Source organism: Rhodococcus sp. M8 (assembly GCF_015654185.1).
GTDB classification, from domain to species: domain Bacteria; phylum Actinomycetota; class Actinomycetes; order Mycobacteriales; family Mycobacteriaceae; genus Rhodococcus; species Rhodococcus aetherivorans.
This window is the reverse complement of record NZ_CP064065.1, coordinates 115,343-230,685: the sequence shown is the minus strand read 5'-3', so window position 1 is coordinate 230,685 and position 115,343 is coordinate 115,343. Positions and strand designations below refer to the sequence as shown.

The window sequence follows — 115,343 nt, the reverse complement described above, 5'->3', positions numbered from 1 at the left end:
GACCTCGTCCCGGTGCACCGCGTCGGTGAGCTGGGCCCGCTGCGCGGAGAGGTCGCGCACCCGCTCCTTGACCTTGTCGAGCTGTTCGGCCCGCTCGGCGCGCTGACGGGTCAGCTCGTCCCGGTGGGCGGAGGCCGCGGCGACCACCTCGTCCAGGTGGGCCGCGACCCGGGCGCCGGACTCGGCCACGGCCGCGGCGACGGCCGCGGCCTGCTTGCGGGCGCGCTGTGCCCGTTCGGCCCGGGCCCGCGTCTCGCGCTCGGCCTGGGCTGCGCGGCGCAGCGAGTCCGCCTTGCCGCGCAGCGCCTGGGCGCGCTCCTCCGCGGTGCGGGCCGCGAGCCTCGCCTCCATCTCGACGGCCCGGACCTCGGCGAGGGCAGCGGCGGCGACCTCCCGGTCGACGGCCGTCGAGTCCGTGCCCGGATCGGCGCCCGCGTCGCTCTGTTCCTGTTCGGCCAGCCGCAGCCGCTCCTCGAGCTCGACGACCTCGCGGCGGGCCGTGTCACGCTCCGTCTCGGCGTTGGTGCGCTGCGCCGCGAGGCGCTCGGACTCGGCGTGGGCGGCGCGCGCGGCCTGCCCGAGCCGGCCGAGCTGCTCGTACACCGCGGACATCGCGGCGTCGGATTCGTTGAGGGCCGCGAGGGTCTGTTCGGCCACCTCGGCGCGGGCCGCCTGTTCGGCCAGGGCGCCGGCGAGAGCCGCCGAGAGTTCCTCGGAGCGCCGGACCGCGCGGTCGAGGTCGGCGCGGGAGGCGTCGATCGCGGCCTGGACCTCGAGGGTGCTCGGCGCGCGCCCGGATCCACCGACGACCCAGCCCGAGCCGGCGAGATCACCGCTCCGGGTCACGGCCCGCAGTTCGGGGCGCACGTGGCACAGTTCGATCGCGGAGCGCAGGTCGTCCACGACGACGGTGCGCGCCAGCAGCGCGTCGAGTCCGCCGCGCAGTTCCGGCGGGCAGTCGATCACGTCCCGCACCCAGCGCGTCCCGTCGGGCAGGCTCGCCGGCTCGGCCGGCGCGGTGGTGCCCCCGGCGACGAACGCGACCCGGCCCCGGTCGGCGTCCACCAGCGCGGCGACGGCCGCGGCGGCCGCCGGGACCGAATCCGCGGCCAGCGCGTCCGCGGCCGGGCCCATCGCCGCTGCGACGGCGACCTCGTAGCCGGCCTCGACCCGGACGCGTTCCGCGAGGGGACCCGACAATCCCAGGTCGGGGCGGTGCTCGAGAAGCCAGGCGGCGCCGTCCTTGCGTTCGAGACCCATCGCCAGCGCCTCGATGCGCGCCCCGAGGGAGGCGACCTCCTTGCCGGCCGCGCGCTCGGCGTCCTGCAGTTCCTTCAGGCGGGCGTCGGCGAGACGCAGCGCCTCGAGGGCGCGTTCGTGCTGGGCGTCGGCGTCGATCTCGCCGGCGTCGAGGTCGTCGATGCGGGCCTGGGCCGTCTCGAACTCGGCCTGGGCGGCGACACCGCGCAGCCGGGCCTCTTCGATGGCGACGGTCAGCCGGGCCACCTCCGCGTCGATGGACTCGGCGCGGGTGCGCACGGTGTCGACCTGTCCGGCCAGGCGCGCGAGTCCCTCCCGCCGGTCGGCGACGGCCCGCACTGCGGCCAGGTGCGCCCGCTCGGCGGCCGCGGCGGCCTCCTCCTGGACGGCGAGCTGCTCCTTCGCGGCCTCGAGGGTGCCGTGGGCGACCTCGACGGCCTCGAGGAGTTCGGCCTCCTCTTCGGCGATGCGGTCGGCGCGGGCCTCCATCTCGTCCGGGTCCTGGCCGTCGCGGACCGCCGAGGCGGTGTCGAGGTGGCGGGCGCGTTCCTGGGCGATGCGCACGGTGGCGCCGAGACGTTCGGCGAGCGCGGAGAGCCGGAACCAGGTCTGTGACGCGGCCTCGGCGCCGGGAGTGAGTCGCGCGACCGCCTCCTCGTGGCGTGCGAGTTCGGCGTTGGCGTCGTCGAGCTCGGCGGAGACGTGGTCGAGTCGCTCGCGCAGGACGCGTTCCTGCTCGTCCTGGTCGGCGAACTCGGAGCGCCGGGTCACGAGGTCGTCGGCGGCGAGCCGCAGCCGGGCGTCGCGCAGGTCCGCCTGGATGGTCTGGGCGCGGCGCGCCACCTCGGCCTGGCGGCCGAGCGGCTTGAGCTGCCGGCGCAGCTCGGCGGTGAGGTCGGTCAGGCGCGCGAGGTTGGCCTGCATCGCGTCGAGCTTGCGGACCGCCTTCTCCTTGCGCTTGCGGTGCTTGAGGACTCCGGCGGCTTCCTCGATGAATGCGCGGCGGTCCTCCGGCCGGGACTCGAGGATGGCGGAGAGGCGGCCCTGACCGACGATGACGTGCATCTCGCGGCCGATGCCGGAGTCGGACAGCAGTTCCTGCACGTCCATCAGCCGGCACGAGTTCCCGTTGATCTCGTATTCGCCGGCCCCGTCGCGGAACATCCGCCGGGTGATGGACACCTCGGAGTATTCGATGGGCAGCGCGCCGTCCGAGTTGTCGATGGTGAGGGTGACCTCGGCACGGCCGAGGGGTTGCCGGCCGGCGGTCCCGGCGAAGATGACGTCCTGCATCTTGCCGCCGCGCAGCGCCTTGGCGCCCTGCTCCCCCATCACCCAGGTGAGGGCGTCGACGACGTTGGACTTGCCGGAACCGTTCGGCCCCACGACACACGTGATGCCCGGTTCGAACCGCAGAGTCGTCGCGGACGCGAAAGACTTGAAGCCCTTGAGCGTCAGACCCTTCAAATACATGTGCGAAAACCTTACCGGCGGGCCGTCACCGCTCGACGAAGCCGGTCAGGTCACCGCGCGTCGGCTCCCAGCTCTCCACCACGAGCCGCACCTCTCCCGGGGTCTCGCCCGAGCGCAGCGCGGCGAGGAGTCGTTCGAGGGCGTCGCGGGGGCCCTCGGCGATGACGAGCACGCGCCCGTCGGGATGGTTGGTGGCGTGACCGGCGAGGCCGAGTTCGAGGGCTCGCGACCGCGTCCACCAGCGGAACCCCACACCCTGCACGCGCCCGTGCACCCAGGCGGTGAGCCGGACGGCGTCCGGCGGCGACTGCGTCATGGCTGCTCCCCCGAACTGCGGACCGGACGGACGGCGTGGACGGCGCCGTCGAAGCCGGTGGTGTAGAGGACGTCCGGGTCCCAGCCGGGGCCCTCGCCGAACGCGACCGCGGAGACGAAGGGCACCCCCGTGGCGACCGTGCAGCCGGTGCCGGTGACCGGGTCGACCCGCAGGATCTTCCCGGCGACGTTGAGCGGGACGTACAACGCGCCGTCGGGTCCGACGTCGAGATCGTCGGCGGTCTCGAGGGGCCCGGGCCCGGACGGGTCCAGGGTCCGGACCGGACCGGCGAGGTCGCCGGCGTTCAACGCGTGAATTCGGGTAGTCGGATCGAAAGTCGTAGCCGCATAAACGGTTTCGCCGTCGACCGCGAGTCCGTTGACGGAGCCGAGGTCGGTGCGGATCGTTTCCGGGGCCCCACCCTCGACCGGGACGCGCGTCAGGCCCGGGGGGCTGCCCAGGTTCCGGCTGACGAGGAAGTCCCCGTCGGGCAGGCGGACGAGACCGTTGGGCATGGTCAGACCCGACGCGACGGTGCGCCGCGTCCCGGTGTCGAGGTCGACGGCCTCCAGGGTGCCGTCGGTGCGGCCGAGCAGTCCGGAGACGGTGCCGTTGCCGGTCGTGAAGTACGCCGTGCCGTCGTCGACGACGATGCCGCCGGGCGCCGGGACCTCGGCCACCACGGCGTCGGCCCGTCCCTCGGGCGTGAGCGCCAGCAGCGACCCGCCGCCGGCCGGGGTGGACGCCGAGGCCAGCAGCCGGCCGCGACCGTCGAACGCGAGATTCTCGAGCACGCCGAGCCCGGACGCGACGACGTCCACCCGCCACGGCGCGCAGTCCGCCGGAGCGGGCGCGGCCGTCGCCGGCGCCCCGCCCGCCAGGAACCCCACGGCGAGCGCGAGTCCGGCCGCTGTACGAATCATCCGCCCTCCCTGCCGAGATCCACCGCTCACGCGTCCGGAACGATCTTCAGCGTCACCTCGGTGCCGGCCTCGAGCGTACGGCCGACGGTGCACACCTTGTCGACGGATCGCTCGACGAGCGCGACGAGGCGCTGCTGCGACTCCTCGTCGAGTTCGCTCAGGTCCAGCGCCATCTCCTCGACGAGGTGCGGGTACACCTCGTTCTCCCGGTCCGCGGCGCCGGAGACACGGATCGTGACGTCGTAGGTGTCGCCGAGCCGGCGCGACAGCGGGAAGTCCGAGCTCATCCCCGAACAGGCCGCCAGCGCGATCTTCAACAGCTCGCCGGGGGTGAAGACACCCTCGACGGTCTCCGACCCGATCAGGACCTCGGCACCTCGGGAGCTGCGGCCCGTGTAGCGGCGGGTGCCGGTGCGCTCGACCCACAGTTCGGTCGTCGGCGTGTCGGAAGTCTGTTCAGCCATGCGGGAGATCCTGCCATGATCACCCGACGGCCAGTTCGCGCAGGATCCCGATGAGCTCGTCCGCGACGACGGGGGTGTCCGCGCTGCTGCGGCGCAGCAGTCCGACGGGTTCGGCGGTGCCCGGGGTCGGTACCGGCAGCCGCACGAGCGTGCCGTCGTCGAGGTCGTCCTGCGGCACCCGCTCGGGTGTCAGCCACACCGCGTCGCCGGCGCGCACCAGCCCGCGCGCGACCGAGACGTCGAGGGTCTCGACGCTGCCGGACGGCAGCCGCAGGCCGTGCCGGGCGAGGAAGCCCTCGGTGTGGTGCCGCGGCACGGTTCCGGCGGTGGCGACGACGAGGGGGTGGTTCAGCACCGCCGGCACCGATACCGGACCCCCGGCCAGCGGATGCCCCGGGCGCACGATCAGGGCCAGCGACTCGGCGTACAGCAGTTCGAACGAGAGCCCTTGCATGGCCTCCGGGTCGGCCATCCGGCCGAGGACGAAGTCGAGCTCGCCGGCGCGCACCGCGCCCAGAAGTGCGGTGTTCGGGGCCGTGCGGATCTGCACGCCGACGTGCGGACGCCGGTCCCGCAGCCGGGTGACCGCACCGGGCAGCAGGGTGCTCGCGACGGTGGGCAGGGCGCCGACCCGCACGGGGGCGACGGCCGGCTGCCCGGTCCCGGAGAGGGCACGGGCGGCGGACGCCAACGCGTCCGTGACCTCGACGGCGTGGCCCAGGAACTCCTCGCCGGCGGGGGTGAGCCGGGCGCCGTGCCGCCCGCGGTCCACCAGGCGCAGGCCGGCCAGGGATTCGAGTTCGTTGAGGGTCTTGGTGACCGCCGGCTGGCTCAGATGCAGCCGGCCGGCGGCCCGGCCGAGGTTGCCCTCCTGGGCGACGGCGACGAAGCACGTGAGGTGGCGCAACCGGATGCGATCCAGGAGCCGCGACGCCCGGTCGACCGGGGGCACGAAACCGCGTTCCATCACTGCAGGTTATGAAATTCGGCCGAAACCGTCAATTTACATGACTCATGCTCACCCATAACGTGGATCACATCCAATCCGTCGCAGTGCGACAGTCCCCAGGAGTACCGCCTCATGATCATCGCCGCCCCCGGCGCCGCGTCCGGCGAATTCGTCGAACGCGACCACACTCAGCACCCGCCCGCCCTCACCCCCGGATACCGCACGTCGGTGCTGCGCTCCCCGCGCAATGCCCTGATCGCGCCGCGCAACACGCTCTCGGAGACGACCGGGCCGGTCTTCGACCGTCGCGAGCTGGGCGAGAAGGACAACGACCTCATCCTCAACTTCGCCAAGGACGGCCTGCCGATCGGCGAGCGCCTGATCGTGCACGGCTACGTCCGCGACGAGTTCGGCAACCCGGTGAAGGGCGCCCTGGTCGAGGCGTGGCAGGCCAACGCCGGCGGACGCTACCGCCACAAGAAGGACCGCTACCTCGCGCCGATCGACCCGAACTTCGGCGGTTGCGGCCGCATGATCACCGACGACAACGGCTACTACTTCTTCCGCACCATCAAGCCCGGGCCGTACCCGTGGGCCAACAGCACCAACGCCTGGCGGCCCGCCCACATCCACTTCTCGATCCACGGCACCGGCTGGGCGCAGCGCTTGATCACCCAGATGTACTTCGAGGGCGACCCGCTCATCGAGCGCTGCCCCATCGCGAAGACCATCCCGACGCTGGACCAGCTGCGCAGCCTGATCGCGCAGGAGGATCCCGCCAACAATGCCCCCTTCGACGCGCGTACCTACCGCTTCGACCTCACCCTGCGCGGCCGCCGCGCCACCTTCTTCGACAACGCCAACCTCCCCGGAGCCCCCCGATGAGCCTTTCCCCGCACAGCATGATCGAGCGCCGCCCGGAGACCCCCTCGCAGACCGGCGGCCCGTACGTCCACATCGGGCTCGCACCGCAGCAGGCCGGGTTCGACATCTTCGACAACAACTTCGGCAACGTGCTGACCACCCCGGAGACGAAGGGCGAGCACATCACCCTCGAGGGCCGCGTCTTCGACGGCACCGGCACGCCCGTGCGCGACGTGCTGATCGAGATCTGGCAGGCCAACGCCGCGGGCAGGTACGCCCACCCCGGCGACACCCAGGACGGACACACCCAGGACAGGGCGATCGATCCGACCTTCCGCGGCTGGGGCCGCACGGGCGGCGACTTCGACACCGGCGTCTACACCTTCGAGACGATCAAACCGGGACCGGTGCCGGCGAACGTCGGAGGGTTCCAGGCCCCGCACATCCTCATGGTGCTGTTCGCACGGGGCATCAACATCGGCCTGCACACCCGGGTCTACTTCGACGACGAGGCCGACGCCAACGCCGCCGACCCCGTACTCGACGGGATCGAGTGGGAGGTCCGCCGCGACACGCTGATCGCGAAGCGCTCCGAACGCGACGGCAAGGTGGTCTACACCTTCGACGTGCGTCTGCAGGACACCCCGGAAGGCGGGATCGAGACCGTGTTCTTCGACATCTGACCGGGACCCGGGTGGCGCGGGGGCGCGCGTTTCGGACGACGGTCGCCTGGGCATCCTTGCGCCGACCACGTCGCAGCGAACGAAGGCCACGGCACTGGACACCGCGATCATCTACGTTTCCGCCGGGCTCGCGCTGCTTCTCGCCGTCACCGTGCCGCGGCTGTTCCACAACCGGGCGATCTCGGCACCGATGATCGTGCTGGTGGCCGGCGCGGTGCTGGGGCTGTTGTTCGACAACGCCGAAGCCCTCACTCCCGGCGGGCACCCGGCCGTGGCGGAGTACCTCAGCGAGGTCTGCGTGATCGTCGCGCTCATGGGCGTGGGCCTCGCGATCGACCGTCCCCTCGGGTGGCGGTCGTGGAAGTCCACCCGGCGGCTGCTGCTGATCGCGATGCCCCTCGGCATCGCGGCCGTCGCGGTGCTGGGCTGGTGGGCCGCGGCCCTCACCCCCGCGGCCGCGGTACTGCTCGGGGCCGCCCTGGCTCCCACCGATCCCGTGCTGGCGTCCGACGTGCAGGTCGAGGGCCCCACGTCCGGGGAGGGTTCCCACCGCGAAGACGACGAAGTGCGGTTCGCGCTCACCTCCGAGGCCGGCCTCAACGATGCGCTGGCGTTCCCGTTCGTCTACCTCGCGCTGTTCCTGTTCACGAAGGGACCGATCGAGGACTGGATCGTCTCCTGGGTGCTGTGGGAGCTGCTCGGCAAGATCGTCCTGGGCGCCGTCGTGGGAGGGCTGGCGGGCCATCTCGTCGGGCGGGCGGTGTTCCACTTCCCCGTCGAGCACGTCCGGCTGGCCGACCGGGGCGAACCGATCGTCGCGCTCGCCGCCACGTTCGCGGTGTACGGAATCGCCGAACTGGTCGGCGGCTACGGCTTCCTGGCCGTGTTCGTGTGTGCCGTGGCCATGCGGCGCATCGAACGCGCACACGAGTACCACGCCGAGATGCACAGCCTGATCGAGCAGCTCGAGCACGTCCTCACGCTGGCGGTCCTGCTCCTGCTGGGGGCGGGCCTCACCACCGGCCTGCTCGCCGAGTTGTCGTGGGGGTCGGTTCTCGTCGGCGCCGCCCTGGTCCTCGTGATCCGGCCGGTGGTCGGCTGGGTCTCGCTCCTGGGCTGTGACGAGATGGATGTCCGCGAACGCCGCGTCACGGCCTTCTTCGGCGTGCGCGGGATCGGCTCCGTCTACTACCTCGCGTACGCGGCGGCGGAGCTCGACATCGCGCAGGAGCAGGAGCTGTGGGCCGCCGTCGCCTTCACCGTCGTCCTCTCCGTCCTCGTGCACGGGGTGAGCGCGACGAGGGTGATGCGCATGCTCGACAACGCCCGCGTGAAGGGTCCGCCGTAGGCGCGTCGAGGCGGGCCTTCTCCCGGCTCTTGCCGACGATTGAACACGCGGTTAATATACTGACCATGCGTTCAACGCCGGGTCGCCTCTCGGCAGCCGATCGCCGGGACCTCACGTCCGCGGCGCGCATCCGGGAGGCCGCAATCCTCCGTTTCGCTCGCGACGGCTTCGACGCGAGCCTGCGGACCATCGCCGCGGACGCGGGGGTGAGCGGGGCGTTGATCGTGCACCATTTCGGGTCCAAGAAGGACCTGCGACGTGCGTGCGACGAGTGGGTCCTGAGACAGATCCGCGATTCCAAGCGGACGACCCTCGCCACCGGCGACTCCGGTCCGTGGCTGGCGCAACTCGGGCGGGCCGAGCAGTACGCCCCGCTCGCCGTCTACGTCGCCCGCACCTTCCAGGCCGGCAGCGAAAGCGCGGCGGAGTTCTTCGATCACCTGGTCGACGACGTGGTCGACTACCTCGCAGAGGGCGAACGCAACGGGCTGATCCGGCCCTCCCGGGACAACCGCGCCCGGGCCCGCCTGCTCACCGGCATGAGCGTGGGGTCGATGCTGCTGCAGATGACCCTGCACCCGGAACTCCTGCGGGGCGGAGACTTCACCGGGTTCTTCCGGCACCTGACCGAGACCGTCACCGCACCGGCCCTCGAGCTGTATTCCGAGGGTCTGCTCACCAGCCGCAAGCTGCTCGACGACTACCTGATGTACGTCCCGGACCCGCCGGCGGGCGCCGGGGGCGGCGAATCCGCCGCTCCCCCTTCCTGATCCGGAACCCGCCTACCCCAGGACACAATCATGAACACGATCGTCGAGGTCCACGACCTCACCAAGACGTTCGGCGCCACGACCGCGCTGGACGGTCTCAGCCTGCACGTCGGCCGCGGTGAAGTGGCCGGCTTCCTCGGCCCCAACGGTGCCGGCAAGTCCACGACCATCCGGATCCTGCTCGGGCTTCTGCGCGCCGACGGCGGCTCCGCATCCGTGCTCGGGTTCGATCCGTGGCGCGACGCCGTCGAAGTGCACCGGCACCTCGCCTACGTCCCGGGCGACGTCGACCTGTGGCCGTCGCTCACCGGCGGCGAGGCCATCGACTTCCTGTGCCGCCTGCGGGGAGGGGCCGACCGTGCGCGCCGCACCGAGCTGGTCGAACGCTTCGAACTCGACCCGCGCAAGAAGTGCCGCGCCTATTCCAAGGGCAACCGCCAGAAGGTGGCGCTGATCTCGGCACTCGCCTCGGACGTGGAGCTCCTCGTCCTCGACGAACCGACGTCCGGCCTCGACCCGTTGATGGAACGGGTGTTTCAGGACTGTGTTGCCGAAGCGAAGCAGCGCGGCTCGTCGGTGTTGCTGTCGAGTCACATCCTCGCCGAGGTGGAAAAGCTCTGCGACACCGTGACCATCATCCGGGACGGACGTACCGTGGAATCCGGGTCGCTGGCCCAGCTGCGGCATCTCACCCGGTCGACGATCACGGTCCGCACCGACCTCGACGCGTCCGGCCTGGCGCAGGCCGAGGGCGTGCACGCGCTGCGAAACGAGCACGGGCACACCGTGTTCGAGGTCGACAACGGTCACCTCGACGAGGTGGTCCGCCGACTCGCGGAGTACGGCGTCCGCAGCCTCGAGAGCGCACCGCCGTCGCTCGAGGAGCTGTTCCTGCGCCACTACGGCAGCGATCGACAGATCGCCGGCGTGGGCGGCGTGCGATGAACACCTTCACCGGGACCGCATCCCTCGTCCGCTTCGACCTGCGCCGGGATCGGATCAAGCTGCCGCTGTGGGTGATCGGCATCTCGGCCCTGGCGGCGTACTTCGTCGCCGCCCTGCAGCTGGCGTATCCGGCCGCCGAGGACCTCCGCGGCGTGGCCGGTTTCGCCGACAACCCGGCAGGGGTGATGATGTCGGGTCCCGGCTACGGCATGGACGACCCCACGCTCGAGGCGTTCGTCGCGAACCAGTACGGGCTGTACCTGCTGGTCGCCGCCGCGTTCATGAACGTTCTCCTCGTCGTCCGGCACACACGGGGCGAGGAGGAGAACGGTCGCACCGAACTCGTCCTGGCCGGCGCGGTGGGCCGGCGCGCCCCGCTGACCGCGGCCCTGGCGACCGCAGTCGTCGCGAACGCCGCCCTCGTCGTGGCGGGCAGCGCGGCAATGACGGCCGCCGGGGTGGACGCCGGCGGGGCGGTGCTGTTCGCGGCCGGGTTCGCGGCGCTGGGGCTGTTCTTCGCCGCGCTCACCGCCCTGGTGTGCCAGGTGTGCGAACACGGGCGCACCGCCACAGGACTGGCCGCAGCGGCGCTGGGAACGGCCTTCGTCGTGCGGGGCGTCGGCGACGTCCTGGAGCGGCACGGCAGCGCGGTGTCCTGGCTGTCCCCCATCGCCTGGTCGCAGCAGACGCGAGCATTCGTCGATCCGCGATGGGGCCCGCTGGCCCTGTCGTTGGGGTTCGCGGCGGCCGCCGCGGCGGCCGCGTACCGTGTCGTGGACCGTGGCGACCTCGGGGCCGGACTGGTGCCGCCACGGCCGGGCCGGGCCGAGGCGGCACCGGCGCTGGCGAACCCGTTCGCCCTGGCGCTACGGCAGCAGCGCGGCAGCATCGCCGGGTGGGGCGCGGGCCTGGCGCTGATGGGGTTGTTCTACGGCTCCCTGACCGGGTCGATCGCCGAGAGCTTTGCGAACCTGCCCGAGGACATTCTTGCGCTCATGGGTGGTTCGGCCGCGAATCTCGTCGACGGCTTCCTGGGCCTGACCGGATACACGACGGCCTTCCTCGCCTCCTGCTTCGCGATCCTGTCCGTCCGCCGCCTGCGGGGCGAGGAGCAGTCGGGCCGGATCGAGCCCGTTTTGGCGACAGCTACGAGCCGTGCCGGATGGATGGCAGCGGGGCTGTCCGTGACCGCTCTGGGCGTGGTGGCACTCCTCGCACTCGCCGGCGTGGGGACCGGGCTCGGGGCCGCGGCGTCCACCGGGGAGCCGACTCGGGTGCCCGCATCGGTATGGGCGCATCTCGGATACGCCCCCGCCGTCCTCGGCATCGCGGCGATCGGAGCGGCGCTGTTCGGTCTCGCCCCCGCGCCTTCGATCTGGTCTGGGTGCTGGTCGTCTACGGCTACCTGGTGGGCAGTTTCGGACCGATCCTCGACCTGCCCGACAGCGCCGGCGTCCTCTCCCCGCTGAACCATGTCCGGCAGATGCCGCTCGAACCGTTCGCCGCGGGCTCCTTCGTCGCTCTCGTCGTTCTCGCCGCGCTCGTCACGGCGGCAGGGCTGGCCGCGTTCCGGAAGCGCGACGTCGTGAGTACGTGAGAACCCGCCGGGTGGACCGGGCAGTGGCGGCACCCCCCTTGATCGCCCGAACTGTTAGTGGCTAACATTATGGGGTGTCCAAGTCCGAGCGGACCCGGCAGCGCATCCAGGCGACGGCGGTGCAGCTGTTCACCGAGGACGGCTACGACGCCGTCACCGTCGACCGGATCGCCTCCGCCGCCGGGGTGTCGCACATGACCTTCTTCCGGTACTTTCCATCCAAAGACGCTGTTCTGCTTGATGATCTCTACGACCCTGTCATTGCGGACGCCGTGGCCGCGCAGCCGGCGGACCGGAGCCCGCTGGAACGGGCGTGCCGGGGGATCCTCGACGCCTGGGCGCTGATTCCCGAGACGGATCTCGGGGACGTGCGCACTCGCCTGCGGATCGTCGCGGCGCACCCCCGGCTGCGCGCGCGGATGTGGGAGAACACCCTGCGCACCCAGGAGGCCGTCGCCGCCGCGCTCGCCGAACCGGGGACACGACGACTCGAGGCCGCAGTGGCCGCCGGGGCCTGCATGGGCGCACTCATGGCGGCGCTGACGGACTGGGCAGAAACCGGCGACGAGGCTCTCGGCAACCGGATTGCGTCGGCCCTGCACCAGCTTGCACCGGAGGCCAGTCCCTCACGGCAGCCACGGGAGGTGCCGTGACCGAGGTCGGCGACGTCGTGCTCGAGTGCCGGAACGTGTGCAAACGCTACGGCTCCGCGCCGGTACTCGAGGGCGTCACCACCGAGGTGCGGGCGGGCGAGGTACACGCGTTCGTGGGCCTCAACGGGGCGGGAAAGACGACGTTGATGCGCCTGTTCCTCGGCATGATCGAGCCCGACGACGGAATCGTGCGCGTGCGGGGCCTGGCGCCGTCGACGATGCCGGCACGGCACTGGACGGGCGTCGGGCACCTGGTCGAAACACCGCTGGCCTATCCCGAACTGACCGTCGCGCAGAACCTGCGCATCGCGGGCCGCCTCGCCGGCCTGTCCGCGGCAGGCGCCACCGCCGCGGCCGACCGGTGGATCGAGGAACTGGTCCTGTCCCGGTGGGCGCGGACCAGCGCACGGAAACTCTCCCTCGGCAACCGGCAGCGGCTGGGTCTGGCCGCGGCGCTGATCGCGGACCCGGATGTGCTGATCCTGGACGAGCCGACCAATGCGCTCGATCCGGCCGGGATCATGCTGCTGCGCACGCTGCTGCAGCGCAGCCGGGAGCGCGGCGCGGCGACGCTGGTGTCCAGCCACCATCTCGACGAGGTCGCCCGCGTGGCCGACCGCATCACAGCCGTCAATGAGGGACGCGTCGTCGGCTCCCTCGACCCGGACGGAATCGATCTCGAGCGGCAGTTCTTCGACCTGGTGTACCGCGACAGCGAGGCGCGACGATGAACACCTCCGAGCAGATCCGGGCCGCGCTGGCGGTCGAGTGGGCCAAGTTCCGGCGGGCACGCCCCGTATGGGTCACCACCGCCTTTCTCACGACGGGGGTGGTGGCCATGTGCGTGCTGACCCTGCAGTCCGTGCACGGTGCCAACGCGGTGATGGCGGGTAAGGCGCAGACCATCGTCGGCGACGGCGGCCGAGCGGGACTGTTCGCCGCAGCCGACACCATCGTCTCGGTGGGCGGGCTTCTCGGATTCGGTGTGGTCATCGGCTGGGTCTTCGGCCGCGAGTTCACCGACGGAACGATCACCGGTCTGTGGGCCGCGCCGGTCTCCCGCCCGGCCCTCGCCGCCGCAAAGCTGCTGATCCTGCTGTCGTGGGCGGTCGCCACCAGCCTCGCGCTGGGCGCCGCACTGGCGGTGGTGGCGGGAACGCTCGTCGACGACGAGCCCCTCGACCCGGGGACGCCGGCACTCGTGGGCAGATTCCTCGCCGTCGCCCTGCTCACCGCGGGGCTCGCATTCCCCTGCGCCTGGGTCGCCACCGTTGCGCGGGGATACCTGCCCGCGGTCGGGACGATCATCGCCGTGGTGGTCGTCGCCCAGATGGCGGTCATGGCCGGAGCGGGCGGCTGGTTCCCGTTCTCGGCTCCGGGCCTGTGGGCGGCGGGACCGCAGGCCGGTTCCGTCACCGGTCCGCAACTCGCGCTCGCCCTCGTCGTTCCTGCCGTCTCGGCGGGCCTGACGCTGTGGTCGTGGCGCCGGCTCGCCCTCGTGCACTAGGACTCCCCAAGGGGCCGAAGTCCCGTCGATCCGGACCGCCCGCACGATAGGGTGATGCCCGGAGTGCCGGGAAGTCTGGTCGGCGAGTGACGTTCGCATTTCACGACCAGGGAGGGCACCGTGGACCAGGGTACGTTCGCAGGTCGGGTTCCGAGCCGGGTACTCGGCGGATGAGCACATCGAACATCGCGCGACCACGCATGCACAGATTTCACGATGCCGGCTAGGTGGCGTGCTCGGTTGACGGGCGCCGACGTGCTCACCGAACGCCCGGCCTTCGCGCTGGTGGGCGTCCTGCGGGTCCCGCAGTTGCAGACCAGTCCCGGCCGGGCCATCGTCCGCCGGATCGGCTACGCCCTGATCGCCCTGGCCCTGGTGGTGCTCGTCGTCTACCTGGACCGCGACGGCTACACCGACAGCCAGGACGACGAGCTGTCCCTGCTGGACTGCATCTACTACGCGACGGTGTCGCTGTCGACCACCGGCTACGGCGACATCGCTCCGATCACCGAACAGGCTCGCCTGGTCAACATCCTGATCATCACTCCGCTACGGGTCTTCTTCCTCATCGTCCTGGTCGGCACCACGCTCTCGGCTCTGACCGAGAGCTCGCGGCAGGCGTTCCGTATCCAGCAGTGGCGACGCCGGGCGCGCAACCACACGGTCGTCGTGGGTTACCGCACCAAGGGCCGTGCCACAGTGGACGCGATGCTCGGGGACGGCGTCCCGCCGTCCGAGATCGTGGTCGTCGACACCGACCCACTGATACTCGAGGCCGCCGCCGGACAGGGTCTGGTGACGGTGCAGGGCTCGGCCACGAGATCGGACGTGCTGCGCCTGGCCGGGGTTCCGCACTGCACCTCGATCGTCGTTGCCGCCGATCGCGACGACACCGTAGTGCTCGTCACCCTCACCGCCCGCGAACTCGCGCCCGCTGCAAAGATCGTCGCCGCCGTTCGCGAGTCCGAGAACACCCACGTCCTCCGCCGGTCCGGGGCCGACACCGTGGTCGTCGCCTCCGAAACCGCCGGGCGGCTGCTGGGCGTCGCGACGGCCACACCCGGCGTGGTGCAGATGGTCGAAGACCTCCTCACCCCCGAGGCCGGGTTCGCCATCACCGAACGGGCGGCCGAGGCCGCCGAGATCGGCGAATCCCCCCGCCACCTGACCGACATCGTGCTCGGGATCGTCCGTGACGGCCGGCGGCTGCACGTCGGATCACCGGAGGCCGCCACCATCGGAGCCGACGACCGACTGCTCTGCGTCCGGCGCGTGCCGGACTGATCCCGTTCCTGCCCCCGTCGCGCCCGCAACCGATGCCGGAGGTCGCATCATGGTCCTGCCCGTCGATCCGTCGCCCGTCAATACGCACCACGACCTGTCGGTCCACGAGGTCGTGCTCCTGCACGAGACCGATCCGCATCGCGGCCTCGACGCGGACGAGGCCACCCGCAGGCTGGAACGATTCGGGCCCAACGTGCTGCCGGCGGCCTCGGGCCACGGGTTGCTGCGGCGGATTCTGCGCCAGTTCCACAATCCCCTCATCTATGTGCTGCTGTCCGCAGCGGCGATCACGCTGTGGCTCGACGAGTACGTCGACTCGGCCGTCATCCTCGCGGTCGTCCTGGTCAACGCCACCGTCGGCTTCGTCCAGGAGTCCAAGGCCGAAGCGGCGCTCAACGCACTCCGGTCCATGGTGCGCACACAGACACGCGTGATCCGCGGTGGACGCCAGCAGACCCTGCCGTCGGACGACCTCGTACCCGGCGATCTCGTCGTCCTCGAGGCCGGCGACAAGGTTCCCGCAGACCTGCGCCTGATCCGCGTCGCCGAATTGCAGATCGACGAGTCCGCCCTGACCGGGGAGTCCGTTCCGGTCGTCAAGGACGAGGTGGTACTGCCGCCTGCCACGCCGGTGGCGGATCGCCGCAACATGGTGCACTCGGGCACGTTGGTGACGGCCGGGGCGGGCGCCGGGGTCACCGTTGCGACCGGCGACCGGACCGAACTCGGGGAGATCCATCGCCTCGTCGGGGCCGCGGACGTGCTGGCCACGCCGCTCACCGCCAAACTGGCCTCGTTCAGCAGGGTTCTGACCGTGGCGATCGTCGTGCTGGCGGCGGCGACCTTCGCGATCGGTCTCGTCCGCGGTCAGGATGCGCCGGAAACGTTCACCGCCGCGGTGGCGCTTGCGGTCGGCGCCATCCCGGAAGGGCTTCCCGCCGTCGTCACCATCACGATGGCCATCGGTGTGGCCCGGATGGCCCGGCGCCGGGCGGTGATCCGCCGGCTGCCCGCCGTCGAGACGCTCGGCAGCACGACCGTCATCTGTTCGGACAAGACCGGAACACTCACCGCGAACCAGATGACGGTGCGCCACCTGTGGACGGTGCACTCCCTGTATTCCGTGACCGGTTCGGGATACGCGCCCGCGGGCGTGGTCCACGATTCCGCCGGCGCCGTGGCCGCGCCCGATTCGGACGAGGCCCTGCGGTGGACGATCGTGGCGGGTGCCGGATGCAACGACGCACACCTCGACCGGCGGGACGGGCGGTGGTCCGTCGTCGGTGATCCCACCGAGGCCGCGATGCTCGTCGTCGCGGGCAAGGCCGGCCTGGCACCCGAGGACGTCCGCGCCGGGCATCCCCGCATCGGCACCATCCCCTTCAGTTCCGAACGCCAGTTCATGGCGACGCTGCACGCCGAGCCCCGCACGGGTGAGCGGGTCGTGCTCGCCAAGGGGGCCGTCGAGCGGATCCTCGAACGTTGCCGCTACGGCATGGGTTCCGACGGCAGCCGCCTTCCCCTGGACCGGGACTCGGTCCACCGGGCCGCCGAGGACCTGGCGCGGCAAGGGCTGCGTGTGCTGGCCACGGCCGTCCGCGCGATCGATGCGGAGGCGCAGTTCGACCTGTCGGTGGTCTCCGGCGAGATGGTGTTCGCCGGCCTGCACGCGATGCTCGACCCGCCCCGGCAGGCCGCCGTGGACGCCGTACGTGCGTGCCACGTCGCCGGCATCGCGGTCAAGATGATCACCGGCGACCATGCGGCCACCGCAGCGGCGATCGCCCGGCAGCTCGGGTTGATCGGCGAGGCCGACGACGGACTCGTGCTCACCGGACAGGATCTCGACGCGATCCCGGCCGAGGAACTCGCGGACGCGGTCGACCGGGCCCGGGTGTTCGCACGGGTCTCCCCCGAACAGAAGCTCCGGTTGGTCGGGGCCCTGCAGGAACGTGGCCACGTCGTCGCCATGACGGGCGACGGCGTCAACGACGCTCCCGCCCTGCGGCAGGCCGACATCGGGGTGGCCATGGGCCACGGTGGAACGGAAGTGGCCAAGGAGGCCGCCGACATGGTGCTCACCGACGACGACTTCGCCACCATCGAGGCCGCCGTGGAGGAGGGCCGCGGCGTCTTCGACAACCTCACGAAGTTCATCGTGTGGGTGCTTCCCACCAGCCTCGGTCAGGGCCTGGTCATCCTCGCCGCGATCGTCTTCGGGACGACCCTGCCGATCCTGCCCACCCAGATCCTGTGGATCAACATGACCACCGCCGTCGCACTGGGTCTCATGCTGGCGTTCGAGCCGAAGGAACCCGACACGATGACCCGGCCCCCACGGGATCCCACGCGGCCGCTGCTGACCGGCGCGCTCGTCACCCGGATCCTGCTGGTGTCCGGCCTCATCGTGGGCGGCGCGTGGTGGCTGTTCGAGTGGGAGCTCGGCATCGGTGCCGACCTCGCCGAGGCACGAACCTCGGCCGTCAACCTCGTCGTGGCGGTGGAGCTGTTCTACCTCTTCAGCTGCCGCTCGCTCACGGCGTCGGTATGGCGGATCGGGTTCTTCGGCAACCGGTGGATCCTCGTCGGGGTGCTCGCCCAGACAGTCGCGCAGCTCGCCATCACCTATGTGCCCGCCATGAACACCCTCTTCCAGACCGCTCCGATCGACGCGCAAGCATGGTTGCGCATCGTCGGCCTCGCCACGCTCGCGGTGCTCGTCGTCGCCGTCGACAAGTCCCTGCGCGCCCGGGCCGCACGAGGGAGCGCGGACCTTCCGGTGGCCGGGACCCTCGCCCCGCCGGACGAGTCGTGAGTAGGTGACCTCTCATGGACCTGCCACTCCTTCCCGCTCGTCGCCACGATCCTCGCCCTCGCTGCACTGGCAGGCTTGCTCGCGACCCGGCTGCGGCAGTCACCACGGGTTCCACGGCAAGGTCGCCGTCACCGCCCACGGCAGCCAGGACTCCGAACGGCTCCTCACCGCCGGCGCCGACCTCGTTCTCGACCCGTTCGAACTGGCGGCCACCACGACCGACGCACTGGACCGGCTCGTCGGCATCGCCGACAACGAGCAACCGGACGGTTGACAAGCACGGGTCGCTCGTCGCGGCCGGATCCTACCGGCACCTTGCGCGTTCGGCGACCCACCCGAAGCGCCGCTGCGCCGCGGCGGGTGCGCCGTCGAGGACGTGCATCGCCTGCATCGGGGCAAGCCGGACCTCGCCGAACGGGTGTACCCGGCGACCACCGCGTCGGCGGCCGCCTGACGGAGGCCGGAGGGCGGCTGTGGGGCGCGGCTCCGGCCGAACGACGGGGCGGGCCGCGGGCCGGATGACGGCAGGGCCCTCATGTAGGTTCCACTGCTCGGTGTCACTTAACGGCGCTTCCGAGCTGCGGGTTCTCAACGTCGTGTCAGTGCCTGATTCTCACGAGCCTGTCGGAATCCTCAGTCCGGCCGCTATCGCGTAGGCCGATCCCCGAGCCGTGAGAGACTGGTCTCCGCGGTGCCGTTCTGCTGGGGTCGGGAAGACACCGATCTACGTAGGACGCCCGAATCCGGGAGTCTCGAGGCTGTCGGAGAGCCACTGGCAGACTGCCTGCGCGTAGAGGTCGGGCGCCTCGACGGGAAGCAGGTGGCCGACGTCCTCGAAGGGTCGGGGTGTCCAGCCCGGCCGTCGGGCGTGCTGCATGAGCGACGCGGGGTCGACAAGGTGATCGTCGCTTCCCCACAGCACGAGTACGGGCATCTTCACGGAATCGAGAGCCTCGTTCGTCGACTTCTGCGTGATGAACATGGCTTTGACGATCGACGCGAACGCCGTGGCCGTGCTTGCGAGCCGTTCCGGGTGCTCGCGGGCCGCCTCGAGGTCATCGAGCCACAGGTCGACCTGTGCTCGTGAGACACGGCCCGGGTTTCCACCGAGCAGGTCGGTCCGGCCACCGGAGATGGAGCCCGCGTCTTCGATCGCGGTTCGCTTGGCGTCCAGTATGCGCCGGCCCGCCAGTCGCAGCACCAGGCGTGCCGTGGGCGGGCCGGCTGCGACGACGAGACGTCCCAGCGTCTGCCACCCGAATGCCTCGGCTGGTGACGTCCGGCGCCACGGCAGCGCCGGGGCCACCAAGACGACTCCCCGAGTCTTCTCGGGCATCATCGTGGCGGCCAGCGCCGCCACCGGGCCACCCGTCGACCAGCCGTGCAGCAGCACCTGGCTCTCGAGGTGGAGTTGCCGGGCGAAGGCCGCCACGAAGCGCGCGTCCAGGTCCGCGCGTGGCCCATGCCGATACGGATCGCCGGTGTGGCCGACAATCGTCCCCGGGAGGTCGACGGAAATTACCGGCCCGAGGCGGCGCAGGGGAGGAACGAGATCGAGCCACATGCTCGCGCTACCGGTCATCGGGGGCACCAGCAGGTGAACCGGCGCGTCGGGAGGCGCGGTCGACGCGGGCTCCGCTCGGACATAGTGCACGGGCACGCCGCACACGCTCGTCGACACGCTGCGCAACCCCGCCCACTGCGGCGACCGGGCGCCCCAGTCGTCGTATCGCACGGTGATCCTTCCCTCCTTTCCCAGGGTATTCGGAGGCTGGATGGAGGGCGACGATCTGGACCCGGCAGCGCAACACGTCCATGACCCGGTCGATGCTGCGCGAGTACTACCCGGCCGCGGTGGCTGCTTTCGACGACCTGGCCGGACGTGACGCCCACGCCGTGCTGTCCGTCGCACCAAGCCCGGAGCAGGGGCTCGCATTCACCGTCACGCGAGTCGAGGGCCCTGCTCCGCAGAGCCGGCCGACAGCGATACCTGCGAACTCGCGCCACCGAGATCGTCACTGCTTGCGCAGTGAGCAACTGCCGGCCCGACCCGGTGCGGCCGACACCTACGCCGCCGCCGTCTCGGCATTGGTCGCCGTCGCTACTGAGATGGCCCGACAGACCGCCGGACTGGAGGAACAGGTGAAGGCGGGTTCTGGTCGACACCCGGGCGCCGAGATCTACCTGAGCCAGCCTGGTCTGGGAGTGGTTCTCGGTGCCTGGGTGCTCGCAGAAATTGGGGATGATCCGGGACGCTGGGCCGATGTCCGGGCCCGGAGGAAACTACTCTGGCATGGCGCCGGTGACCCGAGCCTCCGGCATCAAACGGGTCGTGCTCGCCCGGAACCGGCGGTTGGGTGATGCGCTCTATCCGCAGGCCTTCGCTGCACTCAAGGCCTCTGCCGGGCGCCCGCCCCTACTACGGCCGGCACCGTGCCGGCGGCGCCACCCGCCACATCGTGCTTTGACGAACCACCTCGTCGGCATTCTCCACGGTTGCCCTGCTCATCACACCACCTACGACGAAGAGACCGCACGGACCGACTCACGGCGCACCGCGGCCGCTTGACGACACGTTGGAAGCGTCGGACAGCAACACCTCAGTTGAGGCTACCCCCGGCGGCCAGGAAGTTGTCGATGGCACGTTGGAGCCGGTCGAGTGCGGCGCCGTACGACGTGAAGTCGCCGGTGCGCTGGGCGTCGCGCAGATCAGCCAGGGCGCTGTTCAGTTCGAGGACCGCAGCGGTGAGCTGCTCCGGGGTCGGCTCTGCGGGCGGCGCGGTAGGTGGCGGCACCGTCGCGCCCTCCTCGGGTGGCGGAGCGGTCGCCGCAGGATCGGGGGGTGGCGGGGTCGCGGCGTCGCCGCCGGGCGCCGTCGCCATCCGGCCCGTCCCCGCACCGAAGACCTGGTCGAGGGCCTCGGCGAGGGTGGGTGCGTATCCGACGCGGACGCCGCCGGCGCTGGGTTCGCGATAGCTGACCAGCACTCGCGACAGTTGCGGGAAGGTCGAACCGTCGGCGGTGCTGGTGAGGCGTTCGGTGTACAGGGGCTCAACGTAGAGCACCCCGCCGTCCGCGATCGGCAGCGTCAGCAGATTGCCGTAGTGGATCCGATTGGACCGCTCGAGCAGGGTGCGTTCGGAGGCCACCCGGGTGTCGGAGATCATCGAATTCTGGGTCTGTTGCGGCCCCTGGGTCTGCGTGTCGGTCGGCAGCTGCAGCACCTCCATCCGGCCGTAGCCGTCCGGGTCGGAGTTCACCGAGATGTAGGCGGAGAGGAACTCGCGGTTGAACCCGACCATCGCGCTGGCGAGACGGAAGGACGGTGCCGCGCTCTCCCGGTCACCGACCAGCACGTAGTACGGCGGCTGCGACCCCACGGCCTCGGAGGTCGGGTCGCTGGGGACGGACCAGAACGCGTTGTTGGTGAAGAACTCCCGCGGGTCGTCGACGTGGTACTTGGCGAGCCGGTCCCGTTGAAGACCGAAGAGGTCCTCGGGGTAACGGAAGTGGGAGCGCAATTCCGGGGTGATCGATTCCGGCGGTTGCACGGCGCCGGGAAAGGCCCCCATCCACGCCGCGAGCACCGGGTCGTTCGTGTCCACCTGGTAGAGGGTGACGGTGCCGTCGTAGGCGTCCACGGTGGCCTTGACCGAGTTCCTGATGTAGGAGACGGGCTCACCCGGAAGCAGCCGGCCGGTATCGCTGACGTGGGCGTCGGGCAACGCGCCGGCCTGGGCGTACGGGTAGTGCGCCAGGGTGGTGTACCCGTCGACGATCCAGACGATCCGTCCGTCCACGACCGCCGGGTACGGATTGCCGTCGGTGCGGAGCCACGGCGCGACCCGTTCCACGCGGGTCTTCGGATCGCGATCGAAGATGATCTTCGAGTCCGCTCCGATGGCGCCGGAGAACAGGATGTTGCGCTCGCCGTACCGGACCGCGAACGCCAGCCGGTTGATCCAGCTTCCGATCGGCACGCCCCCGCTGCCGGTGTAGGTGTACTGCGAGGTATCCGTGTCGTACTCGCGCGGCGCCGCACCGGCGGACCCGCCGACAATCGCGTAGTCCGGGTCCGACGCCGCGATCAGCTCGCCGAAGTAGATGCGCGGCTGCTCGACCGGGATCAGTTGCCGACCGGAGGCCTGGGAAGCGATGTCACTGACCGTGTAGATGGGGTATCCACTGTCGCTGCCGCTTCCGGCCGCGGCTGCGTCCCGGACGGCGGCGTTGACCCGGTTCGCCGGCGCCGCCACGAATCCGTTGCCGTGGGTGTAGACGGTGTGCCGGTTGATCCATTGGGTCTGATTGCCGCTCAGGCTCTTCGGGGACAGTTCTCGGGCGGCGACAATGTAGTCGCCGACCTCCCCGTCGATGGTGTACCGGTCGATGTCCAGTTGCGGAGTGAAACCGTAGAAGTTCTTCAGCTGCTGTTGCTGGGTGAAGGTCCTCGAGAGCACGTTCGGGTCCAGCAGCCGGGCGTTGGCGATCGTGGTGACGTCGGCCGGGATCTCGCGCGGCGGCCGGGTTCCGACCCCGGGATAGTCGAGGTACTCGACGCGATCGGCCTCGATCCCGTACGCCTGCCTGGTCGCGGCGATGTTGCGCTCGATGTACGGGCTCTCGCGATCGGCCGCGTTCGGGCGCACCGAGAACTGCTCCGTGAGGGCCGGGAAGATCCCGCCGACGACGATCGACGACAGGACCAGCAGCGCGGTTGCCATCAACGGCACCCGCAGGTCGTCCAGCAGGATCGAAGCGAAGAACGCTGCCGCGCACAGCACGGCGATCGCCACGAGGATCAGGCGAGCCGGCAGCACCGCATTGATGTCGGTGAATCCGGCCCCGGTGAACGTCGGTTCCTTCCGGCCGCTCCACAGCAGCTGGTAGCGGTCGAACCAGTACGCGACCGCCTTGAGCGCGACGAAACTCCCGGCGAGCACGGCGATCTGGATTCGGGCGGCGCGCGTCGTCGCACCCGCCGCGCCGGTGGCACCACGACGGTCCCCGGCGCCGGTTGCGAACGGCAGCCGTAGTCCCCCGAAAAGGTAGTGGGTGGCCGTGCAGAGCACGAGTGCCAGGAACAGCGCGAGGAACGCCCATGTCAGCACGAGCCGGTAGAACGGCAGGTCGAAGACGTAGAACCCGACGTCGTACCCGAACTGCGCGTCGACGCTACCGAATGATCCGCCGTGGAGGAACAGCTGCACTCTGGCCCACTGACTCTGTGCGCTCAGGCCGAAGAACAGTCCCAGCACCAACGGGATACCGATCGCGAACAGTTTCGGGCGCCTCAGCACCACGATCCGGTACCGCTCGATCGGATCGTCCGGGCCGACGGCGAACAACGGTCGCGATCGGTACGCCCACGCCGTCACCCCGAAGAGCAGACCGGTCACCACCAGCGTGACCGCGGCGAACAGCACCAACCGGGTCACGATGATGGTGCCCCACACTTCCCGGTAGCCGACCTCTCCGAACCAGAGCCAATCGGTGTACACCGCGATCAGCCGGGGTCCGGCGATCAGCAGAGCGAAGAGGACCAGAAGGGCGACGATCGCCCGATGCGCCCGGCGCGGCAGCAACCGCCCTGGTTCGGAGGGATGCACGTCCACCTCCGATCGCCCGCATACACCGCGGCGGCCGGTGGACGGGGCCGGGTCCACACGATGCGGCCGCGATGTCCGTCCACCCATTCTAGGTGGGGGACATCACTCCGCCCAGGGAATCGCCGACCGGCGCCGATTCCTCCCGCACAGAACGGGGTCGTGCAGGCCGCGCCGGGTTCAGTGCTGGTAGACGTCCGGGATCCCGTCCTGGTCCTCGTCGAGAGACTCGAGCTCCGCGATCCTGCGGTAGGCGCGGTTCCGGGAGCGGAGCACCACCGACGCGGCGAGCGCCGCGGTGAGGGAGCCGACGAGGACCGCCACCTTGACGTGGTCGGCCGCGACGGTGCCGGCACCGTAGGCGAGATCTCCGATCAGCAGGGAGACGGTGAAGCCGATGCCGCCGAGCAGCGCGACGCCGAGCACGTCCAGCCAGCTCAGCCCCTCGTCCAGGTGGGCGCGGGTGAACCGGGCCATCAGGTAGGTGACGCCGAAGATCCCGACGACCTTGCCGAGCACGAGGCCCGCGACGACACCGACCGAGATCGGATCGCGGAGCGCCTCACCCAGGCCGTCGAGGCCACCGATAGTCACGCCGGCGGCGAAGAACGCAAAGATCGGGACGGCGACCCCGGCCGACAGCGGCCGGAGCCGATGCTCGAACTGCTCGGCCATGGCCTCCGTGCCGGTGCGCGTCCTGCGGGCGACGGGCACGGCGAAACCGAGCAGGACGCCGGCCACGGTGGCGTGGACACCGGATTCGTGGACCAGGAACCACGTGAGCACCGCCAGCGGCACCAGGAGCCACCAGGCCCGGATGCCGCGCTGCACCGCCACGGCGAACGCGAGCAGCGGGAGCATCGCGAGCCCGAGATATGCCAGGTCGAGCTCGTCGGTGTAGAACACCGCGATCACGGTGACGGCGAGTAGGTCGTCGACGACGGCGAGCGTGAGCAGGAAGGTGCGCAGGGCCGCCGGGAGATGCGTCCCGATGACGGCCAGGATGGCCACGGCGAAGGCGATGTCGGTGGCGGTGGGCACCGCCCATCCGGTCAGCGCGTCCGCTCCGCCGCGCAGGTTCACCGCGACGAACACCGCCGCGGGTACCGCCATCCCTCCCACCGCTGCGGTGATCGGCACGGCGGCGCGCCGCAGGTCCCGTAGGTCGCCGGCGACGAACTCACGCTTGAGTTCCAGGCCGACGACGAAGAAGAAGATGGCCAGCAGACCGTCGGCCGCCCACGTCCCGAGTGACAAGTCCAGGTGCAGCGCGGACGGCCCCACCGTGGTGTCGCGGAGGCTGTGGTAGGCGTCGGACCACGGGGTGTTGGCCCAGACCAGGGCCGCGAGCGCGCCGATGAGCAGCAGGACACCACCGACGGTCTCCTTGCGGAGAATCTCGGCCACCCGCTTGGATTCCTCCCACGATCCACGGGAGAGCAACGGCAGGCGGGCGAAGGGTGTCGTCATCGAATGTCCTCGGATGTCGGGCAGCAGTCGTCGTCTGCCGACCAGACTTCCCGGCGCACCGGTTCCACCGTATCCCACCCGGCGCCCGGATCCGAGCCGAGACAGCCGGGATGCCCCGTCAGGGCGACGGATCAGGGTGACGGATAGGTGCTGATCGAGACCAGCGTCCCGTCCCCGCCCGAGGACACCGAGATGGAGGCGCCCTTCCCCGGCTTCCTGATCGTGAGACTCGTGCTGTAGGGAGTGACGCTCTCGGAGACCGCCTGCCAGCCCTCCCGGTCCACGAAGTCGAGGTAGAAGGTGCTGACCTGCTCGATCGGGTCGGACGTCGTCAGGACGGCCGAGCCGATCGCCCGGCTGACGAGCGTCGACGGCTGATAGGCCGGGATTCCATCCGTCGTCTCGGTGCCCTGTGCCTCGGTGCCCTGCGTCTCGGTACCCGCCGGCCCGGGCTCGGACTCGGCCGTGCCGGTCGGCGGGGCCGTTTCCCGGGCTGCCTCGGTGGTCGTCTGCGCCGACTCGCTCGGGTACGAGTCGTCGGTGCCGCATCCGACGACCGCGAGTGCCACTACCAGCGCCGCCGCGGCAGCCGGTACGACTCTCCTCGATGTTCGCATGTGCGTCCTCCTCCGCCGTTCCCACTGTGCACGGCCGGCAGGGATCGCGGGACGGATTCACCGCTTCGACGGCCGCGGAGGACGGCCGAAGTCAGGCTCGCCGTGCGCCCCGTGGCGGCGGCTGGCACCGGGGGCAGCTGAACGACGAGCGGTTCATGAATTTCTCCCGCCGCACCGGCGTCCCGCACCGTGGGCACGGCAGGTTCTCCTGGCCGTAGACGTTCAGCGACCGGTCGAAGTATCCGGACTCGCCGTTGACGTTGACATAGAGGGCATCGAACGAGGTACCGCCCTGGGCGAGCGCCTCGCCCATCACGTCGCGGGCCGCGTCGAGCAGCCGCCGCAGGGTCGGCCCCCCGAGCCGGTCGGCCGCGCGGTTGCCGTGCACGCCGGCCCGCCACAGCGATTCGTCGGCGTAGATGTTGCCGATGCCGGACACGACGGTCTGGTCGAGGAGGACGCGCTTGATCTCGGTGTGCTTGCCGCGCAGCACCTTCACCACGGCGGCCGCGTCGAACGCCGGATCCAGGGGGTCGCGGGCGATGTGTGCGACGGGCTCCGGCAGGACGGCACCGTCGACCTCGACGAGCGGGGCGAGGGCCCAGCCTCCGAAGGTGCGCTGGTCCACGAACCGCAGGTCGGCGCCGTTGTCGAGAACGGCGCGGATGCGCAGGTGTTTCTCGTCCGGCACCGCCGGCGGCTGGACCAGCATCTGCCCGCTCATCCCGAGATGGACGACCAGTGCGACGTCGGCGGGTCCCAAGACGAGCCACAGGTATTTGCCGCGACGCTGGACGGCAGCCACGGTCTGCCCGGTCAGCCGCAGAGCAAGATCCCGCGGGCCGGGTTCGTGACGGCGTACCGCACGCGGGTGCAGCACCTGGACGGACTCGATGGTGGCGCCGCGGACGTGCGCGTCGAGGCCGCGGCGGACGACCTCGACCTCGGGCAGTTCGGGCACGTCGGGTCAGCTCTGGTCGGCGGCGGCACCGGTGGGGGTGGCGTCGCTGTCGGACAGGCTCTGCCAGGCCGCGGCGGCGGCCTTCTGCTCGGCTTCCTTCTTCGTCCGACCCATGCCGACACCGCGGGCGTCGCCCGCGACGATCACGGTCGCGGTGAATTCCTTGTCGTGGTCCGGGCCGGTGGCGGTGATCTCGTACGCCGGCACGCCGACGCCTCGTTCCGCGGTCAGCTCCTGCAGGCTCGTCTTCCAGTCGAGACCGGCGCCGAGCCGCGGACCCCGCTCGAGGAGTTCGGCGAACAGGCGCAGCACGACGGTGCGTGCGACGTCGATACCGTGCTGCAGGTGGACGGCGCCGAGCAGCGACTCCATGCCGTCCGCGAGAATGCTGGGCTTGTCGCGGCCACCGGTGAGTTCCTCACCTTTGCCGAGCAGCAGGTGCGGCCCGAGGCCGCCGTCACCGAGAGACCGCGCGACCTCGGCGAGGGCGTGCATGTTCACCACCGACGCCCGGATCTTCGCGAGTTCACCCTCGGACTTGTCCGGATGCGACAGGTACAGCTTCTCGGTCACGGTGAGGCCGAGGACGGCGTCGCCGAGGAACTCGAGACGCTCGTTGGTCGGCAGGCCACCGTTCTCGTACGCGTAGGAGCGGTGCGTGAGCGCAAGCGTCAGCAGCTCCGGATCCACATCGACACCGAGGGCGGCGAGAAGGGACGCGTGTTCCCCTTCGCCGCCCTCGGATGCGGTGGTCGAATCGCTCGTCACGATGTCTCAGAATTCGAGAACTAGACGGCAGCGGTCACCTGACGGCCGTTGTAGGTGCCGCAGGACGGGCACGCCACGTGCGGCAGCTTCTTCTCGCCGCAGCCGCGGTTCGGGCAGGTGACGAGCGTCGGCGCAGTGGTGTTCCACTGGCTCCGCCGCGACCGGGTGTTCGAACGCGACATTCTGCGCTTGGGGACGGCCACGTCTACTTCTCCTCGTTGTTCTTGCTGTCGGATGCACTGCTGGGTTCTTCGGAGCCTGCGCCGAAAGCGGCTGCCAACCCAGCCCAGCGAGGATCCATTCTCTCATGCCCGTGCCCGGATTCCGCAATCGCCAGGCGAATGCCACATTCGGGGCACAGTCCCGCACAGTCGTCACTACACAACGGCCGCAGCGGAAGCTCCAGTCCGACGGTGTCGACGATGACCGGCTCGAGGTCGATCGTGTCGTCCACCAGGCGGTAGACCTCGTCCTCGTCGGTGGTCTGCTCCGTGACGCTGTTCGGGTAGGCGAACAGCTCCGTCAGGTACAGCTCCACCGAGTCCTCGAAGGGCTCGAGGCAGCGCGAGCACTCGCCGACTGTATCGGCACGGACGGTCCCGGTGACGAGGACCCCCTCGGACACCGCTTCCAGCCGGAGATCGAGTTCCACATCCGTGCCTTCCTCGATCGCGATCGAGTCGAGTCCGATCCGCAACGGCGCAGGTACCACCGTGTGGACCGTGCGCATGGAGCCCGGACGGCGTCCGAGCGAGCGTACGTCCAGCACGAGACCCGAATCCCGGTCGGGATGCTGGGGGCTGTGACGGCGGGCAGACACGGGAATGCTTCTTCCTCTTTCCAGGTGACGGACGCCGCCCCCCCGGGGCGACTGGGCAACCACTCCACGATACGCGATGGACCCGGGCGCGACGAAATCGCCCGGCGCGGGAGCCGGATGCGTCAGCGGCGCCGCTCGGACCGACGTTCGGCCTCCGTGTAGTCGGGCACACCGGCGCCCGTCCGCAGCTGCTGCCGGCCGCGGCCCACCGACCGCAACGTCGTGCCGAGCACGTCTTCGAACTCGGCGAGCTTGGAATCGACGTACTCGTCGCATTCCGACCGCAGCCGATCCGACTCGGCGTGGGCGGCATCGATGACCCGCGCGGATTCGGCGTGGGCGGCCTGCACGACCTCCGTCTGCGACACCAGACGGGCCTGCTCGGCCTCGCCGTCGGCGACCGACCGCTCGTACGAGGCCTTGCCCGCCTCGATCATGCGGTCGGCCTCCGCCTGCGCGCGGGCCGTCACGGACTCGTACTGCTCCTTGGCGTCGGCGATCGTGTCGTCGGCCTCGGCCTGGGCGTCGCGCAGCAGATCGTCGGCGTGGGCGCGGGCCTCCTGCACCATCCGGTCCGCCTGTGCCTTCGCGTCGGCGAGCATGCGGTCCGCGTCGGCGCGGGCGTTGTCGAGGGTCTCGCGGGCCTCCGCGTCGGCGTCCGCGACGGTCTTGTCGGCCTGGGCCCGCGCGTCGCCGATGAGCTTGTCCCGATGATCCAGGACGTCCTGCGCGTCGTCCAGTTCGGCCGGCAACGCGTCGCGGACGTCGTCGAGCAGGTCCAGTACGTCGCCACGTGGGACCACGCAGCTCGCGGTCATCGGGACACTGCGTGCTTCCTCGACGATCGCGACCAGCTCGTCGAGTGCCTCGAATACCCGGTACACGCCCAACCCCAATCGTCGTCCCGGCGCGGCCGGTGCGACCGCCGCCGGATGCAAGTCTGCCGCAGGTGCCGCCGGAGTCGCGCATCGCGGACCCGGTGTGTCGGCGATCGAACGGGCGGGGTCAGCCTCGGCCGCTGTGCCGAATGAGCGCTTCGCCGCTGTGCCGGATCAGCGCTTCGCCGCTGTGCGCTCCGCGATCCGCGCGAGCAGCCGCTTGTGCACCGTCGCCGGGAGCATGTCGGCGACGTCGCCGCCGTAGGTGGCGACCTCCTTGACGAGAGAGCTCGACAGGTAGCTGTAGGCCGGGTTGGTCGCGACGAACAGGGTATCGACGCCGGTGAGCTTGTGGTTCATCTGCGCCATCTGCAGCTCGTAGTCGAAGTCGTTGGCGCCGCGCAGGCCCTTGACGATGGCCGTGATGCCGTGGGCGCGTGCATAGTCCACCAGCAGGCCCTGCCAGGAGTCGACGCGCACGTTGCCCAGGTGGGCAGTGGCTTCGGTGAGCATCTCGATGCGCTCGGGAACCGAGAACATTCCCTGCTTGTTGGGGTTGATCACGACGGTCACCGTCACTTCGTCGAACTGCACGGCAGTCCGAGAGATGACGTCGAGGTGGCCGTTGGTCACGGGGTCGAACGAACCGGGGCAGACCGCACTGCTCATGAGTCCGAACCGTAGCAGGTAGCGATCTCGATCCGGGTCTCGCCGTACTTGCGAACGCGGTCCGGTTCGAGGGCCTGCGGCCACACCGTCTCCGGCGAGCGGGAGGAGCGTTCGAGCACCACCACCGAGCCCTCCCCCACCCAGCCCCCGTCGACGAGGGCGGTGAGCATCGCGGACACCGCCTGCTCGGTCACCGCGTACGGCGGATCGGCGAGCACGAGGTCGTAGACCCGGTCCGGGGCACCGCCGAGCACGGCGGCGACCGGCGCAGCCCGCAGCACCGCCGGCAGACCGAGTTCGGTGATGTTGCGGCGGATCACGGCGGCGGCCTGCGCGTCGGACTCGACGAGCAAGGCGTGGACGGCGCCCCGGGACAGCGCCTCGAGCCCGAGCGCGCCGGAGCCGGCGTACAGGTCCAGCACCGACGCGCCGTCGAGCTCCATCCGGGCCGTGAGCGAACTGAACAGCGCCTCGCGGACCCGCTCCGAGGTGGGCCGGGTCCCGCGGGGCGGCACCTTCAGGCGCCGCCCCCCGGCCCGGCCGGCCACGATCCGGGTCATCGCACCGTCCCGGAGAACCGTCCGATCACTCCGCGCTCTCCTCGGTGGACACGACGACCAGCAGGTCGCCGCCCTCCACCTGGGACACGCCGGCGAGGGCGACGCGGGTGACGGTGCCGCCACGCGGCGCGGTGATCGCGGCCTCCATCTTCATCGCCTCGATGGTGGCGACGGTGTCACCGGCCGCGACGCGGTCGCCCTCGGCGACGAGGAGGGTCACGGCGCCGGCGAACGGCGCGGCGACGTGCCCGGGGTTGTTGCGGTCGGCCTTCTCCGCGGCCGGAACCTCGCTGGCGACGGACTTGTCGCGCACCGAGACCGGGCGCAGCTGCCCGTTGAGGATGCACATCACGGTCCGGAAGCCGCGCTCGTCCGGCTCGGAGATCGCCTCCAGCCCGATCAGCAGCTCGACACCCTTGTCCAGGCGCACCCGGTGTTCCTCACCGCGGCGCAGACCGTAGAAGAACTGGTTGGCCGACAGCTCCGAGGTGTCGCCGTAGCGGTCCCGGTGCTCGAGGAACGCCTGGGTCGGGCCGGGGAACAGCAGCCGGTTCAAGGTGGCGCGCCGCTCGCTGGAGGTGTCGTCGAGCGCCTTCTCCTCCTCGGAGGTCAGCGGCACCTCGGGCTTGGGGGCGCCGCGGCCCTCGAGGGCCTTGGAGCGGAACGGCTCGGGCCACCCGCCGGGCGGGGTGCCGAGCTCGCCGCGCAGGAATCCGACCACCGAGTCCGGGATGTCGTAGCGGGCCGGGTCGGCCGCGAACTCGTCGCTGGCGACGCCGGAACCCACCAGGTGCAGGGCGAGGTCACCGACCACCTTCGACGACGGAGTGACCTTGACCAGCCGGCCGAGCATCCGGTCGGCCGCGGCATACTTGGCCTCGACCTCCTCGAACCGGTCGCCCAGACCCAGCGCGATGGCCTGCTGCCGCAGGTTCGACAGCTGCCCGCCGGGGATCTCGTGGGTGTACACCCGGCCCGTCGGGGCGGGCAGGCCCGATTCGAACGGCGCGTACACCTTGCGCAGCGCCTCCCAGTACGGCTCGAGGTCGCACACGGCCTGCAGGTCCAGACCGGTGTCGTACTCCGAGTGCGCGGCCGCGGCGACGATCGCCGACAGCGCGGGCTGGCTGGTGGTGCCGGCCAGCGCGGCGGAGGCGCCGTCGACGGCGTCGGCGCCGGCCTGCCACGCCGCGAGGTACGTCGCGAGCTGACCACCGGGGGTGTCGTGCGTGTGCACGTGCACCGGCAGGTCGAAGTTGCTGCGCAGCGCCGAGACCAGGGTGGCGGCCGCGGGTGCGCGCAGCAGCCCGGCCATGTCCTTGATCGCCAGCACGTGGGCCCCGGCCTCGACGATCTGCTCCGCCAGGCGCAGGTAGTAGTCGAGGGTGTAGAGCGTCTCGCCGGGATCGGAGAGGTCCCCGGTGTAGGACATCGCGACCTCGGCCAGGGCGGTGCCGGTCTCGCGGACCGCGTCGATCGCCGGCCGCATCTGGTCGACGTTGTTCAGCGCGTCGAAGATGCGGAAGATGTCGATGCCGGTGTCGGTGGCCTCCCGCACGAACGCGCGGGTGACCATCTCCGGGTAGGGGGTGTAGCCGACCGTGTTGCGGCCGCGCAGCAGCATCTGCAGGTTGATGTTCGGGATCGCCTCCCGCAGCGCCGCCAGACGCTCCCACGGGTCCTCGTGCAGGAACCGCAGCGCGACGTCGTAGGTGGCGCCGCCCCACGCCTCGATCGACAGCAGCTGCGGGGTCATCCGCGCGACGTGCCCGGCGACGGTGAGCAGATCCTTGCTGCGCACGCGCGTCGCGAGCAGCGACTGGTGCGCGTCGCGGAAGGTGGTGTCGGTGACGGCGAGGGCCTTCTGCTCGCGCAGCGCCTTCGCGAAGCCGTCCGGGCCGAGGGCGAGCAGCCGCTGCCGCGAACCCTCCGGCGGGGCGACGTCGAGGTCGATCTTCGGCAGCTTGTCGTGCGGGTACACCGTCGTCGGGCGCTCGCCGTGCGGCTTGTTCACCGTCACGTCGGCGAGGTACTCGACGATCTTCGTGCCGCGGTCGGCGGAGGTCTTGGCGGTCAGCAGTTGCGGCCGCTCGTCGATGAACGACGTGGTGACGTTCCCGGCCCGGAAGTCCGGGTCGTCGAGCACGGCCTGCAGGAAGGGGATGTTCGTCGACACGCCGCGGATGCGGAACTCGGTGACCGCGCGGCGGGCGCGGGCGACGGCCGTGGGCAGGTCGCGGCCGCGGGCCGTGAGCTTGACCAGCATCGAATCGAAGTGGGCGGAGACCTCGGCGCCGACGGAGGTGCCGCCGTCGAGACGGATCCCGGCGCCGCCGGGCGTGCGGTACGCGCTGATGCGGCCGGTGTCGGGCCGGAAGCCGTTGGCCGGATCCTCGGTGGTGATGCGGCACTGCAGCGCCGCCCCGCGGATCGCGACCTTGTCCTGCGACAGGCCCAGGTCGGTCAGCGACTCACCGGAGGCGATGCGCATCTGCGCCTGCACGAGGTCGACGTCGGTGATCTCCTCGGTGACCGTGTGCTCGACCTGGATGCGCGGGTTCATCTCGATGAAGACGTGGTTGCCGCGGGAATCGAGGAGGAACTCGACGGTGCCGGCGCAGCTGTAACCGATCTGCTTCGCGAACGCGACGGCGTCCGCGCAGATCCGCTCGCGCAGCTCGGGGGCGAGGTTCGGTGCCGGGGCCAGCTCGATGACCTTCTGGTGGCGGCGCTGCAGCGAGCAGTCCCGCTCGAACAGATGCATCACATTGCCCTGGCCGTCGGCCAGGATCTGCACCTCGATGTGCCGGGGATCGACCACCGCCTGCTCGAGGAACACCGTGGGATCGCCGAACGCCGCATCCGCCTCCCGGGACGCCGCCTCGATCGCCTCCCGCAGCTGGCCACGCTCGGCCACGCGCCGCATGCCGCGCCCGCCGCCGCCGGCGACGGCCTTGACGAAGATCGGGAACTCCATGGACTCGGCAGCCGCGAGCAACTGCTCGAGATCGGCCGACGGCTCCGACGACGCCAGCACCGGCAGACCCGCCGCCTTGGCCGCCGCGATCGCCCGCGCCTTGTTTCCGGTCAGCTCCAGCACGTGCGCCGACGGACCGATGAAGGTGATGCCCTCCGCCGCGCACGCCGCCGCCAGGTCCGGGTTCTCGGACAGGAAACCGTAGCCGGGGTAGACCGCGTCGGCGCCGGCCTTCTTCGCGGCGGCGACGATCTCCGCCACGGACAGGTACGCACGGACCGGATGCCCCTGCTCCCCGATCTGGTAGGCCTCGTCGGCCTTGAGCCGGTGCAGGGAATTGCGGTCCTCGTACGGAAACACCGCGACGGTCCCGGCACCCAGTTCATAGGCGGCGCGGAACGCGCGGATCGCGATCTCGCCTCGGTTGGCGACAAGCACTTTGGAGAACATTGGACGACGGTACCGCGACGTAACACTCCGTTCGGCGTCCGCATCCCAGATCGTGGGACGGATGCACGTCTTTGTCCGACTGAAACGATGCAGGTCGAGGGATCCTTAACGTGCCGGAAACGTCGCGGGTGCGGCGGGCGTCACCTCACAACGGCGCCGCGCCCGGCGTGCGCGGAACGTAACCTCACGACTTCTCGAGATACGCGACCCGTTCGGTGTCGAGCGCGGCCGACACCATGCGGGCCAGACCGGGGTGTTCCTCGAGCCGCGGATCGCGGTCGGTCACGGCGCGGGCGAAGGCCTGCGCGGCCGCGATGACCTCGACGTCGTCGACGAGCGAGAGCATCCGCAGCGTCGACGTGGTGCCCGACTGGGCGACACCGAGCACATCGCCCTCGCGGCGCTGCTGCAGGTCCAGCTGGGCGAGCGCGAATCCGTCGGTGGTCGCGGCGACGGCCTCGAGGCGGGCCATGGCGGGCGCGCCGGGCTTCGAATCCGACACGAGCAGGCACAGCCCCGGATGCCCGCCCCGGCCCACCCGGCCGCGCAGCTGGTGCAGCTGGCTGACCCCGAACCGGTCGGCGTCCACGATCACCATCACCGTCGCGTTGGGCACATCCACGCCGACTTCGACGACGGTGGTGCACACCAGCACGTCGATGTCTCCGGCGGCGAAGTCGCGCATCACCGCGTCCTTCTCGTCCGCGGGCAGTCGCCCGTGCAGCAACCCGACCCTCAGGTGGGCCAGCGGTCCGCCCGCGAGCTCCTCGAACTGCTGGAGCACCGACTTCGTCTCGGGCGGCTTGCCCTTGCCCCCGCGCCCGCCGGTCGTCTCCGCCTCGTCGAAGCCGACCAGGTCGGCGTCCTCGTCGCTGTCGCCGTCGCCGATGCGCGAGCACACCACATACGCCTGCCGGCCCGCCGCGACCTCTTCGCCGATGCGTTCCCACGCGCGCGCCACCCAGCTGGGATGCACCTTCGCCGCCACGACCCGGCTGGTGATGGGCGACCGGCCGCGGGGCAGTTCCCGCAATGTGGACACCTCGAGGTCGCCGAGGACGGTCATCGCGATGGTGCGCGGGATGGGTGTCGCCGTCATGACCAGCACGTGCGGGCTGGCACCGTCGCGGCCGCGGTTGCGCAGCACGTCGCGCTGCTCCACGCCGAACCGGTGCTGTTCGTCGACGACGACGAGGCCGAGGTCGTAGAACTCGACGCCCTGCTGGATCAGCGCGTGGGTGCCGATCACGAGCCCCGAGTCGCCGCTCACGATGTCGAGCAGGGCCTGCCGCTTGCGGGCCGCGCTCATCGAGCCCGTCACGAGGGTGACCTTGGTGGCCAGCTCGTGGGCGGCGAGTTCGCCCGCCGCGGCGAGATCGCCGAGCATCTTCGCCAGCGAGCGCGCATGCTGGGCGGCGAGCACCTCGGTCGGCGCGAGCAGTGCGCATTGGTGTCCCGCGTCGATGACCTGCAGCATCGCCCGCAGCGCCACAATCGTCTTGCCCGAGCCGACCTCGCCCTGCAGCAACCGGTTCATCGGGTGCGATCCGGCGAGGTCCGCCGCGATCTCGTCGGCGACCGCGAGCTGCCCGGCGGTCAGTTCGAACGGCAGCCGGCGATCGAACTCGTCGGCGATACCGCCGCTGCGGCGCGGGCACGCCGGGGCCGTGCGCACCGCGACGTCGTGGCGGCGCCGGGCGAGGACGAGCTGCACCGCCGCGGCCTCGTCGAACCGCAGGCGCTCCCGGGCGGCGGTGACGTCGTCCCGGTCGTCGGGCAGGTGGATGCGGCGCAGCGCCTCGTCCAGCCCGATCAGGCCGTGCTCGCCACGCACCCACTCGGGCAGCGGGTCGTCGACGGTCTCGAGCTGATCGAGGATCTGCCGCACGCAGCGCATCACGGTCCACGACTCGACGTCGCGGGTTGCGGGGTACATCGGGATGAGGGCCCGGTCGAAGATCGACATGTCGATGCCGCCGTCGCCCTGGGCACTGCGGGCCATGCCGGCGAGCGCGCCGGCGCCGCGCACCCGGGTGGGCCGCGGGGCCGCGCCACCGATCTCGGGGCCGCGAGGCTCGGGCAGGATGATGTAGCTCGGGTGGGCCAGGCTCCACTTGTCGCGGAAGTACTTGACGGTGCCGGAGAACATGCCGCGCACCCCGGGCTTGATGTTGTACTTGACCTTCTGCGGGTTGAAGAAGGTCACGTCGATCTTCTGCCGGTCCGATTCGAGCACGACGGCGAGCCGGGTGCCGGGCCGGCTCTTCATCCGCACCTCGTCGGCCCTGGCCACCCGCGCGATGATCGTCACGTGCTGGCCCTCGACCGGTTGCGAGTCGCCGAGCTCGGCGCCCTGGGTGGCGTACCGGTGGGGATAGTGGCGCAGCAGGTCCTCGACGGTGGTCATGCCGAACGAGTCGGCGAGTGCATCCGCGGTCTTGCGGCCGAGAAGATGATCGAGTCGGTCCGCGAGTGTCGCCACTGCCGTCCTCTCCGCTCCGATCGACGCCGGGGGGCCGGCGTCCGACTGTTCCTGTGCCGGCTACTCCACACCGAGCTGCAGCAGGTCGCTGCGCTGTCCCCCGTGGTACACCAGCACCTCCACCTCGGGGTGGCGGTCGTTGACGTGCCGGGTCAGCCGCTCGGCGAGTCCGTCGGGCGCGTCGAAGCCGACGAGCATCGTCACGAGCTCTCCGCCCGCGGCGAGCACCTTGTCGAGCAGCGACGCTCCCGCCGTCACCAGATCATGCTCGATGACTACGACATCATGACCCGACAGGCCCAGGCTGTGCCCCGGCTCGCACGTTCCCACCCAGGTCAGGGCCCGCTCGTTCGCGATGCGCAGCGAGCCCCACCGGGTCGCGGCGGCCGCTTCGGACATGGCGAAGGCGTCGTCGGCGGCCTCGCGGCCCGGGTCGTGCACCGCAAGCGACGCCAGTCCCTGCACCATCGACGAGCAGGGCAGGAACATCACCTCGCGCCGGTGGTCGCGGGCCGCCGCGCCGACCGCGACGAGTTCCTGGGCGGGCAGCGCACCGTTGGGCAGGACCATCACGTCACGGCTGCCCAGCCGGCGGATCGCGTCGAGCAGGTGCCGGCGGGTGATCGGATCGTCCGCCCGCACGATCGCCGCGCCCTCGGCTTCGAACAGCTCCGCTGCCCCGTCGCCGGCCACGACGGCGAGCACCGAGCGGCTTCCGGCCCCGGAAGCCACCGGGCCGACGCCGATCCGTTGCTGTGCCTCCAGCGCGAAGCACGTGACGGTGACCTGGTGCAGCCGCCCGGCCTCCAGGCCGGCCTCGACGGCAGCGCCCGCGGCGCAGCAGTGCACGTGCACGGACCAGGTGCCGGCGCCGTCGCCGACGACGGCGACCGAGTCCCCGAGGGCGTCGAGGCGGGTACGCAGGGTGTCCATGCGGGCGGTGTCGGAGCCCTCGACGAAGTACATGACCTCGAAGTCCTGATCGCCGCCGTGGCGGGGTTCGTGCCCGTTGTGCCCGCCGTGCCGGGCGGGAGCGCCGGGCTTCGACGTCGCGATCGGTGCCCGGTCCGGACGCCGGCCCGACACCGTCTCGACGAACGCGTCGAGCAGCAGGAGCAGACCGAGGCCCCCTGCGTCGACGACGCCGGCCTCGGCCAGCACGTCGAGTTGCGCGGTGGTGCGCTGCAGGGCCTCGGCGGCGGCGTCGGCCGCTGCGGTCGCCACCGTCACGAGCGAACCGGAGCGGCCGGCCGCGTGCGCGCCGTCGGCGGCCGCGTGCAGCACGCTGACAATGGTGCCCTCGGCGGGGCAGCTCAGCGCGCGGGTGACGAGGTCTGCGGCGTGCCGCCAGGCGCGCCCGAGTGCGGCGCCGTCGACGGCCACGGCCCCGTCGAGGGCGTCGGCCAGGCCCCGCAGCATCTGCGCGAGGAGGACACCGGAGTTGCCGCGGGCGCCGTGGAACGCGCCGCGCGCCAGGGCGCCGACGATCGTGGCGACGTCCTCGGCGTCCGCCGCGGAGGTGTCGAGTTCGGCCGCCGCGGAGCGCAGGGTGACGAGCAGGTTGGTACCGGTGTCGCCGTCGGGGACGGGGAAGACGTTGAGGCTGTTGATCTCGTCGCGGCGCTCGGCGAGCGCCCGCAACCCGAGATCCACCCATCGGCGCAGGGCAGTCCCGTCGACTGCTTCCCCGACCTCGAGCACCTGCTTCCCCCCTTCGCCACCACGCAACCGGTGACGCAAGGGTAGCGGTGCGCCCGTCGGACGGCCGGTTTGGCCATTGCCACCCCCACCCGCTACGCTTGCAGGGTTGCCTCGCACGGATGGCGGACGCCTCCTCGTGTTCGCAGGCCGACGAAGACACGAAAATATCCACTACTCACCAAGGAGTTCGCGACTATGGCTGCCGTCTGCGACGTATGCGCCAAGGGCCCCGGCTTCGGTAAGTCGGTCTCGCACTCGCACCGGCGTACCAACCGTCGTTGGAACCCGAACATCCAGAGCGTGCGCGCTCAGGTTGCCCCGGGCAACACGCGTAAGGTCAACGTGTGCACCTCCTGCCTCAAGGCGGGCAAGGTCGTTCGCGGCTGATCCCCGGTTCGGCATACGAGGCCCCGGCGTTGCGACGCCGGGGCCTCGTCGTGTTCCGCCATCGTCGCCGTGACCCCGTACCCGCCGGGCGGGGCGACCGGTAGGGTGCCCCGGGTGACCGAATCAGTACTGTCCCACGTCCGCCTCGAGGACGGCGTCCTGCGCATCGCCGTGGCGACCGCCGAGCGCGGCACGTCCCTCTCCCCCGCGGGCATGGCCCAAGGCATCGAGGCCCTGCGCACCGCCGGCCCCGAGGTCGGCGCCGTCCTGCTCGTCGGTGAGGGTGCCAACTTCTGCGCGGGCGGCGACGTCCGCGCCTTCGCTTCCGCGCCCGACCGCGGCGAGTTCGTCGGCGACGTCGCACGCCTGTTCCACGACTTCGTCCGCGCCCTCGACGCGGCCCGCGTGCCCGTGGTGGCCGCCGTCCAGGGCTGGGCGGCGGGCGCGGGCATGAGCATCGTGCTGCACGCCGACATCGCGCTCGGGGGCCCCTCGACGAAGCTGCGGCCGGCCTACCCGTCGATCGGGTTCACCCCCGACGGTGGCATGTCGTGGACCCTGCCGCGCATCGTCGGAGTCGCCCGGGCGCGGGAGATCATCCTCACCGACTGTGTCCTGAACGCCGACGAGGCCGTGCGGCTCGGGGTGCTCAGCCGCCTCGTCGCCGACGACGAGGTGCCCGGCGAGGCGATGCGGGTGGCCCGCACCCTCGCGAACGGCCCCACCGCCGCCTACGCCGGGATCCGGCAACTGCTCGCCGATTCGGCGGGGCGGTCGCTGTCCGAGCAGCTCGACGCGGAGGCCGCGGCGATCGCGGCGGCCGCAAACGGCCCGACCGGCATCGAGGGTGTCGACGCGTTCGTCGAGAAGCGGCGCCCCGACTTCGAGTCGATTCGCCGCGGCTGAGCCACGCCCGTTCAGGCCAGGCGCCAGTCCACCGGGTCCCCGCCCTGCTCGGTCAGCAGCGCGTTCGCGCGGCTGAAGGGGCGGGACCCGAAGAACCCGCGGGAGGCCGACAGCGGCGACGGGTGCGCCGACTTCACGGTGGGCACGTCGCCGAGCATCGGTTCGAGGGTGGCCGCGTCGCGGCCCCACAGGATCGCGACGAGCGGCGCGGTGCGGGCGACGAGCGCCCGGATCGCCTGCTCGGTCACGCTCTCCCAGCCCTTGCCCCGATGCGACGCCGGCTGGCCGGGTTGCACCGTCAGGACGCGGTTGAGCAGCAGCACCCCCTGCGCCGACCACGGTGTGAGGTCGCCGTTGGGTGGTGTCGGCAGGCCGAGGTCGTCGCTGTATTCGCGGTAGATGTTGGCCAGGCTGCGCGGCACCGGACGCACCTCCGGCGCGACCGAGAAGCTCAGTCCGACGGCATGACCCGGCGTCGGATACGGGTCCTGGCCGACGATGAGCACCTTCACCCGGTCGAACGGCTGGGTGAAGGCCCGCAGCACGTTCGCGCCGGAGGGCAGGTAGCCGCGTCCGGCGGCGTTCTCGGCGCGCAGGAAGTCGCCCATCGCCGCGATGTCGGCGGCAACGGGAGCCAGCGCCCGCGCCCAGCCTTCCTCGACGATCTCCGGCAGGGGTCGTACAGCCATCGGTGGTGCCCGGCCCCTCAGTCGATCCTGCGCAGCGCGCTGCGGTAGTACTCGGCGTTCGCCGCGTACATCTTGGCGTTGGCGTCGACGTGGCCCTCCGGCACCTCGTAACCCTCCCGGATCTTCGCGGGTACGCCGATCGCCATGGACCGCGGCGGCACCTGGAAACGCGGGGCCACGAGCGCGCCGGCCGCGACGATCGCCCCGTCGCCGACGGCGGAGCCGTTGAGCACGAGCGAACCGGACCCGATCAGGCAGCCGTCGCCGATGGTGGAGCCTTCGATGTGGGCGTTGTGGCCGACCACGGTGCCGGCGCCGATGACGGTGGCGTCGACGGCGGTGCAGTGGATGATCGTCCCGTCCTGGATGTTGCTCTCGGCGCCGACGACGATCCGGCCGTAGTCACCGCGCAGGACCGCGGTGGGCCACACCGAGGCGCGGGCGCCGAGGGTGACGTTGCCGATGACCACCGCATCGGGGTGGACCCAGGCGTCGGGATGGATATCGGGCACACGGTCGCCGAGCGCATACACAGCCATGCCGTGAAACCTATCTCGAGAAGCTCTGCCAGCCTCCGGGACCCGGCCGGCCGTGGCCGTCGACGGTGACGCCGCCGCCCTCGCGCACCGTGCCGACGGGCCGCCAGCCCGCCGGCAGCGGCACGTGCGGCGAGAAGCACGCGGCAAGGGCGTGGTCCTCGCCGCCGGTGAGCACCCACTCCCATACGTCGGCCCCGAGTTCCGCGGCGGCGGCCCGCAGCTCGGCGCCGGGCTCGAGCAGCTCGCGCGAGACGTCAATCGCGACGCCGGATGCGGCGGCGATGTGCCCGAGGTCGGCGAGCAGGCCGTCGGAGATGTCGGTCGCGGCGTGGGCGCCGCCGGCCGCCGCCGCGGGTCCCGCGGCGTACGGGGGCGCCGGCACCTGGTGGGCGGCCACCAGGTCCGGGTGGCCGGCGAGGCCGGCGGTGAGCACGGCCAGCCCGGCGGCGGAGCGCCCGGTGGATCCGGCCAGCGCGACGGTGTCGCCGGGCCGGGCCGCAGACCGCAGGAGCGGCGCGCGCCCCTCGAGGTCGCCGAGGACGGTCACCGCGACGATCAGTTGCGACGCCTGCACCAGGTCGCCGCCGACGACGCCGGCGCCGAGCGCCTCCGCGGCCTCGCCGATCCCGGCGGAGACACCGTCGAGCACGTCGACCGGGGTGTCCGGCGGGCAGCCGAGCCCGACGAGGAAGGCGGTGGGGCGCGCGCCCATCGCGGCGACGTCGGCGCCGTTCTGGGCGACGGCCTTGCGCCCGACGTCGCGGGGGGTGGACCAGTCGAGCCGGAAGTGCCGGCCCTCGACGAGCATGTCCGTGGAGACGGCGACGCGCCCGTCGGCGGCGGCGACGAGGGCCGCGTCGTGGCCCGGTCCGACGAGCGTGGTGGCGGGCTGGCGACGCCCAGCGACCGCACGGTCGATCACGGGGAACTCGCCGAGGTCGGCGACGGTGGGGCCGGTGCGGTCGGGCGCGGTGATGCGGTCCTCCCGTTCGTGGGTCGGTGGGGTGCGGGCGTCGGTGGTCACGGTAGTTTCGACCACGCTACCGTCCCCGCAAATTCGAGAGATTATGACCGAGCCGACAGTCTCCCCCGACCCCGACCCCGCCCCCGCCGGCGACGCCGAACACCACCGCAGTCCCGCCCTGATCGCCACGGCCGTCGCGCTGCCGGTGGCGTTGCTGATCGGCATCGTGGTGGCGGCGGTGCTGGCGAACCGCACCCCGGAGCTGGCGCCCGTGGCGCTGGGGCCGGTGGTGGCGCCGCAGGCCGAGTCCCCGGAGTGCGCGGCGCTGCTGGGTGCGCTGCCCGAGGAGGTCGGCGACCTCCGCCGCGCGGAGCTGGCCGACCCGGCCCCGGTGGGGGCCGCGGCCTGGCAGCCCGTCGAGGGCGAGCCGGTGGTGCTGCGGTGCGGGCTCGAGCGGCCGGCGGAGTTCGATCAGGCGGCGGCGCTGCAGGTGGTCGACGGCGTCCAGTGGTTCGAGGTGTCCGGCGCCGCGGAGGGCATCGATGCGAGCACGTGGTTCGTCGTGGACCGCCCGGTGTACGTGGCGCTGACAGTGCCGAACGGCTCGGGTCCGACTCCGCTGCAGACGATATCGGCGGCGGTCACGCAGTCGCTCCCGCAACAGCCGATCGACCCCGCGCCGATCGCCGGCGGCTGACGGCGCCGTCCCCTCGGAACCTACTGTGCCAGCATGGATCCCGACTCGAGGAAACGCTGATGGAAGGACAGGGACTCGCCGAGCAGGTGCGGGGTGTGCCCGGCGTCGGGCACGGCCTCGGCCCGGTCGACGTAGTCGTGCAGCATGTCCCGGTAGTCCGGATGGGCGCAGTTGTCGACGACGACCCGGGAGCGGCGCCGCGGCGACAATCCGCGCAGGTCCGCAAGTCCCTGCTCGGTGACGAGGACCTGCACGTCGTGCTCGGTGTGGTCCACGTGCGGCACCATCGGCACGATCGACGAGATGCTGCCGCCCTTCGCGGTGGAGGGGCTCAGGAACATCGACAGGTAGCCGTTGCGGGCGAAGTCGCCGGATCCGCCGATCCCGTTCATGATCTTGGTGCCCATGACGTGGGTGGAGTTGACGTTGCCATAGATGTCGGCCTCGAGCATGCCGTTCATCGCGATGATGCCGAGGCGGCGCACGATCTCGGGGTGGTTGCTGATCTCCTGAGGGCGCAGCACGATGTGCTCGCGGTAGAAGTCGATGTTCGACACCAGCTCGTCGATTCCGGCCTCGCTCAGCGCCAGCGACGTGGCGGACGCGAAGCGGACCGTGCCGTGCTTGATCAGGTGCAGCATCCCGTCCTGGATGACCTCGGAGTAGCAGGTCAGACCCTTGTGGGGACCGGCATCGAGACCCTGGAGGACGGCGTTGGCCACGTTGCCGATGCCGGACTGCAGCGGCAGGAGCGTGTCCGCGGGCAGCCGGCCGCGGGAGATCTCGTGCTCGAAGAAGACGAGCACGTGCGCGGCGATCGCCTGGCTCACCGCGTCCGGCGGGGTCAGCGGGCTGGCGCTGTCGCGGGCGTGGGTCTCGACGACGGCGACGACCTTGTCCGGGTCGACGCGGAACGTGCTCTGGCCGATGCGGTCCTCGACGTCCGTGAGCATGATCGGCTTGCGGTGCGGCGGCAGCGCGGTGCCGTAGTACACGTCGTGGATGCCCGTCATCGCGGCCGGAATCCACGAGTTGACCTCGAGGATCACCTTCTCGGCGACGTCGAGCCAGGTCTTGTTGTTGCCGATCGACGCGGACGGGATCAGCTCACCGGTCTCGGTGACGCCGGAGACCTCGACGACCGCGACGTCGACGTGCCCGTAGTAGCCCTCCCAGACCTGCTGGGCGACGTGGGACAGGTGGATGTCCACGTAGTCCATGCGGCCGTTGTTGATGTTGCGGCGGGCGGTGGGCTCGGCCTGGTACGGCATCCGCAGGGAGATGCCGGCCACCTCCGACAGCATCCGCTCGGTCTCGGCGGAGACCGACGCGCCCGTGAGGAGGTTGACCGTGAAGTCGGTGCCGGCGGCGCGCGCGGCCCCGATGCGTTCCGCGAGCGCCGGGGTGATCGCCTTCGGCGTGCCGGCACTGGCGAAACCGCTGATGGCGACGGTGTGGCCGGGCTGGATCCAGCGGACGGCTTCCTCCGCCGACACGACCTTCTGCCGGAACGCCGGATGGTCGATTCGGCTCGGAGAGGAGTCGGATGCGGGGCGGAGGAACTGCGTCTGCATAACGAACAGGGTACGAGCACGTCCGGCGGCCGACGACGCCTCCGTCACAGCGGCGGACCGGATGGGGCGCGGACCACTCACCCCGCCGCGTGCCGCACCCACGGCCCCCGGCCGAACGAACCGCCGTCCCACCGGTCCCCGAAAGCAACTGTCTCGCAGTCGGTTCGATTGCAACGAGCGCAGCGGCTCCGGGTCGGGGCGACCGTGGCGCCGACGACTCCGGCGCGACCGACGTGCCGCGCCGCCGCCGGGCCGGGCGGCGGCGGCCCGACGGGACCGACGGGTCGTTCGCCGATGGAACGACCCCGTTCGTCGCGCAACACGGCACGTTCGTCCCCGAAGCGAACGCCACGGCCGGCGCGGACGCCCCTCGCGGCGGCGCGGCGGTGTCGTCCTCGTCCGGCACGGACGGTGTCGTCCTCGTCCGGCGCGGCGGTGTCGTCCTCGTCCGGCACGGACGGTGTCGGCGCGGTCCGGCACGATAGGTCCCATGAGCACCGCCACCACGGATCTGCGCGACGAGGCCGAACGACTGCTCCGCGACCTGGCGGGACCCGGCGCCCGGTTGCGGGAGGACCAGTGGAGCGCCATCGAGGCACTGGTGGTGCATCGCCGGCGAGCGCTGGTCGTGCAGCGCACGGGCTGGGGCAAGTCGGCCGTCTACTTCATCTCCGCCAAGCTGCTCCGCGCCCACGGGCACGGGCCGACCGTGATCGTCTCCCCGCTCCTGGCCCTGATGCGTAACCAGGTCGAGTCGGCGCAGCGCGCGGGCGTCCGCGCGGCCACGATCAATTCCGGCAACGTCACCGAGTGGGAGGAGATCCACCGGCAGGTCGCCGAGGGCGCGGTGGACGTCCTGCTCGTCAGCCCGGAGCGGCTCAACAACCCGGACTTCCGCGACCAGGTGCTGCCGGCGCTCGCCCGCGACGCCGGACTGGTGGTGGTCGACGAGGCGCACTGCGTCTCGGACTGGGGACACGACTTCCGGCCGGACTACCGGCGCATCCGCACCCTCGTCACCGAAATCGGCGAGGGCATTCCGGTGCTCGCGACCACCGCGACCGCGAACGACCGGGTCGTGGCGGACGTGGCCGCGCAGCTCGGCGTCGGGGAGGGCACGGGCGAGACCCTGGTGCTGCGCGGTGGTCTCGACCGGCCGTCGCTGCACCTGTCAGTGCTGCGGATCGACGAGCCCGCGCGCCGGGCGGCGTGGCTCGCCCAGCACCTCGACGAGCTGCCCGGTTCCGGGATCGTCTACACCCTCACCGTGTCGGCCGCGCACGACCTGGCCGCGCTGCTCTCCGAGCACGGTCACACCGTCGCGGCGTACACGGGGCAGTCCGATCCGGCCGAGCGGGAGCAGCTGGAGGCGGACCTCCTCGCCAACCGGGTCAAGGCCCTGATCGCCACCTCGGCCCTGGGCATGGGTTTCGACAAGCCGGACCTCGGGTTCGTGGTGCACCTGGGAGCACCGTCCTCACCCATCTCCTACTACCAGCAGGTCGGTCGCGCGGGCCGTGCGACCGAGCGGGCGGAGGTGATCCTGCTTCCGGGCCCCGAGGACCGGCAGATCTGGAGCTGGTTCGCGTCGGTGGCCTTCCCGGGGGAGGAGGTGGTGCGGCGGGTGATCGAGGTGCTCGAGCCGGAGCGGCCGCAGTCCACGCAGGCCCTCGAGCCGTTGGTCGACCTCAACCGGTCCCGGCTGGAGATGGTGCTCAAGGTGCTCGACGTGGACGGTGCGGTACGCCGGGTGAAGGGCGGCTGGATCGCCACCGGCGTGCCCTGGGAGTACGACGCCGCCCGGTACGCGACGCTCGAGCGGGCCCGCGAGGCCGAGCAGGAGGCGATGCTCGAGTACGAGCGGACCACCCGGTGCCGGATGGTGTTCCTGCGCACCCAGCTCGACGATCCCGACCTGACGTCCGACACCCCGGGCTGCGGGCGGTGCGACAACTGCTGCGGGGCGCGGTGGCCCGCGGACGTCGACGACACCGAGCTGGGCCGGGTGCGGGCCCGGCTGGACCGGCCGGGGGTGGACCTGCCGCCGCGGCGGCAGTGGCCGACGGGGATGGCCAAGCTCGGCGTGACACTGTCCGGGAAGATCACCGACGGGCCCGAGCCGGGCCGGGTACTCGGCCGGCTGTCGGACCTCGGATGGGGTCCGCGGCTGCGGGCGCTGCTGGACGGCCCCGATGCGCCGGTGCCCGACGCGGTGGTGCAGGCCGCCGTGGCGGTGCTCAAGGCGTGGGACTGGTCGGATCGCCCGACCGCGGTGATGGCCGTGGAGTCGGCGACCCATCCTCGCCTGGTCGGTTCCCTGGCGGCGCGGCTGGCGCAGCTCGGCCGGCTCGAGGATCTCGGCGTGCTGCGTGCCCGGCCCGGCCGGCCCCCGGTGACGGCAGCGAACTCGGCGTACCGGATCGCCGGCCTCGTGGACGCGTGGGAGAGCCCCGACCTCCGCGGGAACCGGGGACCGATCCTGCTCGTCGACGCGGTCACCGACACCGGCTGGACGATGACGATGGCGGCGCGGACCCTGATCCGGGCCGGGGCCTCCGCGGTGCTGCCGCTGGCGCTGGCGAGCCCGAAATAATCGCCGCGCTCGGCCCGGGCGCTACACGAAGTGACTCTTCTCACATGGGTGTCTCACCTGCGCGGAGCCGGGGTACCCGGCGACGGATCCCGACAAGGCGGGTGAATCCCGCCCACGAAGTTGTTAGGTTCGAGACCGCTTATGACGCCTGTGACGCAGAGAAGTACCCCGCCCCGTACGCCCGCCGAAACGGCGAGCGCGCAGCCCGAGCCGAATTTCCGCGCACCGCGTATTTCCGACGGAATTCGCATGTGGCAGATCGCGCGTGATTCGAAAGTGCTCGACGTCAATTCCAGTTATGCATACGTGCTCTGGTGCCGCGATTTCGCGGCGACCTCGGTCGTCGCCACCGGCGGTGACGACGAGGCGGTGGGTTTCGTCAGCGGCTATCGCCGTCCCGAGTCGCCGAACACACTGTTCGTCTGGCAGGTGGCCGTCGACCAGGCCCAACGCGGCCGCGGCATCGCGGGCCGGATGCTCGACAGCCTGTGGGACCGGCTCGCCGACGCCGGCGTGAACCGGCTCGAGACGACCGTCAGTCCGGACAACGAGGCGTCCATCGCGCTGTTCACCGCGCTCGCCCGGCGACGCGGACTGCGCATCACCCGGAGCGAATTGTTCACCCCTTCGGATTTTCCCGATTCCCACATGGCCGAGGATCTCTACACGATCGGCGAATGAATACACGACCGGCGAAAGCGAATTCGCCGCAGGAGGACGACGAATGACCATCCTGGAGCACCCCGAAACCCCCGCCAAGCACAGCGTTTTCGATTACCTCGAATCCGAGGTGCGCAGCTACAGCCGCGGCTGGCCGACCGTGTTCGAAACGGCGTCCGGATCGTGGCTCCGCGACGAGAACGGCAAGGACTACCTCGACTTCTTCGCCGGCGCGGGAGCCCTCAACTACGGGCACAACAACCCGGTCCTGAAGACCGCGCTCGTGGACTACATCATGGGTGACGGCATCACCCACGGCCTCGACATGTCCACCGTTGCCAAGCGGGAACTGCTCGAGTCGTTCGAGAGCCACATCCTGGCCCCCCGCGGCCTCGACTACAAGGTCCAGTTCCCCGGCCCGACGGGCACCAACTCGGTCGAGGCGGCGCTCAAGCTCGCCCGCAAGGTCACCGGCCGCGAGTCGATCATCAACTTCACCAACGCATTCCACGGGATGACCCTGGGTGCGCTGTCGGTGACGGGCAACTCCATGAAGCGGGCCGGGGCCGGTGTGCCGCTGGTGCACGCCACCCCGATGCCGTTCGACAACTACTTCGACGGCGTCACCGAGGACTTCCACTGGTTCTCCCGCGTGCTCGACGACTCCGGCAGCGGTCTGAACCGCCCGGCGGCGGTGATCGTGGAGACCGTGCAGGGCGAGGGCGGCGTGAACGTCGCCCGCCCCGAGTGGCTGCGTGCCCTCGCGGATCTGTGCGCCGAGCGCGACATCCTGCTCATCGTCGACGACGTGCAGATGGGCTGCGGCCGCACCGGCCCGTTCTTCTCGTTCGAGGTCGCCGGGATCACCCCGGACATCGTGACCCTGTCGAAGTCGATCGGCGGGTACGGCCTGCCGCTGGCGCTCACGCTGTTCAAGCGCGACCTCGATGTGTGGGGCCCGGGCGAGCACAACGGCACGTTCCGCGGCAACAACCCGGCGTTCGTCACCGCGGCGAAGGCGCTGCAGCACTACTGGGCCGACGACCACCTCGAGCGCGAGACGCTGCGCAAGGGCGAGCGGATCCGGCAGACCTTCATGAACCTGTCCGACATGTTCGACGGCGTCTCCACCCGCGGTCGCGGCATGGTTCAGGGCCTGGTCTTCGACGAGCCGAACGACGCACAGAAGGTGTGCGCCCTCGCGTTCGAGCAGGGCCTGCTCGCGGAGACCTCCGGCCCCTCCGACGAGGTCGTCAAGCTGCTTCCGCCGCTGACGATCAGCGACGACGAGCTCGAGCACGGTCTGAACATCCTGTGCGAGGCCACCTCGGTGGTCCGGGCCTGACCCCCGGCCGCCGTCGACCCATGCACGAGAAGACAAGCTTCCGAAGGAATTACGTATGATCGTCCGTACCACCGAGGAAATCACCGGCACCGAGCGCGACATCACGTCGGACAACGGCAACTGGCGCAGCAAGCGCATCGTGCTCGGCGGCGACAAGGTCGGGTTCTCGTTCCACGAGACCACGATCGAGGCCGGCACCGTCAACGAGTTCCACTACGCGAACCACATCGAGGCGGTGTGGCTCATCGAGGGCACCGGCACCCTCACCGACCTCGAGACCGGCACCGTGTACCCGCTCGCACCCGGCACGATGTACCTGCTCAACGGCCATGAGCGGCACCGCGTCGAGCCGGACACCCGGATGCGCATGTTCTGCGTGTTCAACCCGCCGGTCACCGGCCGGGAGGTCCACGACGAGAACGGCGTGTACCCCCTCGTCGAGGTCGTCTGAGTGCCCGCAGCGAGTGACCGGCCGGGCGTTCGCGCCTAGAGTCGGAGCCATGACCTACGAGCGACAGCCGCGCATCGCCGTCGGCCCCGCCCCGGACATCGTGTTCGACCGGGCGATCGGGGCCGGCGGCGGTCGCGTGTGCGGCTTCGACGACCGCCCGGACGCGGTGGTCTGGACCGCCGGACCGGACGAGTTCCCCGCGGTGCTGCCGGCGTCGGTGCGGTGGGTTCAGCTGCCCGCCGCCGGCGTGGAGGACTGGTTCGACGCCGGCGTCATCCGCGCTCACCCCCAGGTGACGTGGACGTCGGCCGCCGGGGCGTTCGCCGCGACGGTCGCCGAACACGCGCTCATGCTGCTGCTCGCCGGCGTGCGGGCGCTGCCCGACCACCTGGCGGCCACGTCGTGGACGCCGAGCGTGTTCTACCCCCAGCTGGGCACCCTGCGCGGCGCCACCGTCGGGATCATCGGCGCGGGTGGCATCGGCCGGGCCCTGATCCCCATGCTCGGTTCGCTCGGCGCCCAGGCGCTCGCGGTCACCCGCAGCGGCCGCCCCGTCCCGGGCGCCGTGGAGACGGTCCCCGTCGCACGGATCGACGAAGTATGGCCCCGCGCAGACCATTTCGTGATCGCCGCCCCCGCCACGGCCGAGACCGAGCAACTGGTGGGCGCCGACGAGCTGGCCGCGATGAAGCCGACCGCCTGGGTGATCAACGTTGCCCGCGGCAGCCTCGTCGACACCGACGCGCTGGTGGACGCCCTGAGCCGCCGCGTCATCGCGGGCGCCGGCCTGGACGTCACGGACCCGGAACCGCTGCCGGACGGGCACCCGCTGTGGTCGCTGCGCAACGCCATGATCACCCCGCACGACTCCAATCCCCCGGCGCTGCGCATCCCCGCGTTCGCCGAGCACGTGACCGAGAACGTCACGCGCTTCGCGGCCGGCCTCGATCTCGCCGCGGTCGTCGACCCGAGCGCCGGGTACTGACACGCCGCTACCCTGGACGGGGTGATCGAACCGCTGCACCACCTGCTCGACGGCCGGCGGTTGTGCGTGCTCACCGGCGCGGGCATCTCGACCGACTCCGGCATCCCGGACTACCGCAGTCCCGGCGCGCCACCCCGCAACCCGATGACCTATCAGCAGTTCGTCGGGGATCCGGAATTCCGGCGCCGCTACTGGGCGCGCAACCATGTCGGGTGGCGGCACATGGACTCCGCACGGCCGAACGCCGGGCACCGCGCCCTCGCCGCGCTCGAACGCCGCGGCACCGTCCTGGGCGTCCTGACCCAGAACGTGGACCTGCTGCACACCAAGGCCGGGAGCCGGCGGGTGATCGACCTGCACGGCTGCTACGCGCAGGTGCGCTGCCTGGCGTGCGACCTCCGGATCTCGCGCTTCACCCTCGCCGAGCGGCTCACCGCCGCCAATCCGGGCTTCCTCGAACGGGTTCGGGGGACGACGGGTCTCGAGGTGGCGCCGGACGCCGACGCGGTCGTCGACGACACCGGCAGCTTCCGCATGGTGGACTGCGAGCGGTGCGGGGGGATGCTCAAGCCGGACATCGTCTACTTCGGTGAATCGGTGCCCCGCGAGCGCGTGGAGCGCGCCTTCGCGCTCGTCGACGAGGCGGAGGCCCTGCTCGTGGTCGGCAGTTCCCTGACGGTGATGTCCGGGTTGCGGTTCGTGCGGCACGCCGCCAAGCGCCGCATGCCGGTGGCCGTGGTCAACCGTGGCGTCACGCGCGGCGATCCCCTCGCCACCGTGAAGGTCGACGCGGGCTGCTCGGAGGTGCTCACGGCCCTGGTCACCGCGGCACCGGCGGCCACGTCCGGCCGGTGACCGCCCGCGCCTACAGCGTCACGAGATCGTCCGCGTGCACCACCGGCCGCTGCAGGTCCGCCGGCAGCTGCCGCGTGGAGAACCCGATCATCCAGTCCAGCTCGGCGGCATCGTAGGCCACCACGCCGCGTCCCACCGTGCGGCCGTCGGGACCGACCAGCGCCACCACGTCCCCACCGTGGAAGCGCCCGCTCATTCCCGTGATGCCCGCCGCGAGCAGCGAGCGGCGCCGTTCCACCACCGCCCGTACCGCGCCCGCGTCCAGGTGCAGGGTGCCGTGGGTGTCGGCGGCGTGCCGCACCCAGAAACGTCGCGCCGACATCCGGTCGGGCCGGGCCGCGAACGCGGTGCCCACGTCCGCGGCACCGAGGGCACGGTCGGCCTGCGACGCGGCGGTGAGCAGCACCGGCACACCCGAATCCGCGGCCAGGCGCGCGGCGGACAGCTTCGACGCCATCCCGCCCGTGCCGAGGGCGCCCCCGGACCCGGCGACGACGCCGTCGAGGTCCTCCGGGCTCGTCACCTCCGCGATGAGGTGGGCGTCGCCCTTACGGGGATCGCCGTCGTAGAGGCCGTCGACGTCGGAGAGCAGGATCAGCGCGTCGGCGCCGACGAGGTGCGCGACGAGCGCGGCGAGGCGATCGTTGTCGCCGAACCGCAGTTCGGCGGTCGCGACGGTGTCGTTCTCGTTGACCACGGGCACGGCGTGCAGCGCGCGCAGCCGGTCGAGGGTGCGCTGGGCATTGCGGTGCTGGGTGCGCCGCGCGATGTCGTCGGCCGTGAGCAGCACCTGCCCGACGGTGCGGCCGTACCGGGCGAAGGAGGTGCCCCACGCGTGGGCCAGGGCAAGCTGTCCGACGCTGGCCGCGGCCTGCTTGGTGGCCAGGTCGCGGGGCCGGACGGTCAGGCCCAGCGGGGCGAGGCCGGCGCCGACCGCGCCGGAGGACACCACCACGACGTCCGAGCCGGAGCGCATGCGCTCTTCGAGAGCGTCGACCAGGCAGTCGAGGCGGTCCCGGTCGAGGCCGCCGACCAGGCTGGTGATGGCGGACGAGCCGATCTTCACCACGACGCGGCGCGCGCCGGCGACGGCCTCCCGGGTATCGCTCACGATCTCCTGCTTCTGGGCTCGAGGTGCGGTGGTCAGAACTCGTCGTCGTCGGTCGCGAGACCGCGGCGGACCCGCTTGGCGTGGCGACGTTCGGCGGCGCCGACCCGATCGACCTGGTCGAGGCGGGCGTCGGTGCCCCGGCCGGTGGGCACGACGTCCACGCCGGCCTGGGTCTGCGGCTCCCACTCGAACGAGACGTCGCCGATGGTGACGGAGGCACCCGGTTCGGCGCCCTGCTTGACGAGTTCGTCCTCGACACCGAGGCGGGCGAGCCGATCCGCGAGGTAGCCGACGGCCTCGTCGTTGTCGAACGCCGTCTGACGCACCCAGCGCTCGGGCCGGGTGCCGCGCACGATGAAGCCGCCCGGAGTCTCGGGGTCGGCGACGACGCTGAAGCCGGTCTCGTCGACGGCGACGGGCCGGATGACCGGCCGCCGCGGCGCGGCCGGCGGATGCGCCTGCCGGTACTCCTCCACCATCCGCGCCAACGCGAAGGTCAGCGGCCGCAGCCCTTCCCGGCTGACGGCGGAGATCCGGAACACCGGCCAGCCCCGCTCCTCGAGCTCGGGGGTGACGAAATCGGCGAGTTCGGCGGCGTCCGGCACGTCGACCTTGTTGAGGATGACGATGCGGGGACGATCGGCGAGGTCGCCCAAGCTGCTGTCGCCGGACAACGCCGGCTGGTAGGCGGCCAGCTCGGCCTCGAGTGCGTCGATGTCGGAGACGGGATCGCGCCCCGGCTCGAGCGTCGCGCAGTCGACGACGTGCGCGAGCACGGCGCAGCGCTCGAGGTGACGCAGGAAGTCCAGGCCGAGACCGCGGCCCTGGCTGGCGCCGGGGATCAGGCCCGGCACGTCGGCGACGGTGAACGTGGTGTCGCCCGACTGCACGACCCCGAGGTTGGGAACGAGGGTGGTGAACGGGTAATCGGCGATCTTCGGCTTGGCCGCGGAGAGCACCGACACCAGCGAGGACTTGCCGGCGGACGGGAACCCGACCAGCCCGACGTCGGCGACGGACTTGAGTTCGAGGACGAGGTCGCGCTCCTCCCCCTCCTCGCCGAGCAGGGCGAAGCCGGGGGCCTTGCGGGCCTTCGACGCCAGGGCCGCGTTGCCGAGGCCGCCGCGGCCACCGTGGGCGGCGACGAAGCGGGTGCCGGCGCCGACCATGTCGGCCAGGATCCGGCCGTCCTTGTCGAGCACGACGGTGCCGTCGGGCACCTTGAGCACGAGGTCGCCGCCGTTGGCGCCGTCGCGGTTGCTGCCCGCGCCCTGCGTGCCGTTCGTGGCCTTCGCGTGCTGGTGGAAGTGGAAGTCGAGGAGGGTGTGGACCCCCTCGTCCACCTCGAGCACGACGTTGCCGCCATTGCCGCCATTACCGCCGTCGGGGCCACCGAGCGGCTTGAACTTCTCGCGATGGACGGAGGCGCAGCCGTTACCACCCTTGCCGGCGGTGACGTGCAGCACCACCCGGTCGATGAAGCGGGACATGGGGTGGACCTCCGTCGAATGGTGGAACTGTTGTGTCGACCGGTTGCCCCACTGTGCCGGGACTACCGGAGTTGTGCCGGAACGACCGCTACCGGTCGTCCCGAAAACAGTAGGGGCGGACCCGGGTGTGCGACCCTGGTCCGCCCCTACTGGGAGTATGTGCGAAGGGAACCTCCGCGGTGTCCGATTCGGACGGCAGATCAGGCGTCTGCCGCGACCGGAACGATGTTGACCGTCTTGCGACCACGCTTGGTGCCGAACTCGACGGCACCGGCAGCGAGGGCGAACAGCGTGTCGTCGCCGCCACGGCCGACGTTCACGCCGGGGTGGAAGTGGGTGCCGCGCTGGCGCACCAGGATCTCACCCGCGTTGACGGCCTGGCCGCCGAAGCGCTTGACGCCGAGACGCTGGGCGTTCGAATCGCGACCGTTACGGGAGCTGGATGCGCCCTTCTTGTGTGCCATGACGAACCCTCCTGGGGTTTGAAGCGGAAGCCCGAATTACTTGATGCCGGTGACCTTCAGGACCGTCAGCTTCTGACGGTGACCCTGGCGCTTGTGGTAGCCGGTCTTGTTCTTGAACTTGTGGATGCGGATCTTCGGGCCCTTGGTGTGCTCGACGATCTCGCCGGTGACCGTGACCTTCGCCAGCTTGTCGGCGTCGGTGGTCAGCTCGGCTCCGTCGACGACGAGGACCGGAGCAAGCGAGACAGCAGTGCCGGGCTCACCCTCGATCTTCTCGACCTTGACGAGATCGCCCTCAGCGACCTTGTACTGCTTACCGCCGGTCTTGACGATCGCGTACGTTGCCATCGGACGGCTACCCCTTGCTAGTTCGAACGTGCTCGCGCCACGGTGTGCAACGCGACTGGTCTGGTGTGGTTGCTGACTCGGGGCCCGCCACCTTCCCGCATCGGGCGCAGCAGGGCCGTATCGCCGAGTAGCGACTGACCAAGATTACGGGAAGGTGACTGCCAGGGTCAAACCGGGCCCGCGCGGTGTCGGGCCCGGTCGGACCTCATGCCTGTGCTTCGACCGGCGGGCCGGCGGGCCGGCCCGCGGCCCGGCGACGACGCGGCCGTCGAACGACCACCGGCTCGGCGTTCTCCCCGTCCGGGACCGGCGCGGCGGCCACCGCCGCAGGCTCCGGTGCGGGGGCCGGTGTGGGCACCACGAAGACGGTGCCAGCGCCGGTGCCGTCGCCCGTCGGGGCCGCGGCGGCCCGTGAGACCCGGCGACGGCGACGGGCCGCCGGCTCCGCTGCCTGCTTTTCGGCCTCCGGTGCTTCGGCCGGCCGCGCCTCGCGCGTGTCGGCGGGCCCAGCCTTGCGTGATTCGGCCGGCTCAGCCTCGCGTGTTTCGGCCGGCTGGGCCTCGCGTGTTTCGGCCGGCTGGGCCGGCGCGGCCGGCGCTGCCTGCGCCTGCTCGGCGCCGGATTCCGCCGGGTTCTCGTCGTGGTTCCCGTGGTGCGCAGCCATCGCCAGGGCCACCGGGTGGGCACGCTTGACGGTCGCGTCCACTGTCGCCACCTCCGGTACCGGCGCGGGCGCGGCCGTCTCGGTCGTCGCCGCCTCCGGCTGGGCGCCGCGGTCGCGGCCCCGGCGGCGCCGGGAGCCGCTCTCGGCACGGGCGGGCCGCCCACCGTCCTCGGCCGCGCCGGCCTCGACGGGTTCGCTGTGCACGACGATGCCGCGGCCGTGGCAGTGCTCGCACGTGGTGGAGAACGCCTCCACCAGACCCGTGCCGAGCCGCTTGCGCGTCATCTGCACGAGCCCCAGCGAGGTCACCTCGGAGACCTGGTGGCGGGTGCGGTCCCGGCCGAGCGCCTCGGTGAGGCGTCGCAGCACCAGGTCGCGGTTCGACTCGAGCACCATGTCGATGAAGTCGACGACGATCATGCCGCCGATATCGCGCAGCCGCATCTGCCGCACGATCTCCTCGGCCGCCTCGAGGTTGTTGCGGGTGACGGTCTCTTCGAGATTGCCGCCGGCCCCGGTGAACTTGCCGGTGTTGACGTCGACGACGGTCATCGCCTCGGTGCGATCGATGACGAGCGTGCCACCGGACGGCAGCCACACCTTGCGGTCGAGCGCCTTGGCGAGCTGCTCGTCGATGCGGTGGGCGGCGAACACGTCGCGTCCACCCGAGTCGGGATCGTGCCGCTCCACGCGGGGCACCATGTCCGGTGCGACGGTGCGGATGTAGCTCTCGACGGTGGTCCAGGCGTTCTCGCCCTCGATGACGAGTTTGGAGAAGTCCTCGTTGAACAGGTCGCGAATCACCTTGACCAGCAGGTCGGGCTCTTCGTAGAGGGTCTTCGGCTGCCCCGAGCCGTCGGACTCGAGCTTGGCGGCCTGCTCCTCGATGGAAGCCCACTGCGTCTGCAGGCGCTGCACGTCGCGGGCGAGCTCGTCTTCGCTCACGCCCTCCGCCGCGGTGCGGATGATCACGCCGGCCTCGGCCGGGACGATCTCGCGCAGGATCTCCTTGAGCCGCTTGCGCTCGGTGTCGGGCAGCTTGCGGCTGATGCCGGTGGACGAGCCGCCCGGCACGTACACCAGGAATCGGCCGGCGAGGCTGATCTGCGTGGTCAGGCGGGCGCCCTTGTGCCCGACCGGGTCCTTGCTGACCTGCACGAGCACCCGGTCACCCGGCTTGAGGGCCTGCTCGATCTTGCGGGAGTTGCCGCCGAGCCCGGCGGCCTCCCAGTTGACCTCGCCGGCGTAGAGGACGCCGTTGCGGCCCCTGCCGATGTCGATGAACGCCGCCTCCATCGAGGGAAGCACGTTCTGGACACGGCCGAGGAAGATGTTGCCGACCATCGAACCGGATCCGGCGCTGGTCACGAAGTGCTCGACCAGGACGCCGTCCTCGAGGACCGCGACCTGCGTGATGTTCCCGGGGTGCGCACCGTCACCGGTCTTCTCCCGCACCACCATGACGCGGTCGACGGACTCGCGACGGGCGAGGAACTCCGACTCGGTGAGGATCGGGGGCCGACGGCGGCCCGCGTCCCGGCCGTCGCGGCGGCGCTGGCGCTTGGCCTCGAGCCGGGTGGAACCGGTGATGCCCTGCACCTCGTCCTTGGCGGCGCGGGCCTTGGGCCGCGGCTCGCGCTCGTGGACGACGGTGGGGACCGAGTCGTCCTCGGCGACGGTCTCGGCGCCGTCCGCGCTGCCCTTGCGGCGACGACGACGGCGACGACGGCGCGAGGGACCTTCCGCGGACTCCTCCTCGGCCTCGGCCTGCTCGGCCTCGGCCTGCTCGGCCTCCCCGCCTTCGGCCTCCCCGGCCTCCGGCCCGGCGGTCGCGGCTTCCTCCGTCGTCGGCTCCTCGGCCTCCGTCGGCTCCTCGGCCTCCGCTTCCTCGGCCTCCGCCGCAGCTGTCCCCTCCTCGGCGGTGGTCTCGTCCTGCGTCTCGGGCTGTTCGCCGCGGCCACGGCCACGGCCACGGCGGCCACGACGGCGCCGACGCGGCTCCTCCTCCTCGGCGGTCTCCTCGGCCGGTTCCTCCACCGCGGCGGTCTCCTCGGTGACCTCCTCGGCGACGGCGGGCTCGGGTGCCTCGGCCGCTCGCCGGGAACGGCGTCGACGGGGCGGGGCCTCGACGGGAGTGGTGACCTCCGGCTGCAGGAACAGCGGTGCGCTGACGACGGGCTCGGCGGTGCTCGGTTCCGGCGCGGCGAACACCGGGGTCTCCTGCTCCACGCCGGTGAACAGGGCCGGGGCCGCGGGTGCCTCGACGGACTCCGCGGCGGGTTCCTGAGCGGTAGTGTCCTGGACCGCGGCCGCCGGCTCCTCCACGGGGACCTCGGCGGGCACCGCGACGGCGGCCTCTCCGGCGGGCACCTCGGGCGCCTCACCCACCGGTTCCGGTGCGGCTTCCGCGGTGGGCACCGGTTCGGCCTCGGCCGGTGCGCCGAGCGCGGCGCGGATCTGTTCGGCGAGGTCGCGCTGCAGGCTCGAGTGGGCACTGCGCAGCTCGGTGCCGAGGTCGGCGGCCTTGGCCATGACCTGTTTGCTGGTCAGGCCGAGCAGTTTGGCAAGGGCGTGCACGCGCATCTTCGGCGGCAGCACCACGGTGCCCTCTTCGTTGGAATTGTCGTTCGGCGGCGCTTGTTCGGCCACGTAGGTCTCCTCGGGCCCCCGGGCGCGTCCATCCTCGTCTCGAGCGATGTGACGCGGCCACGCGAGGGCGCTGTCTGTGTGTGCTCGCACCGGGAGGCGCGAGATGTGCGGTCTCGCATCGCGCGGTCGTCCGGTGCCCGTTTTCACTGCACGGCCGAGCGGTGCCTGGCTGGATCGCGGATCGAGCGCCGGTGCATCCAGCGTGCAACCGAGCGAGGTGTCTCCTGCGTCCCCGGTCACAGCGATGTCGGGCATCGATCCGTGATGTCGTTCGGTCGTTCCGCAACACTCGAAGCGGGGCGACCTACCTCAGTATCCCACACAGAGGTCCGTGGATACGCCAACGGCGCCCCGGAGGGCGCCGTGGCGGGGCAGTCGATACGGATCAGGACCCGGCGAGGGCGGGGAACCAGAGGGCGATCTCGCGCTCGGCGGACTCCACCGAGTCGGAGCCGTGCACCAGGTTCTCCCCGGCGTCGAGCCCGAGATCACCGCGGATGGAGCCGGGAACGGCCTTCTCCACCGGATCGGTGCCGCCCGCGAGCTGACGGAACGCGGCGATGGCCCGGGGGCCCTCGAGCACGGCCGCGACCAGCGGGCGCGAGGTGATGAACTCGATCAGGCCGGGGTAGAAGGGTTTGCCCTCGTGCTCGGCGTAGTGGGCGGCGGCCACCTCCTCGGTGGCGGTGCGCAGCTCGAGTGCCACGATGTCGAGTCCCTTGCGCTCGATGCGCGAGAGGATCTCTCCGACATGACGACGGGCCACGCCGTCGGGCTTGATCAGTACCAGGGTCCGCTCAGTCACGCGCACAGCGTAGTGGTCAGCCCCGCTGCCCCGGCAGCAGACCCCGCGCCTCGCGGTCCTTCATGTCCTTGCGCAGGTACAGGATGTAGCCCCAGACCACGCTGAAGAGCACGCCGACGATGCCGAGCGACAGGTCCACCACGAAGCCCAGCAGGGTCAGCACCTGCAGCGCGAGGTTGTACCAGAGCGCCCACGGCCGGCCCTGCAGCCCGGCGCCCGCGATCATCGCGACGGCGAGGAGCACGATGTAGCCGCCCGAGAACCACGTCAGCCCCCCACCGATGACCGCGACGACCGGCAGCACGAGCAGGACCACGATGGCCTCGAGGACGAGCGTGCCGGCCATGACGCCGCGCAGTCCCTTCCACGGGTCCTTCGCCGGGGGCCGGACGGCGGAGTCCCGATCCGGCGATTCGCCGGGGTTGTCAGCTGCCTCGCTCACGCGGGGTCCTTTCCGAAGAGAGTGCGGGCGGCGCCGGCGGTCACCACCGAACCGGTGACCACGACGCCCGCCCCCGATACTGCCTCACCCGGCTCGGCGACCTCCTCGGCGATGGCGATGGCCGTCTCGAGGGCGTCGGGCAGTGTCTGCGCGACCACCACGCGTTCGTCGCCGAACCGGGCCACGGCCAGGTCGGCGAGCTCGTCGACGTCCATGGCCCGCGGCGAACCGTTGTGGGTGACGACGATCTCGTCGAACACCGGCTCGAGCGCGTCGAGCAGGCCGGGCACATCCTTGTCGGCCATCACCGACACCACTCCGACCAGCTTGCGGAAGTCGAACTCGTCGGCCAGGGCCGCGGCGAGCGCCTTCGCCCCGTGGGGGTTGTGGGCGGCGTCGAGGAAGACCGTCGGGGCGCTGCGCACCCGTTCGAGCCGGCCCGGGTTGAGCACCGACGCGAACGCCGCGCGCACCGCGTCGCCGTCGAGCTGCCGGTCGGCGCCGGCGCCGAAGAACGCCTCCACGGCGGCGAGCGCGAGCGAGGCGTTGCGGGCCTGGTGCTCGCCGTGCAGCGGCAGGAAGATGTCGGTGTACACCCCGCCCAGGCCCTGCAGCTCGAGCTGCTGACCCCCCACGGCGATGCGCCGGGCCAGGACCTTGAACTCGGAGCCCTCGCGCGCCACGGCGGCATCCGCCTCGACGGCCCGTCGCAGCAGCACCTCCATCACCTCGGGGTCCTGCTGGGCCAGGACGGCGACGGTGTCGCGGGGAACCAGCCCGTCGTCGGCAGCCTTCTTGATGATCCCGGCCTTCTCCCCCGCGATCGTCGGGAGGTCGGGACCGAGGTACTCGGTGTGGTCGAGCCCGATCGGGGTGATCACCGCGACCTGCGCGTCCACGACGTTGGTGGCGTCCCAGGTGCCACCGAGCCCCACCTCGACGACGGCGACGTCGACGGGAGCCTCGGCGAACGCGGCGAAGGCCATCGCCGTGGTCACCTCGAACTTGCTCATCGCCGGGCCGCCCGCAGCCTGCGACTGGGCGTCGATCATCGCGACGTACGGCTCGAGTTCGCGATAGGTGTCGACGTAGGTGCGCGGCGAGACCGGCGCCCCGTCGATGCTGATCCGCTCGGTGGCCAGCTGCAGGTGCGGGCTCGTGGTGCGGCCGGTCCGCCGGTGCAACCGGGTCAGCAGGGCGTCGATCATCCGGCTCACCGACGTCTTGCCGTTGGTGCCGGCGATCTGGATGGCCGGATAGCTGCGCTGCGGGGATCCGAGCAGATCCATCAGCGCCGCGATCCGGGTGAGAGACGGCTCGATCTTCGTTTCGGGCCAGCGCTTGTCGAGTTCGGCCTCGACGAGGGTCAGCTCGGCCAGGTCGACCGGCGAAGGCTGCGCCGGCGTCGCCGCGGACCGGTCCTCGCTCACGCCGACCCCAGCTCCTGGAGTCGGGCGGTGATCCGGGCGATCTCCTCCTCCGCGATCTGCTTGCGGGCGGTGATCTTCTCGACGACCGCCGCGGGCGCCTTGGCGAGGAACGCCTCGTTGCCGAGCTTGGCGGACGTGCCCGCGAGCTCCTTCTCGGCGACCGCGAGGTCCTTGCCCAGCCGGGCACGCTCGGCCGCCACGTCGACGGTGCCGGAGGTGTCCAGCTCGACGGTGACGGTGGCGCGGGACAGGCGCACCTCGATGGAGGCGGTGGCGGAGAACCCGTCCGCCGGCTCGGTCAGTCGCGCCAGCGACCGCACGGCCGGCACCTGGGCGGCCAGGTCGGCGGCGTCGATCTCGGTGAGCCGCGCGGCGACCTTCTGCGACGGCTTGAGGCCCTGGTCGCTGCGGAAGCGGCGGACCTCGGTGACGAGCTTCTGCAGATCCTCGACGCGGCGCGCGGAGTCGGCGTCGGCCGCGACCCCGCTGGTGCCCGGCCACGACGCGACGACCACGGACTCGCCGCCGGTGAGCACCTTCCAGAGGGTTTCGGTGACGAACGGGATCACCGGGTGCAGCAGGCGCAGCAGCTGGTCGAGGACGTTGCCGAGGACCGCCTTGGTCCCCTCCGCGTACTCGCTGCCGTCGGCGAGCTGCACCTTGGCGAGCTCGAGGTACCAGTCACACACCTCGTCCCACGCGAAGTGGTAGAGCGCCTCGCACGCCTTGGAGAACTCGAACCGTTCGAACGCCTCGTCGACCTCGGCGCGGACCTGCTCGAGCCGGTCGAGGATCCACCGGTCCGCGTCGGTGAGCGCAGCGCGCGCCGGCAGCTCGGTGACGACGGCGCCGTTCATCAGGGCGAACTTGGTCGCGTTGAACAGCTTGTTGGCGAAGTTGCGGGAGGACTGCGCGTGGTCCTCGCCCACGGCGAGGTCGCTCCCGGGGTTGGCGCCGCGGGCCAGGGTGAAGCGCAGTGCGTCGGCGCCGTACCGCTCCACCCAGTCCAGCGGATCGATGCCGTTGCCGCGCGACTTGGACATCTTCTTGCCGTACTGGTCGCGCACGAGGCCGTGCAGGAACAGGTCCTTGAACGGCACCTGGACGCCGGACTTCCCGCCGGCGGTGATCGCCTCGTCGTTCGCGACGTACAGGCCGAACATCATCATCCGGGCCACCCAGAAGAACAGGATGTCGTAACCGGTGACGAGCACGCTTGTGGGATAGAACTTTTCGAGCTCCGGCGTCGTGTCGGGCCAGCCCATCGTGGAGAACGGCCACAGACCCGAGGAGAACCAAGTGTCGAGCACGTCGGGGTCCTGCTCCCACCCCTCGGGGGCGGTCTGGTCCGGACCGAAGCACTCGACCTCGCCATCGGGGCCGTACCAGATCGGGATGCGGTGCCCCCACCACAACTGCCGCGAGATGCACCAGTCGTGCATGTTGTCGACCCAGGCGAACCAGCGCGGTTCCTGGCTGGCCGGGTGAATCACGGTGTGGCCGTTGCGGACCGCGTCGCCCGCCGCCTCGGCGAGCGCATCGACCTTGACCCACCACTGCATCGACAGCCGGGGCTCGATGGTCTCGCCGCTGCGCTCGGAGTGACCGACGCTGTGCAGGTAGGGACGCTTCTCGGCGACGACCCGCCCCTGCTCGGCCAGCGCCTCGCGCACCTTGACCCGCGCCTCGAACCGGTCCATGCCGTCGAATTGCGTTCCGGTGTCGGCGATCTTGCCGGCCTTGTCCATGATGGTGGGCATCGGCAGGTTGTGCCGCAGGCCCATCTCGAAGTCGTTGGGGTCGTGCGCGGGCGTGATCTTCACGGCGCCGGTACCGAATTCGGGGTCGACGTACTCGTCGGCGATCACGGGGATCCGCCGGCCGGTGAGGGGGTGCTCGAGGGTGGTGCCGACCAGGTGCTTGTAGCGCTCGTCGTCCGGGTGCACCGCGACGGCCGTGTCGCCCAGCATCGTCTCCGCCCGGGTGGTGGCGACGATCACGTGCGGCTCGTCGTCGTGGAGGGAGCCGTAGCGCAGCGACACGAGTTCGCCCTCGACCTCCTCGAACTTGACCTCGATGTCGGAGATCGCGGTCTGCAGCACGGGCGACCAGTTCACCAGTCGCTCGGCCCGGTAGATCAGTCCGTCGTCGTAGAGCCGCTTGAACATCGTCTGCACGGCCCGCGAGAGGCCCTCGTCCATGGTGAACCGGTCGCGGGACCAGTCGACGCCGTCGCCGATGCGGCGCATCTGGCCCTGGATGGTGCCGCCCGATTCGCGTTTCCAGTCCCAGACCTTGTCGACGAACAGTTCGCGGCCGAAGTCCTCCTTGGCCTTCCCGTCCACCGCGAGCTGCTTCTCGACGACGGTCTGGGTGGCGATGCCGGCGTGGTCCATGCCGGGCAGCCAGAGCACCTCGTAGCCCTGCATGCGTTTGCGGCGCGACAGCGCGTCCATCAGGGTGTGGTCGAGGGCGTGGCCCATGTGCAGGCTGCCGGTGACGTTCGGCGGCGGCAGCACGATCGAGTAGCCGGGCTTGTCGCTGGACGGATCGGCGACGAAGTAACCGGCGTCCACCCAGCCCTGGTACAGCTCGTCCTCTACGGTGCTGGGGTCCCAGCTCTTGGGGAGGGCGTCGGCGGGGTTCTGGTGGTTCTCTGGCGCACTGGTCACCCCGCAATCGTAGTCAGCGGAGGCAAACCGCCTGCACACGCCCCACGGACCCGGAGCGGGCCTGCTGGACTGGGGATCACGGGTACGGCACCGTGACAGATGTGAACGAGTTCCGCTTCGCCACGAACGTCTTCGCCCTGGAGTCGGCCGGCGCGTTCGCCGGCCGGTGCCGCCGCATCGAGGCCCTCGGGTACGACACGCTGTTCGCCGCGGACCACCTGGGGGTCGCCGCGCCGTTTCCCACGCTCGTCGCCGCGGCGCAGGCGACCGAGCGGCTGCGGGTGGGCACGCTCGTCCTCAACGCCCCGTTCTGGAATTCGGAGCTGCTGGCCCGCGACGTCGCGACCACCGACGTCCTCACCGGCGGCCGGCTCGAGCTCGGCCTCGGCGCCGGGCACATGAAGTGGGAATTCGACGAGGCCGGCATCGGCTGGGAGCCGATCGGCCGCCGCGTCGATCGGCTCGCGGCCCTGATCGACGGTCTGGGGCGCCGCTTCGCGGAGGGTGGGTACCCGCAACAGGCCGAGCTGCGCGCCGGCATGGGTCTGGCACCGCTGCAGCCGGTCCAGCGGCGCGGGTTCGGCGGCACCGGTCCCCCGCTGCTGATCGGCGGCACCGGGGACCGGGTGCTGCAGCTGGCGGCCGAGCGCGCCGACATCGTGGGGGTGGCCGGTGCCGTGCAGGTGCCGGGACAGGCGCCCGGGGTGCTGCGCATCGCGACGGCCACCGAGGCCGACGAGCGCGTGCGGTTCGCCCGTGAGCGCGCCGGCGCCCGCGCGGACCGCCTCGAGTGGCAGGTGCTGGTCCAGGCGGTCGTGGTGACCGACGACCGAGAGGGCGCGGCGCGGGCACTGCTCGGGCGCTACGGTCCGATGATGAGCGTCGAGGAGCTGCTGGACACGCCGTTCGCACTGATCGGCACGGTGGAACGGATGGCCGATCAGGTCCTGCGCAACCGCGACCGCTACGGCTTCACCTACTACACCGTCCACGGGCCGTATTTCGAGGCCTTCTCCCCGGTGCTGGAGCGGGTGCGGATGCTGGGCGGGTGAGCGTCGCCCCCGGCGGAGATGCTGCTCGAACACCGAGCCGCGAACCGGTGCGAATCCACACAGTCAGCCGAGCACCTCGGGCAGTTCCCGGGGGCGCGCGAGCACGTGCTCCGAGAGGAACGCCTCGACCACCTCGTACCAGATCTTCGCGTGCTGGGGGCTGAGCACCCAGTGGTTCTCGTCGGGAAAGTAGAGGAAGCGGTGCACGGTGGAGCCGTCGGCGGCGGCGGGTACCCCCGACTCGGACAGCAGCTCGTACCACAGCCGCAGTCCCTCCCCGATCGGCACGCGATAGTCCTTGTCGCCGTGGATCACCAGCACGGGGGTGACGATGTCGGCGACGTACAGGTGCGGCGAGTTCTCCACCGCCATCTCGGGAGTCATCTCCCGGGCCCAGTACCAGGCCGAGTCCGTGGTGGGCCCGAACTGGTCCAGGGCCCACAGGCTCGCGTGGGTGACGATCGCGTGGAATCGGTCGGTGTGCCCGGCGATCCAGTTGGCCATGTAGCCGCCGAAGGATCCCCCCATCGCGGCGGTGCGCTCGGCGTCGATCTCGGGTAGTTCGATCGCCGCATCGGTCAGGGCCATCAGATCGGTGTAGGGCTCCTTGCCCCAGCGGCCCCACCCGCGTTGGACGAAGTCCTGCCCGTAACCGGAGGACAGCGCGGGGTCCGGGAGCAGCACGGCGTAGCCGCGGGCGACGAGCAGCCACGGGTTCCACCGCCACGACCAGGTGTTCCAGGAGCCGAGCGGGCCGCCGTGGATCCACAGCAGCAGTGGCGCGGGCGCGTCGGGATCGGCGGTGGCCGGCAGGGCCAGCCAGGCCCGCAGCGGGGTGCCGTCGGCGGCGGCGGTGGTGATCTCCGTGAGGCGGCCGGGCAGTTCGGGCTGCTCCGCGGGGGCGCGCAGCGCGGTGACGGTGCCGGCGGCGTCGAGCGCGATCCGCACCGGGTGCGGCGGTGTGTCGTAGGCGGCGCGCAGGGCGTAGACGCACGTTCCGTCGGGCGCAACACGCAGGTCGGTGTAGGCGGCGGCGTCGGTGGTCAACGGCGTGGGGACGTCGGCCCACAGCGCCACCTGGAAGATCGGGGCGCGGCCGTGTTCGTCGGCGGTCACGAGCAGGGCCCCGGAGTCGGGCCGCCAGACGACCGACGTCGGCCACCGGTCCCACCCGGGCACCAGCTGCGTCGTCTCACCCGATCGAAGGTCGAACAGCCGCAGAGTGATTCGCGGCGCCGTCTCGGGGTCGGAGTGCGTCTCGTGCAGGAACGCCACCCGGGTGCCGTCCGGCGCGATCGCGGGGGCGAACACGTCGGCGGCCTCGTCGTCGACGAGGACCGTGCGCAGTCCGGTGTCGGTGTCGATGCGCACCAGGGTGGTGCGGCGGGACGCGAGCGGCCCGGGCACCGACCAGGTGGTGACGACGAAGCTGCCGTCGGCGGCGAGGCCGAGGGACGCCTCACGCAGGGCGCCTCCGGGCCCGGGGGTCAGGTCCGACAGGGGCGCGTGTGGGCCGTCCGCGAGGGCGAGCAGGTGCGGTTCGGCCGGTCCGAGGTCGTGATCCCAGTGACGCACCGGGTATCCGGTGTGCAGCACGGCGGAGACCTTGCGCTTCTTGCGGGCGTCCCGGATCCGCTCGTCGTCGCCGTCGGTGCGGCCGAGTACGTCCGCCGTCACCACGATCCGGTCCGCCGCCTCGGCCGCCCACACGCCGCGCACCCCACCCTTGCGGGAGACCACGCGCTGTGCTTCGCCGCCGGCGGCGGGCAGCCGCCACAGCGCGGCGGGGGCGTCGTCGCCGTCCGTCCCGTCGGCCCGGGCGGCGGTGAACAGCAGGTCGCCGGCGGCGGTGAAGACGGGATTCGACTCGCCCTTCGCACCCCATGTGAGCCGCCGGGCGGGCGCATGCCCCTGCGGGTCGACCTCCCACAGCGCCCCGACGTACCCGGTCCCCTCCTCGTCCAGGGTGGACTGGGCGATCACGACGCGGGTCCCGTCCGGCGACAGCGCGAGCGCGGTGACGCGAGGGAGAGCGAGATAGTCGTCGAGGTCGTCGAATGCGGTCATGGTGCCCGAGGGTAGTGCTCGCCGGAGGCGTCACCGGGGAGCCGACACGGCCCGGTCGGGATACGCCGCCGGCGCGCCGCGCGGGAACGAGCGGTCAACCCGCCAGCGGGTGGTCTGCGGACAGCGCGGCCAGGCGCTCGAGCAGCGGGGCGACGGCGACGAGGGCGGCCGCGTCGTCCGGCTCCATCTCGGACAGCAGGCGCGCCACACCGGTGATCCACATCCGGCGGATCAGGTGGCCGTTGCGTTCCGCCAGGGGCGGGGGCGTCCGGTGCAGGGGGCGGGACCGTCCGTCGCGGGGGTTGGACGTGCGGGCCACCAGTCCCCGCTGGACCAGGCTGCGCACCGTCGCGCTGGCGTTGCTGCTCTGCAGTCCGAGCACGCGGACGAGATCGCGGGAGCCGTGCCGCGTCACATGCGCGGTTGCCTCATCGCATCACCGGCAGTATCCGCGCGCCCGACCGGCCCGATGCCGCCTCGATGAAGGCCCGCGCATCCGGTACGGCGGCGAGCACGTTGCGGGTGCGTTCGAGTGCCTCCGGTTCGGGCGGCGGTCCGCCGACCGTGTCGACGACGTCGAGCAGGTGAACGGTCGTTTCGAGGATGGCCAGGTCGAGGAGCGCGCCGAGCGTCACCGAGCCCAGCAGAGGATGTGGGACGACGGTCTCACGGCCGAGGCCGGTCAGGCGATCGAACGCCTGCGGCAGTTCGACGGCGAATCGCTCGACGAGCGTCTCCCGGCCGACGTCGGTGGCGGCACGGCGAACCATCTCGGCGATCCGTCGGTGCATCGGTTCGGCGGCGAACGGGTCGGCGTTGAAGACGCGGAGCATCTCCGCGGCGCTGGTGACCTTCGCCGTACCGTCGGACGCGGGGTCGGCGAGCAGGGCGATCAGGGCGTCCGGTGTGACGTGGACGTAGAGGTCCCGAACGGTCCAGCCCGGCAGCCGGGTCGGGGCCGTCCACTGCTCGTCGCTCAATTCCCGTGCCCGTTCGGCCCACGAGCGCCACAGCCGTATCAGCAGGGCTCGATCCCGGTCGAAGGTCGATGTCACCGCACTCCCCCTCGTTCGGTCACCCGCGCGGCGGCCTCGGCCGGTGGGTGGTCGTCTTCCTGATGCTCCCGTCGGTGTCGTAGTAGGTCCACTCGCCGGTCTTCCTGCCGTGCTCCCAGTTTCCGCTGTCGACGAGCGTTCCCGCCGTGGTCCAGCGCTCCCAGTGGCCGTGCTTCTCACCGCGGGCGAACCCGCCGCGCTGCAGCAGGCCGCCGGTGGCGCGGTACCAGGTCCAGGGGCCGTGCAGGACGCCGCGGTCGTAACCGCCCTCGGAACGCAACGCCCCGCCGGCGAAGTAGTGCCGCCACGTGCCGTGGCGCTCACCGTCGACGTAGTTGCCCACCATCACCCCGCCGTGCGGGTCGGGCTCCGCCCACTCGCCGGTCTTGCGGCCGTGACCGTCCACGGCGTTCGGACTCTCGGCCGGCGTGCTCATCCGGAAATCCCGAACCGGCCCAGGGTGCTGCGCGCGCCGTCGGGCCCGGCGGTGACCGTCGAGAGATCTCCCACAAGCGACGAGTATATGCAAGCGATTGCTTGCATATCAACAGCTCGGCGGGACGCGCGCCGAGTCACCGCGTCACGGGCTCGCGCCACATCTTCCACAGGGTGGGGCCGCCGTTCGGGACGACGATCTCGCCGGTGACCCGGAAGCCGAACCGCTCGTAGTAGGAGATGTTCTTCTCCTTGCTCGATTCGAGATAGGCGGGCACGCCTTCGGCGTCACAGCGGTCCAGCCGGGACCGCAACAGCGCCTTCCCGAATCCCCCTCCACGCGTGGCGTTTCCGGTCCCGATTGCGGAGAGGTACCAGTGCGGCTCGGCCGGATGCGCATCCTCGAGCGCGCCGTTGACCTCGGCGCCGACGCGGGCGCGGCCGCCGAGCGCGTGGATCATTCCCGCGGTGACCAGCACCGACCGCCAGCCGGTGACCTTCCATCGGCCCGGTGGCGCCCACATGGTCGCACCCCCGGTGGCACCGTCCGGGCCCTCGGCGATCTCGAGTGCGCCGTGCGCCAGCAGGTGGTGGCGCGCCTCCGCGGCGAACATGCGTGGCAGACCTCGGCGCCGGCGCTCGTCGTCGGGCCACATCCACATCATCACCGGATCGTCGAAGAACGCATCGGCGAGGGTGCGGGCGAAGACCGGTATGTCCCGTCTGGTGACCGGGCGGACGGCGGGGGTCATGCGGACGAGGCTACCGGCGTCAACGATGGAACGTTGCCGCCCAGCAGGTTTTACGTCGTTGTCACATGGTGGGCGGGCACAACTGTTTCATTTCGTGCAACACTGTTTCTCAGCACGAAACCACCCCCTGTTGCGAGTTGTGAGGAAGCACGATGACCGAAACCGCGAACATCGTCATCGTCGGCGGCGGACTCGAGGGCCTGGCTGCGGCCTGGTGCCTCGCCGAGCGCGGCGAAACCGACGTTCTCGTCCTGGAACGCGGAACTCTGTGTTCCGGCATGACCGGCAAGTCGAGCGGCATCGTCCGCTGCCACTACGGCGTTCCGTCGCTGGCGGCGATGGCCTGGCACGGCGTGCAGGTCTTCTCCGAGGCCGAGCAGATCTTCGGCACCGACATCGGCTTCCGGCAGACCGGATACGTCGTCGGCGTCGGGCCCGACAACACCGCCCCACTCGCCGCCAACGTCGAGATGCACCGCTCCCTCGGTGTGCCCGTCGAGACGATCGACGCCGACGAGGTCCGCCGGCTGCTGCCCGGAATCGCCCTCGATCCCTTCGCGGCCTTCGCGTACGAACCCCTCGGCGGCCACGGCGACGCCTACATGACCGGAATGGCCTACGGCACCCGCGCCCGTGCCCTCGGCGTGCGAGTGCGTCAGAGCACCACCGTCACCTCGCTCCTGCAGCGCGACGGCGGCGAGGTCTACGGTGTGCGGCTCGCGGACGGCTCCGAGATCCACGCGGGCACCGTCGTGCTCGCGACCGGCGTGTGGTCGCCGGCGCTCGGCGCCACCGCCGGGGTGGACATCCCGATCCGGGCCCAGCGGGAACAACTCCTGCTGGTCGACCAGGGCGAACCCACCCCGGACATCCCCACCTTCTCCGACCTGGTGAACCTGCAGTACATCCGGCGCGAGCCCAACGGGGACCTGCTGGTGGGCAACAGCGACCACTCCACCCCGGAGTGGGCCGACCCGGACGACTACGTCAATCGCGCCGACGACCCGTTCGTGGAAACCGCCATCGCGAAGCTGGACCGGCTGCTGCCGGCCATGCCCGATCCGCGGCTCGCCTCGTCGTACGCGGGGTGCTACGACACCACCCCCGACTACAACCCGGTCATCGGGCCGTCCCCCGCCCCTGGGCTGTTCCTGCTCGTGGGCTTCAGCGGCCACGGCTACAAGATCTCCCCGGCCGTGGGCCGTCTCGCCGCCGACCTCCTGCTCGACGGCATCAGCAGCGACGCCGCCGTCGACGGCGCCGACTTCCGCTACTCCCGTTTCGCCGAGGGCAAACCGCTCGCCAGCCTCAATCCGTACGTCGGGGCCGGAGAGATGCGCTGACGAACCGGGCCGGCCGGCACGCCGCTGTACCGAAGCCCCGGAGGGGTATAGAACTGAAGGTGACGCTTCACCGCGGAAACCGGAGAAGGTACACGGCATGCCGGAAGGCGAGGACCTGTTCTCGGCCACGGGAGAGCCGGACACGGTTCTCCGCGTGTTCGAAGCACTGCCGTTCGCCCTCGGCGCGTGGCAGGGACCCGATCACGTGTACGTCGCGACCAACGCCGCCTACCGGGCGCTGCTGGGGCGCGACGACCTCCTCGGCCGGCCGGTGCGCGAGGTCGTACCGGAACTCGAGGGCCAGCAGTTCTTCGAGCTGCTCGACCGGGTGGCGGCGACCGGCGTCGCCGAGACCGCCAAGGAGTGGCGCCTGCAGATCGATACCGACGGTAGCGGCGTGGTCCGGGAGCGCTACTTCGACTTCACCATCGCCCCCCGCCGCGACCCCGACCGCGGCGTCGCCGGGCTGCTCTTCTTCGCCTCCGACGTGACCGACAGTGTCCTGGCCCGGCGCGGCGCCGAGGCACGGGCCCAGCTGATGTCGGAGAAGTACGAGCAGGCCCGCGACGCGGTGACTGTGATGCAGCAGGCATTGCTGGCGCCGTCCGTCCCGGTCGTGCCGGGGGCCGAGGTGGCGGCCGCCTACCTGGTCGCCGCCGAGGACACGGCCGCCGGCGGCGACTGGTTCGACGCGTTGGCCCTTGCGAACGGCGAACTCGCGCTCATCACCGGGGACGTCGTCGGGCACGGCGTCGAGGCCGCCGCCGTGATGGGGCAGCTCCGCGCGGTGCTGCGCCAGCAGATCCTCGCGGGCGCAGACGTCGCCGCCGCCCTGTCCACCCTCGACGCCTTCTCGGCGCACGTCCCCGGCGCCCGCACCGCGACGGTCTGTGTCGTCGTCCTCGACACCGCCACCGGCCGGGTCCGCTACTGCACGAGCGGGCATCCCCCGCCGCTGGTGGCGAGCCCGGCCGGGGCGGTCCGATACCTCCCACTCTCGGGCGGAACGCCGATCGGTACCGGCTCGACGTTCCCCGTCGCCACCGACGCCCTCGCCGTCGGCGACGTCGTGCTGCTCTACACCGACGGACTGATCGAGCGCCCCGGCCGGCCCCCGCCGGCGAGCACCGCCGAACTCGCGGAGCGGGCGGCCCTGAGCGTGGCCGGCCGGTCGTTCCCGATCCCGGACACGCGCGCCCGGACGGTGGATCGGGTGTGCGCGGAGATCCTCGAATTCCTGCTCCGGGAAACCGGATACAGCGACGACGTGACCATCGTGGCCGCTCAGCGCACGGCCATGCCGGATCCCCTGGAGCTTCGGCTCCACGCCGACCGGGAGGCACCGAGGTCGGCACGGACGTCGTTGCGGCGATGGCTCGTGCGCATCGGTGCCGACCATGCCGGAACTGTGGCCGTCGAGCACGCGGTCTCCGAACTCGTGTCCAACGTCGTCGAGCACGCCTATTCCGGCGGCGACGCCGGGCATGCCCCGGTCGACATCGACGGAACGCTCGACGGCGACGGCTGCCTCCGGGTCCGCGTGCGGGACCGGGGCCGCTGGAAGGCCCCCGCGAAAACCCCGGAGCCACATCGGTTACCGACCAGCCGCGGCCGCGGGCTCACGATGGTCCGGATCTTCGCCGACGACCTCGTCGTCGACAGCGACGACACGGGCACGACCGCGACGGTCACGTTCCGGCTCACCCGCAGCGCCCGCGTCGTCACAGAGTTCACGGAAGGCGCGATCGTCGGCCGTCCCGAGGTCTCGCCCGAATTCGCCGTCGCCGAAACCGAACCCGGTCGTCTCGCGGTGCGGGGAGACATCGACATCGACACCGCGCCCATCCTGAAGGGGTGCCTCGACGCCGTATCCCACAGCGGAACACTGTCGGTGACAGTGGATCTGAGCGAGGTCACCAACCTCGGCTCCGCCGGGGTCTCGTTGCTCTCGACGGCCCGCGACCGCGCGGCCAAGCAGCACTCCACCGTCACGTTGGTGGCGCCACCCGGCAGCACCGCCCACCACGTGCTCAGCCTGGTCGGACTCCACGGCCGGGCCGACCCCGGCGGCGGCGACATCCCGGAGCCGTCAGGGGATCCGGAGACGTGAACCCGGCACCGACCGGGGGTCGGTGCCGGGCGAAATCCGGCTCAGCTCGCGATCTTCCGTCTCCGGGACTGCACGTACTTCTCCCGCTCGGAGACCGACATCCCGCCCCACACTCCGTAGGGTTCGCCCATGGTGAGCGCGTGCTCGCGGCACTGCTCTATGACCGGGCACCGATGGCACATCTCCTTGGCCTTCGACTCTCGCTGGTACCGCGCTCGGCCCCGTTCGCCGTCGGGCGAGAAGAACACCGACGAGTCGACGCCGCGGCACAAGCCCTGCATCTGCCAGTTCCAGACATCGACGGTCGGCCGGAGCGGGTGAGGTGACAATGGCACGGGGCTCTCCTTGACAGCAGGCTCGCACGCAGTGCGAGCGGACCGGACGAAAGTCTGCGACCTTTCGCTCACTTCGATCCACGCGCCGGGACCGCCCCGAAGGGCCGATTCTCGGTTCGTCGATCTCATGGACCGGGGAGTACCCCGCGCCACCGAAATTCATGCCAACAAAGAGTGAGATTTGTCGAAGGTTCGCGAGACCGTGGGCGGCGCCGCCGGCCGGGCTATTCCCCCGGAGGACATACCTCCTGGTCGGGGGACGACGCGGCCGCGTCACCCCGCGCGAGGGCGACCGTCGCGGCCACCATCACCGCCGCCGCGGTGACCAGAACCACACTCATGGCGCGGTCCGCCTCGAGGTATTCGCCCAGGACCACGAATCCGAGCAGCGACGCCACGACCGGTTCCAGGACGGTGGTGGCGGGCAGCGACGCCCGCAGATCACCGGCCTGGAACGCCGCCTGCTGAACCGTCACCGCCCCCGCGGCGAGGAGCAGGAGCGCCCACAGTTCGGGAGCGGTGGCGAGCGGCAGCACACCGCGGGACGCGATGTCGACCACTCCCTTGGTCAGTACGGCCGAGACCCCGAACAGGGCGCCGCCCACGGCGCCGAGCAGCAGCGCCTTGCGCGCGCCGCGCACCCGCCGGGCGGCGATCAGACCGGCCGCCACCAGCGGGGCACCGACGAGACCGGTGAGCACCCAGTGCAGCGGCTCGGCCCGGGCGAGTCCCGGCCGGGGATTCCCCAGCACCACGAGCACGGCGACCGACCCCGTGAGCGCCGCCGCCCACAGCCACTCACTCCGGCCGACGCTGCGATCGGCGAGGCGGGCACCCAGTGGCAGCGCGAACAGGAGTGACAGCACCAGCAGCGGCTGCACGAGCAGCAGAGAGCCCCGGCCGAGCGCCGCGGCCTGGAAGGCGTATCCCCCGACGCCGGCGACGGTGCCCAGCCACCACACGGGGTTGCGGACGAGAGCGGTGATCGGGCCCAGCGTGCCCACGGCGTCGTCCGGCACACCGGCCGCCGTGCGTTGACGCACGACCGTACCCACCGCGATGCACAAGGCCGCGGCGATCGCCAGCAGCGCTGCGCCCACCGAGTCCGACACGCGCCCAACCCTAGGGTGAAGCGCGGTACCTCGCCGATCGAACGAGCCGGGCCCGACCGGGTCGCCCGCGGCCGGTCGCGCGGTACCACCCGGGGACGGTCAGCGGCCGGCCATCGCCCTGAGCAGCGGGGCTGCGGGCAGCGACGCGAACAGCGCCGCCTCGTCGCGCCACGTCGACTCCTCGTCGAGGAACCGCAGGATCGGCTCCGCGGAGGACCGGTCGAACAGCCCCGCGAAGGCGCGCTCGAGCACCGCGGGCCGCTCGACGACGGCCCGCAGCAGCCCCTGGTCGTACCGGGCGAACCGGGACGGAGCAGGCCGCACGTCGAAGGGATGCCCGTGCCGGGCGAGCGACTGCGCGATCGCCGCACTGTCGCACTGGATCCGCTGGTACGCATATCCGCTGCTGCCCTTGAGCATTCCGCCCGCGGCGCCGATGCGCACGATGTTGCCGCTGCGCCGCGCGGGCGGCCGCGACGCCAACGGAAGCCGTGCGGACTCGTCCGCCTCCACGATGTAGGTGTCCTCGTCCGCGCCGAGCACGGCCGCCAGGTACTCCCGGAGCGCCTCGTCGTGAGCGGCGGTGCCGACGGGCCCGCCGTCGGGGTGCGCGAAACTCGTGTGCTCGACGAGGGCGTGCCGGGTATCGGTGGGCAGCACGTACACGAAGGACGCCGCCCGGCGCTGATCGGTGCGGAAGTCGAACAGGGTGGGGACGTCGGGATCGAACAGGGGAGCTTCGGTGCGGATCCGCCACCCGCGGAAGTCCAGCCACGCATCGGGGCTCGTCCCCCGGTCGTCGGCGTCGGGGCCCCGGCCGTCGAAGACCCACTCGGGGTGCAGCTCCGTGCCGTCGGACAGGGCGACACGCGGGCGGGCCCCGTCGTGCACCTGCGTCACCCGGCCGGTGCGGAGCCCGATGTCGTCGACTCGGTCCGTAACCTCGCCGACCACCGACGCCAGGTCGGCTCCGCGGACGACGCCGTACCGGTACCGGCCGAGGCCGAGCGTGCGGGCCCGTCCGCCCGCATGGACCCGGATCCGGGCGAACCGCGCGGAGACGGCCGCGTCGAGCAGCCCGGACCGGCGGGACCAGAACGCCCAGCCGGCGTCACGGATGTCGCGGGCGCCGTCGTCGACGAGCACCACCGGGCCGGGTCGCGCCGGGACGGCGGCGAGATGGGCCGCCAGCGACAGTCCGCTCAGGCCCGCACCCAGGACGGCGATGCCGCCGTCGACCGGTCCGCTCCACGCTCGCACGCTCGCTTCTCCCCTCGCCGGAGACCCTCCCTCCGTCACCGTACCGGCCGCCGGTGAATCCGGTGCGCCACTACGCGGCCCGGGCGCGCGTCCGCTCGCGCAGCCAGGCCATCGCCGGCATGCGGTAGGAGTCGATGCCCTTGTACGCGGCGATCTCGGCGGGCAGTTCCTCGACGATGTCGGCGAGTTGCTCGGCCCACGCCGGGACCTGCGCGATCTCCTCGAGCGGTGCCATGTAGGTGCGGATGTTGAACACCAGCGCCCCCGTCATCGGCAGGCGGATCAGGTGCTCGAGTTCGATGCGCAGCTGGATGCGGCCCCAGTCGCGTTCGGCGATCAGCCGCGGCATGTCGTCCATCCACTCGGGCATCGTCTCGAGGCTGGTGTCCCGGCGCCGCGAACCGACCGCGGAGAAGGTCCAGTTCACCCGCCGGTACGGCCGCTCGGTGGTGAGGCGCCGCATGAACTGCTCGGCGCGGTCGGTCACCCCGTTCGGGGTCAGGCCGGGAACGGGCCGGTGGATCTCGTGCAGGCTCATGCCGATGTCGAACTTGACGGACCAGTCGGCGGACGACGTGACCAGCGCCGCGTCGAACCATAGGTGCCCGTCGCGCTCGGTCACCAGCAGCACGTCGTCGGGCAGCTGACACCCGATGAACACCAGCGGATGCTCCGGCAGGGTGCCCGAATCCCCCGGCACGAACCATTGATCGATTCCGAGAAGGTCGTTGCGCCAGCGGTATCCGCCATTCTCGACGTCGAGGTGCATGACGTCGGGAAACGAGGCCGCCATGTCGCGCATGTAGTAGAGCATCAGGTCCCAGCACGCCGGCGTCATGTGCGGCAGCATCTGCACGCGCCCGGGGTCGGCCTCGACGATCGAGCGACGCAACCGCATCATCTCGACGTACTCGTCGTGGCTCTTGCCCAGGTCGACGATGTGCTCGCCCCAGGCCCCGGCGGCGGTCTCGGTGCGGCGCGGCGCCGGTTCGACGTTCACGGCGTAACGGAACGTCCTGTCGCCCTCGGGGAAAGGCCACGGCAGGCAGGACAGGTCGCTGACGACGGAGGTGGTCACGAAGGTTCCTTTCCGATGGCGGGTCAGGCCACGGCGCCGAGGTAGGTGCCGTGATGTCCCGACAGATGAGGACGGATCTCGAGGTCCAGGCCGCACGAACCGCAGGCGACGACCGCCCCGGGAGCGGCGTCGACGGACTGGGTGGTGGCGCAGTGCGGACAGAACAGCGACACTCCGTCGGCGGCGGTGACGTAGGTGGTCATCTCGCACGGCAGCACGCCGGCGGTGCGCGCCGCAGCCGTCGCGGCCATCGCCTCACGCCGCGGGCCGGCGATCAGCACGCGGGCACCGGCGCGGGCCTCACGCACGAGCCGCGACACCTCGTCCGCGCTCGCGTTCGGCACCGTGGTCGCGACGCGGCCGAGGGCGAGTGCCTGCGCCGCCCAGGCCGTCACCGCGGCCCGCGCGTCGGCGCAGTCGCCGAGGCTGAACAGCAGGTGGATGCGCCCGCCCGGATCGATCGGGGGCACCGCACCGGTGACGAATCCCGAGTTCTTCACGGCCGCACACCTCCGAACTCGCGCAACCACTTCAGACCGGGTTCGCGGGTGCGCGTGATGCCCTTGTAGTCGGCCATGTCCTCGGGCAGTTCCTCGAGCACCCGGTAGAGCCGGTCGGCCCATTCCGGCACCAGCGAGATCTCCTCGAAGGGCAGCAGGTAGGTGCGGATGAGGAACATGATCGCGCCGGACGCGCCGAGCCGGATCAGGTGCTGCACCTCGACCCGCAGGTGCAGGCGCCGGCCGACGTCGTCGAGCGGGCCCTCGGCGAGCAGGCGCCGATCGCGTCCCCATTCGGGATACGTCTCGGTGGCCGTGTCGAGCCGGCGGTCCACGGTGAGGGTCCAGTTGGTGCGCCGATACCGTTGCCCGGCGTGCAGTCCCATGAGGAAGGACTGGGCGCGGGTAATCACCCCTTCGGTGTGGATGCGGGGCACGGGACCGTGGATCTGCAGGAAGCTCATCCCGACGTCGAAGCGCAGCGACCAGTCCGCGGCGAACGTCACCAGGCCCGCGTCACCCCACAGGGCGCCGTCGCGCTGATCGAGCAGCACGACGTCCTCCTGGATCTGCCGGCCGATGTACAGCAGCGGCGGCTCGGGCAGGGTGGCGGACTGCCCGTAGACGAACGCCTGCTCGAGGTCGAGGGCGCGGTTGCTCCACCGCCAGACGGTGCCGTCACGGTCGAGCACGAACGTCTGCGGGTACGCCTCGGCCAGCATCTTCATGAGGGTGAGCATCGCGTCCCACTGCGCGACCTCCATGTGCCCGAGCGCCTGGAAGCGGCTCGGGTCGGCGTCGAGCACGCGCCGTCGTTCGGCGAGTTCGTCGAGAAGGAAGCCGTCCATGTCGACCGGGTGCTCGCCCCAGCCGCCGGCCGCCGTGTCCGCGCGGGTCCCGGCCGGCTCGACGTTGGTGCTGTACCGGTAGGTGTCCCGCGGGAAGGGGAACGGGAACCGCGCGACGCGTTCCGGGAGCACCTCGAATTCGGTTGCGGCAGTCACAGGTCCAGCTCCAATCGCTCGCCGCCGGCGCGGGAGACGCACGGCATCATGCAGTCGCCGGCGTGCTTCTCCGCGTCGGTCAGGTACAGGTCGCGGTGCTCGATCGCGCCGTCCGCCACCGGGATCCGGCACTCGCCACACACCCCCTGCCGGCACAGGTTGGGCACCGGTACCCCGCGCGCCTCGAGCGCTTCGAGCAGGCTCACGCCGGAGTTCACGGCGATGTCGACCCCGGTGCGGCGCAGATACGCGGTGAACGGGGTTCCGGGCTCGAGGTCGCCGACACCGAAGTGCTCGTAGTGGATGCGGGCGTCCGGCCAGCCCACGCCGCGGGCGCGACGGGTGAGTTCGTCGATGAGACCGGAGGGCCCGCACACGTACAGGTGGGTGCCGAGCGGCTGATCGAGCAGGGCCGGGCCGAGTGCGGCCCAGAACTCTTCGGGGGTGTGGTAGGTGTGCAGGCGGTCTCCGCACAGTTCGCGCAACTCGCCGAGGTGCGGGCCGTCGCCCTCGCGGAAGGTGTAGTGGACCTCGAAGGAGCGGCCCCACTGAGCGGCGGCGCGGGCGTGCGAGAGGATGGGTGTGACGCCGATACCGCCGGCCACGAGCATGTGGTGACGCGCGGTGAGGATCGGCGCGAAGGCACTTCGGGGCCTGCTGACCTCCACGACGTCCCCGACCTCGAGGGCGTGGATCCAGCGGGAGCCGCCCCGGCCGGTCTCGTCGAGCCGCACGGAGATCGAGTAGCTCTGCGGTTCGAGCTCCGGACCGGTCAGGGAGTAGGAGTTGCGGCGGGGCCGGCCGTCGTCGTGGGCGCCGCAGGAGAGCACGACGTGGCTGCCCGGGGTGAACGACGGCAGCGGCGCACCGGTGGGGTCGGCGAACCGCACGTGCCGCACTCCGGTGGCGACGGTGGCCACCTCGGCGACGGTGAGGGCGAGGGTCGCGTCGCTGCGCCGGACGGCCGTTCCGGCATCGGATACGAGGGTCATCAGCTTTCCTCCGCGTCGAGCTGGTAGCCGAGATATGCGCCGTGGTGGCGCGAAACATGGTGGTACACGACGAGTTCCGCCGAACACGCGGGGCACGTGCTGGTCTGCCCGATCGCGGCGGTGGCATCGTGAGTGTGTCCGCAGTGGGCGCAGTACACCGTGCGCGTGTCCGTGGTCAGCACCTCGGGCAGGATCTCGTCGTCGAGCGCCCCCGCGGCGACGGCCACGGCCCGGGCGGCGAGGACGGCGGCCTCGTCGCCCACCAGCACGAGCCGCCAGCCGACGCGGGCCGCGGAGAGCTGGCGCTGCAGCACCTCCGCGGCCGCGTCGCCCCAGGTGGCGGGCGCCCGTAGCCAGCTCACTCGCCGGCCTTCGAAGGAGGTCACCAGGCGGCGGGCGTGGTCGGTGGCGGCGTCGCCGAACGACAGGACGGTGACCGTCCTGCCGCCGTCGGCCACGGTCCGCTCCTCGTCCCAGCGCGGCACGCTGGTGGTCTCCATACAGACGCTCATGGCCGGATCCTTACGGCGCGAACGTGCGCTGGCCGACGTAGAACGCCAGGGCGCCGTGGGGGGTGGTGAAGCGGATCCGCGAGCCCTTGGGGAAGAAGATCGCGTCCTTGGCGCGGGCGATCTCGACCTGGCCGGTATCCAGGTTCTCCAGGCGGAACTCCCCTTCGAGGACGACCTTCATCTCGTCGTACTCGTACAGGTAGTCCAGCGGGGCGTCGGTGTGCGCGAGCTTGAAGTAGCCCGCGGCCATCTCCGACCCCTCGGGGTTGGGATAGACGTCGTCGATGAAGCCCTCGGTGCCCGGGAATTCCTCGGTGGACATCTGGGGCAGGGTCTTCCAGAAGTCGGCGGTGACGCGGAATGCGGGAACCGTGGTGGTTTCTGCCATGAGTGCTCCTAGGAACGAGGCCGGCTGCACCGGCCGTGGGCGGGGAGGACGGAACGTCGATCGCTGACGTGAAACAGACAGTAATGAGATGAAACGCACCGACGGTTGCCAACGCGTTAACGCGTGTAACCGAATCCTCTCAGCGTCAGGAACATTCGTTTCTCCCCCGAGCGGCGCGGGCCGAGCCGGACCGTCACCACAAACTCACGGCGGCGTAACACGCCCGTCATGCATGCTATGTTTCATTGCATTCGACAGCGATTCACCTTATGAAACTTCGCAGCCGAACCCCAGGAGTCCCCATGACGCTCGAAGCCACCGACCTCCCCGTGATGCGTCTGCCCTCCACGGACGCCCCCGCCGATGCCGCCGGCTCCGCCGATCTCGCCGCACTCGCCCGCGCCACCGACACCCGCTTCATCCTCGCGGTGTTCACCAACCTCGCCGGCAAGCCCTGCGCCAAGCTCGTCCCGGTCGAGGCGGTCGACGAGCTGCAGTCCGACGGGGTCGGCTTCGCGGGCTACGCCGCCGGAGCCATGGGTCAGGTCCCCAAGGATCCCGACCTCGTCGCCATCCCGGATCCCACCTCCTTCACGCCGATCCCGTTCGTGCGCCCGGGCCTTGCGCTGGTGCACTGCGATCCCCACGTCGAGGGCAAGCCCTGGCCCTACGCCCCGCGGGTGATCCTGAAGGAGGTTCTCGGCAAGGCGGCCGAACGGGGCCTGTCCGTCAAGGTCGGCGCCGAGATCGAGTACTTCCTCGTCCAGCGCGACGAGGACGGGACGCTGCGCACCGCCGACGTGCTCGACACCTCCCGGCAGCCCTGCTACGACGCCCGTGACGTCACCCGCATGTACGAGCACCTGACCTCGATCTCCGCGGCGATGAACTCCCTCGGCTGGGGCAACTACGCCAACGACCACGAGGACGGCAACGGGCAGTTCGAGCAGAACTTCCAGTACGCCGACGCGATGACCACCGCCGACCGCGTCGTCACCCTGCGCTACCTGATCTCGGTGCTCGCCGAGCAGCGCGGCATGACCGCGACCTTCATGCCCAAGCCGTTCGCCGACCGCACCGGCTCGGGCATGCACATGCACCTGTCGCTGTGGCGGGAGGACGGCTCCGCCTTCCCCGACGCCGAGGACCCCCGCGGTCTCGGCCTGTCCGAGACCGCCTACGCGTTCATCGCCGGCATCCTCGACCATGCCTGCGCCCTGCAGGGCGTGATCGCCCCGACCGTCAACTCCTACAAGCGGACCGGCGCCACCGCGACCAGCTCCGGCGCGACGTGGTCGCCGCGGCACGCCACCTACGGCGGCAACGACCGCACCCACTACCTCCGCGTTCCGGACGGCAACCGCGTCGAGCTGCGCGGCGGGGACGGCTCCGCCAACCCCTACCTCGCTGCCGCCGCGACCGTCGCGGCGGGCCTCGACGGCATCGACCGCAAGCTCGATCCCGGCGCACCCGGCGGCACCCCGAACTCGGAGACGCTGCCGATGACCCTGCTGCACGCGATGGACGCGCTCGCCGCCGACCCCGTCGTCACCGGCGCCCTCGACGCCGCCGGCCCGGGCGTCGCCGAGTACTTCGCCTCCCTGAAGCGGGAGGAGTTCTTCCACTGGCACAACACCGTGACCTCGTGGGAGATCGACAGCTACCTGACCGCCTTCTGACCCGTTCGGTCCGAACGGGCCACCGCGAACGACGACCTGTAAAGGAGAGACGACCCATGTGCGGAATCGTCGGGCTTCACCTGCGTGACGCCTCCCTCGCCCCCCGGCTGGGTGGCCTGCTGACCGGCATGCTCGGCCAGATGGTCGACCGGGGACCGGATTCGGCCGGAGTCGCCCTCTACGGCGACCCCACCTTCTCCCCCGCCGGCCACGCGTCGGTGTCCCTGCTCGGCGCCGCCCCGGACGTCGCCGCCACCGCCGGTGCCGCACTCGGCGTGACCGTGACCGCGATCGACCTGCCCCCCACCACCGTGCTCCACGCGCCGGTCCCGGCCCAGTTGCTCGCCGACACCGTCCGCGCCGTCGACCCCGGCGCAACGATCATCGGCTTCGGCGGCGACGTGACCGTCCTCAAGGGCATGGGCGATCCGGTGTCGCTGGCCGAGCGCTTCGGGATCCCGGCCGCCTCCGGCTGGCAGGGCGTCGGCCACACCCGCATGGCCACCGAATCGGCCGTCACCGCCGCCGGCTCGCACCCGTTCGCCGTCGGCCCGGACCAGTGCCTGGTGCACAACGGCTCGTTCTCCAACCACCTGTCGGTCAAGCGCGAACTCGAGGCCGAGGGTGTGGCATTCGACAGCGAGAACGACACCGAGGTCGGGGCACGGTTCGTCGCCAAGCACCTCGCCGAGGGCGCCGACCTGGAGAAGGCCCTGCGTCTGCTCGGGGAGCGCTTCGACGGGTTCTACACCCTCCTCGTGTCGACGTCCGACTCGTTCGCCGTCGTACGCGACCCGATCGCCTGCAAGCCGGCGATCGTCGCCGAGACCGACGCGTACGTCGCGATGGCCTCCGAGTTCCGGGCCCTCGCCGGCCTGCCCGGCATCGCGGACGCTCACATCTTCGAGCCCGAGCCGGAGCGGGTCTACGTATGGCACCGCTGACCAGCACCGACGCTTCCCCCATCTCTTCGACGCCGGAGACGCCCATGACCACCGAGACGCTGCGCACCGACACACTGCCCACCGACACGCTCCCCGCCACGGCGACGTACGACCTGGACGTCACCACCACGCGCGAACTGAACGCCGCACTGCAGGCCACCGAGGCCCCAGCCGCGGTGACCGTGACCAATCCCCAGGGCAAGCACGCCCTCGCGTGCGGGCTCGACCGGCCGATCGATGTGCGCATCGAAGGCCACGTCGGCTACTACGCCGCCGGGATGAACAAGCATGCGACCGTCACCGTCGCGGGCAACGCCGGGGTCGGGGTCGCCGAGAACATGATGTCGGGCACCGTGCGCGTCACCGGGGACGCCTCCCAGTCCGCCGGCGCCACGGCCCACGGCGGGCTGCTGGTGATCGAGGGCAATGCCGCCGCCCGCTGCGGCATCTCCATGAAGGGCGTCGACATCGTCGTCGGCGGCAGCATCGGCCACATGAGCGCCTTCATGGGACAGGCCGGACGGCTCGTCGTCCTCGGCGACGCCGGCGAGGCCCTCGGAGATTCGTTGTACGAGGCGCGCATCTACGTCCGCGGCACCGTCGCCTCCCTCGGTGCGGACTGCGTCAAGAAGGAGATGCGGCCCGAGCACCTCGAGGAACTGCGCGAACTCCTCCGGGCGGCCGGCTTCGACGCCGACCCCGCCGAGTTCACCCGCTACGGCTCCGCCCGCGGGCTCTACCACTTCCACGTCGACAACGCCTCGGCGTACTGATCGCACCGCCCGCACCGCATCCCAGGAGACTCCCATGACCTTCCAGCCCGGACTTCGTGAGTCGGCCACCTTCGACCGCAACGTCATCCACGAGATCCAGCGTGCCGCCGAGACCGGCATCTACGACATCCGCGGATGGGGCGCCAAGCGCAAGCTTCCGCACTTCGACGACCTGCTGTTCCTCGGCGCGTCGATGTCGCGGTACCCGCTCGAGGGTTACCGCGAGAAGTGCGAGACCGACGTGGTCCTCGGCGACCGGCACGCGAAGTACCCGCTGCACCTCGACATCCCGGTCACCATCGCCGGCATGAGCTTCGGGGCGCTGTCCGGGCGGGCGAAGGAGGCTCTCGGGCGCGGCGCCAGCGAGGTCGGCACGTCCACCACCACCGGCGACGGCGGCATGACGCCGGAGGAACGCGGTCAGTCCAAGCACCTCGTCTACCAGTACCTGCCGTCGCGCTACGGGATGAACCCCGACGACCTGCGCAAGGCCGACGCGATCGAGGTCGTCCTCGGCCAGGGCGCCAAGCCCGGCGGCGGCGGCATGCTGCTCGGGCAGAAGATCACCGAGCGCGTCGCCGGAATGCGCACCCTGCCCGTCGGTATCGACCAGCGCAGCGCGTGCCGGCACCCCGACTGGACCGGCCCGGACGACCTCGCCGTCAAGATCATCGAACTGCGCGAGATCACCGGGTGGGAGAAGCCGATCTACGTCAAGGTCGGCGCGACCCGCACCTACTACGACGTCAAGCTCGCCGTGAAGGCCGGTGCCGACGTCGTCGTGGTCGACGGCATGCAGGGTGGCACGGCCGCCACGCAGGACGTGTTCATCGAGCACGTCGGCATTCCCACCCTCGCCGCGATCCCCCAGGCCGTGCAGGCGCTGCAGGAGATGGGAATGCACCGCACCCCCGGTGGCGTGCAGCTCGTCGTCTCCGGCGGCATCCGGTCCGGCGCCGACGTCGCCAAGGCCATGGCCCTCGGCGCGGACGCCGTCGCCATCGGCACCGCGGCGCTGATCGCGTTGGGCGACAACAACCCCCGGTACCAGGCGGAGTACGAGAGGCTCGGCTCGGCCGCCGGGTTCTACGACGACTTCCAGGACGGCAAGGACCCCGCCGGCATCACCACGCAGGATCCGGACCTGCAGGCCCGGTTCGATCCGGTCGAGGGCGGCCGCCGCCTCGCGAACTACCTGCGCGTGCTCACCATGGAGGCCCAGACCATCGCACGCGCCTGCGGCAAGTCGCACCTGCGCAACCTCGAGCCGCAGGACCTCGTGGCCCTGACCATCGAGTCGGCCGCCATGGCGCGGGTGCCACTGGCCGGCACCAACTGGGTGCCCGGCCAGGGCTTCTGAGCCGCTGCCCGCCTTCCACCGAGCGAATGTGCCTTACCGTCGGCCTGTCCGACGGTAAGGCACATTCGCTCGTTCCGTGTGCCTGCCCGTCGCACGATCGTCCACTGTCGGGAAACAGCACGTACAGTGAGGACATGAGCAGCCCCGAGCGCCCCGTACTGCACGACGCGCCGGGCCGGGAGGTCCCGCGGGACACCCCGACCGGGGTGGACCTGGAACGCGCCATCGCACAGGAGGTCCGCAAGTTGCGGATCGCCAGCGGGCTCTCCGTGGGCGACATGGCCGCGAAGGTGGGCATCTCCAAGGCGATGCTGTCGAAGATCGAGAACGCCCAGACGTCGTGCAGCCTCTCGACCCTCGCCCGCCTGGCCGCAGGTCTCGACGTACCGGTGACGTCGCTGTTCCGCGGCGCCGACGCGCAGCGCGAGGCGGTGTTCGTCAAGGCCGGCCAGGGCGCGGAGATCGTCGGCCGCGGCACCCGCGTCGGGCACCACTACGAGTTGCTCGGCACGCTGCGGGGCCAGCACAAGCGGCTCGAGCCCGTGCTGGTGACGCTCACCGACGCGAGCGAGGTCTTCCCGCTGTTCCAGCATCCGGGGACCGAGCTGCTCTACATGCTCGAGGGCGAGATGGTCTACGGGCACGGCGAATCCGAGTACCGGCTCCAACCCGGCGACGCCCTGCTGCTCGACGGCGAGGGCATCCACGGGCCGAACGAGCTCGTCACCCTGCCCATCCGGTTCCTCGCGGTCACCGCGTACCCGGACAAACACCAGGACTGATCCCGCTCTCCACCACGAGCGGGGGGGTTTCCGCGTCGAGAGGGACACCGCCGCGGTGCATCGCGGGTGCAGGCAGCGGCAACTGCCCCCTCGTCGCGAGAATCTCCCGCTCGACGACGAACGAGGCCCCCGCGGTAGCGGGGGCCTCACCCGTTGTCGGTCCTCGGTCAGAGCTTCTCGGCTGCCGCCCTGGACGTGAGTGCCGTCGCCGCCTCCGCGACCGACGCCGCCTCCGTACGGGACGTGCCGGTGAAGCCCACCGCGTCGAGCACGTAGGCGGTCTCGCCGTGCACGACGACGTCGAGACCCTCGTACTCGGCCTCCGGATCGACGCGCAGGCCCATCACCAGGTCGAGACCCTTGGCGATGATCCAGGTGACGACGAAGGAGTAGGCCAGCACCGCGAGCACCGCGACGGTCTGGGTGCCGAGCAGGCCGATTCCGCCGCCGTAGAACAGCCCGGCCGCGCCGCTGGGAGCCTCCGGCACCGCCAGGAAACCGATGAGCAGCGTGCCGAGGACACCGCCGACGAGGTGGATGCCGACGACGTCGAGAGCGTCGTCGTAGCCCAGGCGGAACTTCAGCGAGATCGCGAAGCAGCACAGCGCACCGGCCAGGGCACCGACGACCAGTGCGCCGAGCGGCGAGACGGCACCGCAGGCCGGGGTGATCGCGACGAGCGCGGCGATGAGGCCGGACGCGGCGCCGAGGGTCGTGGCGTGACCCTCCCGCAGCTTCTCGACGATCAGCCAGCCACAGATGCCGGCGCACGACGCGGCGATGGTGTTGAGCACGACGACCGAGGCGTTGTTGTCCGCGGCGAGCGCGGAACCGCCGTTGAACCCGAACCAGCCGAAGAACAGGATGCCGGCACCGAGAACGGTCAGCGGAAGGCTGTGCGGGCGGGGCGGATTCAGGAACGAACGCCGCTTGCCCAGGACGATGATGACCGCGAGGGCCGCGATGCCGGCGTTGATGTGCACGGCGGTGCCGCCGGCGAAGTCGACCGCACCGAGGGTGTTGGCGATCCAGCCGCCGACGACGGACCCGTCCTCGGAGTCGAACGCGAAGACCCAGTGCGCGACGGGGAAGTACACCAGCACCGCCCACAGCCCGGCGAACACCATCCAGGCCGAGAACTTCATGCGGTCGGCAAGGGCGCCGCACACGAGGGCGACCGTGATGCCCGCGAACAAGAGCTGGAATCCGGCTATCAGCGCCGGCGGGAGTCCCGGTTCGGCCGGCGCCTCGAGCAGCTGGCCGAGCCCGAGATACTCGAGGGGGTTGCCGAGCAGTCCGGCACCGCCGAGCGAGTTTCCGAGCACCGCCGAGTAGCCGAACAGAACCCACAGAACTCCGACGAGCGCGAAGCCCGCGAACGTCATCATGATCATGTTGAGCGTGCTGCGGACGCTCACCATGCCGCCGTAGAACAGCGCCAGCCCGGGAACCATCAGCGAGACCGCCGTGAAGGCCGCGAGGATCCAGGCGGTGTCGGCGGCAGCGATTGCCTCTTCCATAGGTGTCCACCTTGTTCAGTCCCGAGGGATCGCCCCTCGTACGTGTCGCGGTGACTGTCTTATGTTGTTAATCACCGTCATCTGAGAGTGAACCCAGTGTGTAATCTGCGTGGGAGCCGCCGGTGAACTTCGTGTAACGGCGGCTCGCCTCCGGTACTGCCCACCGCCGAGCGCTCGCTCGGGGGCGACCGGTAGCGTTCGAACTGGTATGCGCATCGCTCGCGGGTGAGGATGGACACATGACTCGACACGGTCCGCTGCACGACATCGTGGAATCCGACCTCGAGGTCACCGGACCCAAGGACCACGCCGCCGGTGTCCCGGCGGTCCTGGTGTCGCTGAAACGCGCCTACGAGCAGATGGGCGTGGTCCGCACGGCGGCCACGCTGCCACGGCTCAACCAGCGGCACGGTTTCGACTGCCCGGGGTGCGCCTGGCCCGAGACGCCCGGCCACCGCAAGCCCGCGGAGTTCTGCGAGAACGGCGCCAAGGCCGTCGCCGAGGAAGCCACCCTACGGACGGTCACGCCCGAGTTCTTCGCCCGTCACTCCGTCGCGGAACTGTCGGAGAAGACCGGCTACTGGCTCGGGCAGCAGGGCCGCCTGACCCATCCGATGGTCCTCCGCCCCGGCGCGACCCACTACACCCCCATCGACTGGGACGACGCGTACCGACTGATCGCCGACCACCTGCGTGCGCTCCCCACCCCGGACCACGCCGTCTTCTACACGTCGGGCCGCACCAGCAACGAGGCCGCGTTCCTCTACCAGCTGCTGATCCGCAGCTACGGCACCAACAACATGCCGGACTGCTCCAACATGTGCCACGAGTCCTCCGGCAGCGCGCTCGTCGAGACCATCGGAATCGGCAAGGGCTCGGTGTCGGTGCCAGACCTCGAGCACGCGGACCTCATCCTCGTCGCCGGTCAGAACCCGGGCACCAACCATCCGCGCATGCTCTCCACCCTGGTGAAGGCCAAGGAGAACGGGGCCAAGATCATCGCGATCAACCCGCTCCCCGAGGCGGGGCTGCTCCGGTTCAAGGACCCGCAGCGCGTCGACGGCGTGCTCGGCCACGGCACGGACATCGCCGACGAATTCCTGCAGATCCGCCTCGGTGGCGACATGGCGCTGTTCCAGGGGCTCGGCAGGCTGCTGTTCGAGGCGGAGGACGCCGCGCCCGGCACCGTGATCGACCGGGCCTTCGTCGAGGCCCACTGCGCCGGCTTCGACGACTACGAGCGGCATGTCCGCGCGGTCGACCTCGGCACCGTCCTCGAGGCCACCGGGCTGAGCGAGGCGCAGCTGCGGTCCACCGCCCGGGACCTGGCCACCTCCCAACGCACCGTGGCGTGCTGGGCGATGGGCCTGACTCAGCACACCCATGCCGTCGCCACCATCGCCGAGGCGGTCAACCTGCTGCTGCTGCGCGGGATGATCGGCAAGCCCGGAGCCGGGGTCTGCCCGGTGCGGGGGCATTCGAACGTGCAGGGTGACCGGACGATGGGCATCTGGGAGAAGATGCCCGAGTCCTTCCTCGCCGCGCTGGACCTCGAGTTCGGGATCACGAGCCCGCGCAGGCACGGGTACGACACCGTCGAGGCGATCCGCGCGATGCGCGACGGCCGAGCGAGCTTCTTCATGGCGATGGGCGGCAACTTCGTCGCCGCAACCCCGGACACCCACGCCACCGAGGAGGCGTTGCGCCGCTGCGAGCTGACCGTGCAGATCTCGACCAAGCTCAACCGCAGCCATCTCGTGCACGGGCGCACAGCGCTGATCCTGCCCACCCTCGGACGCACCGACCTCGACATCCAGGAGAGCGGCAAACAGCTTGTTTCCGTGGAGGATTCGATGTCCATGGTGCACCTGTCGCGGGGCCGGTTGCAGCCGGTCGGCGACCAGCTGCACAGCGAGGTCGCGATCGTCTGCCGGCTCGCCCGCGAGCTGTTCGGCCCCGACCATCCGGTCCGCTGGTCGGCGTTCGAGGGCAACTACGACCTGATCCGCGACTCGATCGGGCGGGTCGTGCCCGGCTGCGAGGACTACAACACCAAGGTCCGCCGGCGCGACGGGTTCCAGTTGCCGCACCCGCCCCGCGACAACCGCGAATTCCGCACGCACACCGGCAAGGCCAATTTCAGCGTCAACGACCTGGTGTGGGTGCCCACTCCCCCGGGCCGGCTCGTGCTGCAGACGCTGCGCAGCCACGATCAGTACAACACCACCATCTACGGGCTCGACGACCGCTACCGCGGCGTGAAGAACGGCCGCAAGGTCGTGTTCGTCCACACGGACGACATCGCCGAACTCGGATTCGCCGACGGCGACCTCGTCGACATCGTGTCCGAGTGGCCCGCCGACGGCGCGGTGCAGGAGCGTCGCGTCCGCGACTTCCGGATCATCGCGTACAACACCCCGCGCGGCAACGCGGCCGCCTACTACCCGGAGACCAATCCGCTGATCCCCCTCGACCACGTCGCGACGAAGTCGAACACCCCGGTCTCCAAGGCGATCGTCGTCCGACTCGAGCAGGCCGGGGCCGACTGATGGGGCGGGTCACCGCGCGCCGGCCCGTCCTGCGGATCACCGCGGACGGGCAGGCACGCCGACTGGACAGCCTCGCGGTGGAGGAACCGCTGGAGATCCGCCTCAACGGCCGCGCCCTGACGGTCACGATGCGCACCCCGGGCCACGACGTGGAACTCGCCCACGGATTCCTGCTCGCCGAGGGGATCGTCGGCGGCCGCGAGGACGTCTCCGTGGTGCGCTACTGCGACGGCGTCGACGACAGCGGCGCCAACACCTACAACGTGCTCGACGTCCACCTCGCGCCGGGGATCTCCGTTCCCGACGGTGCGGGCGCCCGCAACTTCCTCACCAGCTCAGCGTGCGGGGTGTGCGGGAAGGAGTCCCTCGACCGGATCCGCGGGCGCACCCGGTTCCCGCTGACCGACGGCTTCGTGGTCTCCGCCCGCGCGCTGGCCTCGATGCCACCACGAATGCGGCAGCGGCAGAAGGTTTTCCAGAGCACGGGGGGCTTGCACGCCGCAGCGCTGTTCACCCCCGACGGCACCCTGCTGGCGTTGCGGGAGGACGTGGGCCGGCACAACGCGGTCGACAAGGTGCTCGGCTGGGCACTGACCGAGAACCGGGTCCCGTTGCCGGACACCGTCCTCGTCGTCAGCGGGCGGGCCTCCTTCGAGCTGGTGCAGAAGGCCGTGATGGCCGGCGTCCCGGCGCTCGGAGCGGTGTCGGCCCCCTCGTCGCTGGCGGTCGATCTCGCCGCGGAGTCCGGCCTGACCCTGGTCGGTTTCCTCCGCGGCGACTCGATGAACGTCTACACCGGATCCGTCGTATGAGCGGGGGCCCGGGAACGGCTCAGCTGCAGTCCTGTTCGGGCGCGTCGCCCGAGCGGACCCCGTCGACGAAGGCCCGCACATCGTCGTGGGAGGCCTCGAGCACGCCGCGGTGGTCGGCACCGTCGTAGACCCGGTAGGCAAGGGGGGAACCGTTGCCGCACAGGGTCTTCGTCACCTCGTCGGTGACCTGCCGGGCCACGAGCACGTCCGCGGTGCCCTGCACGACGAGGGTCGGCACCGAGAGGGCGAGCTGCTCGAGTTCCTGCGTGGCGAAGTACTCGGTCAGGCGCCCGACGTCCGCACCGGGCGCGAACACCTGGTCCACGGGAACGGTCGCGGCCATCTTGCGCACGTCGTCCATGCACCCGGTGCGCGCCGCCGCGAGCAGCGGACGGGACGCGTCCGTGAGCATCGCGTCGGCGGGCACCTCGGGGTCGGCGGCCTCGGCGCCGAGCAACAGGACGGGCAGGAAGGTCAGGGCCTGCGCGATCCCCGGGCCCCCGGTTGCGAAGTAGGCGGCGGTCTCGCTCGTCCGGCTTCCCGGCGCGAACGCTACCGCGCCCTGCAGTTCCAGTTCAGGGGCGCGCTCCGCGCCCTGGGCAGCGGTGAACAGGGCCGCATGCCCGCCCTGGCTGTGCCCCATCACCGTCCACCGGTTTCCGATGCCGGGCTCGGCCTCGCGTGCGGCACGCACGATGTCGACGACCGTGTTCGCGGCGCTGTCGCCGTTCATGTAGGGATGTCCGCCCGGCGTTCCGAGGCCCTCGTAGTCGGTCTGGACCACGGCGTAGCCGTCGGCGACCCACCGATCGAGCATCGCGGTGGTCCGCGAGAGGTAGCTGTGGGCGGGTCCCCCGACCGTGTCGGCCGAGGGCGCGCAGGCATCTCCGACACCCGTCGTGCCGTGCGCCCAGCTGATCACCGGCCATCCTCCGCCGGGGGCGTCGCCGCGCGGGATCGCGACGGTGCCCGACACGAGGATCGGGCGTCCCGTGGCGTCCTCCGAGAGGTAGGTGATCAGTTCCGTGCGCGCCGCGCTGGGCAGCGCCGCCGCGCTCGTCAGCGGCCGGGTGCTGATCAGCGCGCCGGGGGAACGCTCGGCAGCGGGGGCCGGTTCGGAATCCGCGCAGGCCGTGGCGGCCAGCACCGAGGTGACCGCGAGCGCCACGAGGACGCTCCGGGAGGAGAGATGACCCATGGAATCCTCCGTTAAGAAGTTCTTATTAATTGGAAAGTCGAACTTCTTAGTACAGTGGACGCATGGCAGTGTCAACAGGTCGTCTCGCTCTGCTGGATGCCGCGGAGGAACTCGTCGCCCGTCGCGGCATCCACGGCGTCTCGGCGCGCGAGGTGGTCACAGCCGCCGGTCAGCGCAACAATTCGGCGATCGCCTATCACTTCGGCTCGTGGCACGGACTGCTCGACGCGGTCTGGAGCCGGCACGCGCCGCGCGTCAACGCCCAGCGGGCGGCACTGACGGACGCAGCCCACCTCGACGGCTCCCCGGCACTCGAACGGCTCGTCTATGCCTACGTCCATCCGCTCGTCACCGAGATCGCCCGCGGAAGGCCCAGCTACTGGGCTCGCTTCAACGAGCAGTGGCTCGCCACCGCCCCCCTGGTGTTCCTGGCGGCCCCCCAGCCGGGGGCCGTCCAGGCCGACTACTACCCGTCCGACGAGTCGCTCACCGTCCTCGCCTCCCTCCTGGAGACGATCGCGCAGTGTCTCGACCTCCCCGAAGCCGGCGCCCGTCGGCGCGTGGGGCTGACGGTGCGCTTCGTCATCGGCTCGTTCGCCTCGTGGGAGCGCGCCCACGAGGCCGGGGACGCGACCGACCTGTCCACCTTCGAGTCGGAGATCGTCGAGCTCGCTTGCGCAATGTTGCGCGTGCCGGGCGGTAATTCGGCGCCGTCGTCCCGACCGCGGTGACACGGCGCCGTCGTCCCGACCGCGGTGACTCGGCGCCGTCGTCCCGACCGCGGTGACTCGGCGCCGTCGTCCCGACCGCGGTGACTCGGCGCCGTCGTCCCGACCGCGGTGAGGCGGCGCCGTCGTCCCCACGGACAGATCAGGCCGGCACCCGCTCCGCCTCGATCAGGGCCGTCATGTGGGCAAGCATGCGGTCGGCGTCGGGCTCCACCTCGGTGAAGATGCGGAATGCGTCGACGGCCTGGAAGACGGCCATGCCCGCGCCGGTGAGGGTCGGGGCGCCGAGTGCGCGGGCACGCAGGACGAGTTCGGTCTCGATGGGCCGGTAGACGACCTCGGCGACCCACAGGTCGGGGCGCAGCAGTGCCGGGTCGAAGGCCGTTCCGGGATGTGCGGCCATGCCGACGGGCGTCGCGTGGATCAGGCCGTCCGCGGCGGCCAGCAGCCGCGGCAGCTCGGCCGGCGTCGCGGACGAGACGGCAACGTCCGGGAACAGCACGGTGAGCGTGTCGCGCAGCGCGGTGGCGCGCGCGAGGTCGGGATCGACGACGGTGAACGCGCGCACCCCGCGGGTGAGCGCGGCGTACGCGACCGCCGCCCCGGCCCCACCGGCTCCGAGCTGGACGACCGCGTCGAGCGCGACGCCGGGGAGTCCGCGGTCGAAGTTGCGGCCGAAGCCCGACCAGTCGGTGTTGTGACCGATCGCGCGCCCGCCGTCGAACAGCACGGTGTTGACGGCGCCGAGGCGGCTCGCCTCGGGCGACAGGTCGTCGAGGTGGTCGAGGACGGCCTGCTTGCAGGGATGGGTGATGTTCAGACCCCGGAAGCCCAGCTCGCGCGCGGTGCGCAGCAGCCGCGGCAGGTCGACGACCGAGAGGCCCAGCTCGTCGAGGTCGATGATCTTGTAGACGTAGCGCAGGCCCTGCCGCGCGCCCTCCTCCTCGTGCATCGGGGGTGTCAGCGAGGCACCGATGCCGGTTCCGATGAGGCCGCAGAGAATCGAGTCGGTCATGGCGGGCCTTTCACGTCACAATGTACGAACTAGTGAGTTACAAGCCATAGCGTACGGCCACGGGCGGCACGGAGACAAGACCCCGGTCGATAGGGTGGCGCCATGGCACCCGAGCAGACGACCGGCCGACGACGCCGCAACAGCGACCTCACCAGGGAGAACATCCTCGAGGTGGCCACCGCGGAGTTCGCGGACAAGGGACTGTCGGGAGCCCGGGTCGACGAGATCGCCGAGCGCACGCAGACCACCAAGCGGATGATCTACTACTACTTCGGCGACAAGGAGGGCCTCTACCGGGCCGTCCTCGAGAGCTCCTACGGGACGATCCGCGCCCAGGAGCGCGAGCTGGACCTCGAAGACCTCGGCCCCGTCGACGCCATCCGCGTGCTGGCCGAGGCCACGTTCGACCACCACGACCAGCATCCCGACTTCATCCGCATCGTCGCCAACGAGAACATGCTCCGGGGCGAGCACATCCGGCAGTCTCCCCATCTCGCCGGCCTGGGCGCCCCCGCCGTCGACGTGCTCACCGGCATCCTCGAACGCGGCCGGGCCGACGGCCTCTTCCGCGACGACGTCGACGCCCTCGACGTCCACCTGGTGATCAGCAGTTTCTGCGTCTTCCGCACCGCCAACCGGTACACCTGGCAGGCCCTGTTCGACCAGGACCTCGCCGCGGACGAGCTGCGAACCAGGCATCGGAGGATGCTGGGCGACCTCCTCGTCGCGTTCCTGACGACCCTGCCCGACTGATGGACCTCGGGGGAATGCGCACGGAGACGCGTTCCGAAATTTTATGAACTATCTAGTTCATACATCTTGCGTTCACCGTGTGATGGCGCCTACATTCGAGACAACGCAGTACGAACCCGGGTTCGTATCTCGAACATCCCCTCCCCTTTTCCGCACAGGAGACGCGATGACCGCGCACACCCTCGACACGCCGGAGAATTCCGGTATGACGACCGAAACCCGCCCGCACGACACCACCAAGGTCAAGCGCGCAGCGTCGTCGGCCTTCCTCGGCAGCATGCTCGAGTACTACGACTTCTACATCTACGCATCCGCCGCCGCCCTGATCTTCCCGACCGTGTTCTTTTCCGACAGCGGCCACGCGGCGCTGCTGTCCCTGTCGACCTTCGGTGTCGCCTACGTCGCGCGGCCGCTCGGCGCCGTGGTGCTCGGCCACTTCGGTGACCGGGTCGGACGCAAGAACGTCATGCTGTTCACGCTCATCCTCATGGGCGTCGCCACCTTCGGCATCGGCCTGATCCCCAGCGCCGAGTCGATCGGCGTACTCGCCCCCGCGCTGCTCGTGTTGATGCGAATCTTCCAGGGCATCTCCGCCGCCGGCGAGCAGTCCGGCGCCAGCTCGCTGACTCTCGAGCACGCCCCGCAGAACCGGCGAGCATTCTTCGCGAGCTGGACGCTCAACGGCACCCAGGCCGGCTTCATCCTCGCCAGCCTGGTGTTCCTGCCCGTCGCGGCCATGCCCGACGACATCCTCTACAGCTGGGGCTGGCGCGTACCGTTCTGGGGCAGCCTGTTCGTGCTGGCCGCCGCGTACGTCATGCGGCTCAAGCTCGAGGAGCCCGAGGAGTTCGCGGAGACCAAGAAGTCCCACGAGGTCGCCAAGCTGCCGGTCGCCGACCTGCTGCGCACCCATCCGGCCAACCTGACCCGGGTGATCTTCTGCGCCTTCGTCGCCGTCGTGAGCACCATCTTCTCCGTGTTCGGCCTGGCGTTCGCGACCAGCGCCGAGGTGGGCATCGCCAAGTCGACGATGCTGGGGGTCGCGATCGCCGCCAACGCCGTCGCCTTGTTCAGCCAGCCCGCCCTCGCCGCCTTGTCGGATCGCGTCGGCCGTAAGCCCGTCTTCGTCACCGGCGTCCTCGGCTCGGCGGTGTTCATCTTCGTGTACTTCCAGGCCATCTCCACGGGCAACGTCGCGCTGATCTTCGCCGCCGGCATCGCCCTGATGGGCCTGCTCTACGCCGCGCCCAACGCGATCTGGCCGGCGTTCTACGCCGAGATGTTCAACACCAAGGTCCGCTACTCCGGCATGGCGATCGGCACCCAGCTCGGCTTCGCCATCGCCGGCTTCGCCCCCGCCATCGGCACCGCGCTCATGGGCGGCGATCCGACGAACTGGTTGCCCGTCGCCCTCCTGACGTCCGGCGCCTGCCTGGTGTGCGCCGTGTCCGCCCTGTCGGCGAAGGAAACCTTCCGCACCCCGCTGCGCGAACTCGGCAACCGCATCTGACCTCCGCTTACGTGGCCGAATGTCACACCACGTCGCTTCGAGTGACGTGATGTGACATTCGGCCACTGCGGCGTCGCGGGCACTGCGGCGTCGCGGCCACTGCGGCGTCGCGGGCACTGTGGCGTCGCGGCCACCGCGGCGTCGCAGGCTCCGGCGGAAGCACCCCACCTACGGCGAAGGCCCCGGCACGGATGCCGGGGCCTTTCACGCGGTTGGATCAGGCGGTCTTGTCGCGACGCTCCCGTTCGGGTTTGCGCGGCACGATAGTCGGCAGCACGTTGTCGTTGACGGTTTCGGCGGTGACGACCACCTTGGCGACGTCGTCGCGGCTCGGGATGTCGTACATCACCGGCAGCAGGACCTCTTCCATGATGGCGCGCAGGCCGCGGGCACCGGTACCACGCAGGATCGCCTGATCGGCGACAGCTTCCAGCCCGTCCTGGGTGAACTCCAGCTCCACCCCGTCCATCTCGAAGAGCCGGACGTACTGCTTGACGAGCGCGTTCTTCGGCTCCGACAGGATCTGTACCAGCGAATCCTTGTCCAGGTTCGTCACCGAGGCGACGACCGGCAGGCGGCCGATGAACTCGGGAATGAGACCGAACTTGATCAGATCCTCGGGCATGACCTCGGCGAAGTGGTCGGTGGTGTCGATCTCGGCCTTGGACTTCACCTCGGCGCCGAAGCCGATTCCGCGCTTGCCGACCCGGTCCGAGACGATCCTCTCGAGCCCGGCGAACGCACCGGCGACGATGAACAGCACGTTGGTGGTGTCGATCTGGATGAATTCCTGGTGCGGATGCTTGCGTCCGCCCTGCGGCGGCACCGACGCCTGGGTGCCCTCGAGGATCTTCAGCAGCGCCTGCTGGACGCCCTCACCGGACACGTCGCGGGTGATCGACGGGTTCTCGCTCTTGCGGGCGATCTTGTCGACCTCGTCGATGTAGATGATCCCGGTCTCGGCGCGCTTGACGTCGTAGTCGGCCGCCTGGATGAGCTTGAGGAGGATGTTCTCGACGTCCTCACCGACGTAGCCGGCCTCGGTCAGGGCGGTGGCGTCGGCGATCGCGAACGGCACGTTCAGCATCTTCGCCAGCGTCTGCGCCAGGTACGTCTTCCCGCAGCCGGTGGGCCCGAGCAGCAGGATGTTCGACTTGGCCAGCTCGACCGACTCACCCCGGGTGTCGCGGGCCTTCTCCCCCGCCTGGATCCGCTTGTAGTGGTTGTAGACCGCCACCGCCAGGGTCCGCTTCGCGGAGTCCTGCCCGATGACGTAGTTGTCGAGGAACTCGCGGATCTCGGCCGGCTTGGGCAACTCGTCGAGCTTGACCTCGTTGGACTCGGCCAGTTCTTCCTCGATGATCTCGTTGCACAGGTCGATGCACTCGTCGCAGATGTAGACCCCTGGGCCCGCAATGAGCTTCTTGACCTGCTTCTGGCTCTTTCCGCAGAAAGAGCATTTCAACAGGTCGCCCCCGTCACCGATACGTGCCATCTGTCAGGTCCCTACTTCCTCGTAAGCGTGCAACCGATCCCGCGACCGCCGACAGCGCCGGTCCGGGGAGCGGGCCCTTGGAACGACCGTACCCGGAGACTGCGACGGCGGTCGACCGGTTCCGGGCGATTCGGGCCATATTTTGTGCGGGGCGGCGGTAATGCCGCTCGAGCACACCGGCCCGGCCGCGAAGGCGCGCGAGGCGCGCTCCGGGCCGGGCCGAGGCGGTTACTTCTGAGCCGAGAGCTTGCGGTACTCGAGCACGTTGTCGATCAGACCGTAGTCGACGGCCTCCGCGGCGGTGAGGATCTTGTCGCGGTCGGTGTCCTTGCGGATCTGCTCGGGGTCCTTGCCGGTGTGCTTGGCCAGGGTCGTCTCCATCAGGCGGCGCATGCGCTCGATCTCCGCGGCCTGGATCTCGAGGTCGGACACCTGGCCCTGGATGCCGCCGGTGGCGGGCTGGTGGATGAGCACGCGCGCGTTGGGCAGGGCGAGCCGCTTGCCGGGGGTACCGGCGGCGAGCAGCACCGCCGCGGCCGAGGCGGCCTGGCCGAGGCACACGGTCGTGATGTCGGCACGCACGTACTGCATGGTGTCGTAGATCGCCATCAGCGACGTGAACGAGCCGCCGGGCGAGTTGATGTACATCGTGATGTCGCGGTCCGGGTCCAGCGACTCGAGCACCAGTAGCTGCGCCATGACGTCGTTGGCCGAGGCGTCGTCCACTTGCACGCCGAGGAAGATGATGCGTTCCTCGAACAGCTTGTTGTACGGGTTGGACTCCTTGACCCCGTAGCTCGAGTGCTCGATGAACGAGGGCAGGATGTAGCGGCTCGCGGGGGAAGCCGGAGCTTGGCCGCCGAGCTGGCGCGGATCGAACAGGTTGGTCATCGCTTCTCCAGGAATTCGTGGGGCGTAGAGCGGATCGGAGGGCTCGGAACTAGTTGCCGGTGCCGCCGGCCTGCTGCGCCCGCGAGACGACATGGTCGACGAAGCCGTACTCGAGTGCTTCCTTGGCGGTGAACCAGCGGTCGCGGTCCGAGTCCTTCGTGATCTGCTCGACGGTCTGGCCGGTGTGCTCGGCGATCAGTTCCGCCATCTCCCGCTTGGTGTGCGCGAACTGTTCCGCCATGATCGCGATGTCGCTGGCCGTGCCGCCGATACCGGCGGACGGCTGGTGCATCATGATCCGCGCGTGCGGCAGGGCGTACCGCTTGCCCCGCGTGCCGGCCGAGAGCAGGAACTGCCCCATGGAGGCGGCCAGGCCCATCGCGAAGGTCGCCACGTCGCACTCGACGAACTTCATGGTGTCGTAGATCGCCATGCCGGCGGTGACGGATCCACCCGGGGAGTTGATGTAGAGGGAGATGTCGCGCGTCGGGTCCTCCGCGGACAGCAGCAGGATCTGCGCGCAGAGCTTGTTCGCGATGTCGTCGTCGACCTGGGTACCGAGGAAGATGATCCGCTCGCGCAGCAGCCGCTCGTAGACCGAGTCGCTGAGGTTGAGCCCAGCGGTGGCCGAGGTCATCGTGGGACCGATGGATGTCGCCGGATTCTGAGGAGTCACGGTACCTGCCTTCTCGTCAATCGTGGATTGCTGACACTGACAGTAACGAAGTGGGGCGGCACCGGATGCCCGGTGCCGCCCCACTTCGCTCAAAGCGGAAATTTCCGCTCTGCGTTCCCTGCGCAGAACCGTTGCGACGTCGCACATGCAATCGCGCGGCGCCGCAACGGGTCTCGCTCTACTACTCGGAGTCGCCCTCGCCGGCCGGAGCCTCGGCGTCCTCGGACTCGGCGTCGCCCTTCGTGCCGAACAGCTCGGAGGTGTCGATCGTGGCGCCACTGGTGTCGGTGACCGTGGCCCGGTCCACGACGTTGCCGAGGGCCTTGCCGCGCCGGACGTCCGCGTAGACGGCACCGAGCTGGTTCGCCTGGCCGATCTGCTGGATGAACTGCTCCGGCGGGATGCCGTAGCGCTGCGCCTGGAAGAAGATGCGCTCGGTGAGCTCCTCCTGCTCGACGGTGGTGCCCTCGGCCTCGGCGATCGCGTCGAGCAGCAGCTGCACCTTCACGGCGCGCTCGGCCGACTCGCGGGTGTCGTTGTCGAATTCCTCGCGGCTCGAGCCCTGCTCCTCGAGAAGCTGGTTGAGCTTGGTCTCGTCGTGGTCGAGCGCGTGGATGGCATCGTGCAGGGCGCCGTCGATCTCGGCCTGGACGACGGCCTCGGGCAGCGGCACCTCCACTGCCTCGAGCAGGGCGTCGAGAACCTTGTCGCGGATCTGACCGGCCTGCTCGACCTTCTTGACGCGGGAGACCCGCTCGCGCAGGTCGGCCTTGAGCTCCTCGAGGGTGTCGAACTCGCTCGCGAGCTGCGCGAATTCGTCGTCCTCGGCGGGCAGCTCGCGCTCCTTGACGCTGTTCACCGTGACGGTGACCACGGCCTCCTCGCCGGCATGCTCACCGGCGACGAGCGTGGTGGTGAACTCCTTCGACTCGCCCGCGGACAGGCCGACGAGCGCCTCGTCGAGGCCGTCGATGAGCTGGCCCGAACCGACCTCGTGGGACAGACCGGTGGTGGAGGCCTCGGGGACCTCCTCGCCGCCGACGGTGGCGGACAGGTCGATGGACACGAAGTCGCCGTCCTGCACCGGCCGCTCGACACCGGTGAGGGTGCCGAAGCGCTGACGCAGCGACAGCAGCTGCTCCTCGACCGCCTCGTCGGTGACCTCGACGGGATCGACGGTGACCGCGATGGCGGAGAAGTCGGGGAGGGTGATCTCCGGCCGGACGTCGACCTCGGCGGTGAAGACGAGCTCGACGTTGTCCTCGAGCTTGGTGATGTCGACCTCGGGCTGGCCGATGACCTTGACCTCGTTGGCGGTCACGGCCTCGCTGTAGCGGGCCGGGATGGCGTCGTTGACGACCTGCTCGAGCACGGCGCCACGTCCGACGCGGGCCTCGAGCAGCTTGCGCGGGGCCTTGCCGGGCCGGAAGCCGGGAAGGCGGATCTGGCTGGCGAGGGCCTTGAACGCGCGGTCGAAATCAGGCTGGAGCTCCTCGAAGGGCACCTCAACGTTGATACGGACTCGCGTCGGGCTGAGCTGCTCGACGGTGCTCTTCACGGACATGCTCCTTCTGTCGTGCTCGTTGGTCGTTCGATCAAGCTGTCACCGGGTGCTCGGTCGTCCACCCGGTTCTTCCTGGTCGGGATGACAGGATTTGAACCTGCGACCCTCCGCTCCCAAAGCGGATGCGCTACCAAGCTGCGCCACATCCCGTCAACACCGGCACCCGGAACCTTCCGGGGACCCGAGGGAGAATCCTACGGCCCCCCGATTATGAAATCCAAAGCGAGGTTCGGTACAGTCTGTTCCTGCACGCGGCAGACCCGGCGATCCCGGGTCGATCGCATGCATGGGGATGTAGCTCAATGGTAGAGCCCCAGTCTTCCAAACTGGCTACGCGGGTTCGATTCCCGTCATCCCCTCCACCGGACCGTCACCGGTCCCGCTGTTCCTCCGCGTCGGCGAATTCGCAGAACGCGGTGTAAGCCCGCGACCCGTAGATCGTCGCCGGGCCGCCCTGCATCAGAAATGCGACCCCGATCGCCTCGGCGGCCTCCTGCCTGCTCGCCCCGGCCCGGACGGCGCTGCGAGCATGGGAGGCGATGCAGCCGTCGCATTCGTCGACGACGCCGATCGCGAGCGCGATCAGTTCCTTGGTCCTGGTATCCAGGGCCCCGGGGGCGAAGGCGGCCTTGCTGAGGGCATTGAAACCCTGATACACCTCGGGAATCGCCGCGCGCAGCGCCCGGTGCTGCGGATTCAGTGCGTTCAGGACTTCCTGGTAGTGCCCGTGCTCGCTCATGAGCCGACGGTAGACATCCACACCCGGCACGGACACCGAATCGGCGGATTCACGTCGCCGTCACACGGCGTGCGAGAGGCGGAGCAGCCCGTCGATCTCCTCGGTGAAGGCGCGGACGAGATTCTCGGGATCGGGCACCCGGTCCGCGTCCGCCTTGAACCCCACCCGGACCTTGCCGCTGTAGCTGAAGATCGAGACGCCGAGGGTCTGATCGCCGGCGCCCGGCACCCAGGCGAGCACACCGCGGATCTTCGCCCCCGCCATGTACCGGTCGCTCGTGGGACCGGGAACATTGGTGGTCACCCCGATCGCCTTGCCGGAGAAGAAGTCCACGAAGAACCGTTCCAGCTCCGGACCGGTCCGTCCGATCGCCTTGATCAGGCCGAACGTGAGCGTCACCTCGGGAGAGTCCTTGATGACCTCCATCCGCCGGTGGGTCTCGACGATGCGTTCGAGCGGGGTCTCCAGTGCCGACGGGTACTTGAAGAGCACCAGAGCGAACTGATTCCCGAGTTCCTTCGGCAGGGGCTTGTCGAGGGGGCGAACGTTGACCGGCACCATCGTGGGCACGTCCTGCGGCTCGCCGCCGTGCTCGCGGATGTACGTCGCGAGCGCCCCGGCGACGGCTCCCATGAGCACGTCGTTGACGGTGGTGCCGGTCCGGTGACCGATGTGCTTGATGTCGTCGAGCGGAAAGGGCTCACACCACACCGCCCGTTTGGCCGTTCCTGGTTCGCCACTGAGCGGAGTGTGCGGTTTGGGGCCGAGCACGAGCTTGTTCGCGATCTCGCCGGTGCGTTCGGCCTGGGTGAAGGCGTCGCCGAGGACATGCGGATCGAGCAGCTTGGGCAGGTCGAGCAGCATGTGCGCAGCGCCGGACGCCGCACTGGCGGTGTTCGACACCGCGGCCCCCGCGAACTTGGCGGCCCCCTCGAGGAGACCGGCATGGTGCTCGGGCACGGCGGTCGGGGCGTCGTCGAGGTCGCTGTCCGGGGTCTCCCCCGTCATCGAGAGCATCACCTGGTTGAGGGCGATGCCGTCACCGATGCAGTGGTGGAGCCGGGTGTAGATCACGGCTCCGTGCCGGTATCCGTCGATGAGGTGCATCTCCCACAGCGGGCGGCGACGATCGAACGGCACCGGCATCCGCCGTTCGATGTACCGCTGCAGCGTCGCGTCGTCGCTGCGGGGCAGGGTCGTCCGGATCAGGTGGTCGTCGAGGTCGAACTCCGGGTCGTCCTCCCAATGCGGCGACCCGACATGCGTGCGCGGTTGCACCGGCCGCTGCCGGAACGACGGGTAGGTGTCGACGAATCGTCGCTGCACGAGGGACACCACGCGCGACCAGTCGACGGGGCCCTCGAAGAACATCAGCGAGTCGATGATCATGAGGTTCTCGGGTCGGTCCATGTTGAGCCAGATGGTGTCCACCGGCCCCATCGCTCTGTTCACCGTGGCCGTCCCTTCTCGAGTGGGCGTTTACGAGTTTTTCACCGGTCGGCCGACCGCGGAAGGGTAATTGGCCCTCGGCCTGCTACGCGAACACCCCGCCCTGCTCGAGCAGGGCGGGGTGTTGCCGCGGCGGAGAGTGCGGTGGAGGCGCAGTCTCCTCGAGGTGCGGTCAGCGGCGGAAGAGCGCGCCGAGGGTGCGTGCCTGCGCCCCCGCGGCGGTGTCCTGGCCGCAGGTGCAGCGGTCGGGTGCGGGCACGGAGCGCATGACGGCGTCGACGTGCTGGCCGCAGCCGCCCCAGCCGGTCTTTCCGCAGTTCGGGCAGGTGACGGGGTAACACATAGGGGTCCTCCTCGGGACGGGTAACGGGGGTGGCGGGTCAGGCGCCGGCGGCGGCCTTGTGTTCGGCGACCTGGGCGTGGACCTCGGCCATGTTCAGGGCCTTGATCTGCCCGATGAGGTCTTCGAGGGCGGCCGCGGGCAGGGCGCCGGGCTGGGCGTAGACCAGCACGCCCTCGCGGAACGCCATGATCGTGGGGATCGAGCGGATGTCGGCCATGGCGGCGAGCTGCTGCTCGGCCTCGGTGTCGACCTTGGCGTGCACGACGTCCGGGTGCGCGGCCGAGGACTTGTCGAACACGGGGGCGAACGCCCGGCACGGACCGCACCACGAGGCCCAGAAGTCGACCAGGACGATGTCGTTGTCGGTGATCGTGGACTCGAAGTCCGCGAGGGTGAGATTCGTCGTTGCCATCGGGGGTTCCTTTCGTTCTCCTCGGGTGCCGGTCAGGCGGGGACGTGGGCCTCGGCCCAGGCGTTGTAACCGCCGAGCAGGTCCGAGACGTTGTCGAAGCCCTGCGCCCGCAGCAGCGACGCGGCCACACTCGAACGCCACCCACCGGCGCAGTGCACCACGATCGGCTTGCCGGTCGGCACCTGCCCGAGCCGGGTCCGCAGCTGCGCCAACGGGATCGGCACCGCCCCCGGAATCACCCCGAACTCCCGTTCACCGGGATTACGGATGTCGACCAGCGTCACCGCATCGGCGGCGAGCAACTCGTCGAGCTGCGCGACGGTGGTCCGCGGCGCGGTCTGCACCAGATCCGCCAGCTCCGCCGGGAACACCCCGTCGTGATCGACGGTGAGATAACCGGCCGCGTTGTCCGACCCGATCCGGGCCAGCCGCACCGCCGCGTCCTGCTCCTCCCCCGGATAGGTGATCAACACGATCTTCTCCCCCACCTCGGCGACCATCCCGCCGGTCTCGGCGAACCGGCCGTCGAACCCGACGTTGACCGACCCGCGCAGATGCCCCGCCGCGAAGTCGTCCACACCGCGCGCATCGAGCACCCGGGTCCCGGCGGCCAGCTCCGCCCGCACCCGCGCCGGGCTCAGCTCCGGGATGGTGCGCCCCCGATCGAGCAGCGGATGCACGCTCTTGTTCAACCCGGCATCGACCGAGAAGTAGGCCGGCGCGGCCGGCTGCCCCTCGGTGACCAACGCCACGAACGCCTCCTCGCTCATCGGCTGCACCGACGGATTGCTCACCCGCTGCTCCCCGATCGTCGAGGTCAGCTCCGTCGACAGGTTCTTCCCGCACGACGAGCCGGCACCGTGCGCGGGCAGCACCGTGACCGCATCGGGCAGGGTCAGCAGCTTCTCGTGCACCGTGTGGTACATCGCCCGCGCCAGATCCTCGGTCGACGAATCCCCCAGATTCACCAGGTCCGGACGGCCCACATCACCGATGAACAACGAATCCCCGGTCAGCACCGCGGCCGGGGTCGCCCCCGGATGCTCGCGCACCAGCACCGAGATCGACTCCCAGGTGTGCCCCGGGGTGGCCAGGATCTCGAGGTCCACCTCCCCGAGGGACAGGTGCTCGCCGTCGCGCAGCCGCCGGATCGGGTAGTCCGCCTCGGCGGCCTCCCCGAACCCGATCCACGCCCCGGTCGCCTCGAGCAGCTCCAGATGCCCGGAGACGAAATCCGCGTGGAAATGCGTGTTGATCACACCCTCGATGCGCAGCCCGTGCCGCGCGGCGTCGTCGAGGTACTCGGTGACATCGCGGCGCGGATCGACCACCACCGCCCGGCCGGTGCCCTCGTCACCGATCAGGTACGACGCGTGCGACAGGCACTCGATGTAGTACTGCTCGAGAATCATTCGGATCTCCCTCTCCTCGGTCACCAAGACCGGTGGCGTTCTGCGTTGACCCATCCTGACATATACCCCCATGGGTATGTCAAGTACCCCCTGGGGTATACCGGGGAAGCACGTCGCACCGCCGCCACGACCCCGCCGGCACGCCTTGCACATACCCCCTCCCGTATGCTTATCATTGCTGCGGGCATACCCCCCGGGGTTTATGCACGAAGCCCGATCGCACACCCCGCGATCACGACCACCGATCCGAAAGGCCCCCATGACCGAGCCGAGTCCCGCCACCCTCGATCCCACCGCCCTGCGCGAGCTCCTCGACTCCGGCAAGAACGTCCGCGTCGTGGACGTCCGCACGCCCGGCGAGTTCGAGTCCGTGCACATTCCCGGCGCCTACAACGTCCCCCTGGACCTGCTGCGCGAGCACCGCGACGAGTTCCTCGCCCACCTCGACGAGAACGTCGTCCTCGTGTGCCGGTCGGGCCAGCGCGCCACCCAGGCCGAGGAGACTCTCCGCACCGCCGGGCTGTTCAACGTGCACATCCTCGAGGGCGGCATGATGGGCTGGGAAGCCAAGGGCTTCACCGTCAACCGCGGCACCGAGCGCTGGGACCTCGAACGCCAGGTCCGCCTCGTCGCCGGCTCCATCGTGCTGACCTCCGTCCTCGGCAGCATCGCGGTACCCAAGCTCAAGTGGCTCGCCGCCGGCGTCGGCGGCGGCCTGAGCTTCGCCGCGCTCTCCAACACCTGCGCGATGGGCATGGTGCTCTCCAAGCTGCCCTACAACCGCGGCGCCTCGTGTGATCCGCAGACCATCGTCGCCCAGCTGGTCGACTCGAAGACCGCTACGGCCGAAAGGAACTGATCATGATCGCGCTGACCGTTGCGCTGGCGGTCCTCGTCGGCGTCACCCTCGGATTGCTCGGCGGCGGAGGTTCGATCCTCACCGTCCCGCTGCTGGCGTACGTCGCGGGCATGGATGCCAAGGAAGCCATCGCCACCTCGCTGCTCGTCGTCGGCGTCACCAGCGCGGTCGGCGCGATCTCCCACGCGCGGGCAGGCCGCGTCCAGTGGCGCACCGGCATCCTGTTCGGCCTGGCCGGCATGGCCGGTGCCTACGCCGGCGGCCTGCTCTCGCGTTTCATCCCCGGCAGCATCCTGCTGCTCGCCTTCGCCGCGATGATGATCGCCACCGCCATCGCCATGCTCCGCGGCCGCAAGAACAAGACCACGGGCCCGGACGGCACCCACTCCATGCCGGTCGGCAAGATCCTCCTCGACGGCGTGGTCGTCGGCCTGGTCACCGGCCTCGTCGGCGCCGGGGGCGGCTTCCTGGTCGTGCCGGCCCTGGCCCTGCTCGGCGGACTGCCCATGCCCATCGCCGTCGGCACCTCGCTGATCGTGATCGCCATGAAGTCGTTCGCCGGCCTCGGCGGCTACCTGTCCACGGTGCAGATCGACTGGCGCCTGGCGGCAATGGTCACCGGCGCCGCCGTCGTCGGCAGCCTCATCGGCGGCCGCCTGACCGCCATGGTCGACCCGGACGCGCTGCGCAAGGGCTTCGGCTGGTTCGTCCTGATCATGTCCTCGGTCATCCTCGCCCAGGAGATCCACCCCCTCGTCGGCATCACCGCGGCGGCACTCACCCTCCTCGCCGCCGGCACCACCTACGCCTGCAGCCGCAGCGACCGCTGCCCCCTGCAGCGGCTCGGACGACGGACGGAAGCCGCCACCTCGGCCGCCTGACGGACTCACAACCCGGACGAAAGTCACTATCGGCATCACGGCCCGGCGCCTAGAGTTCGGAGTATCCGCTCCGGATTCCCGCGCCGGGCCGTGATGCCGTCCCGGTTCGAGGTGCGGCCGGAGCGAAACCCGACTGTCGCGGCGGCCCGTGTGAGAAGTTACCGAGATGAGCAACGCATCCGACCGCCACATGCAGCAGACGGACTACCTCACCTGGAGCATGGAGAAGGATCCCGCGCTCCGGTCGACGATCGTGGCCGTCGTCCTGCTCGACGCCTCACCCGACTGGGACCGTCTGTGCGAGATGATGGACCGCGGCACCCGGGAGGTGCCCAGCTTCCGGCATCGCGTGGTCGAGGTGCCGTTCGGTCTCGCGCCGCCGCGATGGGTCGCGGATGCGAACTTCGACCTGTCCTGGCACATGCGCCGGGTCTCCCTTCCCGGGCCGGCGAACTTCGACGACGTCCTCGAGTTCGCCCGGACCACGGCCATGGCCGCGTTCGACAAGGACCGGCCGCTGTGGGAGATGACGGTGGTCGACGGACTCGCCGGCGGTCAGGCCGCGCTGCTGATCAAAGTGCACCACGCCCTCACCGACGGAATCGGCGGTATGCAGATCACCGCGCGGCTGGTCGACTTCGACCGCGACGGCACGCCCCGCGATCCGGCCCCGGAACCGCCCGCCCCGGAATCACCGGACAGCCTCGACCTGGCCGCCGAGGCGATCGGCTGGGACTGGTCCCAGCTCCGCGGACTCGCGGGCCGCGGGCTGGCCTCGATCTGGCCGACCACCCGGGCGGTGGTCACCAACCCGATCGGTTCCGCCCGCAACGCCGCGGGGGTTGCGGCGTCCGTCGCCCGCTACCTGCGCCCGATCCTGCGGCTCGAATCCCCGGTCATGACGGAACGCACCCTCAGCCGCCGGCTCCACGTGATCGACGTCCCGCTCGACCGGCTGCGCGACGCCGCCCACCGCGGCGGCGCCACCCTCAACAGCGCCTTCCTGACCGCCGTCCTCGTCGGCCTGGCCGAATACCACCACCGCCACGGATCCGACGTCGACGAGCTGCGGGTCACGATGCCGCTGAGCATCCGCACCGAGCAGGACACCCTCGGCGGCAACCGGATCAACCTCGCGCGTTTCCCGCTTCCCGTGCGCTCCGACGACCCCCTCACGCTCATGCAGGAGGTGAACAGGATCGTCGAAGGCTGGCGCCACGAGCCGGCGGTGCCGATGGCGCAGACCCTCGCCACCCCCCTCAATCTGCTCCCCCCGGCCGTCGTCGGCGAAATGCTCAAGCACGTCGACTTCCTCGCCTCCAACGTGCCGGGTTCCCCGGTGGCGCTGTACGTCGCCGGCGCGAAGGTGGAACGGTACTACGCCTTCGGCCCCACCCTCGGCTCGGCGTTCAACGTCACCCTGATGTCGTATCTGCACACGTGCTGCGTCGGGTTCACCCTCGACACGGGGGCGATCCCCGACCTCGAGGTGTTCGACGACTGCATGCGCGACGGATTCCACGCCGTCCTCGAAGCCTGACCCGCCGGTAGGCTGGACGGTGACCGTCCAGTCCGCCGGAAGGGACCGCCGTGGAACTCCTGCTGATCGTCGCCGTCCTCGTCGCCGTCGTGTTCCTGGTGTCCGCGGCGCAGCGGAAGAAGTCGGGGCGTGGCGCCCACGAACTCGACGACGCGAAGGCCGACGCCCGGCAGGCCATCGAGCGGCTCGGCGGCCAGATCTACAACCTCACCGGCACCGACACCGCCTCCAAGCAGGCCCTCGCCGATGCGTCCGAGCGCTACCACGCCGCCGGGTCACAGATCGAGCAGGCCCGCACACCGGTGCAGGCACGGCTGGCCAAGCAGACCGCTCTCGAGGGGCTGTACTACATCCGGGCGGCCCGCCTCGCGATGGGCATGGACCCCGGTCCCGATATCCCCACGCTCGAGGGCCAGCAGACGGCCGGCCGCGTGACCGAGAACCGCGAGATCGACTTCGAGGGACGCACGGTGGCAGCCTCACCGGCCCCCTCGTCGCGCACCCCGAACTACTTCCCGGGCGGGCGCGTCGCGGGCCGGCCCGTGCCGGCGGGCTGGTACTCGGAGCCGTGGTGGAAGCCCGCCCTCGTCGCCGGGGCGTGGGGCGTCGGATCGATGCTGCTGTTCTCGGCTATGTTCTCCGGCATGGCCGGGGTGCCGTACGACGCGCAGGCCTTCGAGCAGGGCTTCGACTCCGGATACGACCAGGGTCTCGAGGCCGGCCAGGACGGCGGGGACTACGGCGACGCCGGCGGCGATTACGGCGGTGGTGACTACGGCGGGAGCGATTTCGGGGCCGGCGGGGACTTCGGCGGGTTCGACTTCTAGCCCACCTGGCAGGCGGGGCACCAGAACAGGTTGCGGCCCTGCATGACCGAGTGCAGCACCGGCGTGGTGCACAACCGGCACGGCTCACCCGCACGCCGGTAGACGTAGGTCCGGGGACGGCCCTTGGCGTAAGCCGGTGCGCCGTGGTCATGTTCGCGCCGCACGACGTGGATCGCGCCGCGTCGCACCCCCGTCCGCATCAGAACGACGAGATCGTCCCAGACGGCGTCGAACTCGGCTCTGGTGAGATCACGGCCGGGGCGCTGCGGATGGATGCCGTGCCGGAACAGGACCTCCGCGCGGTAGATGTTGCCCACCCCCGAGATCACGGACTGGTCCATGAGCAACGAGCCGATGGCGCTGCGGGACTTGGTGATTCGCGTCCACGCCCGTTCGGGTTCGGCGTCCCGCCGCAGCGGGTCGGGACCGATCCGCGCGGCGATCGCCTGCACCTCGCCCGGGGTGAGGACCTCGCACGCGGTCGGACCGCGCAGGTCGGTGCCGAACTCGGCGCCGACCATGCGCATCCGTACCTGACCGACCGGATCCGTCAGCGGAACCGGCGCCTCGGTGAACGAGCCGTACAGACCCAGGTGCACGTGCACCGTCAGGCCGTTGTCGTAGTGGTGCCACAGGTGCTTGCCCAGCGCCTCGGCGCGGAGCAGCACCCGGCCGTCGACGAGCGCCGCGTCGTCGGCGAAGCGGCCCTGCGGGCTCGACACCCGCACCGAGGCACCCGCGAAACGTCGCTGGTGCAGCCGGGCGAGCCGGTGCAGGGCTGGTCCCTCCGGCACGGTGGATCAGGCTCCGTTCGTCAGGCCGGCGCGCCGGGAACTTCCGGGGCCACGCCGGTCTTCTCGTACTCGCTCAGGATGTCGATGCGCCGCTGATGCCGTTCCTCCCCCGACCACGGGGTGGCGACGAACGCATCGACGATGGCGAGGGCCTCCTCCAGGCTGTGCATGCGACCACCGATGCCGATGAGCTGCGCGTTGTTGTGCTCACGGGCCAGCTTGGCGGTCTCCACGCTCCAGGCGAGGGCACAGCGGGCGCCCGGCACCTTGTTCGCGGCGATCTGCTCACCGTTGCCGCTGCCGCCGAGGACGATGCCGAGACTGCCCTCGTCCGCGACGACGCGGCGAGCGGCCTCGATGCAGAATGCCGGGTAGTCGTCGAGGGCGTCGTACTCGTACGAGCCGCAGTCGACGGCCTCGTGGCCGTTGGCAGTGAGATGTTCGATGATCTGGTTCTTACGTTCGAAGCCGGCGTGGTCGGCACCCAGGTAAACGCGCATGCGTCAGATAGTAGGCAGCGCTGCTGCCGGTGCGTCCTTTGGGCGGCAGCAACCGCCCAAAGGACGCACCGGCGCCGCAGGCGCCTACTCGAAGCTCGGGTCCTCGGTGCGCGTGCGCTTGAGTTCGAAGAAGTGGGGATAGGACGCCATGGCCACCACCCCGTCCCAGATCCGGCCGGCGTCCTCGCCGCGCGGGATCCGTGAGAGCACCGGACCGAAGAACGCCACGCCGTTGACGTGGATGGTCGGCGTGCCGACGTCCGGGCCGACCGCATCCATGCCGGCGGCGTGGCTGGCGCGCAGCGCCTCGTCGTAGGCGTCGGTGTCGGCGGCCTGCGCCAGGTGCGGATCCAGGCCCAGGTCCGCGAGGGACTTGGCGATCACCGCCGGGAAGTCCTTGTTGCCCTCGTTGTGGATCTGGGTGCCCATCGCCGTGTACAGCGGCTCGAGGATCTCGTCGCCGTACTTCTGCGCCGCGGCGATCGCCACCCGCACCGGCCCCCACGCCCGCGTCATCAGTTCGCGGTAGACCTCGGGCAGGTCGTCCTTGCCCTCGTTGAGCACGGCCAGGCTCATGACGTGGAACTTCGCCTCGATGTCGCGGACCTGCGCCACCTCCAGAATCCAGCGCGAGGTGATCCAGCACCACGGGCACAACGGGTCGAACCAGAAGTCGGCGGTGTCCTTCGAAGTCGGGTCGCTCACGGGGTCTCCTCGCTGCAGGAATTCGGACTACGGTCCGATTCAACGTCGGCCGTCGCCCAATTCTTCCCGAACCGCCGGTTCCCGCGCCGTCGCCGACGTACCGTCGAGGAACCGGTGCCGCACGGAACGGGGATGCGCGATGTCCAACGAGAAACTCTTCGTCATCGTCGGCGGCGGGCTCGCCGGGGCCAAGACGGCCGAGCAGTTGCGCGCCCGCGACTTCCCCGGCCGGATCCTCCTCCTGTGCGAGGAGGAACATCTTCCCTACGAGCGACCACCGCTGTCGAAGGACTACTTCGCCGGCAAGAAGCAGCTTGCGGAGTTCACCGTGCAGCACGGTGACTGGTACCGCGACCACCGGGTCGAGGTCGAACTCGGCGTCACCGTCACCGCGCTCGATCCGGCCGCCCACACGGTCACGCTGCCCGACGGTTCCACCGTGCGCTACGACAAGCTCGCCCTCGCGACCGGTTCGCGCTCGCGGCGCATCCCGCTGCCGGGCGTCGACGCCGCGGGCGTGCACATGTTGCGCACCGTCGAGCAGTCCGACGCGCTGCTTGCCGCCGTCCGCCGCGACGCGGGGCCGGCGGCGCACCTGGCGATCGTCGGTGCGGGCTGGATCGGTCTCGAGATCGCCGCCGGGGCGCGCGGGCACGGCGCGGACGTCACCGTCGTCGAGGCAGCCCCCCAGCCCCTGTCCGCCGCGCTCGGTGAGCAGATGGGAGCCGTCTTCGCGAAGCTGCACCGCGATCACGGCGTGGACCTGCGCACCTCGACGACGGTGTCGGAGATCCTCACCGCCGAGAACCGCGCGAGCGGGCTTGGTCTCGGCGACGGCACCGAGATCCGGGCCGACGCGGTCCTCCTCGCGGTGGGCGCAGCGCCCAACGTCGAACTGGCCCGCGACGCCGGACTGGCGACGGAGGACGGCGGAGTGCTGGTCGATGCGTCCCTGGCCACCAGCGATCCGGACATCGTCGCGGTCGGTGACATCGCCGCCGCCGAGCATCCGCTGCTCCGGACCCGGATCCGGGTCGAGCACTGGGCCAACGCGCTCCACCAGCCGGACGTCGCGGCCGCCACCATGCTGGGCCGGCCCGCCTCCTACGACCGTCTGCCGTACTTCTTCACCGACCAGTACGACCTCGGCATGGAGTACGTCGGGCACGCACCCGGCGACGCGCGGGTGATCACGCGCGGCGACGTCGACTCCCGGCAGTTCCTCGCGTTCTGGCTCGACGCGGCCGGGCGGGTCTGCGCCGGGATGAACGTCAACATCTGGGACGCGGGTGACGACATCCGCGCGCTGATCTCCTCCGGCGAATCCGTCGACCCCCACCGGCTCTCCGATCCGGAGGTGCCACTCGCGGAGGTCGCCGGGTGAACCGGTCCCTCACATGATGGGATGGCAGGCGAGTCGCATCCCGTCGTGAGAAGGAGTTTTCCGTGGCACCACCGAATCTGACCCGCGAGCAGGCGGCCGAGCGGTCCGCGGTCCTGACCGTCGACAACTACCGCATCGAACTCGACCTGACCGACGGCGCGGGCGCTCCGGGAACCACCACGTTCCGTTCGACCACCACCGTCACGTTCGACGCCACGGACGGCGCGTCGACCTTCGTCGACCTGATCGCGCAGACCGTGCACTCGGCCACCCTCAACGGCAAGCCCGTCGACGTCTCCGGATACACCGAGGAGAGCGGGATCGCGCTGAACGGATTGGCCGCGCGCAACGAACTGACCGTCGAGGCGGACTGCCTCTACACCAACACCGGCGAGGGCCTGCACCGCTTCGTCGATCCCACCGACGGCGCGGTCTACCTGTATTCGCAGTTCGAGACGGCCGACGCCAAGCGGATGTTCGCGTGCTTCGACCAGCCGGACCTGAAAGCCACGTTCGACATCTCGGTGAGCACGCCCGCCGACTGGAAGGTGATCTCCAATGCCGCGACGGTGAACACCGTCGCCGCCGACCCCGGACGGCACGTCTTCCGCACCACGCCCCGGATGAGCACCTACCTCGTGGCGCTGATCGCCGGACCGTATACCGAGTGGACCGACACCTACAGCGACGCGCACGGCACCATCCCGCTCGGCATCTACTGCCGTGCCTCCCTGGCCGAGTTCATGGACGCCGAGCGGTTGTTCACCGAGACCAAGCAGGGCTTCGGGTTCTACCACGAGAACTTCGGCATGCCCTACGCGTTCGGGAAGTACGACCAGCTGTTCGTTCCCGAGTTCAACGCCGGCGCGATGGAGAACGCCGGCGCGGTGACCTTCCTCGAGGACTACGTGTTCCGCTCCAAGGTCACCCGCTACTCGTACGAGCGTCGCGCCGAGACGGTGCTGCACGAGATGGCACACATGTGGTTCGGCGACCTGGTGACCATGCGCTGGTGGGACGACCTGTGGCTCAACGAGTCGTTCGCGACCTTCGCCTCGGTGCTGTGCCAGTCGCGTGCCACCGAGTACACGAACGCGTGGACCACGTTCGCGAACGTCGAGAAGTCGTGGGCCTACCGCCAGGATCAGCTCCCCTCGACCCATCCGATCGCCGCGGACATCCCCGACCTCGCGGCGGTGGAGGTCAACTTCGACGGCATCACCTACGCCAAGGGCGCGTCCGTGCTCAAGCAGCTCGTCGCCTACGTCGGCGAGGAACCGTTCCTCGCGGGGCTGCGGGACTACTTCCGTGAACACGCGTTCGCCAATGCCACGTTCGACGACCTGCTGGCGGCCCTCGAGAAGTCGTCGGGCCGGGACCTGTCGGGGTGGGGCGCGCAGTGGCTCAAGACCACCGGGCTGAACATCCTGCGCCCCGATTTCGACGTCGACGACGACGGGCGGTTCACCCGCTTCGCGGTGATCCAGGAGGGCGCCGACCCCGGCGCCGGGGAACGCCGGGTGCACCGGCTCGCGATCGGGGTGTACGACGACGACGGTTCGGGCAAGCTGCTCCGCACACATCGCGTCGAGATCGACCTCGACGCCACCGAGCGCACCGAGGTGCCGGAGCTCGTCGGCGTCGGCCGCGGCAAGCTGGTGCTCGTCAACGACGACGACCTCACGTACTGCTCCGTGCGGCTCGATCCCCAGTCGCTCGAGGTGCTGATGGACCGGATCGGCGACATCGCCGAGCCGCTGCCGCGCACCCTGGCATGGTCTGCCGCATGGGAGATGACCCGGCAGGCCGAGCTGAAGGCCCGCGACTTCGTGGCGCTGGTCCAGCGCGGCGTCGCGACCGAGACGGAGGTCGGCGTGGTACAGCGGCTGCTGATGCAGGCGCACACCGCCCTCGGCAGCTACGCCGATCCCGGCTGGGCGGCCGAGCGAGGCTGGAACGACTACGCGAACCGGCTGCTGGAACTGGCCCGCGAGGCGCAGCCGGGCTCGGACCATCAGCTCGCGTTCGTCAACGCGTTGACCACGGCCCGGCTCGCGCCGTGGCACACCGAGGTGCTCGGGGAACTGCTCGGCGCCGAGCCTTCCAGCGTCGGGCTGGCCGGACTGGTCGTCGACACGGATCTGCGGTGGCGGATCGTGCAGGCGCTGGCCGCGGCCGGGGAGATCGACGCGGAGGGCGTGGAGTCGCCGTTTATCGACGCCGAGGCCGAGCGGGATCCGACGGCCGCCGGTGCACGACAGGCGGCCACCGCGCGGGCGGCGCGCCCGCAGGAGGCCGTCAAGGAACAGGTGTGGGACACGGTGGTGGGCGACGACTCGATCCCGAACATCACCGCCCGCGCGATCATCGGCGGCTTCGCTCCGGCCGGCCAGTCGGAGCTGCTCGAGCCCTTCGTCGCGCGGTACTTCGCCGACGCTCCGGGCGTGTGGGAGCGCCGCTCCAGCGAGGTCGCGCAGACCGTCGTCGTGGGCCTGTACCCGTCGTGGTCGATCAGTGAGGCCTCCGTCGCCGCGGCCGACGAGTTCCTCGCCGGTGAGCATCCGCCCGCGCTGCGCCGGCTGATCAGCGAGGGACGCGCGGGGATCGTCCGGTCGCTGAAGGCGCGGGCGTTCGACGCGTCCTAGCCGCAACACGCGTGTGGCCGAATGTCACATCGTGTCGATCCGATCGACGTGATGTGACATTCGGCCACAGAGGCGAGGGGAACTACGGCGCGGTGATCGCGTTCGCCATGACGCGGATCGCGCTGACGATGCCGTCGATCAGGTCGCCCTGCCCGAACGACGAGATCGCGGCGGTCACGCCGAGCTGCGTGACCCGGTTGTCGACGCGGTCCGCGACGCCGCGGCCGCTGCGGATCTCGATGGAGCGCTGGTTCGGGTACACGGCGATGAGCACCGAGTTCGGCGCCTCCGGCGTGGTCGGGAACACCGCGTCGGTGGTTGCCGCTGGGTCGGTGGCGTCCGCGACGTAGACGTTGAAGCGCACCTTCGTCGCCCGGGTGGCCTCGGTGAGCGCATCGTCGAGAGCGATCATGTCGCGGTCGCGGAACGGCGGGCCCTCGAACAGGCCGTCGAGGGGGCGGGTCCGGGAGATCCGGCCGCTCGCCGTCAGCGCCGCACCGTACGGCAGTTCCGCGGGAGCCACAGCCGTCCGGCTGTGCATCACGTCACCACTTGCCACTTGCCCTACCTCCGATCGGGTCGACCGGCGCGCCGGCGACGAGTTCATGATGCCCACCGTGGTGGCCGTGCGTGGTGACCTCGTCGACCGCGCTCCACAGCATCGGATCGTGGTCCCACTTGTCCCCGAGCTTGTACTCGGCGGGCCGCGTGCCCGGAACCGGCTTCGTGAAGACGGAGAAGACCCCGAGTATCACGATGATCGCCACCGGGATGGCAACGAATATGAGGGTTGTCTCGAGAATGCTCACATCGCAAACGGTAGCCCAGCATGTGCGATCCCGGCGCGCTTGCCCCGACTTGCGGCGACGGGGATCAGGCCGCGCCCTCGCCCAGGTACGGCAACCAGGTCGGATGCAGCTCCGGCAGCGTCGCCAGCAGCCGCCAGTGCCGGCCCTTCGGGGGCACGAGCGCGGCGCGCAGCGTCCAGCCGAGTTCGCTGAGCAACTTGTCGGCCTTGCGGTGATTGCACGACGCGCAGCACGCCACGCAGTTCTCCCACGAGTGTTCACCGCCGCGGCTGCGCGGGACCACGTGGTCGATGGTCTCGGCCTTGGCGCCACAGTAGGCGCACCGGTTCCGGTCGCGGTGCATGAGCGCGGCGCGGGTCATCGGCACCCGCGCGTGGTACGGCACGTGCACGAAGCTCCGGAGCCGGATCACCCACGGAATCTGCACCGCCCATTCCGCGGATCGCACCAGCGGGCCGAGCGGATCCTCGTGCACGGTGTCGGCCTTGCCGCCGGCCATGAGCACGACCGCGCGACGGGCGGGCAGCGCGGTGAGCGGTTCGTAGGTGGCGTTGAGCAGAAGTACGCGGCGTTTGACCCAGTCCGGGACGGCGTCGTCGCGTACGACACACAGGGAGTTGGCCCCCGGCGCCCCGTTGTGGGCGTCGGCGGGCGGGAGTTGTCGATGTGCGATGCGTCGGTGCTTCATACGACCTCCGGAAGACTGCTCACAAGTGGACCACGGATCTACGCACGTCGCACGCCGATTCTGACGACTTTCCGGGTCCCGGAGGTGAACATCCCGTGCCGGAGACGTCCGATTGGGGCGCGCACTCCCGGAACCGGCACAATGGACGAGCGAGAGGGACGGTGAGCAGAACTGATGAGTGACGAGCAGACCTTCTACGACGCGGTCGGCGGCGCCGAGACATTCCGCAAGCTCACGGCGCGCTTCTACGAGGAAGTGGCCGAGGACGAGATCGTCCGCCCGCTGTACCCGGAGGAGGACCTCGGCCCGGCGGAACGGCGCATGCGGATGTTCCTCGAGCAGTACTGGGGCGGACCGCGCACCTACTCGGACGAGCGCGGGCACCCGCGGCTGCGGATGCGTCACCACCCGTTCCGGATCGGCCCGCTCGAACGCGACGCCTGGCTGCGCTGCATGCACACGGCGATCGCGTCGATCGACTCGCAGACGCTCGACGACGAGCACCGCAGCCAGCTGATCGCGTACATGGAGATGGCGGCAGACTCGATGATGAACTCGCCGATCTGAGGGCCGGCCACATTC

The 115,343-nt window shown here is 70.8% G+C and carries 105 protein-coding genes and 2 tRNA genes (1 of these 107 cut by a window edge); 42 read left to right on the top strand and 65 right to left on the bottom strand.

Annotation, left to right across the window (positions count from 1 at the left end; all coding sequences use genetic code 11):
* The 5 genes in view from smc to ISO16_RS01015 are tightly spaced (at most 26 nt apart) and all read right to left on the bottom strand, a layout consistent with a single transcriptional unit that may run on beyond the window.
* A protein-coding gene (gene smc, locus ISO16_RS01035) for a chromosome segregation protein SMC (protein WP_072635078.1) crosses the window boundary here: on the bottom strand, window positions 1-2,733 show its 5' portion. It extends 903 nt beyond the left edge of the window; only the first 2,733 of its 3,636 coding nucleotides appear in the window; it begins with the start codon at window positions 2,731-2,733; its stop codon lies off the left edge, out of view.
* Between the two features lie 25 nt (window positions 2,734-2,758).
* The gene (locus ISO16_RS01030) at window positions 2,759-3,049 is read right to left on the bottom strand and encodes an acylphosphatase (RefSeq protein ID WP_006933673.1); all 291 of its coding nucleotides are present in this window, start codon (window positions 3,047-3,049) and stop codon (window positions 2,759-2,761) included.
* Window positions 3,046-3,972, bottom strand: a complete 927-nt coding sequence (locus ISO16_RS01025) for an SMP-30/gluconolactonase/LRE family protein (protein ID WP_072635077.1) — start codon at window positions 3,970-3,972, stop codon at window positions 3,046-3,048. The genes ISO16_RS01030 and ISO16_RS01025 overlap by 4 nt, the downstream gene beginning before the upstream one ends.
* Window positions 3,973-3,998: 26 nt before the next feature.
* Window positions 3,999-4,436, bottom strand: coding sequence for an OsmC family protein (locus ISO16_RS01020; RefSeq protein ID WP_072635076.1), 438 nt, complete (start codon window positions 4,434-4,436; stop codon window positions 3,999-4,001).
* Window positions 4,437-4,455: 19 nt separating this feature from the next.
* Window positions 4,456-5,403, bottom strand: coding sequence for a LysR substrate-binding domain-containing protein (locus ISO16_RS01015; RefSeq protein WP_072635075.1), 948 nt, complete (start codon window positions 5,401-5,403; stop codon window positions 4,456-4,458).
* Between the two features lie 114 nt (window positions 5,404-5,517).
* Between ISO16_RS01015 and pcaH the strand changes: the two genes are divergently transcribed.
* The 12 genes from pcaH (at window position 5,518) to ISO16_RS00955 (ending at window position 18,125) form a co-directional block, all read left to right on the top strand.
* On the top strand, window positions 5,518-6,270 hold the full coding sequence (pcaH, locus tag ISO16_RS01010) for a protocatechuate 3,4-dioxygenase subunit beta (RefSeq protein ID WP_006933662.1): 753 nt from the start codon (window positions 5,518-5,520) through the stop codon (window positions 6,268-6,270).
* On the top strand, window positions 6,267-6,932 hold the full coding sequence (gene pcaG / locus ISO16_RS01005; protein ID WP_072635074.1) for a protocatechuate 3,4-dioxygenase subunit alpha: 666 nt from the start codon (window positions 6,267-6,269) through the stop codon (window positions 6,930-6,932). The genes pcaH and pcaG overlap by 4 nt, the downstream gene beginning before the upstream one ends.
* Before the next feature lie 109 nt (window positions 6,933-7,041).
* Entirely contained in the window at window positions 7,042-8,280 is a 1,239-nt protein-coding gene (locus tag ISO16_RS01000; protein WP_072635073.1) for a cation:proton antiporter, read from the top strand.
* 65 nt (window positions 8,281-8,345) lie between these two features.
* Window positions 8,346-9,050, top strand: a complete 705-nt coding sequence (locus tag ISO16_RS00995; RefSeq protein WP_072635072.1) for a TetR/AcrR family transcriptional regulator — start codon at window positions 8,346-8,348, stop codon at window positions 9,048-9,050.
* Between the two features lie 30 nt (window positions 9,051-9,080).
* Window positions 9,081-9,995, top strand: a complete 915-nt coding sequence (locus ISO16_RS00990) for an ABC transporter ATP-binding protein (RefSeq protein WP_072635071.1) — start codon at window positions 9,081-9,083, stop codon at window positions 9,993-9,995.
* Window positions 9,992-11,464 carry an ABC transporter permease gene (locus ISO16_RS00985; RefSeq protein WP_195886182.1) on the top strand — a complete coding sequence of 491 codons (1,473 nt, stop codon included), beginning with the start codon at window positions 9,992-9,994 and terminating at the stop codon, window positions 11,462-11,464. Before ISO16_RS00990 ends, ISO16_RS00985 begins: the two co-directional genes overlap by 4 nt.
* Window positions 11,465-11,666: 202 nt before the next feature.
* Window positions 11,667-12,245, top strand: a complete 579-nt coding sequence (locus ISO16_RS00980) for a TetR family transcriptional regulator (RefSeq protein ID WP_072635069.1) — start codon at window positions 11,667-11,669, stop codon at window positions 12,243-12,245.
* A complete protein-coding gene (locus ISO16_RS00975) occupies window positions 12,242-12,976 on the top strand; it encodes an ABC transporter ATP-binding protein (RefSeq protein ID WP_006933645.1) in 735 nt (244 codons plus the stop codon). The genes ISO16_RS00980 and ISO16_RS00975 overlap by 4 nt, the downstream gene beginning before the upstream one ends.
* Window positions 12,973-13,752, top strand: a complete 780-nt coding sequence (locus ISO16_RS00970) for an ABC transporter permease (protein WP_072635068.1) — start codon at window positions 12,973-12,975, stop codon at window positions 13,750-13,752. Before ISO16_RS00975 ends, ISO16_RS00970 begins: the two co-directional genes overlap by 4 nt.
* A gap of 216 nt (window positions 13,753-13,968) precedes the next feature.
* The gene (locus ISO16_RS00965) at window positions 13,969-15,036 is read left to right on the top strand and encodes a potassium channel family protein (RefSeq protein ID WP_072635067.1); all 1,068 of its coding nucleotides are present in this window, start codon (window positions 13,969-13,971) and stop codon (window positions 15,034-15,036) included.
* 55 nt (window positions 15,037-15,091) lie between these two features.
* The gene (locus ISO16_RS00960; RefSeq protein ID WP_442800822.1) at window positions 15,092-17,851 is read left to right on the top strand and encodes a cation-transporting P-type ATPase; all 2,760 of its coding nucleotides are present in this window, start codon (window positions 15,092-15,094) and stop codon (window positions 17,849-17,851) included.
* A gap of 4 nt (window positions 17,852-17,855) precedes the next feature.
* Window positions 17,856-18,125 carry a hypothetical protein gene (locus tag ISO16_RS00955; protein WP_072635065.1) on the top strand — a complete coding sequence of 90 codons (270 nt, stop codon included), beginning with the start codon at window positions 17,856-17,858 and terminating at the stop codon, window positions 18,123-18,125.
* Between the two features lie 450 nt (window positions 18,126-18,575).
* Here ISO16_RS00955 and ISO16_RS00950 read toward each other — a convergent pair whose 3' ends face one another.
* The 14 genes from ISO16_RS00950 to ISO16_RS00885 all read right to left on the bottom strand — a co-directional run bounded on the left by ISO16_RS00950 (window position 18,576) and on the right by ISO16_RS00885 (window position 37,810).
* Complete coding sequence (locus ISO16_RS00950; protein WP_072635064.1) at window positions 18,576-19,586, bottom strand: alpha/beta fold hydrolase; 1,011 nt, start codon at window positions 19,584-19,586, stop codon at window positions 18,576-18,578.
* A gap of 865 nt (window positions 19,587-20,451) precedes the next feature.
* Complete coding sequence (locus ISO16_RS00945; RefSeq protein WP_072635063.1) at window positions 20,452-23,466, bottom strand: UPF0182 family protein; 3,015 nt, start codon at window positions 23,464-23,466, stop codon at window positions 20,452-20,454.
* A gap of 171 nt (window positions 23,467-23,637) precedes the next feature.
* Window positions 23,638-24,864 (bottom strand): Na+/H+ antiporter NhaA, encoded by a 1,227-nt coding sequence (gene nhaA, locus ISO16_RS00940; RefSeq protein ID WP_230304551.1) that lies wholly within the window; start codon window positions 24,862-24,864, stop codon window positions 23,638-23,640.
* Between the two features lie 194 nt (window positions 24,865-25,058).
* Window positions 25,059-25,544, bottom strand: coding sequence for a hypothetical protein (locus tag ISO16_RS00935; RefSeq protein ID WP_072635062.1), 486 nt, complete (start codon window positions 25,542-25,544; stop codon window positions 25,059-25,061).
* 91 nt (window positions 25,545-25,635) lie between these two features.
* Window positions 25,636-26,505: a bifunctional DNA-formamidopyrimidine glycosylase/DNA-(apurinic or apyrimidinic site) lyase gene (gene mutM, locus ISO16_RS00930; protein ID WP_006933632.1), complete on the bottom strand. Its 870-nt coding sequence runs from the start codon at window positions 26,503-26,505 to the stop codon at window positions 25,636-25,638.
* Window positions 26,506-26,511: 6 nt separating this feature from the next.
* The gene (rnc, locus tag ISO16_RS00925; RefSeq protein ID WP_072635061.1) at window positions 26,512-27,273 is read right to left on the bottom strand and encodes a ribonuclease III; all 762 of its coding nucleotides are present in this window, start codon (window positions 27,271-27,273) and stop codon (window positions 26,512-26,514) included.
* A gap of 20 nt (window positions 27,274-27,293) precedes the next feature.
* Window positions 27,294-27,476 carry a 50S ribosomal protein L32 gene (gene rpmF, locus ISO16_RS00920; RefSeq protein WP_003939052.1) on the bottom strand — a complete coding sequence of 61 codons (183 nt, stop codon included), beginning with the start codon at window positions 27,474-27,476 and terminating at the stop codon, window positions 27,294-27,296.
* A 2-nt stretch (window positions 27,477-27,478) separates the two neighbouring features.
* Window positions 27,479-28,093: a YceD family protein gene (locus ISO16_RS00915; protein WP_006933624.1), complete on the bottom strand. Its 615-nt coding sequence runs from the start codon at window positions 28,091-28,093 to the stop codon at window positions 27,479-27,481.
* 122 nt (window positions 28,094-28,215) lie between these two features.
* Window positions 28,216-28,977 (bottom strand): DivIVA domain-containing protein, encoded by a 762-nt coding sequence (locus ISO16_RS00910; protein WP_006933622.1) that lies wholly within the window; start codon window positions 28,975-28,977, stop codon window positions 28,216-28,218.
* Window positions 28,978-29,145: 168 nt separating this feature from the next.
* Window positions 29,146-29,640: a pantetheine-phosphate adenylyltransferase gene (coaD, locus tag ISO16_RS00905; protein ID WP_006938042.1), complete on the bottom strand. Its 495-nt coding sequence runs from the start codon at window positions 29,638-29,640 to the stop codon at window positions 29,146-29,148.
* A complete protein-coding gene (gene rsmD / locus ISO16_RS00900; RefSeq protein WP_255326740.1) occupies window positions 29,637-30,323 on the bottom strand; it encodes a 16S rRNA (guanine(966)-N(2))-methyltransferase RsmD in 687 nt (228 codons plus the stop codon). The genes coaD and rsmD overlap by 4 nt, the downstream gene beginning before the upstream one ends.
* The gene (locus ISO16_RS00895) at window positions 30,226-33,627 is read right to left on the bottom strand and encodes a pyruvate carboxylase (RefSeq protein WP_006938037.1); all 3,402 of its coding nucleotides are present in this window, start codon (window positions 33,625-33,627) and stop codon (window positions 30,226-30,228) included. Before ISO16_RS00895 ends, rsmD begins: the two co-directional genes overlap by 98 nt.
* A gap of 184 nt (window positions 33,628-33,811) precedes the next feature.
* Entirely contained in the window at window positions 33,812-36,109 is a 2,298-nt protein-coding gene (recG, locus tag ISO16_RS00890) for an ATP-dependent DNA helicase RecG (RefSeq protein ID WP_072635060.1), read from the bottom strand.
* 60 nt (window positions 36,110-36,169) lie between these two features.
* Window positions 36,170-37,810 (bottom strand): DAK2 domain-containing protein, encoded by a 1,641-nt coding sequence (locus ISO16_RS00885; protein WP_072635059.1) that lies wholly within the window; start codon window positions 37,808-37,810, stop codon window positions 36,170-36,172.
* 195 nt (window positions 37,811-38,005) lie between these two features.
* On the opposite strand from ISO16_RS00885, the gene rpmB reads away from it, so the two are divergent.
* Window positions 38,006-38,197, top strand: coding sequence for a 50S ribosomal protein L28 (gene rpmB, locus ISO16_RS00880; RefSeq protein ID WP_003939060.1), 192 nt, complete (start codon window positions 38,006-38,008; stop codon window positions 38,195-38,197).
* 114 nt (window positions 38,198-38,311) lie between these two features.
* Window positions 38,312-39,103 (top strand): enoyl-CoA hydratase-related protein, encoded by a 792-nt coding sequence (locus tag ISO16_RS00875; RefSeq protein WP_029543161.1) that lies wholly within the window; start codon window positions 38,312-38,314, stop codon window positions 39,101-39,103.
* 11 nt (window positions 39,104-39,114) lie between these two features.
* Here ISO16_RS00875 and ISO16_RS00870 read toward each other — a convergent pair whose 3' ends face one another.
* Genes ISO16_RS00870 through ISO16_RS00860 form a run of 3 tightly spaced genes read right to left on the bottom strand, consistent with a single transcriptional unit; the run spans window position 39,115 to window position 41,253 of the window.
* The gene (locus ISO16_RS00870) at window positions 39,115-39,792 is read right to left on the bottom strand and encodes a uracil-DNA glycosylase (protein WP_006938032.1); all 678 of its coding nucleotides are present in this window, start codon (window positions 39,790-39,792) and stop codon (window positions 39,115-39,117) included.
* A gap of 17 nt (window positions 39,793-39,809) precedes the next feature.
* A complete protein-coding gene (locus ISO16_RS00865) occupies window positions 39,810-40,331 on the bottom strand; it encodes a gamma carbonic anhydrase family protein (RefSeq protein WP_006938031.1) in 522 nt (173 codons plus the stop codon).
* 10 nt (window positions 40,332-40,341) lie between these two features.
* On the bottom strand, window positions 40,342-41,253 hold the full coding sequence (locus ISO16_RS00860; protein WP_230304550.1) for a thiamine-phosphate kinase: 912 nt from the start codon (window positions 41,251-41,253) through the stop codon (window positions 40,342-40,344).
* A gap of 145 nt (window positions 41,254-41,398) precedes the next feature.
* Between ISO16_RS00860 and ISO16_RS00855 the strand changes: the two genes are divergently transcribed.
* Window positions 41,399-41,992, top strand: coding sequence for a DUF3515 domain-containing protein (locus ISO16_RS00855; protein ID WP_072635058.1), 594 nt, complete (start codon window positions 41,399-41,401; stop codon window positions 41,990-41,992).
* A 20-nt stretch (window positions 41,993-42,012) separates the two neighbouring features.
* Here ISO16_RS00855 and ISO16_RS00850 read toward each other — a convergent pair whose 3' ends face one another.
* On the bottom strand, window positions 42,013-43,566 hold the full coding sequence (locus tag ISO16_RS00850) for an acetyl-CoA hydrolase/transferase family protein (RefSeq protein ID WP_072635057.1): 1,554 nt from the start codon (window positions 43,564-43,566) through the stop codon (window positions 42,013-42,015).
* Between the two features lie 490 nt (window positions 43,567-44,056).
* Here ISO16_RS00850 and ISO16_RS00845 point away from each other — a divergent pair, with 490 nt between their 5' ends.
* The 6 genes from ISO16_RS00845 (at window position 44,057) to ISO16_RS00820 (ending at window position 50,455) form a co-directional block, all read left to right on the top strand.
* The gene (locus tag ISO16_RS00845) at window positions 44,057-46,159 is read left to right on the top strand and encodes a RecQ family ATP-dependent DNA helicase (RefSeq protein WP_072635055.1); all 2,103 of its coding nucleotides are present in this window, start codon (window positions 44,057-44,059) and stop codon (window positions 46,157-46,159) included.
* A gap of 141 nt (window positions 46,160-46,300) precedes the next feature.
* On the top strand, window positions 46,301-46,840 hold the full coding sequence (ectA, locus tag ISO16_RS00840) for a diaminobutyrate acetyltransferase (protein WP_072635054.1): 540 nt from the start codon (window positions 46,301-46,303) through the stop codon (window positions 46,838-46,840).
* 43 nt (window positions 46,841-46,883) lie between these two features.
* Complete coding sequence (gene ectB, locus ISO16_RS00835) at window positions 46,884-48,164, top strand: diaminobutyrate--2-oxoglutarate transaminase (RefSeq protein ID WP_006937215.1); 1,281 nt, start codon at window positions 46,884-46,886, stop codon at window positions 48,162-48,164.
* A 55-nt stretch (window positions 48,165-48,219) separates the two neighbouring features.
* Window positions 48,220-48,615 (top strand): ectoine synthase, encoded by a 396-nt coding sequence (locus ISO16_RS00830; RefSeq protein WP_006937217.1) that lies wholly within the window; start codon window positions 48,220-48,222, stop codon window positions 48,613-48,615.
* Between the two features lie 49 nt (window positions 48,616-48,664).
* Complete coding sequence (locus ISO16_RS00825; protein WP_029543149.1) at window positions 48,665-49,600, top strand: D-isomer specific 2-hydroxyacid dehydrogenase family protein; 936 nt, start codon at window positions 48,665-48,667, stop codon at window positions 49,598-49,600.
* A 21-nt stretch (window positions 49,601-49,621) separates the two neighbouring features.
* The gene (locus ISO16_RS00820) at window positions 49,622-50,455 is read left to right on the top strand and encodes an NAD-dependent protein deacetylase (protein WP_072635053.1); all 834 of its coding nucleotides are present in this window, start codon (window positions 49,622-49,624) and stop codon (window positions 50,453-50,455) included.
* A gap of 10 nt (window positions 50,456-50,465) precedes the next feature.
* Here the strand turns inward: ISO16_RS00820 and proB are convergent, their stop codons facing one another.
* The 9 genes from proB to ISO16_RS00775 all read right to left on the bottom strand — a co-directional run bounded on the left by proB (window position 50,466) and on the right by ISO16_RS00775 (window position 62,530).
* Entirely contained in the window at window positions 50,466-51,566 is a 1,101-nt protein-coding gene (gene proB, locus ISO16_RS00815) for a glutamate 5-kinase (protein WP_072635052.1), read from the bottom strand.
* Window positions 51,567-51,598: 32 nt separating this feature from the next.
* Window positions 51,599-53,056, bottom strand: coding sequence for a GTPase ObgE (obgE, locus tag ISO16_RS00810; RefSeq protein WP_006937227.1), 1,458 nt, complete (start codon window positions 53,054-53,056; stop codon window positions 51,599-51,601).
* A 200-nt stretch (window positions 53,057-53,256) separates the two neighbouring features.
* Window positions 53,257-53,520, bottom strand: coding sequence for a 50S ribosomal protein L27 (gene rpmA / locus ISO16_RS00805; protein WP_006937229.1), 264 nt, complete (start codon window positions 53,518-53,520; stop codon window positions 53,257-53,259).
* Between the two features lie 36 nt (window positions 53,521-53,556).
* Entirely contained in the window at window positions 53,557-53,868 is a 312-nt protein-coding gene (gene rplU, locus ISO16_RS00800; protein WP_006937230.1) for a 50S ribosomal protein L21, read from the bottom strand.
* A gap of 205 nt (window positions 53,869-54,073) precedes the next feature.
* Entirely contained in the window at window positions 54,074-57,181 is a 3,108-nt protein-coding gene (locus ISO16_RS00795; RefSeq protein WP_072635051.1) for a translation initiation factor IF-2 N-terminal domain-containing protein, read from the bottom strand.
* Window positions 57,182-57,566: 385 nt separating this feature from the next.
* Window positions 57,567-57,986: a nucleoside-diphosphate kinase gene (ndk, locus tag ISO16_RS00790; RefSeq protein WP_006937234.1), complete on the bottom strand. Its 420-nt coding sequence runs from the start codon at window positions 57,984-57,986 to the stop codon at window positions 57,567-57,569.
* A gap of 16 nt (window positions 57,987-58,002) precedes the next feature.
* Window positions 58,003-58,428, bottom strand: coding sequence for a DUF4233 domain-containing protein (locus tag ISO16_RS00785; protein ID WP_006937236.1), 426 nt, complete (start codon window positions 58,426-58,428; stop codon window positions 58,003-58,005).
* A complete protein-coding gene (gene folC, locus ISO16_RS00780; RefSeq protein ID WP_072635050.1) occupies window positions 58,425-59,858 on the bottom strand; it encodes a bifunctional tetrahydrofolate synthase/dihydrofolate synthase in 1,434 nt (477 codons plus the stop codon). Before folC ends, ISO16_RS00785 begins: the two co-directional genes overlap by 4 nt.
* Window positions 59,855-62,530 carry a valine--tRNA ligase gene (locus ISO16_RS00775; RefSeq protein WP_072635049.1) on the bottom strand — a complete coding sequence of 892 codons (2,676 nt, stop codon included), beginning with the start codon at window positions 62,528-62,530 and terminating at the stop codon, window positions 59,855-59,857. Before ISO16_RS00775 ends, folC begins: the two co-directional genes overlap by 4 nt.
* Window positions 62,531-62,631: 101 nt before the next feature.
* Here ISO16_RS00775 and ISO16_RS00770 point away from each other — a divergent pair, with 101 nt between their 5' ends.
* Complete coding sequence (locus tag ISO16_RS00770) at window positions 62,632-63,582, top strand: TIGR03621 family F420-dependent LLM class oxidoreductase (protein ID WP_072635048.1); 951 nt, start codon at window positions 62,632-62,634, stop codon at window positions 63,580-63,582.
* Between the two features lie 63 nt (window positions 63,583-63,645).
* Here the strand turns inward: ISO16_RS00770 and ISO16_RS00765 are convergent, their stop codons facing one another.
* From ISO16_RS00765 to ISO16_RS00745, 5 genes are all read right to left on the bottom strand, one after another.
* Window positions 63,646-65,649, bottom strand: coding sequence for a S9 family peptidase (locus ISO16_RS00765; protein ID WP_072635047.1), 2,004 nt, complete (start codon window positions 65,647-65,649; stop codon window positions 63,646-63,648).
* 94 nt (window positions 65,650-65,743) lie between these two features.
* Entirely contained in the window at window positions 65,744-66,064 is a 321-nt protein-coding gene (locus tag ISO16_RS00760) for a MarR family transcriptional regulator (RefSeq protein WP_072635046.1), read from the bottom strand.
* A 13-nt stretch (window positions 66,065-66,077) separates the two neighbouring features.
* Window positions 66,078-66,704, bottom strand: a complete 627-nt coding sequence (locus ISO16_RS00755) for a maleylpyruvate isomerase N-terminal domain-containing protein (RefSeq protein WP_072635045.1) — start codon at window positions 66,702-66,704, stop codon at window positions 66,078-66,080.
* A 19-nt stretch (window positions 66,705-66,723) separates the two neighbouring features.
* Window positions 66,724-67,140: a toxin-antitoxin system YwqK family antitoxin gene (locus tag ISO16_RS00750; protein WP_072635044.1), complete on the bottom strand. Its 417-nt coding sequence runs from the start codon at window positions 67,138-67,140 to the stop codon at window positions 66,724-66,726.
* Window positions 67,141-67,276: 136 nt separating this feature from the next.
* A complete protein-coding gene (locus ISO16_RS00745; RefSeq protein ID WP_072635043.1) occupies window positions 67,277-67,891 on the bottom strand; it encodes a GNAT family N-acetyltransferase in 615 nt (204 codons plus the stop codon).
* A 152-nt stretch (window positions 67,892-68,043) separates the two neighbouring features.
* On the opposite strand from ISO16_RS00745, the gene ISO16_RS00740 reads away from it, so the two are divergent.
* Both ISO16_RS00740 and ISO16_RS00735 read left to right on the top strand, forming a co-directional pair.
* Window positions 68,044-69,234, top strand: coding sequence for an NAD(P)/FAD-dependent oxidoreductase (locus ISO16_RS00740; protein ID WP_006937253.1), 1,191 nt, complete (start codon window positions 68,044-68,046; stop codon window positions 69,232-69,234).
* Window positions 69,235-69,331: 97 nt separating this feature from the next.
* On the top strand, window positions 69,332-71,344 hold the full coding sequence (locus ISO16_RS00735; RefSeq protein ID WP_072635042.1) for a SpoIIE family protein phosphatase: 2,013 nt from the start codon (window positions 69,332-69,334) through the stop codon (window positions 71,342-71,344).
* A 41-nt stretch (window positions 71,345-71,385) separates the two neighbouring features.
* Here the strand turns inward: ISO16_RS00735 and ISO16_RS00730 are convergent, their stop codons facing one another.
* The 9 genes from ISO16_RS00730 to ISO16_RS00690 all read right to left on the bottom strand — a co-directional run bounded on the left by ISO16_RS00730 (window position 71,386) and on the right by ISO16_RS00690 (window position 78,525).
* On the bottom strand, window positions 71,386-71,625 hold the full coding sequence (locus ISO16_RS00730) for a WhiB family transcriptional regulator (protein WP_044476011.1): 240 nt from the start codon (window positions 71,623-71,625) through the stop codon (window positions 71,386-71,388).
* Window positions 71,626-71,903: 278 nt separating this feature from the next.
* Entirely contained in the window at window positions 71,904-72,791 is an 888-nt protein-coding gene (locus ISO16_RS00725) for a DMT family transporter (protein WP_072635041.1), read from the bottom strand.
* Window positions 72,792-72,890: 99 nt separating this feature from the next.
* Window positions 72,891-74,051: a lycopene cyclase family protein gene (locus tag ISO16_RS00720; protein ID WP_072635040.1), complete on the bottom strand. Its 1,161-nt coding sequence runs from the start codon at window positions 74,049-74,051 to the stop codon at window positions 72,891-72,893.
* Between the two features lie 70 nt (window positions 74,052-74,121).
* Entirely contained in the window at window positions 74,122-75,129 is a 1,008-nt protein-coding gene (locus ISO16_RS00715; RefSeq protein ID WP_029543122.1) for a heme-dependent oxidative N-demethylase family protein, read from the bottom strand.
* Window positions 75,130-75,152: 23 nt separating this feature from the next.
* Window positions 75,153-75,629: a dimethylamine monooxygenase subunit DmmA family protein gene (locus tag ISO16_RS00710; protein WP_006937269.1), complete on the bottom strand. Its 477-nt coding sequence runs from the start codon at window positions 75,627-75,629 to the stop codon at window positions 75,153-75,155.
* Window positions 75,626-76,633: a heme-dependent oxidative N-demethylase family protein gene (locus tag ISO16_RS00705; protein WP_072635039.1), complete on the bottom strand. Its 1,008-nt coding sequence runs from the start codon at window positions 76,631-76,633 to the stop codon at window positions 75,626-75,628. Before ISO16_RS00705 ends, ISO16_RS00710 begins: the two co-directional genes overlap by 4 nt.
* A complete protein-coding gene (locus ISO16_RS00700; RefSeq protein WP_072635038.1) occupies window positions 76,630-77,625 on the bottom strand; it encodes a PDR/VanB family oxidoreductase in 996 nt (331 codons plus the stop codon). Before ISO16_RS00700 ends, ISO16_RS00705 begins: the two co-directional genes overlap by 4 nt.
* On the bottom strand, window positions 77,625-78,137 hold the full coding sequence (locus ISO16_RS00695) for a dimethylamine monooxygenase subunit DmmA family protein (RefSeq protein WP_230304459.1): 513 nt from the start codon (window positions 78,135-78,137) through the stop codon (window positions 77,625-77,627). The genes ISO16_RS00700 and ISO16_RS00695 overlap by 1 nt, the downstream gene beginning before the upstream one ends.
* Before the next feature lie 10 nt (window positions 78,138-78,147).
* Window positions 78,148-78,525 (bottom strand): cupin domain-containing protein, encoded by a 378-nt coding sequence (locus ISO16_RS00690; RefSeq protein ID WP_006937276.1) that lies wholly within the window; start codon window positions 78,523-78,525, stop codon window positions 78,148-78,150.
* Window positions 78,526-78,827: 302 nt separating this feature from the next.
* On the opposite strand from ISO16_RS00690, the gene glnT reads away from it, so the two are divergent.
* From glnT to ISO16_RS00665, 5 genes are all read left to right on the top strand, one after another.
* Window positions 78,828-80,204, top strand: coding sequence for a type III glutamate--ammonia ligase (gene glnT, locus ISO16_RS00685; RefSeq protein ID WP_072635036.1), 1,377 nt, complete (start codon window positions 78,828-78,830; stop codon window positions 80,202-80,204).
* A 56-nt stretch (window positions 80,205-80,260) separates the two neighbouring features.
* Window positions 80,261-81,148, top strand: a complete 888-nt coding sequence (locus ISO16_RS00680; protein WP_072635035.1) for a glutamine amidotransferase — start codon at window positions 80,261-80,263, stop codon at window positions 81,146-81,148.
* A gap of 44 nt (window positions 81,149-81,192) precedes the next feature.
* Window positions 81,193-81,921: a protein glxC gene (locus ISO16_RS00675; protein ID WP_072635100.1), complete on the top strand. Its 729-nt coding sequence runs from the start codon at window positions 81,193-81,195 to the stop codon at window positions 81,919-81,921.
* A gap of 34 nt (window positions 81,922-81,955) precedes the next feature.
* Complete coding sequence (locus ISO16_RS00670; RefSeq protein WP_072635034.1) at window positions 81,956-83,281, top strand: FMN-binding glutamate synthase family protein; 1,326 nt, start codon at window positions 81,956-81,958, stop codon at window positions 83,279-83,281.
* A 134-nt stretch (window positions 83,282-83,415) separates the two neighbouring features.
* Window positions 83,416-84,063 (top strand): helix-turn-helix domain-containing protein, encoded by a 648-nt coding sequence (locus ISO16_RS00665; RefSeq protein ID WP_029543111.1) that lies wholly within the window; start codon window positions 83,416-83,418, stop codon window positions 84,061-84,063.
* Between the two features lie 167 nt (window positions 84,064-84,230).
* Here the strand turns inward: ISO16_RS00665 and ISO16_RS00660 are convergent, their stop codons facing one another.
* Window positions 84,231-85,583 carry an ammonium transporter gene (locus ISO16_RS00660; RefSeq protein WP_072635033.1) on the bottom strand — a complete coding sequence of 451 codons (1,353 nt, stop codon included), beginning with the start codon at window positions 85,581-85,583 and terminating at the stop codon, window positions 84,231-84,233.
* 239 nt (window positions 85,584-85,822) lie between these two features.
* Between ISO16_RS00660 and ISO16_RS00655 the strand changes: the two genes are divergently transcribed.
* Entirely contained in the window at window positions 85,823-88,132 is a 2,310-nt protein-coding gene (locus ISO16_RS00655) for an FdhF/YdeP family oxidoreductase (protein ID WP_072635032.1), read from the top strand.
* The gene (fdhD, locus tag ISO16_RS00650; protein ID WP_072635031.1) at window positions 88,132-88,944 is read left to right on the top strand and encodes a formate dehydrogenase accessory sulfurtransferase FdhD; all 813 of its coding nucleotides are present in this window, start codon (window positions 88,132-88,134) and stop codon (window positions 88,942-88,944) included. Before ISO16_RS00655 ends, fdhD begins: the two co-directional genes overlap by 1 nt.
* Before the next feature lie 19 nt (window positions 88,945-88,963).
* Here fdhD and ISO16_RS00645 read toward each other — a convergent pair whose 3' ends face one another.
* A complete protein-coding gene (locus ISO16_RS00645; RefSeq protein WP_072635030.1) occupies window positions 88,964-90,142 on the bottom strand; it encodes a lipase family protein in 1,179 nt (392 codons plus the stop codon).
* A 62-nt stretch (window positions 90,143-90,204) separates the two neighbouring features.
* Between ISO16_RS00645 and ISO16_RS00640 the strand changes: the two genes are divergently transcribed.
* Window positions 90,205-90,873 carry a TetR/AcrR family transcriptional regulator gene (locus ISO16_RS00640; RefSeq protein WP_072635029.1) on the top strand — a complete coding sequence of 223 codons (669 nt, stop codon included), beginning with the start codon at window positions 90,205-90,207 and terminating at the stop codon, window positions 90,871-90,873.
* Window positions 90,874-91,012: 139 nt separating this feature from the next.
* On the opposite strand, the gene ISO16_RS00635 is transcribed toward ISO16_RS00640, so the two are convergent.
* Complete coding sequence (locus ISO16_RS00635) at window positions 91,013-91,885, bottom strand: shikimate dehydrogenase (protein ID WP_072635028.1); 873 nt, start codon at window positions 91,883-91,885, stop codon at window positions 91,013-91,015.
* A 102-nt stretch (window positions 91,886-91,987) separates the two neighbouring features.
* On the opposite strand from ISO16_RS00635, the gene ISO16_RS00630 reads away from it, so the two are divergent.
* A complete protein-coding gene (locus ISO16_RS00630; protein ID WP_006937295.1) occupies window positions 91,988-92,638 on the top strand; it encodes a TetR family transcriptional regulator in 651 nt (216 codons plus the stop codon).
* Window positions 92,639-92,804: 166 nt separating this feature from the next.
* Window positions 92,805-94,148, top strand: coding sequence for an MFS transporter (locus ISO16_RS00625; protein WP_083662493.1), 1,344 nt, complete (start codon window positions 92,805-92,807; stop codon window positions 94,146-94,148).
* A gap of 217 nt (window positions 94,149-94,365) precedes the next feature.
* Here ISO16_RS00625 and clpX read toward each other — a convergent pair whose 3' ends face one another.
* From clpX to ISO16_RS00600, 5 genes are all read right to left on the bottom strand, one after another.
* The gene (gene clpX, locus ISO16_RS00620) at window positions 94,366-95,643 is read right to left on the bottom strand and encodes an ATP-dependent Clp protease ATP-binding subunit ClpX (protein WP_003938129.1); all 1,278 of its coding nucleotides are present in this window, start codon (window positions 95,641-95,643) and stop codon (window positions 94,366-94,368) included.
* 228 nt (window positions 95,644-95,871) lie between these two features.
* A complete protein-coding gene (locus ISO16_RS00615) occupies window positions 95,872-96,534 on the bottom strand; it encodes an ATP-dependent Clp protease proteolytic subunit (RefSeq protein WP_006937299.1) in 663 nt (220 codons plus the stop codon).
* A 49-nt stretch (window positions 96,535-96,583) separates the two neighbouring features.
* Entirely contained in the window at window positions 96,584-97,210 is a 627-nt protein-coding gene (locus tag ISO16_RS00610; RefSeq protein WP_003938127.1) for an ATP-dependent Clp protease proteolytic subunit, read from the bottom strand.
* A gap of 181 nt (window positions 97,211-97,391) precedes the next feature.
* The gene (gene tig / locus ISO16_RS00605; RefSeq protein ID WP_072635098.1) at window positions 97,392-98,768 is read right to left on the bottom strand and encodes a trigger factor; all 1,377 of its coding nucleotides are present in this window, start codon (window positions 98,766-98,768) and stop codon (window positions 97,392-97,394) included.
* A gap of 79 nt (window positions 98,769-98,847) precedes the next feature.
* Window positions 98,848-98,924: transfer RNA gene (locus ISO16_RS00600), tRNA-Pro, on the bottom strand.
* 138 nt (window positions 98,925-99,062) lie between these two features.
* Between ISO16_RS00600 and ISO16_RS00595 the strand changes: the two genes are divergently transcribed.
* A tRNA-Gly gene (locus ISO16_RS00595) sits at window positions 99,063-99,136 on the top strand.
* A gap of 8 nt (window positions 99,137-99,144) precedes the next feature.
* Here ISO16_RS00595 and ISO16_RS00590 read toward each other — a convergent pair.
* The 5 genes from ISO16_RS00590 to ISO16_RS00570 form a co-directional block, all read right to left on the bottom strand.
* On the bottom strand, window positions 99,145-99,513 hold the full coding sequence (locus ISO16_RS00590; protein WP_029543093.1) for a carboxymuconolactone decarboxylase family protein: 369 nt from the start codon (window positions 99,511-99,513) through the stop codon (window positions 99,145-99,147).
* A gap of 60 nt (window positions 99,514-99,573) precedes the next feature.
* Complete coding sequence (locus ISO16_RS00585) at window positions 99,574-100,965, bottom strand: wax ester/triacylglycerol synthase family O-acyltransferase (RefSeq protein WP_230304458.1); 1,392 nt, start codon at window positions 100,963-100,965, stop codon at window positions 99,574-99,576.
* A gap of 169 nt (window positions 100,966-101,134) precedes the next feature.
* Window positions 101,135-101,305 (bottom strand): hypothetical protein, encoded by a 171-nt coding sequence (locus tag ISO16_RS00580; protein ID WP_170914070.1) that lies wholly within the window; start codon window positions 101,303-101,305, stop codon window positions 101,135-101,137.
* Between the two features lie 37 nt (window positions 101,306-101,342).
* Window positions 101,343-101,717, bottom strand: coding sequence for a thioredoxin (gene trxA / locus ISO16_RS00575; RefSeq protein WP_043796566.1), 375 nt, complete (start codon window positions 101,715-101,717; stop codon window positions 101,343-101,345).
* A 32-nt stretch (window positions 101,718-101,749) separates the two neighbouring features.
* Window positions 101,750-103,129 (bottom strand): MBL fold metallo-hydrolase, encoded by a 1,380-nt coding sequence (locus ISO16_RS00570; protein WP_006942079.1) that lies wholly within the window; start codon window positions 103,127-103,129, stop codon window positions 101,750-101,752.
* A gap of 259 nt (window positions 103,130-103,388) precedes the next feature.
* On the opposite strand from ISO16_RS00570, the gene ISO16_RS00565 reads away from it, so the two are divergent.
* The 4 genes from ISO16_RS00565 (at window position 103,389) to ISO16_RS00550 (ending at window position 107,236) form a co-directional block, all read left to right on the top strand.
* Window positions 103,389-103,988 (top strand): rhodanese-like domain-containing protein, encoded by a 600-nt coding sequence (locus tag ISO16_RS00565; protein ID WP_006930562.1) that lies wholly within the window; start codon window positions 103,389-103,391, stop codon window positions 103,986-103,988.
* A gap of 2 nt (window positions 103,989-103,990) precedes the next feature.
* Window positions 103,991-104,869, top strand: coding sequence for a sulfite exporter TauE/SafE family protein (locus tag ISO16_RS00560; RefSeq protein WP_006930561.1), 879 nt, complete (start codon window positions 103,991-103,993; stop codon window positions 104,867-104,869).
* Between the two features lie 166 nt (window positions 104,870-105,035).
* The gene (locus tag ISO16_RS00555; protein ID WP_072635022.1) at window positions 105,036-106,409 is read left to right on the top strand and encodes a wax ester/triacylglycerol synthase domain-containing protein; all 1,374 of its coding nucleotides are present in this window, start codon (window positions 105,036-105,038) and stop codon (window positions 106,407-106,409) included.
* Window positions 106,410-106,459: 50 nt separating this feature from the next.
* Complete coding sequence (locus tag ISO16_RS00550) at window positions 106,460-107,236, top strand: GA module-containing protein (RefSeq protein ID WP_072635021.1); 777 nt, start codon at window positions 106,460-106,462, stop codon at window positions 107,234-107,236.
* Here ISO16_RS00550 and ISO16_RS00545 read toward each other — a convergent pair.
* The 3 genes from ISO16_RS00545 to ISO16_RS00535 form a co-directional block, all read right to left on the bottom strand.
* Window positions 107,233-108,030, bottom strand: a complete 798-nt coding sequence (locus tag ISO16_RS00545; protein WP_006930558.1) for an Fpg/Nei family DNA glycosylase — start codon at window positions 108,028-108,030, stop codon at window positions 107,233-107,235. The genes ISO16_RS00550 and ISO16_RS00545 overlap by 4 nt on opposite strands.
* Before the next feature lie 20 nt (window positions 108,031-108,050).
* Entirely contained in the window at window positions 108,051-108,530 is a 480-nt protein-coding gene (locus ISO16_RS00540; RefSeq protein WP_072635020.1) for a ribose-5-phosphate isomerase, read from the bottom strand.
* Between the two features lie 84 nt (window positions 108,531-108,614).
* Window positions 108,615-109,235, bottom strand: coding sequence for a mycothiol-dependent nitroreductase Rv2466c family protein (locus ISO16_RS00535; RefSeq protein ID WP_029543074.1), 621 nt, complete (start codon window positions 109,233-109,235; stop codon window positions 108,615-108,617).
* A 139-nt stretch (window positions 109,236-109,374) separates the two neighbouring features.
* Between ISO16_RS00535 and ISO16_RS00530 the strand changes: the two genes are divergently transcribed.
* Together ISO16_RS00530 and pepN are read left to right on the top strand one after the other, a co-directional pair.
* Window positions 109,375-110,619 carry an NAD(P)/FAD-dependent oxidoreductase gene (locus ISO16_RS00530; RefSeq protein ID WP_072635019.1) on the top strand — a complete coding sequence of 415 codons (1,245 nt, stop codon included), beginning with the start codon at window positions 109,375-109,377 and terminating at the stop codon, window positions 110,617-110,619.
* A 62-nt stretch (window positions 110,620-110,681) separates the two neighbouring features.
* Window positions 110,682-113,264: an aminopeptidase N gene (gene pepN / locus ISO16_RS00525; protein WP_072635018.1), complete on the top strand. Its 2,583-nt coding sequence runs from the start codon at window positions 110,682-110,684 to the stop codon at window positions 113,262-113,264.
* 82 nt (window positions 113,265-113,346) lie between these two features.
* On the opposite strand, the gene ISO16_RS00520 is transcribed toward pepN, so the two are convergent.
* The 3 genes from ISO16_RS00520 to ISO16_RS00510 all read right to left on the bottom strand — a co-directional run bounded on the left by ISO16_RS00520 (window position 113,347) and on the right by ISO16_RS00510 (window position 114,761).
* Entirely contained in the window at window positions 113,347-113,823 is a 477-nt protein-coding gene (locus ISO16_RS00520) for a DUF5130 family protein (RefSeq protein WP_006930552.1), read from the bottom strand.
* Window positions 113,810-114,073, bottom strand: coding sequence for an aa3-type cytochrome oxidase subunit CtaJ (gene ctaJ / locus ISO16_RS00515; protein WP_006930550.1), 264 nt, complete (start codon window positions 114,071-114,073; stop codon window positions 113,810-113,812). The genes ISO16_RS00520 and ctaJ overlap by 14 nt, the downstream gene beginning before the upstream one ends.
* 64 nt (window positions 114,074-114,137) lie before the next feature.
* Window positions 114,138-114,761: an HNH endonuclease gene (locus ISO16_RS00510; protein WP_006930548.1), complete on the bottom strand. Its 624-nt coding sequence runs from the start codon at window positions 114,759-114,761 to the stop codon at window positions 114,138-114,140.
* 174 nt (window positions 114,762-114,935) lie between these two features.
* Between ISO16_RS00510 and ISO16_RS00505 the strand changes: the two genes are divergently transcribed.
* Window positions 114,936-115,328 carry a globin gene (locus tag ISO16_RS00505; RefSeq protein WP_006930544.1) on the top strand — a complete coding sequence of 131 codons (393 nt, stop codon included), beginning with the start codon at window positions 114,936-114,938 and terminating at the stop codon, window positions 115,326-115,328.
* Window positions 115,329-115,343 lie beyond the last annotated feature (15 nt).

Excerpts from the sequence above, each read along its gene's own strand:
- ISO16_RS00935 (WP_072635062.1), bottom strand. The coding sequence starts at position 25,544 with ATGCGAACATCGAGGAGAGTCGTACCGGCTGCCGCGGCGGCGCTGGTA.
- ISO16_RS00630 (WP_006937295.1), top strand. The coding sequence starts at position 91,988 with ATGGCACCCGAGCAGACGACCGGCCGACGACGCCGCAACAGCGACCTC.
- ISO16_RS00680 (WP_072635035.1), top strand. The coding sequence starts at position 80,261 with ATGTGCGGAATCGTCGGGCTTCACCTGCGTGACGCCTCCCTCGCCCCC.
- ISO16_RS00855 (WP_072635058.1), top strand. The coding sequence starts at position 41,399 with ATGACCGAGCCGACAGTCTCCCCCGACCCCGACCCCGCCCCCGCCGGC.
- ISO16_RS00735 (WP_072635042.1), top strand. The coding sequence starts at position 69,332 with ATGCCGGAAGGCGAGGACCTGTTCTCGGCCACGGGAGAGCCGGACACG.
- ISO16_RS00870 (WP_006938032.1), bottom strand. The coding sequence starts at position 39,792 with ATGGCTGTACGACCCCTGCCGGAGATCGTCGAGGAAGGCTGGGCGCGG.
- ISO16_RS00730 (WP_044476011.1), bottom strand. The coding sequence starts at position 71,625 with ATGCAGGGCTTGTGCCGCGGCGTCGACTCGTCGGTGTTCTTCTCGCCC.
- ISO16_RS00745 (WP_072635043.1), bottom strand. The coding sequence starts at position 67,891 with ATGACCCCCGCCGTCCGCCCGGTCACCAGACGGGACATACCGGTCTTC.
- ISO16_RS00625 (WP_083662493.1), top strand. The coding sequence starts at position 92,805 with ATGACCGCGCACACCCTCGACACGCCGGAGAATTCCGGTATGACGACC.
- ISO16_RS00660 (WP_072635033.1), bottom strand. The coding sequence starts at position 85,583 with ATGGAAGAGGCAATCGCTGCCGCCGACACCGCCTGGATCCTCGCGGCC.
- ISO16_RS00655 (WP_072635032.1), top strand. The coding sequence starts at position 85,823 with ATGACTCGACACGGTCCGCTGCACGACATCGTGGAATCCGACCTCGAG.
- ISO16_RS00590 (WP_029543093.1), bottom strand. The coding sequence starts at position 99,513 with ATGAGCGAGCACGGGCACTACCAGGAAGTCCTGAACGCACTGAATCCG.
- ISO16_RS00700 (WP_072635038.1), bottom strand. The coding sequence starts at position 77,625 with ATGACCCTCGTATCCGATGCCGGAACGGCCGTCCGGCGCAGCGACGCG.
- ISO16_RS00965 (WP_072635067.1), top strand. The coding sequence starts at position 13,969 with ATGCCGGCTAGGTGGCGTGCTCGGTTGACGGGCGCCGACGTGCTCACC.
- ISO16_RS00970 (WP_072635068.1), top strand. The coding sequence starts at position 12,973 with ATGAACACCTCCGAGCAGATCCGGGCCGCGCTGGCGGTCGAGTGGGCC.
- ISO16_RS00850 (WP_072635057.1), bottom strand. The coding sequence starts at position 43,566 with ATGCAGACGCAGTTCCTCCGCCCCGCATCCGACTCCTCTCCGAGCCGA.
- ISO16_RS00990 (WP_072635071.1), top strand. The coding sequence starts at position 9,081 with ATGAACACGATCGTCGAGGTCCACGACCTCACCAAGACGTTCGGCGCC.
- pcaG (WP_072635074.1), top strand. The coding sequence starts at position 6,267 with ATGAGCCTTTCCCCGCACAGCATGATCGAGCGCCGCCCGGAGACCCCC.
- coaD (WP_006938042.1), bottom strand. The coding sequence starts at position 29,640 with ATGAGCAGTGCGGTCTGCCCCGGTTCGTTCGACCCCGTGACCAACGGC.
- ectB (WP_006937215.1), top strand. The coding sequence starts at position 46,884 with ATGACCATCCTGGAGCACCCCGAAACCCCCGCCAAGCACAGCGTTTTC.
- ISO16_RS00570 (WP_006942079.1), bottom strand. The coding sequence starts at position 103,129 with ATGATTCTCGAGCAGTACTACATCGAGTGCCTGTCGCACGCGTCGTAC.
- ISO16_RS00530 (WP_072635019.1), top strand. The coding sequence starts at position 109,375 with ATGTCCAACGAGAAACTCTTCGTCATCGTCGGCGGCGGGCTCGCCGGG.
- ectA (WP_072635054.1), top strand. The coding sequence starts at position 46,301 with ATGACGCCTGTGACGCAGAGAAGTACCCCGCCCCGTACGCCCGCCGAA.
- ISO16_RS01030 (WP_006933673.1), bottom strand. The coding sequence starts at position 3,049 with ATGACGCAGTCGCCGCCGGACGCCGTCCGGCTCACCGCCTGGGTGCAC.
- ISO16_RS00565 (WP_006930562.1), top strand. The coding sequence starts at position 103,389 with ATGACCGAGCCGAGTCCCGCCACCCTCGATCCCACCGCCCTGCGCGAG.
- trxA (WP_043796566.1), bottom strand. The coding sequence starts at position 101,717 with ATGGCAACGACGAATCTCACCCTCGCGGACTTCGAGTCCACGATCACC.
- ISO16_RS00985 (WP_195886182.1), top strand. The coding sequence starts at position 9,992 with ATGAACACCTTCACCGGGACCGCATCCCTCGTCCGCTTCGACCTGCGC.
- ISO16_RS00740 (WP_006937253.1), top strand. The coding sequence starts at position 68,044 with ATGACCGAAACCGCGAACATCGTCATCGTCGGCGGCGGACTCGAGGGC.
- ISO16_RS00695 (WP_230304459.1), bottom strand. The coding sequence starts at position 78,137 with ATGAGCGTCTGTATGGAGACCACCAGCGTGCCGCGCTGGGACGAGGAG.
- glnT (WP_072635036.1), top strand. The coding sequence starts at position 78,828 with ATGACGCTCGAAGCCACCGACCTCCCCGTGATGCGTCTGCCCTCCACG.
- ISO16_RS01015 (WP_072635075.1), bottom strand. The coding sequence starts at position 5,403 with ATGGAACGCGGTTTCGTGCCCCCGGTCGACCGGGCGTCGCGGCTCCTG.
- rplU (WP_006937230.1), bottom strand. The coding sequence starts at position 53,868 with ATGGCAACGTACGCGATCGTCAAGACCGGCGGTAAGCAGTACAAGGTC.
- ISO16_RS00635 (WP_072635028.1), bottom strand. The coding sequence starts at position 91,885 with ATGACCGACTCGATTCTCTGCGGCCTCATCGGAACCGGCATCGGTGCC.
- ISO16_RS00995 (WP_072635072.1), top strand. The coding sequence starts at position 8,346 with ATGCGTTCAACGCCGGGTCGCCTCTCGGCAGCCGATCGCCGGGACCTC.
- ISO16_RS00645 (WP_072635030.1), bottom strand. The coding sequence starts at position 90,142 with ATGGGTCATCTCTCCTCCCGGAGCGTCCTCGTGGCGCTCGCGGTCACC.
- ISO16_RS00675 (WP_072635100.1), top strand. The coding sequence starts at position 81,193 with ATGACCACCGAGACGCTGCGCACCGACACACTGCCCACCGACACGCTC.
- ISO16_RS00750 (WP_072635044.1), bottom strand. The coding sequence starts at position 67,140 with ATGAGCACGCCGGCCGAGAGTCCGAACGCCGTGGACGGTCACGGCCGC.
- ISO16_RS00665 (WP_029543111.1), top strand. The coding sequence starts at position 83,416 with ATGAGCAGCCCCGAGCGCCCCGTACTGCACGACGCGCCGGGCCGGGAG.
- ISO16_RS00555 (WP_072635022.1), top strand. The coding sequence starts at position 105,036 with ATGAGCAACGCATCCGACCGCCACATGCAGCAGACGGACTACCTCACC.
- ISO16_RS01020 (WP_072635076.1), bottom strand. The coding sequence starts at position 4,436 with ATGGCTGAACAGACTTCCGACACGCCGACGACCGAACTGTGGGTCGAG.
- obgE (WP_006937227.1), bottom strand. The coding sequence starts at position 53,056 with ATGTCCCGCTTCATCGACCGGGTGGTGCTGCACGTCACCGCCGGCAAG.
- ISO16_RS00765 (WP_072635047.1), bottom strand. The coding sequence starts at position 65,649 with ATGACCGCATTCGACGACCTCGACGACTATCTCGCTCTCCCTCGCGTC.
- ISO16_RS00540 (WP_072635020.1), bottom strand. The coding sequence starts at position 108,530 with ATGCGCGTTTACCTGGGTGCCGACCACGCCGGCTTCGAACGTAAGAAC.
- ISO16_RS00895 (WP_006938037.1), bottom strand. The coding sequence starts at position 33,627 with ATGTTCTCCAAAGTGCTTGTCGCCAACCGAGGCGAGATCGCGATCCGC.
- ISO16_RS00825 (WP_029543149.1), top strand. The coding sequence starts at position 48,665 with ATGACCTACGAGCGACAGCCGCGCATCGCCGTCGGCCCCGCCCCGGAC.
- ISO16_RS00615 (WP_006937299.1), bottom strand. The coding sequence starts at position 96,534 with ATGACCAACCTGTTCGATCCGCGCCAGCTCGGCGGCCAAGCTCCGGCT.
- ISO16_RS00640 (WP_072635029.1), top strand. The coding sequence starts at position 90,205 with ATGGCAGTGTCAACAGGTCGTCTCGCTCTGCTGGATGCCGCGGAGGAA.
- ISO16_RS00845 (WP_072635055.1), top strand. The coding sequence starts at position 44,057 with ATGAGCACCGCCACCACGGATCTGCGCGACGAGGCCGAACGACTGCTC.
- clpX (WP_003938129.1), bottom strand. The coding sequence starts at position 95,643 with ATGGCACGTATCGGTGACGGGGGCGACCTGTTGAAATGCTCTTTCTGC.
- ISO16_RS00505 (WP_006930544.1), top strand. The coding sequence starts at position 114,936 with ATGAGTGACGAGCAGACCTTCTACGACGCGGTCGGCGGCGCCGAGACA.
- ISO16_RS01025 (WP_072635077.1), bottom strand. The coding sequence starts at position 3,972 with ATGATTCGTACAGCGGCCGGACTCGCGCTCGCCGTGGGGTTCCTGGCG.
- ISO16_RS00560 (WP_006930561.1), top strand. The coding sequence starts at position 103,991 with ATGATCGCGCTGACCGTTGCGCTGGCGGTCCTCGTCGGCGTCACCCTC.
- ISO16_RS00690 (WP_006937276.1), bottom strand. The coding sequence starts at position 78,525 with ATGGCAGAAACCACCACGGTTCCCGCATTCCGCGTCACCGCCGACTTC.
- ISO16_RS00580 (WP_170914070.1), bottom strand. The coding sequence starts at position 101,305 with ATGTGTTACCCCGTCACCTGCCCGAACTGCGGAAAGACCGGCTGGGGC.
- fdhD (WP_072635031.1), top strand. The coding sequence starts at position 88,132 with ATGGGGCGGGTCACCGCGCGCCGGCCCGTCCTGCGGATCACCGCGGAC.
- ISO16_RS00670 (WP_072635034.1), top strand. The coding sequence starts at position 81,956 with ATGACCTTCCAGCCCGGACTTCGTGAGTCGGCCACCTTCGACCGCAAC.
- rpmB (WP_003939060.1), top strand. The coding sequence starts at position 38,006 with ATGGCTGCCGTCTGCGACGTATGCGCCAAGGGCCCCGGCTTCGGTAAG.
- ISO16_RS00510 (WP_006930548.1), bottom strand. The coding sequence starts at position 114,761 with ATGAAGCACCGACGCATCGCACATCGACAACTCCCGCCCGCCGACGCC.
- pcaH (WP_006933662.1), top strand. The coding sequence starts at position 5,518 with ATGATCATCGCCGCCCCCGGCGCCGCGTCCGGCGAATTCGTCGAACGC.
- rpmA (WP_006937229.1), bottom strand. The coding sequence starts at position 53,520 with ATGGCACACAAGAAGGGCGCATCCAGCTCCCGTAACGGTCGCGATTCG.
- ISO16_RS00830 (WP_006937217.1), top strand. The coding sequence starts at position 48,220 with ATGATCGTCCGTACCACCGAGGAAATCACCGGCACCGAGCGCGACATC.
- ISO16_RS00865 (WP_006938031.1), bottom strand. The coding sequence starts at position 40,331 with ATGGCTGTGTATGCGCTCGGCGACCGTGTGCCCGATATCCATCCCGAC.